The sequence below is a fragment of the Sporolactobacillus sp. THM19-2 genome, assembly GCF_004153195.1.
Classification (GTDB): Bacteria; Bacillota; Bacilli; order Bacillales; family Sporolactobacillaceae; genus Sporolactobacillus.
The window spans coordinates 1-115,343 of sequence record NZ_SEMC01000007.1 but is presented as its reverse complement, the minus strand read 5'-3'; the positions used below and the strand labels follow the sequence as shown (position 1 = coordinate 115,343).

General features: G+C 45.3%; 100 protein-coding genes and 2 pseudogenes. 66 read left to right on the top strand and 36 right to left on the bottom strand.

Annotation, left to right across the window (positions count from 1 at the left end):
- The first annotated feature begins 78 nt into the window (after nucleotides 1–78).
- From EWH91_RS07980 to EWH91_RS07970, 3 genes are read left to right on the top strand one after another with little or no spacing between them, the layout of a single operon-like run.
- A complete protein-coding gene (locus EWH91_RS07980) occupies nucleotides 79–888 on the top strand; it encodes an ABC transporter permease (protein WP_129929506.1) in 810 nt (269 codons plus the stop codon).
- Nucleotides 889–904: 16 nt separating this feature from the next.
- Nucleotides 905–1,702, top strand: a complete 798-nt coding sequence (locus EWH91_RS07975) for an ABC transporter ATP-binding protein (RefSeq protein ID WP_129929505.1) — start codon at nucleotides 905–907, stop codon at nucleotides 1,700–1,702.
- Nucleotides 1,703–1,704: 2 nt separating this feature from the next.
- On the top strand, nucleotides 1,705–2,781 hold the full coding sequence (locus EWH91_RS07970; protein ID WP_129929504.1) for an ABC transporter substrate-binding protein: 1,077 nt from the start codon (nucleotides 1,705–1,707) through the stop codon (nucleotides 2,779–2,781).
- 42 nt (nucleotides 2,782–2,823) lie between these two features.
- On the opposite strand, the gene EWH91_RS07965 is transcribed toward EWH91_RS07970, so the two are convergent.
- The 5 genes from EWH91_RS07965 to EWH91_RS07945 form a co-directional block, all read right to left on the bottom strand.
- Nucleotides 2,824–4,200, bottom strand: a complete 1,377-nt coding sequence (locus EWH91_RS07965; protein WP_129929503.1) for a hypothetical protein — start codon at nucleotides 4,198–4,200, stop codon at nucleotides 2,824–2,826.
- A 570-nt stretch (nucleotides 4,201–4,770) separates the two neighbouring features.
- The gene (locus EWH91_RS07960) at nucleotides 4,771–5,394 is read right to left on the bottom strand and encodes a PepSY domain-containing protein (protein WP_165364277.1); all 624 of its coding nucleotides are present in this window, start codon (nucleotides 5,392–5,394) and stop codon (nucleotides 4,771–4,773) included.
- A 109-nt stretch (nucleotides 5,395–5,503) separates the two neighbouring features.
- Nucleotides 5,504–6,280, bottom strand: coding sequence for a PepSY domain-containing protein (locus EWH91_RS07955; protein ID WP_129929501.1), 777 nt, complete (start codon nucleotides 6,278–6,280; stop codon nucleotides 5,504–5,506).
- A complete protein-coding gene (locus tag EWH91_RS07950; RefSeq protein ID WP_129929500.1) occupies nucleotides 6,277–7,641 on the bottom strand; it encodes a sensor histidine kinase in 1,365 nt (454 codons plus the stop codon). The genes EWH91_RS07955 and EWH91_RS07950 overlap by 4 nt, the downstream gene beginning before the upstream one ends.
- Before the next feature lie 4 nt (nucleotides 7,642–7,645).
- On the bottom strand, nucleotides 7,646–8,326 hold the full coding sequence (locus tag EWH91_RS07945; protein WP_129929499.1) for a response regulator transcription factor: 681 nt from the start codon (nucleotides 8,324–8,326) through the stop codon (nucleotides 7,646–7,648).
- A 239-nt stretch (nucleotides 8,327–8,565) separates the two neighbouring features.
- Between EWH91_RS07945 and EWH91_RS07940 the strand changes: the two genes are divergently transcribed.
- Together EWH91_RS07940 and EWH91_RS07935 are read left to right on the top strand one after the other, a co-directional pair.
- Nucleotides 8,566–9,042, top strand: coding sequence for a flavin reductase family protein (locus EWH91_RS07940; RefSeq protein ID WP_129929498.1), 477 nt, complete (start codon nucleotides 8,566–8,568; stop codon nucleotides 9,040–9,042).
- A 72-nt stretch (nucleotides 9,043–9,114) separates the two neighbouring features.
- Nucleotides 9,115–10,158: a threonine aldolase family protein gene (locus EWH91_RS07935; RefSeq protein WP_129929497.1), complete on the top strand. Its 1,044-nt coding sequence runs from the start codon at nucleotides 9,115–9,117 to the stop codon at nucleotides 10,156–10,158.
- A 61-nt stretch (nucleotides 10,159–10,219) separates the two neighbouring features.
- Here the strand turns inward: EWH91_RS07935 and EWH91_RS07930 are convergent, their stop codons facing one another.
- From EWH91_RS07930 to EWH91_RS07890, 9 genes are all read right to left on the bottom strand, one after another.
- The gene (locus EWH91_RS07930) at nucleotides 10,220–10,777 is read right to left on the bottom strand and encodes an AAA family ATPase (protein ID WP_129929496.1); all 558 of its coding nucleotides are present in this window, start codon (nucleotides 10,775–10,777) and stop codon (nucleotides 10,220–10,222) included.
- Nucleotides 10,778–10,791: 14 nt separating this feature from the next.
- Nucleotides 10,792–11,301, bottom strand: coding sequence for an O-acetyl-ADP-ribose deacetylase (locus tag EWH91_RS07925; protein ID WP_129929495.1), 510 nt, complete (start codon nucleotides 11,299–11,301; stop codon nucleotides 10,792–10,794).
- A 368-nt stretch (nucleotides 11,302–11,669) separates the two neighbouring features.
- Nucleotides 11,670–12,572, bottom strand: coding sequence for a sensor histidine kinase (locus EWH91_RS07920; protein ID WP_129929494.1), 903 nt, complete (start codon nucleotides 12,570–12,572; stop codon nucleotides 11,670–11,672).
- A 13-nt stretch (nucleotides 12,573–12,585) separates the two neighbouring features.
- On the bottom strand, nucleotides 12,586–13,392 hold the full coding sequence (locus EWH91_RS07915) for an ABC-2 transporter permease (protein WP_165364276.1): 807 nt from the start codon (nucleotides 13,390–13,392) through the stop codon (nucleotides 12,586–12,588).
- Nucleotides 13,385–14,299: an ATP-binding cassette domain-containing protein gene (locus EWH91_RS07910; RefSeq protein WP_129929492.1), complete on the bottom strand. Its 915-nt coding sequence runs from the start codon at nucleotides 14,297–14,299 to the stop codon at nucleotides 13,385–13,387. Before EWH91_RS07910 ends, EWH91_RS07915 begins: the two co-directional genes overlap by 8 nt.
- An 88-nt stretch (nucleotides 14,300–14,387) precedes the next feature.
- Nucleotides 14,388–15,053, bottom strand: coding sequence for a response regulator transcription factor (locus tag EWH91_RS07905; RefSeq protein ID WP_129929491.1), 666 nt, complete (start codon nucleotides 15,051–15,053; stop codon nucleotides 14,388–14,390).
- A 575-nt stretch (nucleotides 15,054–15,628) separates the two neighbouring features.
- Nucleotides 15,629–16,369, bottom strand: a complete 741-nt coding sequence (locus EWH91_RS07900; RefSeq protein ID WP_129929490.1) for a hypothetical protein — start codon at nucleotides 16,367–16,369, stop codon at nucleotides 15,629–15,631.
- Nucleotides 16,366–17,247: an ATP-binding cassette domain-containing protein gene (locus tag EWH91_RS07895; RefSeq protein ID WP_129929489.1), complete on the bottom strand. Its 882-nt coding sequence runs from the start codon at nucleotides 17,245–17,247 to the stop codon at nucleotides 16,366–16,368. Before EWH91_RS07895 ends, EWH91_RS07900 begins: the two co-directional genes overlap by 4 nt.
- A gap of 20 nt (nucleotides 17,248–17,267) precedes the next feature.
- Nucleotides 17,268–17,633 (bottom strand): GntR family transcriptional regulator, encoded by a 366-nt coding sequence (locus tag EWH91_RS07890; RefSeq protein WP_129929488.1) that lies wholly within the window; start codon nucleotides 17,631–17,633, stop codon nucleotides 17,268–17,270.
- A 186-nt stretch (nucleotides 17,634–17,819) separates the two neighbouring features.
- On the opposite strand from EWH91_RS07890, the gene EWH91_RS14755 reads away from it, so the two are divergent.
- From EWH91_RS14755 to EWH91_RS07860, 6 genes are all read left to right on the top strand, one after another.
- Entirely contained in the window at nucleotides 17,820–19,070 is a 1,251-nt protein-coding gene (locus tag EWH91_RS14755; RefSeq protein ID WP_129929521.1) for an NUDIX hydrolase, read from the top strand.
- 148 nt (nucleotides 19,071–19,218) lie between these two features.
- Nucleotides 19,219–19,977 (top strand): ABC transporter ATP-binding protein, encoded by a 759-nt coding sequence (locus EWH91_RS07880; RefSeq protein WP_129929487.1) that lies wholly within the window; start codon nucleotides 19,219–19,221, stop codon nucleotides 19,975–19,977.
- Between the two features lies 1 nt (nucleotide 19,978).
- Nucleotides 19,979–22,003: an FtsX-like permease family protein gene (locus EWH91_RS07875; protein WP_129929486.1), complete on the top strand. Its 2,025-nt coding sequence runs from the start codon at nucleotides 19,979–19,981 to the stop codon at nucleotides 22,001–22,003.
- A gap of 100 nt (nucleotides 22,004–22,103) precedes the next feature.
- Nucleotides 22,104–22,754 (top strand): response regulator transcription factor, encoded by a 651-nt coding sequence (locus tag EWH91_RS07870; RefSeq protein ID WP_129929485.1) that lies wholly within the window; start codon nucleotides 22,104–22,106, stop codon nucleotides 22,752–22,754.
- On the top strand, nucleotides 22,741–23,682 hold the full coding sequence (locus tag EWH91_RS07865; protein WP_129929484.1) for a sensor histidine kinase: 942 nt from the start codon (nucleotides 22,741–22,743) through the stop codon (nucleotides 23,680–23,682). The genes EWH91_RS07870 and EWH91_RS07865 overlap by 14 nt, the downstream gene beginning before the upstream one ends.
- A 196-nt stretch (nucleotides 23,683–23,878) precedes the next feature.
- Entirely contained in the window at nucleotides 23,879–25,246 is a 1,368-nt protein-coding gene (locus tag EWH91_RS07860) for an FAD-dependent oxidoreductase (RefSeq protein WP_129929483.1), read from the top strand.
- 153 nt (nucleotides 25,247–25,399) lie between these two features.
- On the opposite strand, the gene EWH91_RS07855 is transcribed toward EWH91_RS07860, so the two are convergent.
- From EWH91_RS07855 to EWH91_RS07845, 3 genes are all read right to left on the bottom strand, one after another.
- The gene (locus EWH91_RS07855; protein ID WP_129929482.1) at nucleotides 25,400–26,344 is read right to left on the bottom strand and encodes an SDR family oxidoreductase; all 945 of its coding nucleotides are present in this window, start codon (nucleotides 26,342–26,344) and stop codon (nucleotides 25,400–25,402) included.
- 1,684 nt (nucleotides 26,345–28,028) lie between these two features.
- Nucleotides 28,029–28,346, bottom strand: a complete 318-nt coding sequence (locus EWH91_RS07850) for a type II toxin-antitoxin system RelE/ParE family toxin (RefSeq protein WP_129929481.1) — start codon at nucleotides 28,344–28,346, stop codon at nucleotides 28,029–28,031.
- Nucleotides 28,343–28,648, bottom strand: coding sequence for a type II toxin-antitoxin system RelB/DinJ family antitoxin (locus tag EWH91_RS07845; RefSeq protein ID WP_129929480.1), 306 nt, complete (start codon nucleotides 28,646–28,648; stop codon nucleotides 28,343–28,345). The genes EWH91_RS07850 and EWH91_RS07845 overlap by 4 nt, the downstream gene beginning before the upstream one ends.
- Before the next feature lie 75 nt (nucleotides 28,649–28,723).
- On the opposite strand from EWH91_RS07845, the pseudogene EWH91_RS07840 reads away from it, so the two are divergent.
- Both EWH91_RS07840 and EWH91_RS07835 read left to right on the top strand, forming a co-directional pair.
- Nucleotides 28,724–28,927: pseudogene (locus EWH91_RS07840) on the top strand (tRNA-dihydrouridine synthase); the annotation flags it as partial.
- Between the two features lie 543 nt (nucleotides 28,928–29,470).
- On the top strand, nucleotides 29,471–30,016 hold the full coding sequence (locus tag EWH91_RS07835; protein WP_129929479.1) for a hypothetical protein: 546 nt from the start codon (nucleotides 29,471–29,473) through the stop codon (nucleotides 30,014–30,016).
- A gap of 692 nt (nucleotides 30,017–30,708) precedes the next feature.
- Here the strand turns inward: EWH91_RS07835 and EWH91_RS07825 are convergent.
- The 5 genes and pseudogenes from EWH91_RS07825 to EWH91_RS07805 form a co-directional block, all read right to left on the bottom strand.
- Nucleotides 30,709–31,928, bottom strand: a pseudogene (locus tag EWH91_RS07825) (Bcr/CflA family efflux MFS transporter).
- A 462-nt stretch (nucleotides 31,929–32,390) separates the two neighbouring features.
- Complete coding sequence (locus EWH91_RS07820) at nucleotides 32,391–33,371, bottom strand: polyprenyl synthetase family protein (RefSeq protein WP_129929477.1); 981 nt, start codon at nucleotides 33,369–33,371, stop codon at nucleotides 32,391–32,393.
- Between the two features lie 24 nt (nucleotides 33,372–33,395).
- On the bottom strand, nucleotides 33,396–33,935 hold the full coding sequence (locus EWH91_RS07815) for a Gx transporter family protein (RefSeq protein ID WP_129929520.1): 540 nt from the start codon (nucleotides 33,933–33,935) through the stop codon (nucleotides 33,396–33,398).
- A gap of 34 nt (nucleotides 33,936–33,969) precedes the next feature.
- Nucleotides 33,970–34,386 carry a NusG domain II-containing protein gene (locus EWH91_RS07810; protein WP_129929476.1) on the bottom strand — a complete coding sequence of 139 codons (417 nt, stop codon included), beginning with the start codon at nucleotides 34,384–34,386 and terminating at the stop codon, nucleotides 33,970–33,972.
- A gap of 27 nt (nucleotides 34,387–34,413) precedes the next feature.
- A complete protein-coding gene (locus tag EWH91_RS07805) occupies nucleotides 34,414–36,336 on the bottom strand; it encodes an FAD-dependent oxidoreductase (RefSeq protein ID WP_129929475.1) in 1,923 nt (640 codons plus the stop codon).
- 256 nt (nucleotides 36,337–36,592) lie between these two features.
- Between EWH91_RS07805 and pplA the strand changes: the two genes are divergently transcribed.
- The 7 genes from pplA to EWH91_RS07770 all read left to right on the top strand — a co-directional run bounded on the left by pplA (nucleotide 36,593) and on the right by EWH91_RS07770 (nucleotide 43,058).
- Nucleotides 36,593–37,498: an extracellular electron transfer flavoprotein PplA gene (gene pplA, locus EWH91_RS07800; RefSeq protein WP_129929474.1), complete on the top strand. Its 906-nt coding sequence runs from the start codon at nucleotides 36,593–36,595 to the stop codon at nucleotides 37,496–37,498.
- Nucleotides 37,499–37,592: 94 nt separating this feature from the next.
- Entirely contained in the window at nucleotides 37,593–38,645 is a 1,053-nt protein-coding gene (locus tag EWH91_RS07795; RefSeq protein ID WP_129929473.1) for an FAD:protein FMN transferase, read from the top strand.
- A 27-nt stretch (nucleotides 38,646–38,672) separates the two neighbouring features.
- A complete protein-coding gene (gene menA / locus EWH91_RS07790) occupies nucleotides 38,673–39,611 on the top strand; it encodes a 1,4-dihydroxy-2-naphthoate polyprenyltransferase (protein ID WP_129929472.1) in 939 nt (312 codons plus the stop codon).
- A 23-nt stretch (nucleotides 39,612–39,634) separates the two neighbouring features.
- The gene (menA, locus tag EWH91_RS07785) at nucleotides 39,635–40,573 is read left to right on the top strand and encodes a 1,4-dihydroxy-2-naphthoate polyprenyltransferase (RefSeq protein ID WP_129929471.1); all 939 of its coding nucleotides are present in this window, start codon (nucleotides 39,635–39,637) and stop codon (nucleotides 40,571–40,573) included.
- Between the two features lie 18 nt (nucleotides 40,574–40,591).
- Complete coding sequence (locus tag EWH91_RS07780; RefSeq protein ID WP_129929470.1) at nucleotides 40,592–41,398, top strand: energy-coupling factor transporter ATPase; 807 nt, start codon at nucleotides 40,592–40,594, stop codon at nucleotides 41,396–41,398.
- Nucleotides 41,389–42,246: an energy-coupling factor transporter ATPase gene (locus tag EWH91_RS07775; RefSeq protein ID WP_129929469.1), complete on the top strand. Its 858-nt coding sequence runs from the start codon at nucleotides 41,389–41,391 to the stop codon at nucleotides 42,244–42,246. The genes EWH91_RS07780 and EWH91_RS07775 overlap by 10 nt, the downstream gene beginning before the upstream one ends.
- Nucleotides 42,243–43,058 (top strand): energy-coupling factor transporter transmembrane component T family protein, encoded by an 816-nt coding sequence (locus tag EWH91_RS07770; RefSeq protein WP_129929468.1) that lies wholly within the window; start codon nucleotides 42,243–42,245, stop codon nucleotides 43,056–43,058. Before EWH91_RS07775 ends, EWH91_RS07770 begins: the two co-directional genes overlap by 4 nt.
- A 43-nt stretch (nucleotides 43,059–43,101) precedes the next feature.
- Here the strand turns inward: EWH91_RS07770 and EWH91_RS07765 are convergent, their stop codons facing one another.
- A complete protein-coding gene (locus tag EWH91_RS07765) occupies nucleotides 43,102–44,031 on the bottom strand; it encodes an aldo/keto reductase (RefSeq protein ID WP_129929467.1) in 930 nt (309 codons plus the stop codon).
- A 230-nt stretch (nucleotides 44,032–44,261) separates the two neighbouring features.
- Here EWH91_RS07765 and EWH91_RS07760 point away from each other — a divergent pair, with 230 nt between their 5' ends.
- Complete coding sequence (locus EWH91_RS07760) at nucleotides 44,262–45,044, top strand: C39 family peptidase (protein WP_240697300.1); 783 nt, start codon at nucleotides 44,262–44,264, stop codon at nucleotides 45,042–45,044.
- 6 nt (nucleotides 45,045–45,050) lie between these two features.
- Here EWH91_RS07760 and EWH91_RS07755 read toward each other — a convergent pair whose 3' ends face one another.
- Nucleotides 45,051–45,350 (bottom strand): hypothetical protein, encoded by a 300-nt coding sequence (locus EWH91_RS07755; protein ID WP_129929466.1) that lies wholly within the window; start codon nucleotides 45,348–45,350, stop codon nucleotides 45,051–45,053.
- A gap of 293 nt (nucleotides 45,351–45,643) precedes the next feature.
- On the opposite strand from EWH91_RS07755, the gene EWH91_RS14750 reads away from it, so the two are divergent.
- Nucleotides 45,644–46,618 (top strand): polymer-forming cytoskeletal protein, encoded by a 975-nt coding sequence (locus EWH91_RS14750; RefSeq protein WP_240697299.1) that lies wholly within the window; start codon nucleotides 45,644–45,646, stop codon nucleotides 46,616–46,618.
- A gap of 113 nt (nucleotides 46,619–46,731) precedes the next feature.
- On the opposite strand, the gene EWH91_RS07740 is transcribed toward EWH91_RS14750, so the two are convergent.
- On the bottom strand, nucleotides 46,732–47,328 hold the full coding sequence (locus EWH91_RS07740; RefSeq protein WP_129929465.1) for a cysteine hydrolase family protein: 597 nt from the start codon (nucleotides 47,326–47,328) through the stop codon (nucleotides 46,732–46,734).
- 692 nt (nucleotides 47,329–48,020) lie between these two features.
- On the opposite strand from EWH91_RS07740, the gene EWH91_RS07735 reads away from it, so the two are divergent.
- From EWH91_RS07735 to EWH91_RS07710, 6 genes are all read left to right on the top strand, one after another.
- Nucleotides 48,021–48,656: a Crp/Fnr family transcriptional regulator gene (locus EWH91_RS07735; protein ID WP_165364275.1), complete on the top strand. Its 636-nt coding sequence runs from the start codon at nucleotides 48,021–48,023 to the stop codon at nucleotides 48,654–48,656.
- Nucleotides 48,657–48,878: 222 nt separating this feature from the next.
- Nucleotides 48,879–50,186: an ABC transporter substrate-binding protein gene (locus tag EWH91_RS07730; protein WP_129929463.1), complete on the top strand. Its 1,308-nt coding sequence runs from the start codon at nucleotides 48,879–48,881 to the stop codon at nucleotides 50,184–50,186.
- Nucleotides 50,187–50,353: 167 nt separating this feature from the next.
- A complete protein-coding gene (locus EWH91_RS07725) occupies nucleotides 50,354–51,250 on the top strand; it encodes a carbohydrate ABC transporter permease (RefSeq protein ID WP_129929462.1) in 897 nt (298 codons plus the stop codon).
- Nucleotides 51,237–52,067 carry a carbohydrate ABC transporter permease gene (locus tag EWH91_RS07720; protein ID WP_129929461.1) on the top strand — a complete coding sequence of 277 codons (831 nt, stop codon included), beginning with the start codon at nucleotides 51,237–51,239 and terminating at the stop codon, nucleotides 52,065–52,067. The genes EWH91_RS07725 and EWH91_RS07720 overlap by 14 nt, the downstream gene beginning before the upstream one ends.
- A 23-nt stretch (nucleotides 52,068–52,090) precedes the next feature.
- Nucleotides 52,091–53,182 carry an ABC transporter ATP-binding protein gene (locus tag EWH91_RS07715; RefSeq protein WP_206184308.1) on the top strand — a complete coding sequence of 364 codons (1,092 nt, stop codon included), beginning with the start codon at nucleotides 52,091–52,093 and terminating at the stop codon, nucleotides 53,180–53,182.
- Between the two features lie 69 nt (nucleotides 53,183–53,251).
- The gene (locus EWH91_RS07710; RefSeq protein ID WP_165364274.1) at nucleotides 53,252–54,064 is read left to right on the top strand and encodes a metallophosphoesterase family protein; all 813 of its coding nucleotides are present in this window, start codon (nucleotides 53,252–53,254) and stop codon (nucleotides 54,062–54,064) included.
- A 150-nt stretch (nucleotides 54,065–54,214) separates the two neighbouring features.
- Here EWH91_RS07710 and EWH91_RS07705 read toward each other — a convergent pair whose 3' ends face one another.
- Genes EWH91_RS07705 through EWH91_RS07695 form a run of 3 tightly spaced genes read right to left on the bottom strand, consistent with a single transcriptional unit; the run spans nucleotide 54,215 to nucleotide 55,427 of the window.
- Nucleotides 54,215–54,589, bottom strand: coding sequence for a transporter (locus EWH91_RS07705; protein WP_129929459.1), 375 nt, complete (start codon nucleotides 54,587–54,589; stop codon nucleotides 54,215–54,217).
- 17 nt (nucleotides 54,590–54,606) lie between these two features.
- The gene (locus EWH91_RS07700; protein ID WP_129929458.1) at nucleotides 54,607–55,176 is read right to left on the bottom strand and encodes a DUF4352 domain-containing protein; all 570 of its coding nucleotides are present in this window, start codon (nucleotides 55,174–55,176) and stop codon (nucleotides 54,607–54,609) included.
- A 23-nt stretch (nucleotides 55,177–55,199) separates the two neighbouring features.
- The gene (locus EWH91_RS07695; protein ID WP_129929457.1) at nucleotides 55,200–55,427 is read right to left on the bottom strand and encodes a hypothetical protein; all 228 of its coding nucleotides are present in this window, start codon (nucleotides 55,425–55,427) and stop codon (nucleotides 55,200–55,202) included.
- Nucleotides 55,428–55,714: 287 nt separating this feature from the next.
- On the opposite strand from EWH91_RS07695, the gene EWH91_RS07690 reads away from it, so the two are divergent.
- From EWH91_RS07690 to EWH91_RS07630, 14 genes are all read left to right on the top strand, one after another.
- Nucleotides 55,715–56,347 carry a YdaS family helix-turn-helix protein gene (locus EWH91_RS07690; protein ID WP_240697298.1) on the top strand — a complete coding sequence of 211 codons (633 nt, stop codon included), beginning with the start codon at nucleotides 55,715–55,717 and terminating at the stop codon, nucleotides 56,345–56,347.
- A 12-nt stretch (nucleotides 56,348–56,359) separates the two neighbouring features.
- Complete coding sequence (locus EWH91_RS07685; protein WP_129929456.1) at nucleotides 56,360–57,883, top strand: type I restriction-modification system subunit M; 1,524 nt, start codon at nucleotides 56,360–56,362, stop codon at nucleotides 57,881–57,883.
- Nucleotides 57,873–59,141 carry a restriction endonuclease subunit S gene (locus EWH91_RS07680; protein ID WP_129929455.1) on the top strand — a complete coding sequence of 423 codons (1,269 nt, stop codon included), beginning with the start codon at nucleotides 57,873–57,875 and terminating at the stop codon, nucleotides 59,139–59,141. The genes EWH91_RS07685 and EWH91_RS07680 overlap by 11 nt, the downstream gene beginning before the upstream one ends.
- Nucleotides 59,142–59,248: 107 nt before the next feature.
- Nucleotides 59,249–59,452 carry a hypothetical protein gene (locus EWH91_RS07675; protein WP_129929454.1) on the top strand — a complete coding sequence of 68 codons (204 nt, stop codon included), beginning with the start codon at nucleotides 59,249–59,251 and terminating at the stop codon, nucleotides 59,450–59,452.
- 24 nt (nucleotides 59,453–59,476) lie between these two features.
- Nucleotides 59,477–62,743, top strand: a complete 3,267-nt coding sequence (locus tag EWH91_RS07670; RefSeq protein WP_129929453.1) for a type I restriction endonuclease subunit R — start codon at nucleotides 59,477–59,479, stop codon at nucleotides 62,741–62,743.
- 20 nt (nucleotides 62,744–62,763) lie between these two features.
- The gene (locus EWH91_RS07665; RefSeq protein ID WP_240697297.1) at nucleotides 62,764–64,554 is read left to right on the top strand and encodes an AAA family ATPase; all 1,791 of its coding nucleotides are present in this window, start codon (nucleotides 62,764–62,766) and stop codon (nucleotides 64,552–64,554) included.
- Nucleotides 64,551–65,621, top strand: a complete 1,071-nt coding sequence (gene mcrC, locus EWH91_RS07660; protein ID WP_129929452.1) for a 5-methylcytosine-specific restriction endonuclease system specificity protein McrC — start codon at nucleotides 64,551–64,553, stop codon at nucleotides 65,619–65,621. The genes EWH91_RS07665 and mcrC overlap by 4 nt, the downstream gene beginning before the upstream one ends.
- On the top strand, nucleotides 65,566–68,151 hold the full coding sequence (locus EWH91_RS07655) for a UvrD-helicase domain-containing protein (protein WP_129929451.1): 2,586 nt from the start codon (nucleotides 65,566–65,568) through the stop codon (nucleotides 68,149–68,151). Before mcrC ends, EWH91_RS07655 begins: the two co-directional genes overlap by 56 nt.
- Before the next feature lie 34 nt (nucleotides 68,152–68,185).
- On the top strand, nucleotides 68,186–70,690 hold the full coding sequence (locus EWH91_RS07650; RefSeq protein WP_129929450.1) for a hypothetical protein: 2,505 nt from the start codon (nucleotides 68,186–68,188) through the stop codon (nucleotides 70,688–70,690).
- Nucleotides 70,674–72,353: a UvrD-helicase domain-containing protein gene (locus tag EWH91_RS07645; RefSeq protein WP_129929449.1), complete on the top strand. Its 1,680-nt coding sequence runs from the start codon at nucleotides 70,674–70,676 to the stop codon at nucleotides 72,351–72,353. Before EWH91_RS07650 ends, EWH91_RS07645 begins: the two co-directional genes overlap by 17 nt.
- Before the next feature lie 52 nt (nucleotides 72,354–72,405).
- Complete coding sequence (locus EWH91_RS07640) at nucleotides 72,406–73,971, top strand: ClC family H(+)/Cl(-) exchange transporter (RefSeq protein ID WP_129929448.1); 1,566 nt, start codon at nucleotides 72,406–72,408, stop codon at nucleotides 73,969–73,971.
- Between the two features lie 288 nt (nucleotides 73,972–74,259).
- Entirely contained in the window at nucleotides 74,260–74,418 is a 159-nt protein-coding gene (locus EWH91_RS14470) for a hypothetical protein (protein WP_165364273.1), read from the top strand.
- Nucleotides 74,419–74,420: 2 nt separating this feature from the next.
- Nucleotides 74,421–74,819 (top strand): type II toxin-antitoxin system death-on-curing family toxin, encoded by a 399-nt coding sequence (locus EWH91_RS07635; RefSeq protein ID WP_129929447.1) that lies wholly within the window; start codon nucleotides 74,421–74,423, stop codon nucleotides 74,817–74,819.
- A gap of 325 nt (nucleotides 74,820–75,144) precedes the next feature.
- Complete coding sequence (locus tag EWH91_RS07630; RefSeq protein ID WP_129929446.1) at nucleotides 75,145–76,443, top strand: hydroxymethylglutaryl-CoA reductase, degradative; 1,299 nt, start codon at nucleotides 75,145–75,147, stop codon at nucleotides 76,441–76,443.
- Between the two features lie 43 nt (nucleotides 76,444–76,486).
- Here EWH91_RS07630 and EWH91_RS07625 read toward each other — a convergent pair whose 3' ends face one another.
- Nucleotides 76,487–77,662, bottom strand: a complete 1,176-nt coding sequence (locus EWH91_RS07625) for a hydroxymethylglutaryl-CoA synthase (RefSeq protein WP_129929445.1) — start codon at nucleotides 77,660–77,662, stop codon at nucleotides 76,487–76,489.
- Between the two features lie 225 nt (nucleotides 77,663–77,887).
- Between EWH91_RS07625 and EWH91_RS07620 the strand changes: the two genes are divergently transcribed.
- The 14 genes from EWH91_RS07620 (at nucleotide 77,888) to EWH91_RS07550 (ending at nucleotide 96,267) form a co-directional block, all read left to right on the top strand.
- On the top strand, nucleotides 77,888–79,078 hold the full coding sequence (locus EWH91_RS07620) for an acetyl-CoA C-acetyltransferase (protein WP_240697295.1): 1,191 nt from the start codon (nucleotides 77,888–77,890) through the stop codon (nucleotides 79,076–79,078).
- Between the two features lie 994 nt (nucleotides 79,079–80,072).
- Nucleotides 80,073–82,832, top strand: coding sequence for a Z1 domain-containing protein (locus EWH91_RS07610; protein ID WP_129929444.1), 2,760 nt, complete (start codon nucleotides 80,073–80,075; stop codon nucleotides 82,830–82,832).
- Between the two features lie 17 nt (nucleotides 82,833–82,849).
- Complete coding sequence (locus EWH91_RS07605) at nucleotides 82,850–84,841, top strand: hypothetical protein (RefSeq protein ID WP_129929443.1); 1,992 nt, start codon at nucleotides 82,850–82,852, stop codon at nucleotides 84,839–84,841.
- Complete coding sequence (locus EWH91_RS07600) at nucleotides 84,842–85,768, top strand: hypothetical protein (protein WP_129929442.1); 927 nt, start codon at nucleotides 84,842–84,844, stop codon at nucleotides 85,766–85,768.
- 23 nt (nucleotides 85,769–85,791) lie between these two features.
- Nucleotides 85,792–86,508: a DUF6339 family protein gene (locus EWH91_RS07595; RefSeq protein WP_129929441.1), complete on the top strand. Its 717-nt coding sequence runs from the start codon at nucleotides 85,792–85,794 to the stop codon at nucleotides 86,506–86,508.
- Nucleotides 86,450–87,832 carry a DNA cytosine methyltransferase gene (locus tag EWH91_RS07590; protein WP_129929514.1) on the top strand — a complete coding sequence of 461 codons (1,383 nt, stop codon included), beginning with the start codon at nucleotides 86,450–86,452 and terminating at the stop codon, nucleotides 87,830–87,832. The genes EWH91_RS07595 and EWH91_RS07590 overlap by 59 nt, the downstream gene beginning before the upstream one ends.
- Before the next feature lie 10 nt (nucleotides 87,833–87,842).
- Nucleotides 87,843–88,787 (top strand): PD-(D/E)XK motif protein, encoded by a 945-nt coding sequence (locus EWH91_RS07585; protein WP_129929440.1) that lies wholly within the window; start codon nucleotides 87,843–87,845, stop codon nucleotides 88,785–88,787.
- A 352-nt stretch (nucleotides 88,788–89,139) separates the two neighbouring features.
- Nucleotides 89,140–90,285 (top strand): DNA (cytosine-5-)-methyltransferase, encoded by a 1,146-nt coding sequence (dcm, locus tag EWH91_RS07580; RefSeq protein WP_129929439.1) that lies wholly within the window; start codon nucleotides 89,140–89,142, stop codon nucleotides 90,283–90,285.
- Nucleotides 90,278–91,453 carry a type II restriction endonuclease gene (locus EWH91_RS07575; protein ID WP_206184306.1) on the top strand — a complete coding sequence of 392 codons (1,176 nt, stop codon included), beginning with the start codon at nucleotides 90,278–90,280 and terminating at the stop codon, nucleotides 91,451–91,453. Before dcm ends, EWH91_RS07575 begins: the two co-directional genes overlap by 8 nt.
- A gap of 4 nt (nucleotides 91,454–91,457) precedes the next feature.
- Nucleotides 91,458–91,910 (top strand): very short patch repair endonuclease, encoded by a 453-nt coding sequence (locus EWH91_RS07570; protein ID WP_129929438.1) that lies wholly within the window; start codon nucleotides 91,458–91,460, stop codon nucleotides 91,908–91,910.
- 386 nt (nucleotides 91,911–92,296) lie between these two features.
- A complete protein-coding gene (locus tag EWH91_RS07565) occupies nucleotides 92,297–92,938 on the top strand; it encodes an HAD-IA family hydrolase (protein WP_129929437.1) in 642 nt (213 codons plus the stop codon).
- 759 nt (nucleotides 92,939–93,697) lie between these two features.
- A complete protein-coding gene (locus EWH91_RS07560; protein WP_129929436.1) occupies nucleotides 93,698–94,255 on the top strand; it encodes a biotin transporter BioY in 558 nt (185 codons plus the stop codon).
- Between the two features lie 16 nt (nucleotides 94,256–94,271).
- Nucleotides 94,272–94,715, top strand: a complete 444-nt coding sequence (locus EWH91_RS07555; protein ID WP_129929435.1) for a VOC family protein — start codon at nucleotides 94,272–94,274, stop codon at nucleotides 94,713–94,715.
- 247 nt (nucleotides 94,716–94,962) lie between these two features.
- The gene (locus EWH91_RS07550) at nucleotides 94,963–96,267 is read left to right on the top strand and encodes a hemolysin family protein (protein ID WP_206184310.1); all 1,305 of its coding nucleotides are present in this window, start codon (nucleotides 94,963–94,965) and stop codon (nucleotides 96,265–96,267) included.
- Between the two features lie 194 nt (nucleotides 96,268–96,461).
- Here EWH91_RS07550 and EWH91_RS07545 read toward each other — a convergent pair whose 3' ends face one another.
- Nucleotides 96,462–98,114, bottom strand: a complete 1,653-nt coding sequence (locus EWH91_RS07545; protein ID WP_129929434.1) for an AMP-dependent synthetase/ligase — start codon at nucleotides 98,112–98,114, stop codon at nucleotides 96,462–96,464.
- A gap of 390 nt (nucleotides 98,115–98,504) precedes the next feature.
- Here EWH91_RS07545 and EWH91_RS07540 point away from each other — a divergent pair, with 390 nt between their 5' ends.
- Nucleotides 98,505–99,794 (top strand): hemolysin family protein, encoded by a 1,290-nt coding sequence (locus EWH91_RS07540; RefSeq protein WP_129929511.1) that lies wholly within the window; start codon nucleotides 98,505–98,507, stop codon nucleotides 99,792–99,794.
- A 167-nt stretch (nucleotides 99,795–99,961) separates the two neighbouring features.
- Nucleotides 99,962–100,402: a PH domain-containing protein gene (locus EWH91_RS07535; RefSeq protein WP_129929433.1), complete on the top strand. Its 441-nt coding sequence runs from the start codon at nucleotides 99,962–99,964 to the stop codon at nucleotides 100,400–100,402.
- A 68-nt stretch (nucleotides 100,403–100,470) separates the two neighbouring features.
- Here the strand turns inward: EWH91_RS07535 and EWH91_RS07530 are convergent, their stop codons facing one another.
- Complete coding sequence (locus EWH91_RS07530; RefSeq protein ID WP_240697301.1) at nucleotides 100,471–101,406, bottom strand: VanW family protein; 936 nt, start codon at nucleotides 101,404–101,406, stop codon at nucleotides 100,471–100,473.
- Between the two features lie 81 nt (nucleotides 101,407–101,487).
- On the opposite strand from EWH91_RS07530, the gene EWH91_RS07525 reads away from it, so the two are divergent.
- Complete coding sequence (locus tag EWH91_RS07525) at nucleotides 101,488–102,009, top strand: DNA-deoxyinosine glycosylase (protein ID WP_129929431.1); 522 nt, start codon at nucleotides 101,488–101,490, stop codon at nucleotides 102,007–102,009.
- A gap of 62 nt (nucleotides 102,010–102,071) precedes the next feature.
- Nucleotides 102,072–102,551, top strand: a complete 480-nt coding sequence (locus EWH91_RS07520) for a hypothetical protein (protein WP_129929430.1) — start codon at nucleotides 102,072–102,074, stop codon at nucleotides 102,549–102,551.
- 9 nt (nucleotides 102,552–102,560) lie between these two features.
- Here the strand turns inward: EWH91_RS07520 and EWH91_RS07515 are convergent, their stop codons facing one another.
- Nucleotides 102,561–103,166, bottom strand: a complete 606-nt coding sequence (locus EWH91_RS07515; RefSeq protein ID WP_129929429.1) for a DedA family protein — start codon at nucleotides 103,164–103,166, stop codon at nucleotides 102,561–102,563.
- 105 nt (nucleotides 103,167–103,271) lie between these two features.
- Here EWH91_RS07515 and EWH91_RS07510 point away from each other — a divergent pair, with 105 nt between their 5' ends.
- The 6 genes from EWH91_RS07510 to murB all read left to right on the top strand — a co-directional run bounded on the left by EWH91_RS07510 (nucleotide 103,272) and on the right by murB (nucleotide 108,452).
- Nucleotides 103,272–104,306 (top strand): agmatine deiminase family protein, encoded by a 1,035-nt coding sequence (locus tag EWH91_RS07510; protein WP_129929428.1) that lies wholly within the window; start codon nucleotides 103,272–103,274, stop codon nucleotides 104,304–104,306.
- Between the two features lie 5 nt (nucleotides 104,307–104,311).
- A complete protein-coding gene (aguB, locus tag EWH91_RS07505; protein WP_129929427.1) occupies nucleotides 104,312–105,187 on the top strand; it encodes an N-carbamoylputrescine amidase in 876 nt (291 codons plus the stop codon).
- A gap of 226 nt (nucleotides 105,188–105,413) precedes the next feature.
- A complete protein-coding gene (locus EWH91_RS07500; protein ID WP_129929426.1) occupies nucleotides 105,414–105,782 on the top strand; it encodes a response regulator transcription factor in 369 nt (122 codons plus the stop codon).
- On the top strand, nucleotides 105,782–106,408 hold the full coding sequence (locus tag EWH91_RS07495) for a chemotaxis protein CheC (RefSeq protein WP_129929425.1): 627 nt from the start codon (nucleotides 105,782–105,784) through the stop codon (nucleotides 106,406–106,408). The genes EWH91_RS07500 and EWH91_RS07495 overlap by 1 nt, the downstream gene beginning before the upstream one ends.
- Complete coding sequence (locus EWH91_RS07490) at nucleotides 106,405–107,325, top strand: GGDEF domain-containing protein (RefSeq protein ID WP_129929424.1); 921 nt, start codon at nucleotides 106,405–106,407, stop codon at nucleotides 107,323–107,325. Before EWH91_RS07495 ends, EWH91_RS07490 begins: the two co-directional genes overlap by 4 nt.
- Before the next feature lie 209 nt (nucleotides 107,326–107,534).
- A complete protein-coding gene (murB, locus tag EWH91_RS07485) occupies nucleotides 107,535–108,452 on the top strand; it encodes a UDP-N-acetylmuramate dehydrogenase (protein WP_129929423.1) in 918 nt (305 codons plus the stop codon).
- Nucleotides 108,453–108,624: 172 nt separating this feature from the next.
- Here murB and EWH91_RS07480 read toward each other — a convergent pair whose 3' ends face one another.
- From EWH91_RS07480 to EWH91_RS07465, 4 genes are all read right to left on the bottom strand, one after another.
- Entirely contained in the window at nucleotides 108,625–109,125 is a 501-nt protein-coding gene (locus EWH91_RS07480; RefSeq protein WP_129929422.1) for a GNAT family N-acetyltransferase, read from the bottom strand.
- 49 nt (nucleotides 109,126–109,174) lie between these two features.
- The gene (locus tag EWH91_RS07475) at nucleotides 109,175–112,831 is read right to left on the bottom strand and encodes a GH92 family glycosyl hydrolase (RefSeq protein ID WP_129929421.1); all 3,657 of its coding nucleotides are present in this window, start codon (nucleotides 112,829–112,831) and stop codon (nucleotides 109,175–109,177) included.
- A 365-nt stretch (nucleotides 112,832–113,196) separates the two neighbouring features.
- Entirely contained in the window at nucleotides 113,197–114,021 is an 825-nt protein-coding gene (gene proC, locus EWH91_RS07470; RefSeq protein WP_165364272.1) for a pyrroline-5-carboxylate reductase, read from the bottom strand.
- A gap of 41 nt (nucleotides 114,022–114,062) precedes the next feature.
- Nucleotides 114,063–115,118 carry an O-antigen ligase family protein gene (locus tag EWH91_RS07465; protein WP_129929419.1) on the bottom strand — a complete coding sequence of 352 codons (1,056 nt, stop codon included), beginning with the start codon at nucleotides 115,116–115,118 and terminating at the stop codon, nucleotides 114,063–114,065.
- Between the last annotated feature and the right edge of the window lie 225 nt (nucleotides 115,119–115,343).

Below are 115,343 nucleotides of genomic sequence, written 5' to 3'. Positions count from 1 at the left end.
CCTTTCTTTATATATATAAATGATCAGATAAATCGAGGTGTGGTTCACTTGGAAAAGGAGACCGGCAGGATTGAAACCATGAGTGAACAGGATGCAAAAATGATTGAGGGTGAGCGCGAAGAATGGCGCAGACGCAGGCGGAGAGGACGGCTGAAGCAATCGCTGACGATTGCCTCACCCGTTTTCCTCTTGATGATCTGGGAAATACTCTCACGAACAAATCTTGTCGACGCCCGTTTCTTTCCGCCGCCGACTGAAATTATCGGTACCTTTATCGCTCTGATGGCATCCGGCGAACTGTTTAACCATTTAACAATCAGTCTGCTGCGGATCGCCGGCGGTTTTTTCCTCGGCGTCATTCCGGGCATCATCATCGGTCTGTTCATGGGTCTTTATAAGCCGGTAAAACTGTTTGTGCAGCCGATTGTCATGAGTCTGATGCCGATTCCGACCATTGCCCTGCTTCCGATTTTCATCATCCTGTTCGGGATTGGTGAAGTATCGAAAGTGATCACTATTGCAACAAGTGTCTTTTTTCCTGTCGTGATCAATTCAGCGGCGGGGGTGATGGGCATTGACAGCATCTACATGGATGTCGCAAGAAATTTCGGAGCAACAGGTAAGGACTATATGCTGAAAATTGCATTGCCCGGCGCACTGCCTGTCATGTTCGAAGGGATTCAGATGGGGCAGGCGATCGCCCTTCTGACGATCGTTGCCGCCGAAATGGTCGGCGCCACGTCAGGTATTGGTTACCTGATCTGGACCTCGTACAGTGCATTTGTCATGAAGGAAATGTACGTTGGTCTCGTTCTGATCTCTTTCTTCGGCTACCTGTTTTCGCTTGGCGTCCGCGCCCTGCAGAGCAGAATGGTCCCGTGGCAGTAAGAGGAGGAGAGATGCCATGTCAGATGTAAAAATCACTGTCGATGATGTTTCAAAAGTTTTTTATAAGAAGGGAGGCAGTACGGCTGCATTGCGCCATGTCACCCTCCAGGTACGGGAGGGGGAATTTGTCTGCCTGCTTGGACCGTCCGGCTGTGGTAAATCGACATTACTGCGTATCCTGGCCGGCCTGGAAAAGCCGAGTTCAGGCTCTTTTACGATCCGGCCCGGTTCCAGAGACCGCCCGCTTCAGTCGATGGTTTTTCAGGAAAACGGGGTCATTCCCTGGATGACGGTGTGGGAAAATGTGGCATTTGGGCTGAAAGTCCGCGGTGCCCCAGGATCGGTCGTCCGCTCCCGTGTGGAGGAATATCTGGAAAAGACCGGTCTGAGCGAGTCCGCCCGTCTATATCCGAAAGAATTGTCCGGCGGAATGAAGCAGCGGGTATCAATCGCCCGGGCTTTTGCCAATGACCCGGAAATTTTGTTGATGGATGAACCCTTTGCCTCACTTGATGAACAGAATAAGATCATACTGCAGGAGGAACTGCTCACTATATGGGCGGAGACGAAAAAAACCATTGTCTTTATCACGCATAACATCGATGAAGCACTGCTTCTGAGCGACCGGATGGAACTGATGTCGGCCCAGCCGGGGACGATAACAGAGTCTGTCGATGTCCGTCTCGGTCGTCCGCGGACCATTGAAAAGGTGCGCGCGGACAGTGGCATGGCGAAGCTGTTTGTGAAGATTCACCATCATTTGCGGCAGGAAGTCACGGCTTCCCGCACGGCAAAAAATAAGGAGGATATGTAAAGATGTCCAGATGGCTGAAGGGATTTTTCATTCTCACACTGATTTTTCTTGTAGCATGCGGGAGTGATCAGACTGACGATAAGCCGGCAAAAAAAGTCGATCTGCCGGGGGATCTCGCGCCGCTTAAAGAGCGGGCAAAAGTCGTGATTGCCGAAGACGGGTCGGCCTCAGGGGCAGGATTTTATATTGCGGAGAAGCTGGGCTACTTTGATGCTTATAACATTGACGTCTCTTTTACCACTTTTACAAACAGCGATGATATGCTTCCGGCACTGGCTTCAGGTAAAATCGATATTGCCGGCGGTATTTCTTCGGCTTCCTTCTTTAATTCCATCGCTCAGGGCATCAATGTGAAGATGATTGGCGACAAAGGACATAATCTCCCGGGAAATGCCTATTTCAGTTTCGTCATTGGCAAGGATAAGCAGGATGAGATTAAAGATTATCAGGATCTGAAGGGAAAGAAAGTAGCTGTTTCCACAGAAAATGCGGTGGATGACTACATCTATCAGAAAATGCTGGAAAGTGCCGGGCTGACGCGGAAGGATGTCACATTTGTGCTGATGCCGGACTTCGGCAATATGCTTTCGGCGATTGCCAACGGATCGATTGATGCGGCGCTGCAGATTGAGCCGGAGATCACGAAAGGCGTCAGCGACGGGATTCATGTCCGGCTCGGTGATGCGACGGATTTTGCCCCGGATGCCCAGATCGCCATGGTGCTGGCTTCACCGGAATTTGCCTCTGACCGGCGCGATGTTGCGGTTCGCTTTATGGCAGCCTATATTCAGGCGCTTCGGGATTATAATGATGCTTTTGTAAAAAAAGGTGAAAACCTCAATCAGATCATCGACATCATGACGGAATATACGCCGCTGGATGATAAAGAACAGTGGAAGCAAGTCGCGGTGACGGGCCTTGATCCGGATGGACGGCTGCGGGTTGAAAATATTGCTGATCAGTACCAGTTTTATCAGGACAGAGGAGCAATTGTCGGCAAGGTGAATATGGAGGATGCTGTAGACATGAGCATCGTCGAAGAAGCGCTGAAACATATCGGGACCTATGACAAGAAGTAAAATGGACGGGTGAGGGGAGAACTCACCCGTATTTTTTCCAAATCATAACAGCGTATAGAGCAGTTGAATCATCACGGTCAGCATCACGAGATAACGCCACGTAAAGGAGAAGTTCCACTTCGACAGGGTGAACGGCTTTTCATCAACGATTCCGGACATCATACTGAGAGTCGCATTATAAGGTCCCATCAGAAAAGCCGGAACCGCGCTGCCGAGCATGGCCACGGTGATGACAACAGGTGTGTGAAAAAAAGAACCGGAGTGAACAGAACCGGCTATCAGGGCGAGACTGACCGCCGGATGCAGCCCGAGAAAAGCCAGGGCGAACGGGATCAGCGGCAGAACCACCAGAAAAACGCGCAGATCTGTCCGGCGGATGACGATGGCCACCCATTCAGTCAGGGTCGCATCTGCTCCGGAAACGTGAAGTGTGGTGATGAAGAATCCCGCGGACAGAAAGATAAAGAACGGATGGACCATTTTCGGCAGCCAGGTGTTGAAATGATGCCGGACAGCCGGGAAGAAGAGCGCTCCCCGCCTGATCAGCAGGCACCAGATGCCGGAAAAAGGCAGAACCAGCAAGGTGACAAGGAAAAGGAAGCTCTGTTTCAACCATTGATCAAGAAGGATAATCAGCCCGTTCAGAATGATCAGCGCCACGGGAATGTGAATCAGTCGGTACGGACGATCACGCAACGCCCGGGCAGCTGCAACTTCTGTTCGGGTATTTCTTACGGGTCCGGATTCGGCCCGTCTGAGTATCAAACCTGCCGTCAGCCAGTCCAGAGTCAGCCCGGCGGCACTGAGCCCAATCAGGTAAGGCAGCACAGGCGCATATTCAGTACCGGTCAGATCAAGAACGGTGCCGACGATCGGCGTCAGCGGACTCCAGACAAGCGGCATCGCGTAGCCATGTGTGATGGCCCGGGTCAGAAAACGTTTCTTTTTCCCGATCGGATAATCCCCTGCGGAGCGGGCAATGGTATCATAAGTGAGCGGGAGCGCGGCAAGATTCATAAATGAGCTGAAGAGATAAGCAGCTGCCGAGGTCAGTAGATACAGACTGTTTGTTCCGCGGAGCCTCTTTCTGACCAGGTGACGGATCTGTTCCGCATAATCGCCAAAACGGACAGGAAAGGTGAGGATCGGAATGAAGGCAAAAAGGGTGACCATCTGGATCATGTCTCCAAATGAGGTGACGTACGCTGCTGGCGTGATACCGGAACGGGCCAGAAGAAGGATGCCGCCAGCGAGAAAACCGAGCCCGAAAAACAAGACAGGTCCACGGACGGCAGGCAGACTGGTGAGAACGGCAAGCAGGCAGAGTACGGAGACCGCAGTGTCCGGAAAATCAGAGGCGGGGAGGAGTGTGGCGGCTATATAGCTCAGCATAGCGGCCAGATATAAAAAACGATTCATCATCCACCCCTCCCGCGTGTCTCTTTAGCCTTATCATGCATCGAAAAGCAAAAATAATCCGGACGCGCAGATCCGTGGCGGCAGGGGGGGACGTTATCCGCTGTTAATGAAAATTTCCTTCCGGCCGAAATCTCGTGCCTGTAAATATAATCCTTCTGCTTAATAAGAGGAGATTTTCCGCTTAAATGCAAAATAGAACGGGTTTCGAAGTCTAATAAGCGGAAGATTTCCGATTAGGCAATGAATAAGCCCCCCTTTTTATGGCATTTGAGATAATAGGCGGAATTCCTCCGTCTATTGCAGCTCGCTGTTATCCTTTTTACTTAAGTTAAGCGGAATTTTTCCGCCTAATGTATAGAGCCGCCTGGCAGTAGTGCCGGGCCTGCTTTCTGCGCAACTTCCGCAATCGGCCGGGCAAAAACATATCCCGCATGAACGGGCAGTTCCCCCTCAGGGTTATGAAGGGAAACGAACAGGCCCCGGTGGGGATCACTGCCCGTAGCAGCCCGATGGGTTTAACGAACAAAATCAGTGGGGGATGAAGAAAGCCCCACTGATTGATTTTTCACTTTAATCCTCTTCATCATCTTCGTCATCGTCGTGTTCACCGTCATCATCATGCTCGCCTTCATCATCATCTTCAGCGCTCTCTCTGTCATCGTCATCATTGTCGTCATCATCACGTTCAGCGGTTACTTTTCCGGTTTTGCCGTCTACAGTGACTTCTTTTTCGTGGTGGTTCCTGTCGCCAATCTCGACTTCATATTCCACTTTTCCGTCATCACTGTCCCGGTCCAGTTCGGTAACCTTCCCGGGGATTGCTTTCACAGCCGCTTCTGCCGCCTGATCAGCAGAGATGACATCAGTTTCCGGCGTCCTCTGCGTCTGCTTTTTAGCATCATCATCTCTCGAATCGTCATCATTTTCGACGCGGCCGTCATCGCCTTTCAGATCGTCGTCGTTTTCTGCGCGGCTGTCGTCCTTCAGATCATCGTCATTTTCAGCGCGGGTATCGTCGCCTTTCAGATCGACGTCATTTTCTGCACGACCGTCGTCGCCTTTCAGATCATCATCAGTATAGACGACGGCTTCATCTGCCCGGGATACATCCGGGGAACTTGCAAGTAAGCTGAAAGTGGTGCCTGCCAGAATGAATACCCCGAGAATTGCCAATGCTGCCAGAATTTTTTTCATTTCCATTTCCTCCTTGTTTTCTGGTACATTTTTATCTTAGTCAGAGGAGATTAATGGAAAGCGAGCGTAAGATGAGAAAATGATGAGAAAGTGGAGACTTATATCAGGATCAATCTTCTTCGTCGATTTCATTTTCATCCTGTTCATTTTCACTTTCATCCGTTTCATCATCTGCGTCGTCATCATTCCAGCTGATCGAGGTTTTCCCACTGTAGGCATGGACATAGACATCTGCCGTCCCCTTACCGGATTGAATGGTTACCTGATATTCATATTGATCATCATTTTCTTCAAGGCGGGACCGGATGACGGTTCCTTTCACTTTTTTTAGTGCGAGCGTTCGTGCTTCCTGTTCACTGATCACAGTCTTTGGTTTTTTCTGCTCCGGGGCAGGCAGCGCCTGTTCGCTTATAACGGCTCCGTCTGCCGCACCAATCTTCAGTTCGGTGGTGTTACTGCCTGAGCGGGTCCGGACAGTGTAGACCGCCCGGCCCTCCAGTTCACCTTTTTCAACAGACAGAATGGCTCCACCGGTTCGCTTTGTCGCAATGGATCCTGCCTGTTTTTCGGTGATCGTCTCAGGCGCGGGTGCGACAGATGAGGCGTTCTTTGTTTTTTTCAAAGCCACAGTACTTCCGGTTTCGGCGTCAAGCGCTAGCTGGTACTCCCCGCGCGGATGCCTGAGAAGCATGATGTACACCTCACGTCCATTTTCATTCTTCAGCCCGACTGAAAGGATTTTTCCACCATATCGTTCAACGGCGGCGCTTGTGATCCGGTCTTCAGGAATCCGTTCCCCATAATCCATGGCCAATGCAAAACCGGCCGCAATAATCAGGATGCAAGCGGTCAGGCCGGCGATCCACCCTGCTTTTTTCTTCTTCATTTATTCAACTCCCTGTGAAGTGGCAGAAGGACAATGACACACGTCCCGATTCCTTCGACACTTTGCAGTTTCATCCGGCCTTTATGGGCGGAAACAATATGCCGTGCAATGGCCAGACCGAGTCCTGATCCACCGGTTTCCCGGCTGCGCACTTTATCTACACGGAAAAAGCGGTCGAACACTTTCTCCTGATCTTTTTCAGGAATACCTGTGCCACGGTCTTCCACTCTGATTTCAAGGGAATTATCGTCAGTCCCAATCCGGATGGTGATCGACTCTTTGCTGTACTTGATGGCGTTGTCGAGTAAGATCACGAGCAGCTGGCGGATTTTCGCCACATCCATGTCGCAAGGCAGGCTGGTAAACGTGGAGATCGTCCGGATGTGTCGATCGTATACCTTTCCCATCTGCCGTCCCGTTTCATCTGCGAGCCGGATGATATCGACCCGCGTCACGTCAAGGGTCCATTCATCATCACTCTGTGCAAGCAGCAGCATCTGTCCGATCAGGGACTTCATCCGGAGGGCTTCCGAATGGATCGCCTGGATGGCTTCATCCAGTACGTCCGGCTTTTCACGGCCCCAGCGTTTCAACAGCGCAGCGTAACTTTCGACGACGGTCAGCGGAGTTTTCAGTTCATGTGAGGCATCTGAGACAAACTGCTTTTGTTTTTCAAAACTGTGCTCCAGTCGGTCAATCATCCGGTTAAAGGTATCTGCCAGCTGCTGCAGCTCATCTTTTGATTTGTTTTTCCATTTGATTTTCTGCATCTGGTCCCCCTGCTGAATTTTCTCCATTGTCCGGATCATGGCATGAATCGGATTGAGAATCAGCCGGCTCAGCATCTGAGTGGTGAAAAGAATTGGAATCAGGATGATCAGAGAGGTCAGGGCGAGTACAATCTTCAGCAGGTTCATGTTTCGGCGGATGGCATCGATGTTCTGGATGACCTCGAGACTGACAATGGATCCGTCGCGCCAGATCATCGGAACAGAGGCGATGACAGAAAGTTTGCCTCCAATCTCCTCCGTGCGCTTCGTCTCTCGATCGTGAAAAACAGTTGGAACCCGGTTATAGGAAGAATCGGTTGCAGCCGCAATTTTCACTTTTGCAGCCCTGGTCACCAGGCGGATCATGCCGTCTTCAGGCAGATAGCCGCGGATCAGGTGCTCCGGGTCCACCTGCGCGGCGTTTTCTGCATTCAGCGTGATCATGATGTTGCCCGCCTGCCGGGCGACCCGATCCTGTTCGCCGTGGACGGTCATGGTGTAAAAAAGCAGATAAATGGCCAGGTTTGTCACAAGCAGGGTGATCAGAACCAGTCCGGTGGTGAGCACCTGAATCCTTGTTTTCAGCTTCATCACATTACTCCTTCAGAACGTAGCCGATACCGCGTACCGTATGGATCAGAGGCGCGTCGAACCCCGCATCCACTTTTTTCCTCAGATAACGAATATAAACGTCAACGACATTGGTGTCCCCGTAATACGCATAACCCCAGACGTGCTGCAAAATCTGCTCCCGATTAAGAACCTGCCTGTGGTGCCTGATCAGGAAAAGCAGCAGATCAAATTCACGTGGCGTAAGCTCAACGGACTGGTCACCACGCAGGACTTCCCGTGTTGACGGATTGAGCGTGAGGTCACTGACTTTCAGGATTTCATCTTCTTCCTGATTCGTGTGGAGGGTCCTCAGGCAGGCCCGGATACGTGCCAGCAATTCTTCAATCACAAACGGCTTGGTAATGTAATCGTTCGCCCCCTGGTCGAGCCCGCTGACCTTATCGATCACGGAATCTCTCGCCGTGACCAGAATCACCGGTAAGCGTTTATCTTTCGCGCGAATACGCCGCAGCACTTCCATGCCGTTCAGTTGCGGGATCATGACGTCCAGCAGAATCAGATCCCAGCCGCCGTTCTGAAACTCTTCCAGAGCCCTTTCTCCGGTTTTGACTTTTTCAACGGAATAGCCTTCGTGCTCCAGTTCCAGCTGGATCACACGGGCAATTTTTTCCTCATCTTCAACAATCAGAATGTGTTTGTTCAACCGCTTCCCCTCCTGATCTGACGATCTACAGTCATTTTACTGGAAAATCGCTTACAGGTACCAACAGAGCGATCAGGATGCATGTTCAGTGTACGAAATTTGTCAAAGAAAACGATGAAAAACAGATGAAAATCTGATGAGAAACCGCAGCCGGACACTGGAATTGGCACAGGAGATTGACCTATAATAAACTGTGAATATGACGAAATAGTGAAAATAGATCAGAGGGGAGATTGAAAATGGATAAAAAAGCAAAAAAGCTGGCGCTGCGCGGCATTACATACGGGCTGTATCTGATTGGGACAAAAGATGACAGCGGGGTGAACGCCTTTGCCGGAAACTGGCTGACCCAGACCTCGTTCGAACCGCCGCTGGTTGCGCTTGCTGCCAAAGCTGGCAGCCGGTCGCAGCAGCAGATTGCCGCATCCAGTGTGTTCACCGTGAACATACTCGAGACAGGGCAGAAGAATATGGTCATGGCCTTTTTCAAAGCGCTTGAACCGGAAGAGCACAAACTGGCCGGTTATGAATTCTATACCCGGGAAACCGGATGTCCGATTTTTAAGGATGCACTCAGTTATTTTGAATGTAAAGTCACAGATCGTATCGAAAAAGGCGATCATTTCATCTATATCGGCGAAGTGATCAATGCCGGCGTACATCGTGAAGGCGATCCGCTGACGATGAAGGAAACCGGTTTTTATTATGGGGGATAAGCATGGAGACCGGATCCACTGATCTCATCATAGAGTCTATGAAAAAATGAACAGCTGAGATGGAGGAAGGGCATGTACAGTTTCAAAAATGATTATAGTGAAGGCGCGCATCCAAGCATTCTCGAAGCATTAACCGCAACGAATCTGGAACAGAGCGAAGGCTACGGGGAGGATGTTTACTCGCAGCAGGCGATCAGTCAGCTGAAGAAGCGGCTCGGCCGGGACGACGCAGCGATTCATTTCCTGACTGGAGGGACCCAGGTCAATTTAACGGCGATATCCGCCTTTCTCCGTCCGCATGAAGCAGCCATTGCAGCGAAAAGCGGTCATATTAATGTTCATGAGACAGGAGCGATTGAAGCAACCGGTCATAAAGTTGTGATCGCTCCGTCAGATGATGGCGGGAAGCTGACCCCTGCGGATATCAGGAAAGTTCTGGAAATCCATGAAGATGAGCATATGGTGAAGCCAAAACTCGTCTATATCTCCGACACAACGGAAGTGGGCGCCATTTATAAGAAAAAGGAACTCGAAGCGCTGCACGATTTCTGCACTGCCCATCATCTGCTCCTTTATCTGGATGGAGCGCGTCTCGGTTCCGCCCTTACTGCGAAGGGAAACGATCTGCGGCTGAGCGATCTGCCGCAACTGACCGACGCCTTCTATATTGGCGGGACGAAAAACGGGGCACTGCTTGGCGAAGCACTCGTGATCGTCAATCCCGACTTAAAAGAAGACTTCCGCTATATGATCAAGCAGAAGGGGGCGATGCTCGCCAAAGGCAGGCTGATCGGTATTCAGTTTCTGGAACTGTTTCGTGACAGCCTGTATTTTGACCTTGCCGCACATGCCAACCATATGGCCGAAAAACTGTGCAACGGCATTGAAAAAGCCGGGTTCAGCTTCCTGACGCAGTCCCCGTCGAACCAGATTTTCCCCATCTTTCCCAATGCACTTATTGATGAGCTGCGGAAAAACTACGCTTTTTACATCTGGTCGAAGATTGATGAGGATCAGTCATCCGTAAGGCTCGTGACTTCGTGGGCAACAAAAGAAGAAGCCGTCGATGCATTTCTTAAAGATGTGGACAAATATGTAAAAGACGTAAATCAGTAACCATCCTTCTGTGCAGTGATAGTTAATGAAAAAGGTCCGGACGTCAGCCCGGGCCTTTTTATCACAAATCGAATTGTTGCTGAATGATTTGCGCTGCTTTTTCCGGACTGAGATGCATCGTATTGATCCGTAGATAATTTTTCTCCCGGATTTCTCCGTCATGTGAGTTCAGACGATACCTTTTCAGTGAATCGAGCAGATCCTGTTCGGACTGGCTGATATTGCGTTTCGTTGGTTTGTGATTCAGCCGGTTCGGTGTCCGGTTACGCCTCAGTCTCTCTTTAACGTCAGCTTCCAGTTCCACAAAATAGATCTCTCCGCCGGTTTCCCTGAAGATCCGGCAGATGGTTTCCACATGATCCCAGTCTTCCTGCTGATTGAAGGCCCACACCGTGGTGAATATGATCCCGTACAGGTTGCTTTTTGCTACCGACCTGAAGATTTCTTTACGGAACAGGTGGCACAACTGCCACATTTCAGGAGTAAACCCAAACAGCGGGACAAGCAGATCAATCGTCATATGGTTGTGGAACAATTTCAGACCGGTCTTTTTCGCAAGTTCCTGACCGACTGTCATTTTTCCTACGGCCTGAGGGCCGAACAGCAGGACAAATTTCAATAGATCTCCCCCCGTTATTGAGAAGCCTGCGCCTGATCGTAAGCCGCTTTTGTTTCTTCATCAAAACAGACCATCAGGACACGTTCAACGTACTGTGAGTGTGTCAGAAAAGTGCGGATGGTTCGGACAGCAATCGTGGCTGCCTGTTCGAGCGGAAAATGATAGACACCTGTGCTGATCGAGGGAAAAGCGACCGTACGACATTGATGGCTCTCCGCCAGCTCAAGACTGTTTCGGTAGTTGCTTTCCAGAAGTTTCGCTTCCCCCTTATGCCCGCCATGCCAGATCGGACCGGGGGTGTGAATGACATAACGCGCAGGCAGCCGATACCCTTTCGTGATTTTAGCCTCTCCTGTCCGGCACCCGTGCAGCGCCCGGCAGGCTTCGAGCAGCTGAGGACCGGCAGCCCGGTGAATCGCACCATCCACACCGCCCCCGCCCAGTAAGGTGGTATTGGCCGCATTGACAATGGCATCGGCATGGACAGTGGTAATATCTGCAAGTATGATCTCAAGTGATTTCATCGTTTATTGTCAGCCTCCTGAATGCGCTTATCTAACATTATACAGTAATTCGAAAGCACCAGAGATCATCATTAAAAAACCCAGTCCTCGTTATAATGAATGTACAGGCGTTCAGAAGCTCAGAACGAGCAGATTGAACACTTTCCCTGCACGGGAAAGATCTGTTTCGTGAGCCGGGAGTACAGCCATGCAACAGGCAATCGTAAACATAAGCTGCTTTACTTAACTTATGGTGCAAATCGGAAGTTGAAAGATTGCTGGATTAATATAGAAAGTATGCAAATTTCTGTGAAAGGTGGTGTAAGAACAACTAAGGCTCAGCCAGCGCCAGAGGCCAGGCTGAGCCAAGCTTTTCTTCAAAATCAAGTTTAATTAACACCCGTGATGTCCTCTGAAAAAATGATACAAATGATCAGTCTACCCTCCTGATACTCCGCTGAAATAGTTCCTCCCATCTGCTCGGTCAGACGCTTTGCGATAGACAGCCCCAGCCCTGTTGCATTTCTGCCGGTTTCGACTGTATAAAATCGGTCGAAGAGTCTGCCGACCATGACTGGTGTCAATTCCCTGGCTGTGTTGGAAAAAACAATTTTCCCATTTTCCTCCATGGATACCGAAAAATCTCCATCGCTGTATTTTAATGCGTTTCCAATAATATTTGCAAAAACCCGCGAAAGGTCAAAATGGCTCAACAGCCGTTTCACTCTATGTTTCGGCATCTGAACCGTCGGTGTAATCTCTCTCTGCTGCATTGCCCCATAATAAGAAACAAGACTTTCTTCCAGCACACTGCCCATATCTACGATTTCATGTTTCTCATCCGAGTTGGACAGAATGACAGAATATCGGAACAATTCCTCAGTCAGCTGCTTCATGTCTTCCGTGCGTTTCACGATCACGGAGAGATACCGCGTCGTGTTCTCACTGTTCTCTTCTTGCTGCAACAAATCTAAATAGCCGCAGATGGCTGTAAGCGGAGTACGCAGATCGTGAGAAATATTTGTGACAGCTTCCTTCAACTCCTGGTCGCCCTGCTGAAACCGCAAATGTTCTAAACGGAGATCCCGCAGTGAACGATTGATTTCCGCTGCCAGCTTTCGCATCTTCCGATCACGGCTGGAAATATCGATCAGCGTGTTGGTATCACTGTAGAGACGCTGCTTAAACGCTTTTCGGATTTCATCTGCAGATTTTCGCAACAAATATATTTTTACAAGCAGAAAGAATATAGTGATTAGAGCAGAACCTGATAACGTCCATAACCAAAGCATTTTGTTTTTTCCTTTACTTTAAGTCTTTTTTCCGGAACAGGAATACACCCAATCCGGAAGAAATAATGATCGTTCCTGTAGAAAAAAGTGGCAACTGCACGATCTCTTTTGAAGATTGTATGGTAATCTGCATGCCCTGACAAGGAAGAATCAAATTATAGAGAAAGCGGTACATTTCTCGCTTTATACCAGTAAGATAATTGGGATTCGGCTTCTTTGACTGCATCTCCGCGGTATGACTAACATCAACAGAACTTTTGTAGTATTCCGGCTCAGACAGCCTTGACTGAATTGTAATTGAAGGTGCAAACAACGCAAGGAAAAGCAGGATACAGACAACGGCTGAAGTCGCCTTATTTGTGAGAAGCATTCCTATAATCGTGTAGATCGAAGCAAAAGCAAAAATCATCATAACTGCCGCAAATGAGTAGAGAACCATGTGTTTCATTCCGAACTGAAAGAAACCCAGTCTTGGGCAGCCTGCGACAAGGACAGCCAGCACGTAAGAAAGGGCAATTAGAAGGCAGGCAGCGAAATTTACAATCAAACTGGAAAAATAGACAGTCGCCCTGGTATGTCCGACAATGATTTTATTCCGAAGCGTCCCATCGCTGTATTCCGTCCCCATGAACAGGCTGCAAAAAACAGCACTCGGAATGCCAATCACAACGGCAAAGGCAAAAAAGATGGCCTCAAGTGGCGCATTTGTATCTGTTCTCAAGGAAATTACAGCACCGTATAAAAACATAAATGCACAGGCAATCCAGAATGGCTTGTCCCGCCAAAGACGCATAAAACCCACAGATATCAGCTTATTCATGGGCTCCTCCTCCTGACAAACCGATATAGTAGCTTTCGAGACTCTCATCGTGATCATGCAGAGAAAGAATTTCGCAATGCTCTTTTGCAAGTGCAAGCACTAACTCAGTGATATTGACCTCGCCGTAAATATCAGTTTCGCTGTCGGAAAAAATGTTGTATTCCAGATCCATGGTATCCAGCACATGTGTAAGAACTCCGAGCTTTGTTACTTTTAACCGCATACACTTCCGGCAGGCAGCCTCCAGCTCCCCGCTACTTAGTTCTTTGACCATGCGTCCATTTTCAATGAATCCGTAATGGGTGACGAGTCTGGAAAGCTCATCCAGAATATGACTGGAAATCAGGACTGTGATCTGCCGTTCACGGTTCAGTTTCAAGATTAACTCTCGTATTTCAATAATGCCCTGTGGATCAAGACCGTTGATCGGTTCGTCTAAAATCAGAAAATCCGGATCACCGGAGAGCGCCACTGCAATTCCAAGCCGCTGCCGCATACCGAGAGAAAAGTTTCTTGCCTTTTTGTTCCCAGTGTGTGCAAGACCTACTAAGGCAAGCAGTTCCGGAATACCCTCAAACGACGGAAGCCCCAAAATGCGGTACTGCGCTTTGAGATTTTCTTTAGCGGTCATATCCAGATAAATAGAAGGAGTTTCCACTATTGCGCCCATTCTCCGCCTGGATTTTGTGATTTCTTTCTGAGTGTTTTGGGTTCCATACAGAGTATATTCGCCTGCTGTCGGCTCCTGCAATCCACAGATCGTACGGATCAGCGTCGTCTTTCCCGCACCGTTTTTGCCCACAAAACCGTAGATTGACCCCTTTGGCACATGCATGGTAAGACCATTTAATGCCTTGAAGTTTCCATACCGTTTTTGTAGCGCATTAGTTTGCAAAACATATTCCATAATCCAGCCTCCTCGTTTTCAATACCAACAGCATAAAACAAAATAGTTAATCTGCCGGTAAAGAAAACCGTAAAGAAACAGTAAAGATCTATGCTTCACGCATTTTGAAACCAATTCCCCAGACCGCTTCAATATAGTCCTTACCACTGGCCTCCCGCAGTTTTTTGCGCAGATTACTGATGTGAACCTTGAGAGAGCTTTCCATACAGTCAGGTGTTTCTCTGCTAATTTTATCCAGCAGAGTGGATTTTGTAATCACTTGATTTGGATTCTGCATTAACAGTTTCAGGATGGCATATTCCGTCCTTGTAAGGTGAATATCTGTACCGTTTGCCGTGAGCCTGCGAGTAGCGATGTCCAGTTCAAGATCAAGAAATTTCAAAAAAGATCGTTCATTCGCCGCTGGAACTTTACGAAGCTGAACAGCAATTCGTGCAAGAAGCTCTTTTGTGTCAAACGGTTTTGTGACATAATCCGCCGCGCCTCCAAGAAGGAGGCTCACCTTGTCCTGTACATCTACTTTGGCGCTTATCACAATGACCGGTATGCCTTTGATGCGTGGCAATACTTCTTCACCTGAAAGACCAGGGAGCATCAAGTCGAGTAAGATCAAATCAGGATGCTTTTCAGAAAGCAAATAGACTGCTTCTGTTCCCGAATAGGCGTGAAATACAGCGTAACCTTCCTTTTTCAATACTTCTTCAAGCATGTTGCCTATGTATACGTCATCATCTATAACAGCTATCGTATTCATATTGTGACTCCTTTCGTTCGGCATCGAAGCATATCCGGTGGGGGATTAAAAAATGAAATCGGGGCAATTCCACTAAAGTATAGAACCAATTACATAGGGTTTGCTGAACCAATCCAGATTTTCGACAATTTTCAGACAGTTTTGGGTCCGAAAACCCCGCAGGGTATTTGTGAAAAACTTAAAAAAGCGCAAAGAAGCTCTGAGGCGTCTCCGGCTCCATGTGCAAGTTTTTTTCCGAAATTGCCAAAAAATCATGTACTTCTCCCTGCATATCAATTCGACAAAAGCACTCAAAAATCCTGCTGTATCAACATTTTTTATTTAATCGGAAAAACTTGCGCAGTGGGTGAGTGTTTATCGGATTGACGTTCTTTTCACTGGTTTTTGATGAATGGTTCAATAAAATTTGCAAGATGACTGAGCCATCTGATCACTCCTCTGATTGATACCCATCCTTTTTCATATCGGGTGTAACGACTCATTTGAAAAATGATGAGTAAACAGGAAACAGAGGAGGCTATTCATTCATTCTTCCTCTGTTCATCATCATGTATTTCACAGCCTTTAACCATCTATTACGGCTTAATAGTCATGCGCCGCATCATCAATTGGAGCAGGGCAAGCAGCAGGGAAAATAGAACAAGACTGCCTGCCAGTGCGGCCCAAATGGGCAATTGTGGTAATCTTATCCCGTTCATCAGTGCCTCGCGTATCCATGGTAGTTGAATCGTTGCTTTCCATAAGGACTCGAATGCAATGATAACAGCAAGTGACAAAGCGATCGACAGCATGCCGGGAATGAATCCATAACGAGAGAAGGCTAAACTGATGAGCCATCCGATCGTAAAATAAATCACGCAGGAGAAGAGAAAGATCAGCAGCAGGAACAGGACCTGGCCGTGAAAGACCCGAGACAAGCTGCTCGTATCGCCGACATCGGAACCGAAGATCAGGGACACTAAGCTGTAAAGGATTTGCACAACGATTGACAATGAGAGAGCTACGGCCGTGATGCCGAAAAAAGTGCCTTTGAATACAATTTTTCTCGTGACCCCATGACGCACATAAGCTACCGGTACATAGGATGCAAGAATAATCCCAGTGACCAGCATAAAATATTTTGCCGCTTGTGTCGCACCATCAAAAAAGTTATACGTCAGACTGTTAAAGTTAAACTCAATGTCCATCCAGGGAAGTATTTGGCTCAGAACGAATACACCGACGAAAATGGACAAAGCCCAGATCAGCCATCCGGACATCAGCATAAAAATATCAACCGCTACTTTCCGATCTGTTCGATTCAGCAAACCGCTCATGCTTCATTCTCCTTTTCTTCAGTTAAATAGATAAATAATTCCTGAAGCCCGATTGGACCGAGTTCCAGACCGGCGTCTCTCAGTTGCCCGATTTGCACAGGCTCAGGCGTTCCGTAGACCATGACAGATTTGGTTGATCCCAGTTGCTGCTGCTTCAAAATGTTCAAGCCGCCGGTTAACTGTTCCACCTGTTCAGCCGGTCCGGTGACACTGAGCCCGCGGGACAGCAGGGCGTCGACCGGCTCGTGCAGAAGCAGCCGGCCATGGTCGATGATCACCACTTCTTCCAGGATCGTAGCCACCTCGGAAATCAGATGGCTGGATAAAATGATGCAGCGTGGGTGCCCCGCGTAATCTTTAATTAGCTCTTCGTAGAAAATAGCCCGCGACGGCGCATCCATGCCAAGATACGCTTCATCGAAAATCGTGATGGGTGTGCGGGCGGCAAGGCCGATCACGATACCAAGTGCCGATTGTTTTCCCCTGGATAGTGCTGTGATTTTCTTTTTCATGGGCAGTTTGTACCGACTGACGAGCCTTTTGGCGTACTCACTGTCCCAGTTTGGACGATAGCGTTCAGCAAATTCCAGCGCGTCCTTTACAGTATCTGTATCAGCACTCAGATCTTTGGCATAGATGAAGCTGACCTTACTCATCACCTGCTCATTTTCAAAGGGAGTTTTCCCATTGATCGTTATCGTCCCTTCAGTGGGTTCACGAAAAGAGGCAAGCAGCGACAGGAGTGACGTTTTTCCCGCACCATTTCGCCCGAGCAGGCCATAGATCTTATCGCCTTTCAGTTTAAAAGAAACATCCGATAGAACCGTTTGCTTTCCTAAATGCAATGAAACATGGTTCACGTTAATTTCAGTTGCCATAATAACCTCCTTGTAGTCGTTCACTGGTGTTCGTCTTTGATCATGCGAATCAGTGTTTCTTTTGACAGGTTTAATTTTTTTGCTTCGCGAAGCAGGGTTACCACATAGTCGTTGAAAAATGTTCTCCTGCGTTTTTTCATCAGTTTTTCACGGGCATGTTCGGCAACAAACATGCCAATTCCTCTTTTTTTGAACAAAATACCATCATGCACGAGCACATTGACACCTTTCGCAGCTGTCGCCGGATTAATCTGGTAATAAGCCGCAAACTGATTCGTGGAAGGGACTTGTGCTGATTCTTTCAGCGATCCGTCAAGAATGTCATTCTCAATCCGCTCCGCAATCTGGATGAAGATCGGACGACCATCATTCATGGGTTCACGCATCGGTTCACCACCTGTATAGTTAATTACTTATGTAACGAACTATATAAGATATCATCATTTTTGTCAATTGTGAAGGGCGGAAAATTTGTTGAGCCAGATCCCTTAATCGGGCGGTCATGGATAAATGGAAGCGGAAATTCGATTATACTTGAGGAGGAGTTCAAATTTCTGTATACGGAGGCACTTATGACGTACAGACAGATTGTATTCGACATTGATGGCACGCTGATCGATACGGAAAAGGCAACGCTGCACTCTCTGCAGGAGACCGTCCGCCGTTTGCAGCAGCGAACCGTCACGTTATCCGACCTCAAATTCGCCATGCATCTGCCAGGTAGAGAGACGCTCAGACAACTGGGAATTGGCGATATTGAGCCGGCGATGCACGTGTGGGGGGAGTACTTTTTCCAATATGCTTCTTCCATCCGTCTCTTCGGCGGAGTCCGGGAACTGCTGGAAGCATTAAAAGAGAGGCACTTCATACTGGGGATGATCACATCGCAGACCAGGGAGGAGTTCCGGCAGGTTTTTCCTTCTTCAATGGCTCACTTTTTCACTACCGTGATTTGTGCGGATGATTGTGTTCATCCCAAACCGGACCCGGAACCGATGGAACGGTATCGGCGGGAGTCCGGCGCTGAGAAAGAAGAGATTCTGTACATCGGAGACAGCGCAAGTGATATGCAATGTGCTGCTGCCGCAGGTGTCGACGGAGGACTGGCCCTGTGGGGCGGCCGTTCACCGCGGCACATCAAAGCAACCTGTTATTTCAATCAGCCGGAAGATGTGCTCAGTCTCGTGACACAGAGGGCAGCTATTCAGGCGCATCAGCCATGGCTTGGCTGGGCGATTGAACTGCAGGCACTGGGCCAGGCGGGACTGGCCTATTCCAAAGACCGGTTCGATCGGGAACGGTTCGAACGCATCAGAGACATCGCTGCCGAAATGATGAGCCTGAAAACGGGCATTTCCAAAGATCATGTGAAAGACCTTTTCTGCAGTGAGACGGGTTATCAGACACCGAAACTGGATACCCGTGCTGCCATCTTTGAACAGCATAAGATTTTGCTTGTCCAGGAAAGATCCGGCACCTGGTCACTGCCCGGCGGCTGGGTCGATGTCGATCAGTCGGTCAGATCGAACACGGTCAAAGAAGTCAGGGAAGAGGCGGGACTGGATGTTGCAGCGCTGCGCGTGATCGCTGTCCAGGATCGAAACGCCCACAATTACCCTGTATACGCCTATGGGGTCTGCAAAATTTTTGTTCAGTGTGCGATCATTGGCGGCAGGTTCAGGGAGAACTGTGAAACGATCGCAAGCCGATTCTTTGGCCTGGATGAACTGCCCCCTTTGTCTGAAGAAAAGAACACGGCAGAACAGATCCGCATGTGCTTTCGGGCTTACAGAGAAAAAGACTGGCAGACGCAGTTTGACTGATCCGCCCTGCAGACGAGAGACCGCAGCCATGCTTGCGCTTTTAAGTCTGACAAATCTGTAAGGATTTACACCGGAACTGTCAGCGTGACCCGCGCGAGAGCCTGTATACTGAATACATCAGAGAAATTACAGACAAGGAGCGAGCACGATGTTGCTACAAGTCAATCATTTGCAGAAAATTTTTCAGACACGATTCAGTAAAGAAAAAACCGTTGCCCTGCAGGACGTCACCTTCAGTGTCGAGGATGGCGAATACATCGCCATTATGGGGGAAAGCGGTTCAGGGAAAACGACCTTGCTGAACACATTGGCAACACTTGAGAAACCAACGTCGGGGTCGGTCATCCTGAATGGTCAGGATGTGACGAAAATTAAAGAAAACCAGCTGGCGGAGTTTCGCCGTACGCATTTGGGGTTCATTTTCCAGGATTTTAATCTGCTTGATACGCTGTCCGTGCGTGACAATATTTTCTTACCACTCGTTCTTGGCCGTCAAAAAGTGCGCGTGATGGAACAGCGCCTGGGAAAACTGGCGCCCAAATTACACATCGCCGATCTGCTGAACAAGCAGCCTTTCGAGTTATCCGGCGGTCAAAAGCAGCGCGTGGCGATTGCGCGCGCCCTGATCACCGAGCCGGAACTTATCCTCGCCGATGAACCGACGGCAGCGCTCGACTTCAAGAACAGCGAGGGGCTGCTCTCACTGTTGGAAGATATCAATGAAACGGGCCAGACCATTCTGATGGTGACCCACTCGGCGATCGCGGCCAGTCACGCAAAGCGCGTGCTGTTCATTAAGGACGGCCGCATTTTTCACCAGCTCTATCGTGCGAGTCGAAAAGCAGCCGTTTTCATGCAGGAGATCAGCATGACCATGACCAACCTGCTTGGGACGGAGGTGCACTGAATTGTTTTACCTGAAATTAGCCAGCCGCAACATCCGTCAGTCGATGAGCCATTTTCTTCCCTTCAGCCTGGCCAGTGTTGTGATGTTCATCATGAATATGTTAATTGCAACGATTTTGTTTAGTCCGAGTTTGAAAAAGCTGCAGGGAGCCTCCAATGCAGCGATGCTGCTCGCCCTCGGTCTGATCGTTCTGGCCCTGTTTGCCACCATCTTTTTAATCTACAGTTATCGTTTTTTATTGAAACAGAGAACGAAAGCGTTCGGGCTCTACCATATTCTTGGTCTGAAAAAGAGTCAGATTGTCCGCATCTCCTTACTGGAGCTGCTGATGATGTTTCTCGTGACCGTGGTTGCAGGAACCGTTCTGGGTATTATCCTTGCTAAATTTTTTTATCTTATTTTGATTCACCTGCTTGGCGAAAGTTATTTTGACTTGCAGTGGAGCCCACTTGCCGTTGGGGTGGTTACCGTCATTTTTGCAGGGATCTATCTGCTCTTAATCATAATCAGCACTTTTTCCATCCACCACCAGTCAAGCCTGGATTTGCTGAAAAATGCGAGCAAAGGAGAAAAAGAACCGAAGTCACGTGGCATTCTCGCCCTGCTTGGCATCGTATCACTTGCGATTGGCTATTACCTTGCCGTAACGGTCACGTCTCCACTCGACGCGTTATTGAAATTCTTTATTGCTGTACTGTTTGTCATCCTCGGTACGCTGCTGTTTTACCTGAGCTTTACGATCTGGCTGCTCAAACGGCAGAAGAAAAATAAAGCCTATTACTATCAGCCGAAACACTTCATTACGGTCTCCAGTATGCTTTACCGGATGAAACAAAATGCACTTGGTCTGGCCAATGTGACGATATTAGTCACGATGACGTTCGTTACCCTGGCGACGACGGTCGGGCTGTATTCCAGCATCAGTAATGTGATGGATGGCTATTTTGTTCGCAATACGGTGATCAATGTCAACACGACCGAGCAGCGCGCCAGTGAACTGGTCAACCAGGTGGCTGAAATAAATGGCATGACACTGAAGCACCCTGTCGTTTATGAAATGTCAAATGGCATGATGGGCTCAATGAACGATGGAAAATTCGAGAACAGGCAAAAATTTTCCAGCCTGACGCAAGTCAACTTCATGACCGCGGATACTTATGAGCAGCTGACCGGTAAAAATGTTTATTTAAAAGGCAATGAAGCCATCGCTTACCCGGTAGTCGGCAGTTTCAATGAAGATAAAGCGACATTTGGGGCTCACACGTTTGCAATCAAAGACAAAATCAGCAAAATCCGAAATTTTCCATCAAACAGCATGACGACAGCAAACTGGCTGGTTTTGATCGTCCAGTCGAAAGCGCAGATTCAGCCTGTACTCGACGCTGCATCGAAAGCGGCGGGTAATCATTATCCGCTTGCTTTCGATACAACAATCAGCGCCAATATGATGGTCAATGATGCGAAGAAACTCCAGAACGCTTTGTCCTATTACCGGGTGAATGGAGACGATCCAATCAGACATGCCGGCGATACTGAATCAAAGATTGAAGCGGATGATCGCGGTGAAGAAAAGACGCTTGCCGGTATGCCGCCATCCCTGCAAACCTATGATGAGACGCACAAGGCTTTCCTTTCATTTGCCGGCGGGTTCCTGTTCATTGGCCTGGTCTTAGGCTTCACCTTCATTCTCGGCACCGCGCTCATCATTTACTACAAACAGATCTCTGAAGGGGAACAGGATAAACGCAGCTTTGAAATCCTGCAGGAAGTCGGTTTAAGTGGCGAAGAAGTAAAAAAGACAATTCGCTCCCAGGTGCTGCTCGTCTTCTTCCTGCCCATTGCTGTGGCGATTGTCCATTTCGGCTTTGCCTTCATCATGATTCAAAAATTGATCAGCTTATTTGGCACGACACGCTTCGGTTTACTGCTGCTGACAAGTATCGGAACGATCGCCGTCGTCGCCGTGATTTACTACATGATCTACAAACAAACGAGCCGGGCATATTATCGCATTGTGGAAAGGTGATCAGTAAGGGTATCCTGTTTCGGGATGCCCTTTTTGCATTTGTCCCTGATCGCAAAAATCAGTAAAATGAATATAGCCTGTCATAATGGGAGATTCACTGATGACAAAAGTATTTATTGTGGAAGACGACCCGGCGATCGTGAAACAGCTGACTGTGGCACTGACTGGATACATGCTGGTTTCCGTTCGAAATTTTCGCAGCGTACGTCAGGAAATCGAAGAAGTGGCACCTGATTTGATTTTGATGGATATTACTTTGCCTTATTTTAATGGCTTTTATTGGACGACAGAGATTCGAAAAAGGGCAACAACACCGATCATCTTCCTGAGTTCGGCGGATGATGAGATGAACCAGGTGATGGCGATGAACATGGGTGCGGATGATTATATCACCAAACCTTTTTCGGTCGATGTGCTGAAGGCGAAAATTAATGCCCTGCTGCGGCGAACCTACAGCTTCTCTCAGGCACAACTGACTTTTAAAGGTTTCGTCCTGGAAGGCACCGAATTGACAAAAGGGTCGGATAAAGTTGATCTGACCCCTACTGAAGCTAAACTCCTTCGCACCTTCTTCGAACAGCCCAATCGAACGGTAGCAAAAGACGTCCTGCTCGCAAAACTCTGGGAATCAGATGAGTATATTGATGCCAATACCCTGCAGGTAAATATTGCCCGCATGCGGAAAAAGCTGCATGTGATTGGCTTCGACTACATCGGAACCGTCCGGGGTGTCGGCTATGTACTGGCGTGAGCGAAAGCACTATATCTATGCCGCTCTGTTTATCGTCACCGTGATGTGCCTGACCTTTTATCTGCGGGGTCTGCCCATGCGGACATTCTGGTCGGCTCTCCTTTTTGAGACGACGGCGCTCATCGTTTTCAGCAGCTGGGATTATTACTGCTTCAAGCGCCGCCATCACAGACGGCTCCGTCAGGTCGTGCCTCAGGTCGATCTGAAACCCCAGTCTCAGGCCGAGAAAGATATGCTGAAGCTGCTCGAGGAACAAAAAAAATACTACGAACATAAGATGACCGAGATCAGACATTTTGATGCGGATTTAACAGATGTGGTACGTATGTGGAGTCATCAGATGAAGGTACCGCTTTCTGTCCTTGATCTGATGGGACAGACCGGCGATTTTACCGTAGATGAGTTAAAAGAGCAGACGTTTCAGCTGGAGAACTATCTGGACATGCTGCTGCATTATCTGCGCTTGAACCATGAGCAGACGGACTACCGCTTTACAAAGGTGCCGTTGAAACCACTCGTCCAGGCAGCTGTGCGCAAGTTTGCCCCTTTGTTTATTAAAAAAGGACTCCGCGTGACGGTCGATGGTGACGCAACCTGGACCACTGATGAGAAGTGGCTGTCCTTTGCGCTGGAACAAATCATCAGTAATGCTGTAAAGTATACGAAAAAGGGTGGTGTCCGTATCGGCCTGACTTCGGAAAGCATTCAGATCAGGGACACAGGCATCGGTATTTTACCGGAAGATCTGCCACGACTGTTCGAACATGGTTTTACCGGTTACAATGGCCGGCGGGATAAAAAAGCAACAGGATTAGGTTTTTTTCTGGTTAAAGAGGTCACTGACCGTCTGTCACTGAGTTTGCATGTGGCTTCTGAAATTGATAAAGGGACAACCGTAATGATCAAACGAAGGGACACGGATGAGTAAGCGGCAAACGTGCCTTATGAGTCGCTTCGGCCGGCATGAAAGCCAAAAATAAGAATCCCTTCAATGAATAAACCGCAGGATTAAGTCATTAATCAAAGGTACTTATTATAATAATTATCATATTACTTTAATTATAATATAGTATGTGTTATTGTATACACGTTGGTTAATGATAAACATTATTGGAGGGGTTTATGTGAATATTGTTGTTGTCGGAACATCTCATGGTGGATATGAAGCTGTGAAAACAGCGTTAGAGACTTATCCTGATGCGAAAATCAAATTGTTTGAGCAAACGGATAAAGTATCCTTTCTCTCTTGCGGGATTCAGCTGTATTTAGAGGATGCTGTTCAAAATATAGATTATATACACTATGCAACCAGGGAAGGATACAGTGATCAGGGTGTAGACGTTTATGCGCATCACCAGGTAACCGGTCTGGATCCAAAGGCGAAAACGATTCATGCGATCAATCTGGATACACAGAAAGCGTCTGATATCTCGTATGATAAACTCGTTCTGACCCCTGGTGCCGTTCCCCGTCAGCTGCCATTTAAGGGCAACGATTTGGAAAATGTTTATTTTCTGCGCGGCAGAGAATGGGCGCTGAAAAACAAAGCGAAAATCAATGATCCAAATATAAAAGATGTCGTCGTTATCGGAAGTGGTTATATCGGCATTGAATTGGTTGAAGCTTATGTTAAAGCTGGCAAGCAGGTGACTGTCATTGATGTTGCTGACCGGATTCTGCCAACTTATCTGGATAAGGAATTTACTGATTTACTGACGGCTGATCTCATCAAGCGGGGGATTAACGTTCAGCTTGGCGAAAAAGTTCAGGAGATTCAAGGGCAAAACGGAAAAGCAACAGCTGTTGCAACGGATAAAGGTGTCTATCCGGCCGACCTGGTTGTTGAGGCTGCAGGCGTTGTGCCTAATACAGAATGGCTGAAAGGAACGATTGAACAGAATCCGAACGGAACCATTAAAGTAGATCGTTATCAGAGAACCAGTGCACCAGATGTCTTTGCAGCCGGTGATGCCTGCATGATCGATTACAGCCCGAATGGCGAGAAAATGCCGATTGCCCTGGCCACAAATGCACGCCGTCAGGCCGTTGTTGCCGCGCTGAATCTTGAGAAGCCATCGGTTGAGATGCCCAGCGTTTCCGGCACATCAGCTTTGTCTCTTTTCGACTATAAATTTGCTACGACAGGGATTAAAGAAGCAACAGCAGCAAAGAGCGGCCTGAAGACTCAATCGGTATTTGTAGAAGATTATTATAGACCGTCCTTTGTACCAGATACAGAAAAGATTTATATGAAATTAACTTACGAAGTGGGTACCAATCGTATTGTCGGCGGACAGCTCATGTCGAAACACGATATCACGCCGGCAATCAACACGCTGTCTCTGGCCATTCAAACAAAACAGACCACACAGCAACTGGCACTGGCTGATTTCTTCTTCCAGCCGGAGTTTGACCAGCAGTGGAACTACTTATGCGAACTGGCTAAAGCTGCCTATAAAAAGGCAAACAATATTGTACCTGCCAATCTGTGATCAAAACAGGGAGGTTCCAATCCGCGGTTTAGCCATCCAGCCTGCCATTCATATAAACTTGTTAAAACCAGTTTTCCTTTAATCAACGATTTCAGGAAGACTGGTTTTTAATGCATTTCGAGATAGTTCTCAACTTATGGCTTGGATTGTTTCTTATGATGATGTCAGCTCTCCACCATTAACGTGAATGGTTTGGCCAGTAACAAATCTGGAATCGTCGGAGGCAAGATAGACGTACGCTGGCGCAAGCTCAAAGGGTTGGGCCATTCTCCGCATCGGATTACCGGAGCCTAATATAGCGACCTGATCTGCAGAATAGGTTGACGGCTGGAGCGGAGTCCAGGTTGATCCTGGTGCGACAGCATTGACCCGAATTCCCTTATCTATAAGGTTATTGGCCAAAGCACGAGTAAAGCCAATATTCGCCGCCTTCGTTGAGGTGTAATCAATCAATTGTGAAGGGCCTTTAAAAGCTACAACCGAAGATGTGTTAATAATTGAGCTGCCTGTTTTCAAATAGGGAAGTGCCGCTCTGGTTGTGTAAAAATGAGAATAGATATTAACTTTCAAGGTGTCATCGAATTGCTCGTCTGTGATATCGAGTAAACTTGGCTGCTGGAACTGGATACCCACGTGATTAACAAGAATATCTAATCGTCCGAATGATTGAATCGTTTGTTCCACGTTGGAGATACATTGATTTTTGTCTCGGACATCACCTGGCAGTAAAAGGCTGCGCTGACCGAGTTGTTCGATCCGCGCTTTTGTTCGGTTTGCATCTTCATGTTCATCAAAGTAGGAAATAGCAACACTGGCGCCTTCTTTAGCAAATGCAACCGCTACAGCTGCTCCGATCCCACTGTCCCCGCCTGTGATGAGGGCAACTTTCCCTGTTAATTTCCCGCTTCCCCTGTACTCCGGATTTTCAATAATAGGCCGCGGGACCATCAGTCTTTCCACACCCGGTTGTCGAAGTTGACGTTGTTCAGGGACATTAATCGGAATGTCCTCATAGCGAGTGATTAACCCGTAATTTGGATACATTGGATAATTTCCATCGGTAATTTTCTTCTGATTTTTTTGCTCATCATGCTCCATTGGAATCCTCCTTGCATGAATAGAAATGACCTTTTTACACTATGTTACTTGGGCGTACCCAGTGCATGTTTCAATCCAAAACGTTTAAAGCTTGACGAAAGAAGTACTTGCTCTTTATTAGAGGTTACCGAATAAGGTATATCAGGTAAATTTAAGAGGAGGTTTTTCGCTTGTTTCAATATAGTCCTGAAGTCCAATTATTACTGGTGAATTTTTCAGATGAAAAAGTAGAGATGCTCTATGATGACAACCCTTACACGTGGCCAATGCCGTTAATAGGACCCAGACCGCCCTATTATGCTAATCCTCGTTACGTACAAACCTATCCTATCCTCTAAAAATACTGCTAAAAACACTGTGGATATGTTTCCGAGAACGGACACACTCAAATGACATTCGGTCTGTCCTCTCGAGCCATGTTGAGTGCGTGGCGTTGCTAGAGTTGAAATAGCTTTGGTGGAAGCATATGGTAAGAAGGCGCCGCCATCACGGGCTAAAACGTGCGATGGGTTAATTGATTGCATCGGAAAGCGCGGAAAGAAACTAATGAATGATTAGAAATCGGTTCGCTGGAATGCATAGGAAAAAAAGTAGAGTCCCTACAATACCCCTGAAGGATAAGATTCCTTTCGGGGTCATTTGTATTGGTCATGGATTAATTCTTTGAGCGAATTGCGATGTGGGGAACCCTTGTGTAAAAGGGATGATAAGGAGTTCTGAAATCATTTTCTGCCAAAATAGAGGGCAATCTGAAGTCGTATGGTCAAAAATCAGGGACGACCGAGAAAATTTACCCCGATATGAAAAATTCAGGTGTCCCCATGCAGGTAGATTAAAAAAGTCATAGACAAAGGCGACGACGTCAACCAGGGAGGTTATCTGGAATCCGCTTTTACCGATTGTTGGAACAGGTTAAGCGTGCGAGCAGATGAATAGACGGAAAAGTTCCGCTTACTTTTAGTGAACAAAATGAAGAATAGCTGAAATAGACGGAGAGATTCCGCCTGTTGACTTGAAAAACGTGAAAATGAGGACTTTTGCTTTGCATAGTCGGAAAACCTCCGCTTATATACCCCCGAAGAGCGTTCCGTTCTACATCTAACCGGAAAAAATCCTCTTATTTTACTTTTTTGCTCGTAACTCAATTAAAGGAAAACATTTTATAGGAAGTGAAATGAAAACCCTGGCGAGACAGGCTTTTTGATCGGTCAAAAAGCCAAAATATAAATGGAGAAAAGCTGGGCTATCTTGCCTGCCACCCTTTGTAAATGGAGAGAAGCTGGACTTTATTCCTGCCTTTTTTACAGTGGCTTTATGTTTGAGGTTATTGAGAAGAAATGTAACTACCAGGCATGAGTAGGGGCTATCCATCCACAAGCAGTCCCGCATCGTAAAGTTAGTATCTCGATTGTTGGTGAGGTGAACCAATTCGTTGACATTCAGGAAGTGTTAAACGATAAAGAGAAATTACGCTGCCTAAATTTCAGATGTAATTTGCGGACATCGAGTCGAGGAAATCAAAGAACCGCACATGTAGAAAATCAGATAAATTGACATACTTGTGGATGAATTGGCAAAAGGCAAGCACATGGAGGAGATTTTAAGAAGCAGCTCACGGCGGTTCATGCGCTTGATCGCATCGTCGCTATCCTTAGAATCCTTACCGTTTCACAGTTTTTTTAACTTACCGCAACTGTGTCTCAGTATTACGCCCGCTATACATGATACGGACGATTACCACGATTTTCATTGGTTCCACTGTCAGATAAAAGACAAGATAATGATCCACGGGTAGGACGCGGAGCCCCTTGCTATGCCATGGTTCCTTATTATAAAGAGAAAAACGAAACGGCATCTCATCCAATTTAGACGCTGCGTTCATTATACGTTGGGTTTGTTTTTTCGCAATTTCCGGATTCAGCAGTGAGAGGGCAATATATTCATAAATGTCATGCAGGTCTCGTTCCGCTTGAACGGTATATACAATCTTCCATTGACTCATTTGCCATAATCCTGTCTCATCTTCTCGGCGACGTGGTCAGCCGATGTAATTCTCCCGGCGGTCAGGTCAGCTAGTCCTTTTTCAATTTCAGCGTTGAACGTCTTTTCATTGAGAGATCCGAAAGTGAGTGGCTTGTTTTCGGACAGTTTTATATCGAAGGGAATCCCGCGCTGCAGCACAACCTGACGCAGAAAAAGACTGATCGCGTTGGACATGGGAATACCGAGCTGCTTCAGCACTTGCTCAGCCTGCTCCTTAATTTCAGGTTCAACGCGGGCGAAAATGTTTGCAGTTCTTGTCATTTGAAACACCTCCTGTACCACAATTATATTCGATTGTATTGCGATGTGCAATCATAGCGCATATGTTGTATGGAAAATGTGACGGCGAATGGAATGGGTAGCGGCCTTATCCTGCGTCCCGAAGTTGCAGCGGATTTAATCCAAGCCACAAAAGCAGGGGGACTGTCCGTAAGTGTGAAGACAAGGCTTGGTTACACGGATGTAAACGAGCGGCACAACTGGCTGACACACCTATTGAAACAAGATATCGATAATCTTACCATTCATCTGCGTACAAGAAACTAATCGCAAATAGCCATTGAATCTGCTGTTCTTTTACAAATCATTTTCAATGGCTATTGGAGTTTTCAATCAGGATGTTTCTGGATTAAATGCCATCGGAGATACTCTCAATAGGGCTTACTGCTGCTAGAATTAAAAGTCTCTGTTTTCTATCTGTTTTTCTCATAACCATCTAAAGCCTGTTCTATTTGTGTGATCTCTTCACTTCCATTTGTTGCAAAACGCATGAAAGGAATACCGTAAAGACTTAAAATATGATCCTTCATGCGGTCACGTGCATATTGAAATCGGAGGTTTCTTTGGTGGTTCTACTTCTGTCAGTGTTCGCCTGCAAGAAGGGCATATTTCTTATTCCGTCAGTACCACGGAACTATTTGGAACCACGATTGACAGTGTAAATGTCCCAAAGAAGATCAGTGATGCGTGGCTGACAAGTCTTGCAAAGCTACAGATCAAACGTTGGCAAGGCGATTACAGTCCGGACTTTGCAATCTGTGATGGGACGCAGTGGAGGCTCGAGTATAAAGAAATTGGCAAACAATGTCGCCACAATCAGGGGATAACGCCTATCCGCCTAATTGGGATGATTTTATCGAAGTCATGGATCGCCTTGCCCCGGAAGCCGCACTGATCGATGCAGAGCAACTGGAACATATCGAATTAAATTATCATCGCCTCAGGCAGATGAATCCTGAATCAACAGCTCCAAATATACCATCAAACTTTATAGGGGACTATTCGGAAAAACTAATCATCTACAGAAAAACAGAAACACTAAGCTATAAGAAAGGCATCGGAAGTGGCTGCTTGGTTACGCACGAATATTATGTGCGGGATGGTGTCCGTGATCTTTTGGACAACTGTGAAAGCTATTTTGAGGAATTTAATTTTACCGACACGAATAGCGATGATAAAACGCCAAGGTTATCCATCGAGTTAACGCGGCACAATGGTAATCAAACCATTAAGTGCTATTATAACCGCCATGGACTCCCAGATGAATGGGAGGAACTGATCAATTATCTTACCCCCTTTTTGTCATTCTACGGTTTGTTCGGGGAATTATTTGATTTCCCCTGTCTATAATGATCCCGGAAAATATTCCGAAAATAATCATTGGAATAGTATCAGCCACCAAGACAAAAGCCATTTGTACAGAAGAACCTGTTAATACTTTCATTGTCCAAACAAGAGCAAGAATTTGAACACCGTCACCCAATAGTGATACAAGCTGACCTGAAATTAAAAGACGATAATTTCTAATGGATATTAACGTTTTAAAAGTATTTTTTAAAGGATGAGTATCGTTATTTATATTACTCTCTCCAGTCATTTTTCTTCTCCTTTTCCTGAACTGTACAAATAGGCTAGCTTTTTTACCTAATAAGATAATATGGAGAATTCAGAAAAAATTTAATACTATTTCAATATAGTTAGTAATGAAGTAGATGTCAATAATTATTAGCTGGAGCATCCTGGATTATTTAGCCTTTCCAGGATGCTCCAGCCTGTTCAAAGTGCTAAGTTATTGAACCGCCGTATACGGATCCGTATACGGCGGTGTGAGAGGCCGGCAGTGTGAACTGCCTCCTCTATCATTGAGACCGTTCGTACAATCCATAAGGTGCTGCCAGACTATTCGGTGCTTACCCGAGATGTCACCGTGCCGCAAATTCTGCCGGATCAGCGGAAGGGACGTTAGCCGAGTCGGGACTTTTAGTCGATGAAGCAAAACATCTGATACTCATGACCCGGACGGTTATGATGGGAAAACAGCCTCATCCATGTACGGGTTGCGTCCGTTTCCTTTTGGCTTTGGTCAGTTTAAAGAACACGACCGAGCCAATGAATGAGGTAGCAAATAAGATCGCGCCCATCGGTACAGCAGTCGATTCATTAATACCGACAAGGGGCGAAACAATCGAACCGAGCAGGAGAGGAAGCATGCCCAGCACCGCACTGGCGCTTCCCGCATTCCGCCCCTGATTTTTCATTCCCAGCGTAAACGTACTGGTAACGATCATGCCAATAGATGTCATGTAGATAAAGATGAGCAGAACCAGGCTTGCCAGCGGTCCATGGATCATTGTCATGACAAGAATCAGTGCAGTAGCACTGATTGAAATCATCACGCCGACTCGGAGCAGATTCCATTCGTGAAACCGGTCGCTGAGGCGCCCAATGATATAACTTCCTATAATAATCGCTAAACCATTCAGACCGTAGAGGACACTGAAGACCTGTGGCGAGACCCCGTAAATGTCCTGATAGACAAATGGCGTTCCTGATACGTAAGCAAAGCTGCCTCCATGTATGAATCCAACCGTTAAGGCGTAACCGATAAATGTCCGATCATGAAGCAGCCCTCCCATAACGCGAACGGATTCACCGACTGAACCGGAAATACGCTTCTCCGGGGGAAGGGTTTCTTTTAACTGCAAGGCCACGATCAGAGCAATAAGCAGGCCGACCAGGCACAAAAAAAAGAAAATGGTGTGCCACGTCGCAAACGGCAGCAGTAAAATAGCCCCGCCAATCATCGGGGCGATCATTGGTGCCACCGCATTGATGACCATTAAAACAGAAAAGAACCTCGTCATTTCCCGTCCGCTGAACACATCACGCACGACCGCGCGGGACAGGACAACACCGGCCGAAGCCGTGAATCCCTGCAAAAACCGGGCGATCACCAACGTGAAAATATCAGGTGCAAAAGCACAGAGCAGCGATGTGAGAGCAAATAGAGAAATAGAAATTAATAAGGGCTTTCTTCTTCCCTGTGCATCACTGATCGGCCCGACAACAACCTGACCAATTGTCAGTCCAATCAGACAAGCGGTCAAACTCAGCTGGACCAGTGAAGCATTCGCATGTAAATCACGCGAAATATCAGGGAAACCAGGTAAATACAGATCAATATTAAACGGGCCTAACAGGCCGAGCATCCCCAGAAGCAGGACGAGTACCAAACGTTTTTTCCTGTTGGATTGTGCATCATGTCGCAGACTCCTTTCTCCCATGACGAGTGGTTTAAAATAGATACAGATTCTAGTTTAATTCCGGAGAAAACATCTGTCTAGGATGTTGATTTGTTGCGAACGCACACTCGTGACTTCAGTCATGAGTAAGTGATTCAGTTTCTTCATATAAATTTGTCTTCACGAAACTACAGGCGCTCTGAATCTATTTTGAATCTGCAGAAATGGGGATCCTTAATTTTTGGATTAGCTGTATTTCACCCAGCAGGGGATTGTCTGTCTTTATGGAGATTTTATTTTCGGCTTTATTCTGTGATTCTGCATGCAGCTTCTGAAAGTGATAAAGGGCAAACGGCCACGATCAAACGGATGGACGCGCACTGAAACGAAGTGTTGTTTATGTAGATCATTAAGGCGACCGGTAAAACAAAAAGGGCTGCGGATATGTGACTGTCCGCAGCCCTGAATATGAATATAATCAGCTACCGGTTTCTCTCCAGCAGTGCAAGCGTTAATTTTCGGAGTGTTGCTTTATTCTTTCCCTCCGGTAACTGATCCAGTTCCTGAAGTGCCTTTCGGGTATATTTTTTCGCAAGCTCCCTGGCTCGTTCAATGCCCCGGCAGCGATGGATGCAATCCAGAATGGTATCGATCTCCTGATCTGTCAGATGTGCCCTTTTTTCCAGAAGCGGACGCATGGTCTTCGGTTCTGTTTTGAACGTATAGATCACCGGAAGGGTATATATGCCCCGCCGCAGATCACTCATTACCGGTTTTCCCATCCTGTCCCGGTTACCCTGATAATCCAGTATATCGTCGATAATTTGAAAAGCCATGCCGATGTCATGCCCCATATTATAAGCGCGATTCGCATAGAAAGAGCTGCTCCGGCTTTCCATCGCTCCGGAATAACAGCTGATCGCAAACAGCTGAGCCGTTTTACCGGATATTTGTGAGAGATAATTTTTGATTGATGATGGCGGTTTAAATTCAGCATGCAGCTGTTCCAGTTCGCCTGCCAGAATCCTGTCGGCCGGTATGCCGTCGACACGTAAATGAGGAAGTGAAGAGGCATGCCGGGCGAGCAGTGAAAAGGACAGGCTGAACAGATAATCTCCCGTATAAACAGCGATCTTATTTCCATATAAAGTATGAACAGCAGGCCGGCCATGCCTTGTATCCGATTGGTCAATCACATCATCATGAACGAGCGTTGCCATGTGCAGACACTCGAGCGCCGCGGCGACAGCGAGTGCCCGACTTCTGTTTCTCTCCGGTCCGATTTTTGAGCATAAGAGCGAATAGGCCGGCCGGAGCATTTTTCCCGACGAGCGGATCATGTCTTTAATTCTGCGTTCAATCGCGGAGTCATGAACACGGATATGGGAATCGATCAATTCGAGTACGGCTGATAAATCAGCCTTTAACTCCGGATAAGCCTCCCACATCGGATGTACGCGCATCCTTCTCGCCCCTTTCTCTTTCTACTATGCCCGATCATCGGCTTCTTGTAAATATCTGTAATATTGAAGTTTCTCTACGTGTGTGAGTAAATAGTTAGCCATGATACCGATCGCAACACCGGCAAGAATGCCGACGAAAGATAATACCGGCAGATAAAGAAGGACGGTCCAGGTCCGGGCAATCCAGCTGGCAACGATCAGCTGACCGACATTGTGCAAAATGGCGCCTGTTGCACTGACACCGATCAGGCTCACACGCCGGGGCCCCAGTTTTTTTACTGCCCACATGCCTGTAAAACTCAGAATCATACCGGCCGCACTGTACATAAACGTTGAAATCGTGCCGCTCAGAAGGGTCGCCAGGATCAGACGAATGGTCACTACTTTTGCCGCGTTCTTTCCCGACAGGGTATATAATGCCATGCAGGTGATGATATTGGCAAGGCCAAGTTTCGCGCCCGGAGCGACGGCAAAGGGGAAGGGGATGGCCGACTCAAACAGGCTGATAATGACAGATTGCGCAGCGAGGAGAGCCATATAAGCCGACAGATGATTTTTTGTCATGATCATGATGCAGATCCCCTTATCCCCGAGAAACTCAGGAGCTGATGATTACCGGCTCCGGAGCGCTTTTTTCACTCTGAATTTCAATAACTACTTTGTGCGGGATGCAGACAATCGTCTCTCCCGGTTTGGAAATATAACCTGTCCGGACGCAGACCTGGTCGGGACAGTTCGCACTTTTTATCCTGATCCGGTTGTTGCGGACTTGTATGGTGTTGACACCGCCGTCTTTAGTATGGATATCAAAAATCTGATTCTCCGCGTTTCCGGACAGCACCACTTGTTTCACTTTTTTATTATTAACCTTAATCACAGCCACTTCACTTCTATCGCCGGAAGTTTGCTCTGCCTGAACGTAACTGAAAATGCCGAACGGAAGAAAAGAGAAAAGCACGAGCAGGCAGACGATAATGATATCCCAGCGTCTGATCATTGAAAAACCGTATTTCATCTCTGCCCGTCCTTTCTGATTTCTGTTTTACATGCCACGTGAAGCGGTGTCCGTATGGCTGCCGGTGTTCTGATCAGGCCCGTACACGGATTGCGACTTCCCGTACCACAGGCGTCCAAAGAACTTCTGCAGAAAGGGAACAACCCAGTAATCAAGGCCAATCGTCCGCCCGGAACCGTTCATCAGGGCAATGGATGCCGGAAGAGCCCAGAATTTATCCCAACCCATCATCGCACTGAGAATGAAGACGACAAGGAATCCGGCACTTGCTGCACTGCAGATCCAGGTCAGAAGCCCGGCCAGAATAGCCAGCCCGATGCCCAGTTCGATAAACAGCATCATCTTCTGCATGAAAATCGCGACATCTGCGTTCGGAAGCAAGATCTTCATGATCCATTCAAACCATCCCGGCATTTTACTGAAAATCGGCGCAGCCCACTGTGTTGCTGCATCACTGCTACTTCCGGCAGCCTGACTGGCTCCGGTTGTCGTGGTCTGCAGCCAGTCGAAGGGCATTTTCACCGTATCACTGGTCAGCCAGGAATCTTTGCCGATCCCGTTAAACAGCAGATGGACTTTCGACCAGCTGGATGTTGCCTCTTTCCATGTTGCCTCTCCCCAGATTTTCGCAAAGGCTTCGGTCAGCCAGAAACCGCCGACAACGACGCGCAGCGGGACACTCCAGAGAACGTTTCCGTAACGCGCGGACCAGTTACGGAAAATGTTCCGTTTATATTTCGTATGGAAAAATTCATGCATAATGTAATGGAACATATAGTAGCCGCTGTGGATGCAGAGAAAGTAATACAGGTTCACCACATGTTTCATAAAATTGGCGAACCAGCTGCTCAGGCGCCAGCCCATGAGATTGGCGACACCGAAGCGCGCACCGATGGAAACCATGACGCCATGGTACTTACCGTGATAGGCCGTTTTCTCACCGCCGTTTATTGAGGCGATAATGTTTTTCGCTGCGGTACCGCCGGTCTGTTCAGCGGCTTCGACAATCTGCGGTACCGGTTTACCGTCTTCCTCATGGTAAGCGAGGTCGCCGACAACGTAAATGTTCTCCATCCCTTCAGCTTCCAAATACGGGTTAACTTTCAGCCGGCCGGCTTTGGCGGAAGCCAGGCCGAAGGGTTTAACATCAGAGTTGGCCCGGACGCCGGCTGTCCAGATCAGCGTATAGGTTGGAATTTCTTCGCCCGATTTAAGCACGATCCGGTCAGCTTCGACTTTGACGATCGGTGAACTTGTCAGGATTCTGATTCCTTTTTTCACCATATAATGTTCTGCTTTTCCGGCATCTTTTCGGTCAAGCATATTCAAAATGGTTGGCACCGCTTCAACAAGAATAAGCGAAATGTCGCTTTCATCCAGTTTATTGATGGCGGCCAGTTCCCTTTTCCATTCAAGGAGTTCGCCGATCATTTCCACGCCGGTAAAACCGGAACCACAGACAGCAAACGTCAGCATGGCTTTTCGTTTGGCTTCATCGTGAACTGTGGCGGCCTTTCTGACTGTTTCTTCAATATGCCGGCGAAGTTTGACGGCATCTTCCCAGGACAGGAGTGTAAACCCGTGTTCCTTCACACCGGGTATACCAAAATCATTCGGCTCGCCGCCTATACCGAGAATCAGATAATCATAAGGATAGGCGCCGTGGTCAGTAATCACCGTCTTCTTGTCACGGTCCAGCTGCCGGACTGAATCGGTCACCAGCCGGACTTTAGACTTTCTGAACAGTTTTCTCAGATCAAACTGGATGGCATCAGGCTCTACCCGATGTGCAGCAACTTCATGCAGTTCGGTCATCATTGTATGGTAGGAGTGGCGATCAATCAGTGTGATGGTAACAGAATCATCTTTTTTGAACGCTTTGGCCAGTTTTTTGGTGGCGTGTACACCGGCATAGCCTGCTCCGATGATCACAATGTTTTTGTTACTCATTCGTTTTCCCCCCAGGCTGTTATAAATCAATGAATGAATTTATGAAGAAGAACATGATAGAATTTGTGAAGCAAATATCATTCTATCAATTTTTATTTTAACCTTGCAGGTGAAAAGTGTCTATATAATCAAGAAGAAAACGTTTCAATTTTTTTACATTGTTCACAGTTTGTTTATAGTCATAAAGGACTGCCCAGTGTTATGATACAGATGTGAATTAGTTCACACATACTATAGAGAGGGAGTACAAGAGATCATGAAGATGAAAAAACTGGCACTCACGGGAACACTCTTATTTACAATGATCCTCGCTTCCTGCGGTTCAAATGAAAACGCTGACACAGGAAACACGGAAAAAGCAGCAGGAAATTCCGAAACCAGTACGCCTCAGCTGGTTACCGGAGCAGCTTATCAGGACGGCACTTATTCATTAAATGAAAAAGATTTTGATAAGCACGGGTGGAAAGCCCAATTTAAGATGACCGTAAAAGACGGTAAGATTACAAAATCCGATTATGACTACGTGAATAAGGATGGCGCATTGAAATCGGAAGACAAAAACTATGAGAAAGCGATGAAAGCCAAGTCAGGGACCGGTCCGAAAGAATATATCCCTAAGCTGAACAAATCACTGGTTGACAGCCAGAGCGCGCAGCAGGTTGAAGCTGTATCCGGTGCGACCGAGTCTTCAGGCAATTTTATGAATTATGCACAGCAGCTGACTCAGGCCGCGCAAAAGGGAGATACAACGCCTATTCAGGTGGATGCCCAGGGAACGCTGAAAGACGGTGAATACAAGCTGTCGGAAAAGAATCTTGGACCCACCGGCTGGAAGACTTATATCAAAATGACGGTCAAGGGTGGCAAGATCACGAAAGTGGATTACAACTTCCTTGATAAAAACAACAAACTGAAATCTGAAGATAAGGCATACGAAAAGAAAATGAAAGCACAATCCGGTACCGGGCCTCAGGAGTATATACCGGAGCTGAGTCAGTCACTGAAGGAAAAACAAAATGCCGGTGAAGTGGATGTTGTGACCGGTGCGACGCATTCCAGCCATGCTTTTAAAATCTATGCGGCGCAGCTGATCAACGCGGCTCAGAAGGGTGACACCACGCCGATTGTCGTGGATAATCAGGTTTATAAAGAAGAGAAGTAATACCCGGCTCAAGACAGGAGGCTTTAGAGCGTGCACACTCTAAAGCCTTTATTTATCCCGCAAAACAGATCACCGCGCAGAAAGGCTGAACATCATGAAAAAGGTATGTACCGTATTACTTATTCTCATGCTTCTTATAACAGCCGGCTGCTCCTCAGAGGAGAAGCCGGCTACGCCGAAAATATCCGATAATCCATCAAGTAAAACCGAGTTTCTGATGGGGACCGTCGTCACAGTAAAAATATATGACGAGGGAAAAGGAAAAGTGCTTGACCCTGTTTTTAAGCGGATCAGAGTGCTCGCAGATACCACAACGGCCGAAGAAAATGAAAAGCAATCAGAAATCAGTGAAATCAACAGAAATGCCGGGGTGAAACCGGTCCGGGTTTCCGAAGATATCCTGGATATGCTGAAAATTGGCAGACATTTCAGCGATCAGTCTGGAGGGAAATTTGACTTGTCGATCGGTCCGCTGTCGCGGCTCTGGCATATCGGTTTTCCCGATGCGCGTAAACCGAAACAGAGTGAAATTGACCGGGTTCTGCCGCTGATTGATTACAAAAAAGTCGTGGTGAACGAGAAGAAACATACGGTCTTCCTGAAGGGCAAGGGGATGAAGCTTGACCTCGGTGCGATTGCCAAGGGTTATATTACAGATCAGGCAGTCGCCGTACTGAAGGCTCACGGCGTACATTCGGCGATCGTTGACCTTGGAGGCAATATCTTTGTCCTCGGGGACAGTCCGAGGGGAGGAGAATGGACGGTCGGCATCCAGAATCCCTTTTCGCCGCGCGGAGAAATCGTTGGTAAAATCAGGGAATCCGATAAAACCATCATAACGTCCGGTATTTATGAACGTTATCTTAAAGTCGGCGGAAAAACCTATCATCATCTACTGAACCCGGATACCGGCTATCCGTTAAATAATGATATTGCCGGCGTCTCTGTTGTGACGGGCCGTTCCGTGAACGGAGACGCGCTGTCGACGACGCTGTTCGCCGAGGGTGTTCAGGCCGGGATCAGAAACGCCGAAAAAATGAAAGACGTCGAAGCCATTTTTGTCACGCGGGATAAAAAGATTTATATCACGTCCGGTCTGAAGAAAAATTTTGAACTGACAGATACATCTTTTGAACTGGCAGATTGATGAAATCTTAGATAAGAGGTGGAAAAATTGTCACTGTACGCCTTTCTGAAACTGGTGGAAATTAAGACGAAACTGGCAAGTCTGTTTCCGCTGATCGTCGGCCTGCTGTTTGTCACTTATCGCTACAACACATTTAAGCCGCTCAACACATTGATTTTTTTCGGCTCCATGGTGCTTTTTGATATGGCGACAACGGCGATCAACAACTACATGGATTATCGCAAGGCGACGAGTGAGGAGTACCGGCGAAGAGAAAATATTATCGGTCAGGAACGGATCCCCGAGTGGCTGGTCGTCCTGACCATTCTCACGCTCGTGACTTCGGCGACTGCACTGGGCATTTGGCTTGTTGTACGAACGGATCTCATCGTGCTTCTGGCCGGAATGCTCTGCTTTGCGATCGGTATTCTGTATTCATTCGGTCCCATTCCTATTTCCAGAATGCCGCTTGGTGAAATCTTTTCCGGGATTACTATGGGGTTCGGTATTCTGTTTCTGGCCGTTTATGTCAATGCCTTTGATCAGGGGATTGCCAATCTGGTCTGGGAAGGGGCCATCGTGACCCTGCGTGTGGATCTGATTCGGTTTATTGAAATCATTCTGGTTTCTCTGCCCTGTATTTTTACCATTTCCAATATCATGCTGGCCAACAATATCTGCGACCTGGATGACGACATCAGGAATCATCGGTTTACCCTGCCCTATTATATCGGCAGACGATACGCGATCTGGCTTTTCAATGGGCTCTATCTGGCTTCCTTTGCCGCCATACTGGCCTGCGTTCTACTGAAGATTCTTCCACTCATTATGCTGCTCGTGCTGCCTGTTGTTTTGCCGGTCTATCGACTCGTGAAGAAATTTAATCAGAAACAGGTGAAATCACAGACTTTTAATGTGGCTGTGAAAAATCTCGTTCTGGTGAATGGAACCATCGCTGTTTTACTGATGATCGCTGTGTTCTTCTGAAGAAAAATCCGGGAGGTGTAAGGATGTCTTTGCGTACGTTCCTGGAACTGGTGCAGATCCAGACGAAACTGACCTGCCTTTTCCCGTTTATTGCCGGATGTCTGCTTGCATTTTATCGTTTCGGGACATTCCGACCGATCAATACACTGATTTTCATTACCGCTTTACTCGTCTTTGTCATGACCACAACAGCTATTAATAATTATATGGATTTTCGAAAGGCCACTTCAGACGATTACCGCAGGCGCAAAAACATTATCGGTCAGGCAGGGGTCCCGGAATGGCAGATCGTTGCCATCATTCTTATCATGTTTTCGATTGCAACGGGACTTGGCATCTGGCTTGCCTTCCGGACGGATCTTGTTCTGCTTCTTCTCGGCGCAGCTGCTTTTGCCATTGGTATTCTCTATTCCTTTGGACCGATTCCGCTTTCCAGAATGCCGCTCGGAGAAATTTTTTCGGGCGTGACGGAAGGGTTCATCAATCTTTTTCTGGCCGTTTATATCAACGCCTATGATCAGAGCATTGTCAATCTGATCTGGCAGGACCGGCTGATTCAGGTCCGCATGGACATTGTGCTAATATTAGAAATGATCCTGGTTTCCCTTCCGTTCGTCTTCACGATTGCCAACATTATGCTGGCGAACAATATCTGCGACTTGGAAGAAGACATCAGTAATCACCGCTATACGCTGCCGTATTATATTGGTAAACGCCATGCGATTCAGCTGTATAATGGGCTGTACGCCGCTTCATTTGCAGCGATTGTCGTCTGTATCGTCCTGCGTATCCTGCCGGCGATCCTTTTGCTCACACTGCTGATGGCTGTGCCGGTGTACAGGCTCTGCCGCAGATTCAGCCGGGTGCAGCTCAAATCGAAGACGTTTATCGTATCTGTGAAAAGTCTCGCGCTGGTTAACGGGACGCTGACCATGCTGCTTTTCATCGCAGTGATCCTTTAAAAGGAGTTTTTTAATCAGATGGCAATCATTGAGGTCAGGAATGTTTCTTTTAAATATGACAGGAGGGAGAAGGCGAATACCCTGTCTTCTGTTTCCTTTGATGTCCATCAGGGAGAATGGCTGTCGGTTATCGGCAATAACGGCGCCGGAAAATCGACTCTGGCCCGCCTTTTGGTCGGTCTGCTTAAGCCTTCCTGTGGAACGATCCGGATCAAAGGTGTCGTACTCAATGAAGAAAATAAATGGGAGATCAGAAGGCATGCAGGGATTGTTTTTCAGAATCCTGATAATCAGTTTATCGGCGCAACGGTTCAGGATGATGTGGCTTTCGGACTGGAAAACATCAATATGCCTGTTAAAGAGATGAGAGTCAGGGTGGAGGAAGCGCTGAAATCCGTCGGTTTGTCACAACTGAAGGAAGCCGACCCATCCCGCCTGTCCGGCGGTCAGAAACAGCGCGTGGCGATTGCGGGCGTTCTGGCGCTGAAACCGGACATTCTGATTCTGGATGAATCGCTTGTGATGCTCGACCCGGCGAGCAGACGTGAGATGCTCCGCACACTGCAGAAGCTCCGCGCGGGCGGGCGGCTGACCATACTTTCGATTACACACGATATGAATGAAGCGGCAAAAAGTGACCGCATTCTGGTTCTGAAAAACGGCCGGCTGGTCAACGACGGCACACCACGACAGATTTTCAGCACAGAAATGGAGATGGAAGCCCCGTTCAGTGAGAGACTGAGGAGGCTGCTGCTGAAAAACGGCCGCCGGGCGCCCAGGCATTATATGACGGAAAATGAAATGGTTCAATGGTTATGCAAATAAAACTGGAACACATTACAGCTGATTATATACTGGGGCCGATCCACAGCCCGAAGGTTCTGAATGACGTCAGTCTGACGCTTCCTTCGGGGTCATTTACAGCTGTGGTCGGTCCGACAGGCGCGGGTAAATCGAGCCTGCTGAAGGTGATCGACGGTATTTTGATGCCCGGGTCCGGAAGGGTACACGTCGGATCGTTCACTTTTCCCGGGGATAATGACAGACAAACACTGAAAGAAATCCGTAAAAGGGTCGGCCTCGTCTTTCAGTTTCCGGAATCACAGATTTTTGCTGAGACAGTGGAGAAAGATATTTGTTTCGGTCCGATGAATTTTGGTGCCCGGCTGCCCGAGGCGAAAAAAATTGCGGAGAAAGCAATCCGCCAGGTCGGACTGGATCCGGTTCTTCTGAGAAAATCACCGTTTTCCCTGTCCGGCGGTCAGAGGAGACGGGTTGCGCTGGCCGGCGTACTGGCGACGGAGCCGGATATCCTCCTGCTGGATGAACCGGCGGCGGGGCTTGATCCGCACGGGCAAAGGGAGATTCTGTCGCTGATTTCCAGGTGGAATCATGAGCAGGGGATGACCGTTGTGCTTGTCACTCATGATATGGAAAGTGTGGCCCGTGATGCGGATGCTGTGGTAGTTATGGAAAAGGGAGAAGTGGTCTTTCACGGTGATGTACGCGCGCTGTTTTCACGAACGGAACAACTTGCGGCCTGGCATCTCGATCTGCCGGATGCAAGAAGATTTCAGCTGGAACTGGAACGGCGTGCCGGAATCAAGCTGCCGCGCGTCTGTCTGACTGCAGATGAACTCACCGATGCACTGATCGAGGTGGGACGGGTATGAATAAACTCATCCTTGGCCGGTACTTTCCCGGCGCCTCGCGGATCCATCATCTGGATCCGCGTGCGAAACTGATCTCGGGCCTGGCATTTGTCTTCATCACCTTTCTGGCGACCAACATTCAGGGCCTCCTGCTGCTGTGGACTTTTACATTTCTTGTCATGTTTCTGTCCGGGACAGGCTTCCGGACGTACCTGCGCGGTGTCCGCCCGCTGATCTGGCTGATTCTGTTTACGGTTGCCCTTCAGATCCTGTTTACGGCAGGAGGAGACATCTATGTAGACTGGGGGCCGTTCACCATATCGGAGTTCGGTCTCATTAACGCAATCTATATCTTTTCCCGGTTTGTCACCATCATTTTCGTAACGACGGTTGTGACCTTAACAACCAAACCGGTTGACCTGACAGATGGGATTAACTTTCTGATGCGTCCGCTGCGTTTCATTCATGTTCCTGTCGAAGAATTATCAATGATGCTGACGATCGCCCTGCGATTCGTGCCTGACTTGCTCGATGAAACGCAGAAAATTATGGATGCCCAGCGTGCACGCGGTGCCGTGTTTGGTGAGGGATCCATTTTCCGGCAGATGAAGGCACTTGTCCCCGTATTTCTGCCGATTTTCTCAAATTCGCTGAACCGCGGGGAGGAACTGGCTGATATCATGGAGGTTCGCGGTTACCGCGCCGAATGCAAAAGATCTTCTTATCGGGCTCTGAAATGGAAAATGAAAGACACGGTCTGCCTGCTGGTGATCGTACTCCTCGCCGCAGGATTCATTTGCCTGAATTTGATATACGGCTCATTTCATATATAAAAAACGGGCAGATCCGTTAACCGGATCTGCCCGTTTCAGCCACTTAGGGTAATTTATTCCCTGCAGCCATATAAATTTCATACCATTCCTCACGTGTCAGATGAATGTCTGCGCCCTTCGCCGACGCCTTGACGCGATCGGGATTTGTTGTGCCGAGAATGACCTGCATTTCTGCCGGATGACGGAGTATCCATGCGACAGCGACAGCATTATTCGTCACATCGTATTTCCTGGCAATTTCATCGATTTTCTTATTCAGTTCGGGAAACTTCGGATTATTAAGGAAGACACCTTCAAAGAACCCGTACTGGAACGGTGACCAGGCCTGGATCGTGACACCATTCAGGCGGCAGTAATCAAGAATGCTGCCATCGCGGACATTAGAGGCATCTACGGTCATATTGACGTTGATTCCGGCATCAACCATGCCTGTCGCCATGATGCTGAATTGCAGCTGATTGACTTCAAGAGGCTGTCTGACCGTCTTTTTCAGAAGTTCCATCTGCATCGGATTCTGGTTGCTGACTCCGAAATGCAGCACTTTTCCCTGCTGATGCAGGGTATCAAATGCCTCAGCAACCTCTTCAGGTTCCATCAGCGCGTCTGGCCGGTGAAGTAGAAGATAGTCAAGATGATCCGTCTGAAGGCGCTTCAGACTGGCATTGACCGTCTCAAGCAGATGATCTTTTGAAAAATTATAAATAGTATATTCCGGTCCGTGAACAATCCCGCACTTGGTCTGCAGGGTGATCTTGTCTCTCAGGTCCGGATGTGCTGCCAGCACCTTACCAAATTTGGCTTCACATGCTCCATTGTTATAACAGTCGGCATGATCAAAAAAAGTCACACCATTTTCCAGATCTGTCCGAATCAGCCGCTCAACGGCCTCATCTGACATGTCGGCAATCCTCATACAGCCCTGAACTACGGCAGATCCTTGTTTCTTTTCCGGTCCGATAGCGATTTGCTTCAACAGTATCCCTCCAGAAAAAGTATATTTTGGTTGAACATGGGTAAACTCTCCCTACATCATCTTATAACCCTGAGGACATAAATAAAAGGAATTCACATCGCAACCCCTTACATGTCAAAGCCTGTTCACAATTTCTGGTTTCACCCATGACCTGATCTGCAATTTTCAGTGAAGTGAAGTGTATAATGATAAAAAGTGTCTGAAATTTGAAAGGAGAAGCGGATCGTTAATTGAAAAAGACTGCATACGTTTATACGATCGTTTTGACCGTCGCGGCCCTCCTGCTGATCACGATCATTATGGTGCCCCATGTTAACGCAGATTATCCGATGAGCCCTGCGGAAAACAGTGCAGTACCCTCTCCTGACGCTCCCCGGTCAGTTGACCAGAACACGCTTCTGATTAAGGATAAAGCTCCCCGGAAACCGGTCCCGGTCGAAAAGAAAATAATGAATTTCCCTGTGATTTCCCAGATGCCGGAGCTTGCCCGCGGCTGTGAAGTCACGGTACTGGCCATGCTGATTCAGTCAAGCGGGAAAGCGATAGATAAAATGGCCCTTGCCGATCAGATTGAAAAGGTTCCTTTTCGTGATGGCGTGTATCGCGGGAACCCGAATAAAGGATTTGTCGGTAACATCGAGACGTTTGATGAATCGGGGTATGCAGTTTATCATGGGCCTGTTTATAAACTGGCACGTCAATATATGGATGCAGTTGATCTGACCGGTCGCCCCTGGTCGGACGTTGAAAAAAAGATTGTGGAAGGAAACCCGGTATGGGTCATCGTAACAAGCACGTTCCGGCCTCTGCCGGAAGAAGAATGGGACACCTGGCAGACAAAGGACGGACCTGTGAAAATAACCTATCGTGAGCATGCCGTTCTGGTTACCGGTTTTGATCCAGACTCTGTCTACGTCAACGATCCTTTGGATGGAAAGAAAAACAAGAAGCTTGACAGGAAAGCGTTCATACAGGGATGGGAACAGTTTGGCAGGCAGGCGATTACGTATTAATTGATTTCACAAAATAAGCCACGCGATCAGGACAAACAGCAGCCAATACGGGAACCAGAGCATGGCCTGTATCGCGACAATAAGTCCTGCCTTCCAGTCCCGTGGCCGGCCTCTGGAAACCCGGTTCATAAACAGCATGTAGACGACCGCCGCCAGGATAGCCACCCAGAGATAGCCCCGGGAAACGGCATCGGTTGAAATATGAAGAAGTTCAGCTGCCAGATCAGGGCGGAAGATCATAAAGGTGAGGACGAACAGGAGAAAACCGTATAGCATGCTGAAGAGATGAATTTTCACGAATTTCATGATTCGTAACCTCCAGGAAACTCATTATTTTAATAATGAGAGGAAGGAATGAGCTTCAAATTAAAAACGCAGCGGCAAGCCTGTTCACTTTAGCGGCAGGTAGTTGATAGAAACACCTCCGCCCCCCCATTATAGCAGACCCTTTCTTAAAACCGCGCGGATTTCACAATATAAAACGTCATAAATTATACAAATCAGAGTGTAAATATGTAAACGCATACATGATAAAATAGGAGTGTGATGTGAAAGAGATCACATATAGATAGGATACTGAACTTTAGGGGGATTTACTGATGAAGGCTAAATTCAGGCTGTTGGTTATTTCCGTCCTGGCTGTTGCCATGCTGACCGCAATGACCGCCTGCGGAAACGGAAACGGCTCAGGGGACAGCGAAAAATCATCAGGGTCATCCGCCGATGCTGTGACAACGGCTTCAATCGTCAATGATGCGGATGCTCTTGTAAAAGCTTTAAGTAAGGATGGGACCTGGATCGTTGCGACACTGGGTGATCTGAAGGTGGATCAGGATATTGTTGTAGAAGGTGAATTCCACGATAAGGGTGATGCGTCGAAAGAGATATACCGTAAACTTGCACTGTACACCCAGGATGAAAATCATAAGATTACCGAATCATTCAAACTGACCGCACCGAAAATGACCGTAAAGAGTGAAAACTTCAAAATTCAGGGTGGGACCTTTGTCGGCGATGTTTATGTTGAAGCTAAGGGATTCACGCTTGACAAGTCGGCAACTGTCGATGGCAATATCATCTATACCAGTGATGAATTCAAAAACGCAGCCACTGTTGACGGAAAAGTCACCGGAAAAACCTCTGTGGACGCTGTGACAAGTGCGTCGATTGTCAACGATGCGGATGCTCTTGTAGATGGTTTAAGCAAAGACGGGACCTGGATGGTTGCCACACTGGGCAACATCACGGTTGACAAAGATATTGTCGTTGAAGGTGAATTCCATGATAAGAATGATCCATCTGCCGATATCTATCGTAAGCTGGCGCTGTATACTCAGGATGAAAATCGGAAAATCACCGATTCGTTTACTCTGACTGCGCCGAAACTGATTGTAAAAAGTGAGAATTTCAGATTACAGGGTGGAACATTTAAAGGTGATGTGTACGTAGAAGCGAACGGATTTAACGTGCATAAAACAGCAAAAATAGACGGAAACGTGTATTACGCAAATGACGCCATCCAGAAATCAGCTAAAATTGAAGGGGAAGTCTCAGGAAGTCAGGAAGTAAAATAAGGTTTACACAAATACAGGGAGAGGACCAACGTGGACCCTCCCTGTTTGAGTTGACAAGAGAAACAGCTCTGAGTATTGGCAGATCATGCGAATCACTCAGAGCTGAATTTTTATTAATTGAACAGCTTATAGACCTCTTTGACCGGAACCACCTGACTTCTTCCAAAACGAAGTACCTCAAGACCGAGCTTTTTCCGTTCAGGACTGAAGGAAGCCGTCGTCTCAATGGGCACAATACAGTTATAGTTCAGCGAGAAAGCAGAACTGCAGGTTTCCAGAACACAGACATCCGTCGCGGCCCCGACAAGAATCAGGTTGACAATGTGCTGTGCTTTCAGCAGCTGATCGAGGTCTGTCTCGAAAAACCCGTCCCAGCGATGCTTTACAACCAGCTTTTCATCCTTCCGCGGGGCAAGAGGTGGGATAATAGCTGCATCCGCAGAACCCCTGGCAAAATGCCTGTACTTTTTCACCTCGAAACGTTTCGCAAGCATCGGCCAGTCGCTGAAATCTTCTTCGTATTCCGTTTTAATATTTACGACCAGCATCCCGTTTTCGTTAAAAAAATCCTTCAGCCTGATAATCGGGGTCACGATATCTTCCTGCCTGGACACATCGACATGCAGCATCTGCACGAGTGAACCGTCTGGCGCACCACCGCCGTATTGCATATCAATCACGAGTAAGGCCGTTTCTGCTTTAGATAACATAAGACTATCCTCCCGGGATTTTTAAATTGTGAACCCATTCACATCTATCCATAATTTTACCATTTATGCGCTTACACAGAGCCGCTGTGTTGTGTCTCCTTTGTGAAGGGTCAGGAGAGGAAAGTGCCCCCTGCTACGGTTGTATGACCTGTTCACGCGAAATGTCCTGACCGAGACTGATTCAGAAAATCAGAAGATGCGTGTGTCGTGGCCCCCCCTCTCTGTAAGGCCTGCACATTTTACAAAAAAAACACACTTACTTCACTTCAGATTGATCCGGATCTGCTAATTTGTGTATGTCTGCTATCCTCCTAATCTTTTCAAATACGTTCATTTTTTCAGAGGTTTTGTCCATGCGTGTGAGAAGTGTTGGAAGAAGCAAATGAGGGGAGTTCTTCCACCAACTCTGTCTGAGACAATGTAATGCACAAAGAATGTGCGTATGAAGGAACTCACAGCCAGGGTGGATAAAGGCTGTTTTGTAAATGTAATTTTACCATTGCATCGTTATTGTAATGATTCAGTAAACTGTCAGCTTCCCGACGGAAATTTATGGAACAGTCAAGCTATACTCGTTTTGAGAACAGGGATCATGGTTACCGGAGCCTTTCCTCGCGGGAGAGATGTGTAACGGATGCAGAAGCTGCCGGCTAGAGAACGGCTTTATCCTGAAAACAAAGGAGAGTCCTGAAATGACTGTGGATCAAAAAGCACATAATGCGTTGTATGAATTATTCCAGGAAAATGGTACATTGCATGCCTTTAAACGAGGTGATCTGGTCTTCAGAAAAGACGATCCGGCAAACAATGTTTTTTACATTGAAGACGGGTTGCTTAAAATCTGCCAGCTGTCCGATTCGGGCCAAGGTGTGACTTTCTTCATTCGGAAAGGCGGAGAGTATTTCGGTATGGCAGAAATTGTCCTTCATCAAATCCATTCATGTTACGCTCAGTGTCTGACAGATTGCCGGATCTGGGTGCTCCCTTCCAGAGTTGTTGAAGAAAGATTACGCACCGACCTCCAGGTCAATCAGGAAATTCTCTTCACGCTGACCAATCGACTGATGCATCAGGAACATATGGTTGAACAGTTAATATCCAAGTCCGTATCTGCAAGACTTGCCTGGCTTCTGTGTCAGCTGAGCAGAGGGAAACAGGAGAGGAAAAAGTCGATCCCGCTGCGTCTCACGCATGAAGAAATGTCACAAATCGTCGGATGCAGCAGACAAACGATTTCGGAATTATTTAACGAGTGGCGAACCCGCGGGATCATTCACTACACCAGAAACAGTCTGACCATCATCCAGCGGGATAAACTCGGGTCCTGATGGAGGGACACATACCTGACACCAGTATATTGCGAGATAAAATTTACTGGATTAGCCGACAGCGATATGTTGGTTTCGACTCGTTTCACTCTCCAGATGCTGCAATTAGCAAATGGGTCTTGCAGGGGCAGCTACTGTGTCCTGGTCTGTAGAACCTGTCACAAATGATCAAGCTTGAATGAACGTTAACATGAAAAAACATGTATAAAAGGAGATCAATCAATGATTGCAAAATGTAAAAAAACAGTTCTTTCCGTAATCCTCCTGCTTTCCGTACTCGTTCTTGCACTTTCAGGTTGCGGTTCGTCAGGTTCATCGACTGCCGGAGACAGTAAAAAAGTCAAGATCGAATACTGGCATGTGAATGCTCAGACACAGGGCGGACAGGCCGTTGAAGAGTTAATTGAAGAATTCAATAAGCAGAGCGAGACGGTGGAGGTTGTCGGAAAATATAATCCGGACATGTATAAAGGTTTGATGCAGAATCTGCAAGCCGAGAAAGCAGCGGGAAAGTCGCCGGCTCTTGTGCAGATTGGTTGGGCTTTTCTGGACTATTTTTCGAATAACTTCAGTTATCTGGCTCCGAATAAAGCAATTGAAAAGTTTGATTCGAACGATCCTGACTTTTTATCAGACAAATTTTTACCAAATATCCTGAATCTGGCAAAAAACAGTGATGGCAAACAGGTTGGTATTCCTTATTCGCTGAGTTCTCCTGTACTGTACTTAAACAAGGACCTGCTGAGGGAAGCGGGTCTCGATGAGAATGGGCCGAAAACATGGCAGGGAATCAAAGAGTTTGGCAAAGTTGTTAAAGATAAGACGCAAAATTATGGACTGTATGTTCAGGAACCTGCAGATACCTGGGCACAGCAGGCAATTATGCTAAGTAACGGTGCTCAGATTATTGATAATGGGAAAGCAGCATTTGCCACCAATGAGGGTATCGAAGCATACAAACTTTACGGAGATATGGTGGTCAAAGATAAGTCAGCACTGCATGTTCCGTGGGATCAAGGTGTCAACGCGTTCATTAACGGAAAAGTGGCCATGCTTTATACAACAATTGCACAGATGAGTAACGTGAAGAAAGGTGCCAAATTCGATGTGGCGACCATTCCTTCTCCGCCATTTGACGGAAAGCAGGCCAAGGTACCTGCGGGAGGCTCTTTCCTGGCCATTACAGCACAGTCCGAAGAGCAGCAAAAAGCTGCGTGGGAGTTTGAAAAATTTCTGTACAGTGTACCTTCTATGGCAAAATGGACGAAAGCGACCGGATATGTTCCCCCCCGGAAGGATGTTGCCGATTCTAGAGAAGGACTCAAAGACTTTGTCAAAGAAAATCCGATGCTGAATGCGGCACTTATCCAGATGGACAAGGCTGTTCCTTGGACTTCTTTCCCGGGGAATACTGGTCTACAGGCCGAGCAGATCATGATTGACAGCCGTGATAAGATTCTGGGCGGCCAGGGCTCGGCTGAGGATGTTCTGAAAGAGGCACAGCAGCAGATCAATCAACTTGAACCCTGATCGTCAGTATTCCCTGACCAATGGCACGAAAGTGTATGGCATGAGAGGTGTGTGCCGTGCACTGTTACTGATCAGGTCACATATTCGGTCATTCGGGATGTGCGGCTTGGGCGGGAGAAAATTTAGTGCGGTGCTAGCCTGAATTGACAGTCAAAGAAGGTGAATTCATGGAGAAAAGACAGACTGAGAAACATTCCTGGACTGCATATGTCCTGATCTTCCCGTCCATTATTATTTTTTCTGTCTTTATGATCTGGCCGGGCGTATATACAATTTATCTGAGTTTTTTAGACTGGAACCTCATTTCTCCAAACAAGAAATTTGTCGGGTTGGAGAATTACATCCAACTCTTTCAAGATCCGATAACTTATAAAATAATTATCAATACGTTTGCCTACATCGTTATTTTGCTGATACTGAACTGGCTAGTTCCTTATACCCTGTCCTTTGTTCTGGAATATGCGATATCTAAAGGGAAAAATTTTTACAAAAAAGTATACTTTCTACCCAGTCTGATCTCGCTCGTCGTGGGTTCGATGTTATATACATGGATTCTTAATCCTGTATCCGGTCCGGTTGCGATTCTCTTTGGCTATCTGGGGATCCACCTTCCGATGTGGAGTAACACAAGCGGACTGGTGATCCTTGTCCTGAGCCTGATCACTTCCTGGAAGGTATTCGGCTATAATTTCATTGTTCTTCTGTCTGGGGTATCGAACATCCCCCAAAGCGTGATCGAGGCGGCTAAAATCGACAATGTCCCACTGCATAAAATTTTTCTGCAAATTGTCCTGCCGATGAGCAGTGCTACAGGCATCTATGTCTTTATCATGACGATTGTTCAGGGGCTGCAGTTCATCTTCACGCCGATTAATGTGGTGACCCAGGGTGGACCGAATTACGCGAGCTCCAACCTGATCTATCATTCATATCAAAATGCATTTGTGCTCTATAAGACAGGCGAGTCTGCCGCTTTGTCAACGATCACGCTTATACTGTTTGCTTTATTGTTGTTACTGGAATTCCGGTTTGTTGAGAGGAGACTGTATTATGCGGGACGATAAACAATTTCATCCACGTCTGCTCTGGCATCTCCTGCTTATCGGGTTTGTTATTCTGCTGCTTTTTCCGATTGTTTTTGCGGTCTCAAATTCTTTTAAGAGTCTGCAGGAATCCTACAATAATCTGCTTGGCCTGATTCCTGCACAGCCGACATTTAATAATTATGTAACAGTTTTTACCACACTGCCAATGGTTCAGATCATCTTAAATACATTTATCATTGCGACAGTTGTTACACTCTTCAAGCTGGTTACCAGCTATCTGGCGGCCTATGCCTTTTCCTTCTTCCAATTCAGGGGAAAGATCGTCCTCTATTTTATTTTCGTGACGACCATTTTTGTTCCCTTTACGGTGACGATGATCCCAAATTATTTGATCATCTCCAAAATTGGTCTGCTGGACTCTATTTACGGAGTGATGCTGCCACAGCTTTGTGATGCGACTGGCATTTTTCTGATCACACAGGCGATGCGAGGAGTGCCCAGATCGCTCATTGAAGTGTCCAGAGTGGACCATGTTTCTGACCTTGGTATTCTGAGAGATATTGTTTTTCCGCTTACCCGTCCCGCTGTTGTGTGTATGGGCATTATGTTCTTTATTAATTCGTGGAATGAGTATGTCTGGCCAACTCTGATCTTAAAGGATCGTATGAATTTCACACTGCCTTTGATTCTCCAAATGTTTATCAGTTCGGAAGGCGGGACCAATTTTCCAATCGCCATGGCCATATCAATGGTCACAATCCTGATTCCGCTCATTTTATATATCTTTTTTCAACGCTATATTTTAAATACATTCAGTCAGTCTGGCATTAAATAGAGTAAAGCGAGGGGGCACGACGTGTGGCTAATCCGTATATCAGGCTTGAGCATATCCATAAAGCTTATGGGGACACGCCTGTCATTGATGATCTGAATTTATCAGTTAATAAGAGGGAACGTCTGATCATGCTTGGTCCGTCGGGCTGCGGTAAGTCCACAACTCTGAGAATGATTGCCGGCCTGGAGCCTGTCACTTCCGGTGATTTGTATTTTGGCGATCGACGGGTGAATGATCTTGCAGCCGGGGACCGCAACATATCCATGGTTTTCCAGGATTATGCCCTGTACCCGCATATGACGGTCGAGAAAAATATTTCCTACGCACTCAGAATCAATAAAGTGCATCGCGAAGAAATCAACAGACGGGTGAAAACAGTGATTTCCATCCTGCAATTAAACAGTCTGGAACAGCGCTTCCCGAGAGATTTATCCGGAGGACAGCGACAGCGGGTTGCGCTTGCCCGGGCAATTGCTAAACAGAGCCCGATTTTTTTATTGGATGAACCGCTGTCTAATCTGGATGCTCAGATGAGAATCAGCGCCCGCAAGCAGCTTCTGCATATTCATCGACTGTATCACCAGACATTCATTTATGTTACACATGACCAGGTGGAAGCCATGACACTTGCTGACCGGATTGCGCTCATGAATCATGGTATTCTTCAGATGCTGGACACACCGTACAATATTTACCATCACCCCGCCAATGTTTTTGCCGCGACATTTATCGGGACACCGGCTTCAAATATCTTAAGTGTTCAGTACCAGAATGCCACGCTTCGTTTTAAGGAAGCAGAACTTCCTGTCGAATCATACTGGAGGACACTGATTGAATCATCCGGGTGTACCCGCTTTCTGCTCGGCATTCGACCGGAACATATACAGACATCAAAGATGGAAAAACCCGGTAGCCTGACCGGTGTGGTTGATCATATGGAAGAATATGGGAACGATACGGGACTTATCTTTCAGTTTGAAGGGATCGAAATGACGGCCATCAGTGACAGGAGAGACTGGAGCAGTGGAGAGAAGTTTTTCTTTAACTTCAACCAAAAAAACATGTACTTATTTGATGAGGCGACATCGAATGCCATCGGTTATCCGTCAGATTGAAGGTCACTGCTCTCTGAGTAACGGTGACTGTATTTACAGGAAAAGATGAAATGGACAGGAGCAAACATCATGGGGCAAAAAATTAAATTCATTCATTTATCGGATATTCATCTCAATCCGGCAACAAAGAAAAATATCAATGGGATGGGCATCAATACGCTGCATAAATTTAACGCACTGTTAAACGATATCAGAAAGCGTGCCCTACACCCGGATTTTTTCATCATCAGTGGTGACTTGATTCATGAAGGGACGGTTGAAGACTACCGTCAGCTGCATGTGCTTCTTAAAGAACAGGAAAAAGCGTTCGGGGTTCCGTTTTATGTATGTCTGGGGAATCATGATGATCGGGAGGCGTTCTGGGCTGGGTATAAAAATGTACCGGGGAAAAAAGAGGCTTATTATTACTCGGAGACAGTCAATGATCTAAAGCTGATTTTCCTTGACAGCAAATACGGAATAAGTGAAGAAGAGGGGCGCATCTCCGGGGAACAGCTCAGTTGGCTGAAAGAGCAGCTGGTGGTGACGCCTCCCGGGGGAACGATACTCATCCTCCATCATCCACTTTACTGTGAACCCCTGGATTTCATGAAATACAGTATCCTTCAGAATACGGATGAACTGGTTCCGGTTATTGAGGGAAAAGATATTTTGGCAATTCTGAGCGGGCATATTCATTTCAACGCAACCTTTAAGACGGCTGGCATCATGAATTTTGTCATTGCGGCAGCGTCCTATGGTATTGACTGCTCGAACCACCGGATTCATAAATTCATGGATGACAGCACCTACGGGCTGGTTCGTATCGTGGACCGTGAAGTGATGGTCGAACAATGGTCTCTGCCGGCAAGTAAAAACGTGAAATTTGAACTGAGTCTTTAGCAAGTCATGCTTCCCACTCAGGTTTGGGATCACAATCCTGGTAAAAGACTTTAGATTATTGGAATTGAATCTTTTTTGAAATAGATGAAGTTTTCCAGAATAATATGAGCAGTAATACGAACAAAAAGCCCTGTACACAGGGCTTTTTCTTTATTTGCTTAGACTCTCAGATGTATCCACATTTTTTTGTAACAGGGTAAAAATAGCCGCCAGGATCGCCAGGACAAATGCCGGGAGAGCGAGAAACATGGTGATCAGAAAACAGCCCATGCCGACAATTCCGAGCACGTGGCCGACAATAGAGATGCCGGCTTTTTTTGATTTCACTAAGGCAATAATATGCAAGATCAGCGTGATTCCGGCACAAACGTAGAAGAAGGTGCCGACTCCTCCGGTTGCCTGCGTTCCTGTCGCTGCGTCTCCTATTGCCGCGAAGAAGACGGCAAACCAGGAAATCATGATCAGGAAGGCCATAATGATATCAGCAATTCCTGTAAAGATATTCAACTTTAACTTCTTTTTCAATGCAGTTCCCCCCAGAATCAGAATGCCATGTCAACGGTGTAGTTTTTCTCTGTAAACATTTCGTCCCCGGCTAAAACACTGAATTTGAATGAACCTTTCGTAAATTTCTCAGCCTGGTCTTCTTTTAACGGAAAAACCACGTAACCGGATACAGTTGCTCCATTAGCAATTTCTCCATCTTTGAAGGCATCATCAATATTCACGTCGGCGCCAACGAGTCCTTCAATCTGCGTGCCATCAGCAAGTACGACATGTCCCTGAGAGGGGTAAGTGGATGCCGCATCCGGTGCCTTGTTCGATACGCTCATGTGGACAAGCAGCGCATATTTCACTTGATCAAATTCATTGTCAACCAGATTGAGATCGGTCACATCCCTGATCTCGGCTGAATCTACTTTTGTCGTTTGCTGCGCAGAAGTGTTGGAAAAATTGAGCTTCGCTTGCTTATGGATTTTTTCTTTCGGGGCTTTACTGCTGGAAGCCGCACTGGAATCTGATGAGCTGCTTCCAACCGATACATCCTCAGTGCATGCACTCAGTGAAAAAACAAGAATAAATGCCAGTGGCAGAAACCATAACTTCTTCATAAAAACGCCTCCAATGTCATGATTTATCGATACATTAACGTATAACCGGTTAACTCAAGTGCCATTTTCATGCCTTTCAGTTGCTCTGTTAACACAATCCGTTTTGCTTCATCAAGCGCCAGTTTTGATTCTTTCAAACGTTCAATCTCCTCGTCCATGTGCTCAATCGTTTTCAGTATGTTCACCTTTGACTGGGCGGTAAGCCCTTTTTTTGTCTGCACATATGGAACGGGAACCAGGGTCAGCTGCATGAACATCCCTCCATTTTTCGCATCCCGGTGTCCTCTGATCAGGAAACGGCAACCCGTTCAGCAGGGTTTAACGCCTATTGAGACCATGAATCAGAAAAAAGTCATGCCGGCGATATTGAGACTTCTTCCTGTTTTGACCATAATAGAGTTAGTAACCATGCTTGTATATCACAGGGCAACTGGCTGGTTTTGGGATCCGGGAGGCAGTTGTGAAATACATCGTGTGGCTCACAACACAAAAATAGCAGAAAATATTGACTCAGTCAATAAGCAGATTTAAAATATTATTGACCGAGACAATTGGTAATGCCCGAACGGGTGGTGATGAATTGATCGGTTTGGAGTATGTTCTTGGGCTCTACAACATGCAGCAGCTTGAACTGGCCGACCGGCTGGGGATTAAGAAACAAAATATTAATCTGTGGCTGAAAGGCAAACAGAATATCCCGAAGAAGTATTTGCCAACTCTGGAGCAGCTTTTTCATATCAATCGGGACTACTTCTCAAAAGAGCTGACTGAAATTGATAAACTTGAGATTCAGAAGGAAAAGCTGAAGGCAGAACTGAAGCCGATCATTGAACGCCATGAGCAGGTACTCAGTCGCAGTGCACAGAAGCTGGAGTCTGTCCCAGTCTATGACAGGGAAGAAATCAACAGGATTGAACGAAGTATTGAGAAGGAGCAACTGATTGAGCGATTCAAAGCCTCCCTGGAACAGGTGGATAAACATCCCTACATGGATACCTACCGGATTATGATGGCCTTGCTGGAGAAGGCCGGATCAGAAATCATTTTACAAAAAACCATTCAGGGTCTGGCCCATTACCTGAACGTTCTGCCCGGTGATATTACAACCGGACCGGAACAGGAAGAATTCGAAGCCGCATTGTTTGAAGTGCTTGATGATTACAATTTCTGAGGAGAGAGAAAAATGGCGGAATCGACAGCAAATATCGGATTTGAAGAAAAATTGTGGAAAGCGGCGGACAAGCTGCGCGGCAGCATGGATGCCAGCGAATACAAGCATGTTGTACTCGGCCTGATCTTTTTAAAGTACATATCGGATAAATTCGAAATGAAATATCAGGAACTGGTTGCCGAAGGGGCAGGGTTTGAAGAAGAGCGCGATGAATACCTGGCGTATAACATTTTCTGGGTGCCAAAGGAAGCCCGCTGGGAGCATATCCGTGACCATGCGAGAAGTGAGAAAATCGGACAGATCATTGACGACGCGATGATCCTGATTGAGAAGGATAACGACAGTCTGAAAAATGTGCTGGAAAAGCGATATGCGCGCCAGGAAATTGATAAGCGACGACTCGGCGAACTGGTTGATCTGGTTTCGACCATCAAGCTTTATACCACCGGTGAACAGGATCTGCTCGGCCGCGTTTATGAATATTTTCTGGGCAAGTTCGCTGAAGCGGAAGGCAAAGGCGGTGGTGAATTCTATACGCCGACCGGTGTCGTTCAGACGCTGGTCTCGATGATCGAACCTTACAGAGGACGGGTGTACGATCCATGCTGCGGGTCCGGCGGAATGTTTGTCCAGAGCAGTAAGTTTGTTGCAAGGCACAAAGGGCGTCTTGCCGATCTGGCCATCTACGGACAGGAACTAAACGCAACCACCTGGAAGATCTGCAAAATGAACCTGGCGATCCGCGGCTTGTCCGGAGATATCGGTCCCTATCAGGCGGACACGTTCCACAACGATCTTCATAAAAATCTCAAGGCCGATTTTGTTCTGGCCAATCCGCCATTCAATATCAGTGACTGGGGCGGCGATCAGCTGACTGAAGACGTTCGCTGGGCTTACGGGATTCCGCCGCATGGGAATGCCAACTATGCCTGGCTGGAGCACATTATTTATCATCTGTCGCCACGTGGCGCGGCTGGCGTGGTCCTGGCCAATGGCTCACTCAGCACGAACACATCCAATGAAGGCGAAATCCGAAAGAATCTGCTGGAAGCCGATCTGGTCGACGCGATCGTTGCCATGCCGGATAAGCTGTTCTATTCCGTCAGCATCCCGGTTTCCCTCTGGATTCTCAATCGGAATAAAAAAGGCAACGCCGGCCAGCGGGATCGCTCACACGAATTTCTTTTCCTTGATGCCCGCCATCTTGGCAACATGATTGACCGTCGTCACCGGGAACTCAGTCAGGAGGACATTGATAAAATTGCCGGCACCTATCATCAGTGGCGCAACCGGGACGGAAAATATGAAGACGTCAAAGGTTTCTGCAAATCGGCGACCCTCGATGACGTCAAAGAAAATGATTATATTCTGACGCCCGGCCGCTATGTTGGGATTGAAGAAGAAAAAGATGACGGCATACCCTTCGAGGAAAAGATGGACAAACTGACCAGTGAACTCAGTGAACTGTTCTCAGAATCCCATCAACTGGAAGACGAAATCCGGAAGAACCTGAGGGGGATTGGGTATGAGTTGTGATAGTTTTCGACTTGTAAAATTAGCCGATTTAACTATTGATGGAAAAGGTCATTATGGTATTCCTGCATCAGCTGTTAAATATTCAAAGAATTTGTTAACATATTTAAGAATCACTGATATAAATGATGATGGAACATTAAACAAAGCGGATTTAAAATCGGTAGATGATCCTAAAGCGCAGAAATATGTATTAAAAGAAAATGATATAGTTTTTGCGAGAACTGGCAATAGCACAGGTAGAAGTTATTATTATAATCCCAATGATGGCAAACTAGTTTACGCAGGATATTTGATTAAATTTAGCTTAGATCCAAATAAAATTAATCCAATGTATATGAAGTATTACACTCTTTCTGATGATTACAGAGACTGGGTATCATCATTTTCAACTGGAAGTACAAGAAAGAATATTAACTCAAAGACTTATGGTGACATGAAATTAAGAATTCCTATAAGAGAACAACAAGATTTAACTGTTAAGATATTATCTTCTATAGATAAACAAATCGATATAAATACTAGAATAAATCACAATTTAGAAGCCATGGCTCAGGCAATCTTCAAACACTGGTTTGTAGATTTTGAATTTCCAGATAAAAACGGTAACCCATACAAATCAAGCGGCGGTGAGATGGTTGAGAGTGAACTAGGGATGATTCCTAAAGGGTGGAAAGTTTATGATCTTAAAACACTTTCTAATATGAGGAACGGTGTAAATTACATCAGGAATCAAAAGGGTATACCAACCAAAGTGATTAATGTTAGAAATTTTGATGGATCTCTCATTGTTAATCAATCCAAATTAGATGTTGTGGATTTACCACAAAAACAAATTGAGGAATATAAATTAGAAAAATTTGATACCGTAATTGTTAGAAGTGCAAAACCTGGAGAAACAATGCTCAATATTGAAGTAAATAGTAATGTTGTATATTCAGGATTTACAATCAGAGTCAGAACAGAGGAGAACATGAAAATATATGTTTTTTATTATCTAAGGAATTCCATAAAAATATTGAATAATTCTTCAAATGGTACTGTTTTTAAAAATCTTAATCAAAAGATATTAGGATCGCTAAAGGTGATTGTTCCCTCAGAAGATATACTAATTTTGTATAACGGTATTATGAAAGGTTATTTAAAATTGCTAGTTGAAAAAAATAAGGAAGTTTCGCATCTAATTAAATTAAGGGACACTCTCCTCCCCAAACTGATGTCTGGTGAGATTCGGGTGCCAACGAAACAGACAGTCAAATAAATTACTGTTTATCGTGATATTTCCTACCAATATTTTCTGATTTGATGATCATTTGATTAAGAGACAGATTGTGATCCACTCAACTGTCAAAAAAGAGGCGTTACACAATGAAATTCGGGATACGGAAACCGAGTTTACGGAAACGGATTGCTGCCCGGACCAGCATGAAGCGCCAGATTGTCCAGCGGGCGGGACTGAAGATGCCGAGAGGCTACGGCTGGGCGCGGAATCCGAAAAAGTACGTGTATAATAAGGTGTATCATCGGACGACGTTTAATATTTTTTCTCTACTGAAAAAGCTGTTTAAGTAAAACTGAGACAGGAGGGAAATATCTATGAGTGCGGCGGATAGTTTTACAGAAGATGTTCTGGAGAAGGCATGTATTGAAATTTGTCAGGAACTGGGTTATGAGTATCAGTCAGGGCCGGATATTGCCTGCGACGGCAGAAGTCCGGAACGTGATGATTACAAAGGGGTTCTTCTTGAGAATCGGCTCAGAGATGCACTGTTTCGTATCAATCCGGAGATCCCGCGTGAAGCGCTGGATGATGCCTGGCGTCAGGTGATCACGTTCAATAATCCGTCACTGGCTGAGAATAACCACTATTTTCATCAGCTGCTGACCGAGGGGATTGAAGTTTCCTTTAAGGAACACGGCCTGATCCGGACGAAACGCGTCTATCTTATCGATGTCGCGCAACCTGAACGGAATGATTTTCTGGTCGTCAATCAGTTTACCATTCTTGGATTGGAAAAAAGGCGGCCGGATCTGATTTTGTTCATCAACGGTTTACCGCTGGTTGTCGTTGAATTGAAATCCGCCTCTGATGACAATGTTGGAATTGAAAATGCCTACAACCAGATTCAGACCTATAAAAAGGACATTGAGGATCTGTTCAATTACAATGCCTTCTGCATTATTTCCGACGGGATCAACGCCAGGGCGGGGACCATCACTTCTAATCTCGAACGGTTCATGAACTGGCGCAGCACCGATGGCCAGCATGTCGAACCGCTGTCGGTCCCGCAGTATGAAACACTGTTTCGCGGCATGCTGAGCCCGTCACGTCTTCTGGATATCATCACGCACTTCATTCTTTTTCAGACGTCCAGTTCAGAAAATTACGATCGCAGCGGAAAGAAGCTCGGTGCTAAAAAATCGCTGATCAAGATTCTGGCTGCCTATCATCAATATTTTGCCGTGAAGAAAGCGATTGAGAAGACAAAGATCGCCACCAGCGCTACAGGAAACCGGAAGATTGGGGTCGTCTGGCATACTCAGGGATCCGGGAAAAGTTTTACGATGGTCTTCTATGCGGCAGCACTGGTCCGGCAACTGAATAATCCAACCATTGTCGTGATCACCGACCGTAATGATCTTGATGATCAGCTCTACACAACGTTCGCCAAATCTCAGGAGATCCTGAGACAGGAACCCAGACAGGCCAATGTCCGCAAGTTAAGTGAGGAGCAGAAGAAGGCTCAGACCGGCGAGAATACGCACGAGGTGAACGGACTCTACGACCTGCTCAACGACCGCGTGTCCGGCGGAATCATTTTCACAACCATTCAGAAGTTCAAACCGGAGGATGGCGGGATGCCGGTGCTAACCGACCGGCGCAATGTGATCATTATTGCTGATGAAGCCCATCGCAGTCAGTATGGTCTCGAAGCGAAGACGAACCTGAAAACCGGAAACGTGAAGTTCGGTTACGCCAAGTATATGCGTGATGCCCTGCCGAACGCTTCCTATATCGGTTTTACCGGGACGCCGATTGAGTTTGAAGATAAATCGACGCCGGCTGTTTTCGGCAATTACATAGATATTTACGATATGACTCGTTCGGTAGAGGATAAGGCAACGGTTAAAATTTATTATGAAAATCGGATCATCAAGCTCGACGCCAATGATGATGTGCTGAAGAGTCTGGATGATGAATTTGACGAGATCACCGAGGGTCAGGAAGAGGTCGAACGGGAGCGGATCAAGGCAAAATGGTCCCGTCTCGAAGCCGTGGTCGGCTCGCCGAACCGGATCAGGAAGCTGGCGGCAGATATTGTCCAGCACTTCGAAGCCAAAGAAAAAGAAATGGCCGGAAAAGCGATGATCGTCTGCATGAGCCGGCGCATCTGCGTTGATCTGTACGATGCCATTGTCAGGCTGCGTCCGGACTGGCACAGCGATGATGTGGATAAGGGAAAAATCAAAGTGGTCATGACGGGCAGCGCGGCCGACAATGAACGGCTGCAGAAGCACGTCGGCGGCAAGCAGCGCCGTGATATCCTTGCGAAACGGATGAAGGATGTGAACGATCCGCTGAAAATCGTGATTGTCCGTGATATGTGGCTGACCGGGTTTGATGTGCCTTCGCTGAACACGATGTACATCGATAAACCGATGAAGGGACATAACCTGATGCAGGCCATTGCCCGCGTCAATCGCGTGTTCAAGGATAAGGAAGGCGGCGTCGTTGTCGATTATATCGGGATCCTTGAAAGCCTGAAAAAAGCATTGAATCAATATACAGACAGTGACCGGAAGAACACCGGGATCGATACCTCGGCGGCCATTGCGGTCATGGAAGAAAAGTTCGAGATTGTCAAAGGCATGTTCCATGGCTTCGATTACAGCGGTTATTTTGAAAAATCACCGGTGAAACGGCTGCGGGCGATTACCGGCGGCATGGATTTTATCCTCGGGAAAGGTGATAAGGACCAGAAGGACTATATTCAGTTTGCGACGGAACTGGGGAAGGCCCACGGGCTGTGCGCGGCCACAGAACAGGGCAAGGCGATTGCCCTGGAAGTCGGCTTCTTTAAAGCAGTAAAAGCCAGCCTGGTAAAACTCAAGCATCGGGATACAAGCGATCTGGCAAAGAAAACGATTGAACAGCGTGTCAGCCAGATGCTGGAGCGTTCAATCATTTCAGAAGACGTAATCGACGTATTTGATACCCTGGGCCTGAAGCAGCCGGAAATTTCCCTGCTTGACGAACAGTTTCTGCAGGAAGTCAAGACGATGAAGACGAGAAATCTTGCCCGGGAAATGTTGAAGAAACTGCTCGAAGGTGAGATCAAAACCATGGGCCGCACGAACCTCGTCAAATCCGAATTGTTCTCGGAGAAGCTGCGGAGATCGCTGAACAAGTACCGCAATCAATCGATCACCAATGCTGAAGTCATTGAAGAACTGATCCGAATGGCTAATGAAATCCGGCAAATGGGTGCAGATGAAGCCAAACTTGGCTTAAACAGGGATGAAATCGCCTTTTACTACGCCCTCTCTAAAGATCAGGTTGTCCGTAAATTCTATACGGACGACACACTGAAGAAGATTGCGCAAGAACTGACCAACACGATCCGTAAAAATGTTACCATTGATTTCAACATCCGTGAACAGGCTCAGGCCATGATGCGGATTCATATCCGTCGACTGCTGAAAAAGTATCATTATCCGCCGGAACAGGCAAAGACTGCACTTGACACCGTGATGAAGCAGGTCAACCTGATGTCAAGCAACGAAGCACCCGATGCTGAGACGTATGACGGGATGCTTGGCGCGCAGACGGCGGCGGAGGATAAGGGAAAATATAGAATTTAATTAATATATGAAGAGCGTGTGTGCTCACTGTTTTTCTGGTGGAAGAATCAGGGGAACAAAACCACTACAGATCAATTCAAAACATGACAGAGGATAAATGGGAGCAAGTTGCCATGTTAAACAATAAAAAAACATCGGAATGGTTTCCAAAGGATTACAATCCAAATATTTCAACTGAGCAATGGTTAACCCTGCTCAAAAATCAAAAAGTATTTACACCGGATAGCCTTGCCATTATGAAACGTATAAAAGATTGCGGTGGAGAGGCCACTTGCAAACAACTTTCTATAAAATACGGAGGGACACCAAATTTCTATAACAGCGGATCATCCTCACTTGCCAGGCGTGTCGCTGACGAAACCGGATGCCCTGAAATGACTAAAGACACAAATAATTCCAGATTGTGGCCAATTCTCTATCTGGGTAAGTACGCAGATAAAGGTACAGAGGGCATTTACATCTGGAAACTTCGTGATGAACTAAGTAAGGCACTGGATCAGTGCGACCTATCCAATATACCTTTGTACATGAATGAACATGGTTATTGGTGGTTAAATGCCAATCCGAAAATTTGGAGCTTTTCCAACATAGAAATTGGAAAGGGCCAGAGTTATACGCTTTACAATGGGAATGGGAATAAGCGCCATATATTTCAGAATTTCTTAGACGCAAGAGCAGGTGATCCTGTGATTGGATATGTATCGAATCCTGTCAAACAGATTGTCGCACTTGCGCAAATCACACGGGAGAATGATGGTAAGAAGTTATATTTTAAAAAAGTTGAAAGCCTGAATACACCTGTCGATTACGCAACCTTGAAGAATTGTTTCGAACTTAGAGGGATGGAGTATTTTAAAAGTAAGCAGGGCAGCCTTTTTAAATTAACGAAGAGTGAATACGATGTCATTATGGATTTAATCCGTGAAAGGAACCCTGTTGTTAACTCAGATGAAAATTTTGAAAGCTACACAAAAAAAGATTTTTTGAAAGAAGTATATATGTCGGGTCAGCAATTTGATTCCTTAGTCTCTCTTCTGAAACACAAGAAGAATATTATTCTGCAAGGAGCGCCAGGCGTTGGTAAAACGTATGCGGCAAGGCGCCTTGCCTATGCGATGATGGGGAAAAAGGATGACAGTCACATTGAATTTGTCCAATTTCATCAGAATTACTCTTATGAAGATTTTATTATGGGTTATAAACCTCAAGGTGCAGAATTCAAATTGCAATACGGCATTTTTTATCGTTTCTGTCAAAAGGCGGCCAACATGCCTGAAAAACCATTCTTCTTTATTATTGACGAGATAAACCGTGGGAATTTGAGCAAAATTTTTGGCGAACTGCTCTTGTTGATAGAAAAGGATTATCGTGGTATGGAGGCCACTCTTGCTTATAATGGCATGTCATTCGCCGTTCCAAAAAATTTGTACATTGTCGGTATGATGAATACTGCAGATCGTAGTCTGGCAATGATTGATTATGCATTGCGCAGACGATTTAGTTTCTTTGAAATGGAGCCAGGTTTCGATTCAAAAGGCTTTAAAGCCTATCAGGCCGGTTTCAAGAATGATAAATTCGATGCTTTGATTGAGCAAATCAAGAGATTAAATCAGAAGATCGCCGCAGATAGTTCGCTGGGTAAAGGCTTTTGTATTGGTCATAGTTATTTCTGTGGAGAGCAGGATTGCACAGATGAGTGGATGAAGGAAGTCGTAGACTATGATATTATTCCGATGCTTAGCGAGTACTGGTTTGACGAGCCTGCGAAATTGGAGCAGTGGAAGAGTATTCTCCAAGGTGTTGTTCAATGATTAAAGACAAGGGCATTGTCATTAAGAATATTTATTACATGCTTACCTATGCCTTTCAGGTACTAAAACAATCAAATTACGATGAAGTTGCTGCGGAAGAATTTGAAAATATACAAGATCTTTTCGCTGCAATACTCGCTAAGGGAATTGCACAGCAGTTAAAACAAGGTCTGCACCGAGAGTATGTCTCTAAATGTGCCGATCTCTCGAAAATGCGAGGGAAGTTAAATATACGCGAAACAATCTATAATAAACAAAAAAGATTACAAAAACTAAGCTGTGAATACGATGAGCTTTCAGAAAACAATATATTTAATCAGATACTTAAAACCACAGCAATCAATCTGCTGCGGCAAAAATCGGTGAGTGCAGAACACAAGGTGGCACTAAAAAAAGTAATGCTCTTTTTCGGAGAAGTTAATTGCATTGAAACATCCTGCATTCAATGGAGCAGGCTTCGGTATCAGAGAAACAATCAAAATTATAAAATGTTACTGAACATATGCTATTTTGTCCTTGAAGGCTTGCTGCTTTCGGATGAAAAGGGCAAATATAAAATGGCTACTTTCTTAGATGAACAACATATGTCGCGGCTATATGAGAAATTTGTCCTGGAATACTACCGATACCACCACCCCGACTTACGAGCAGCCGCTTCCCAAGTCTCCTGGAATGTAGACAATGATGTTACTGATTTTCTACCGATCATGCAGACAGATATTACATTAAGACATGGCAATAAAATACTTATTATAGATACCAAGTACTATTCACATACGATGCAAGTTCAGTATAATCATCGGACGCTTCATTCGAACAACCTGTATCAAATCTTTACTTATGTTAAAAATCAGGATATTGGAAGAACCGGCAACGTGGCAGGTATGCTTCTGTATGCAAAAACTGAAGAGGCTGTCACACCAGACTGTGATTATCAGATGGGTGGCAACAAGATCAGCGTAAAGACGCTGGATTTGAATCATCCCTTTCCTGAAATTGCGGCACAGTTAGATGAAATTGCTTTATCCTATTTTGGAGATAAAGCGGGGAAATCAAATATTTCATGAAGAAAAAATCTGTTTAAAGAGCCAATATGCTTTTTATTTGATGCTTGAATTTTTCGTTATGGAGGAACACAATTTGCAACTGATTCCACAATACTCCTTGTTACTTTTTTATGATGAACTGCCTGAACAACTGAATCAAATGATCAAGTATCATCTTCATAACGGTATTCGTGTCTATTTATTTACGATGGATAGTCTAGAAAATTACGAAACAAATCCAGATTGGATTCAGGCAAGGAATTATGGCTTACTTGAATGGCACGAAATCCGTTTGAACTCAATTTTCTCCGGTAAGTCAATTTGTTTTTATGATGGCATCATTAGTGACAATCAATTATACGAATATCTTAAGGAGCAATGTCCGGATTTCAATCATCAACAATATGAAGTCATTCATGCACCGCAACGTGTACATATTCTGCTGCATGCTGGAGCAGGCACCGGAAAAACAACAACGATGATTGAACGATTGTTATTTCTGAAGAACACAAAGAAGCTTAAGAAATTCTCTGACGCAAGTTTGATTACATTTACCAATGAAGCGGCACGGACAATTCGTGAACGTCTCCTAAATAAGATTAATCATTATTTTTTTCTGACCCGCAACAAAAAATTTTTGAAGTGGGCTGAGGATGCTGAATCGATGCAAATTTCAACGATCCATTCTTTTGCAGCAAATTTTATTAAGCCTGTTGCTCATTTCCTGCATTTTCAAAAAAAGCCTGAAGTGGTTAGTTGCAGATACAAGCGAAAATTATTATGTGAAAAATATATTGATAATTATGCAAAAGAGCACATGAAGGAATTTAAACCGTTCAAGCATGTACCTCAATATGAAATCGTTAAATTGTTTGAGAAAGTTCAACAGACCATCAAAAACAAGTCATTAACTCTGCGGGATCTTACTAATATGGAGCTTGGTAATGATGCAGATAATTTATGTGGCCTTTTAAAATATTTGCTTGTGAATGTAGAATCTGATCTGGACAAATATAAAAAAGAGAACGGCTACCTTGAGGTAAATGATCTGATTGCTGAATTAGCAAACATAAAGATTAGTGAACAGATGGGTAATTATTTTCCTGAAATCAAACTGTTAATGATCGATGAATTCCAGGATACAGATGAGGCTCAGGTGGACTTTGTGAGTCGGTTAGTTGAGAAACTCCATGTTCGATTATTTGTTGTTGGAGATATTAAACAGAGCATCTATCGTTTCCGGGGAGCAGATTACACAGCATTTTATCAACTAAAGGAAAAATTGGAGGCCCAAGGTGAAAAATTAAGGGAATATACGCTGACATTGAATTATCGCTCAACTAAAACTTTACTGAATGCATTTGACTCTATGTTCACCTCATGGGGGAAGCAAATCAGCAGTTTTAGGTATCAGCCATCAGATAAACTTCGTCCTGTAAGAAATGAGCTTAGTAAAGGCTTGACCAGGGTTCCATTGAATGATGTGAATCTCGAAAAGATTCTCGCAAGAATTGAAAGAAAAAATGATACTGCTGTTCTTGTCCGGACAAATCACGACGTTGATGAGATGATCCATAAGATTCAGTCGCTTGGTTTTTATTGTGAAGGAATTCGAAAGGGGAATTTTTTTAGAACTTTGGCAGTCCGGGAGTTTTATATTTTAATTAAGGCACTGATAAATCCAATGATCTGGCCGACTCGCTATGCTCTGCATATGAGCTCGTATGGTAGTGCAAGATTAAAATTGAATGATATATTTCATAATTTTTCAAGTAAAAAGCAATATTTGAAGGGCTTAATAGGGCAGCAACCTGAAGCTCAGAAATTTCGTCAACTTGTTCATCAAGTTCGAATATTTCCAGTGATGCCCACGCTGATTAAATATATACGTTCTGTTAATCCAACTGAAAATTACCGACAAAGAATCTATTTAAAAATGCGACAGCAGTTTCCGGAACGAAATAAAGAGGAACAGCAGCGTGAAGCATTCGCCAGATTTCGAGAATATACATTAGATTTAGAAAAATTGATTGTGTTGATTAATGAAAATTTGAGTGATCAGGCGGCCACACTGGTGGATCTCGAACATTTCCTGAGTATTAATATATTAACAAACAATCATGAGAAGCCAGCAACGTTAAAAAAGCAAACACAGCGGATAAAAGTAATGACGGTTCATCAGTCAAAAGGTGAGGAATACGAAAATGTAATTTTACCGATTATGAATCATTCATTTCTCGATTACCGTCGCAGTCAATTTATCCTGAAAAAATCTGAAAACTACTGGCAACTTGGCTTTTCAGCTACACTGTTCAATGGATCAGATGAGCCGATAAATATTAAAAATGATATTTTTAATCATCTTTTGCCTTCTGAGAAATCAGAAATTATTGGAGAGGAAACACGTTTGCTCTATGTAGCACTTACTCGTGCAAAGGATAAAGTTTTTGCTAATGCACCGGATCAACAACTTCTGGAAGTTCGTCCAAAAAGTTGGAGTCAATTGATCGATCTTAGAGGTGAAGAATTTGTTTCACATCAGGACATATGAGAATGCAACGAAATTCTTTGATACAGTAATCCAAATGGATGAAGATACATTACACATTGCTGCTGCAAATTCACTCGCAGATTATTTGGACAAGCAATCACATAATAGGGCACTGATCCTATCCTATGAACAACTACAAAAAAGACTGTTTCCCGTGTGGAATAGTCGGCGAACCCAAATTGAACTTGAATCAATAATTCATCGATTACTGATCTCGTTGCCAGATAGTCCGGTAAAAAATAAGATGATTGATGAACTGGATAATGAATTAATCAGTAGTGTCCGCTATTTAGTAAATCTAAATCTGATGGATATTCATACTGAAGATCAAGATATGCAAGAGATGAAGATATTTTCGGATATAATGAAGCATCTAAAAGAAAACCAAATCGTATTAGATTATCAATCTAATATGAAACAATTAACAGCAACATCGATTTTTCAAAAATTAGGGCGGACGTTTCATCGAATTGCTGTCTATCAGATGGATTTCATTGATGCAGCACGGCTTCACTTTTTTTATAAACTGGATTCTCTCTCTTTCCCCGTCACATTCTTCGTTCCTTATAATAACACGTTTAAGAAATTCTACGAGGGATGGAGCCGTATTTATGATCAGGTGTTTGATACTCGAAATGTTTTGCGAGGAAAAGATATCCCTGGAACAAGTGGAACTCAATCCGGGGAAAAATTAATCAATTTTGTTGAAAACAAGAAGGATACAGAAGGAATGTCTCAAGATCAAGCGGATGAAGGACTCCACCTGATGCATTTTCGTAGTGAAAAGGCCGCTTTAGATTATTCATTAGGACATCATCAATCATTGATTTCGCTTGATACTAATCATATAAGGCCGTTCTTACCTCTAATGAATCAATATGAGGAAAGAATTCCGCTATCAGAATATATTCAAGGACAATTTTTCTCTCATATTCTCGAGGTTAAGAAGAGTGAGAATAAATTATTCCTAAATTATTCGACATTTGTCAAGATGATCTCATCTGGATGGATCAATGATGGAAAGGTTTCAGGAACATCTGCCACTGGACTTCTTACCGATTTAAGGGATTACATGACTGGGGTTGAAACACTGGAGGAAATTGTACATAGGCTTCATGTGCTTTTACGGTTCCGGGATTGTGAAAGTGAATTTGATAAGTTATCTGGAGCTGGAGCAGATCACGATTATATCAAAGAATACTTAACGAATCCGTTTCACGCATTTCCATATTTTGAGAAGCAGAGATATGAAATAACTCTGGACCAGCTAATCAAACTATCAGAAAAACTTCAAACCTGTCTCAGACAATTTAGTTTAGGGGATTCTGATGTTGTGCACTGTAGTCATTATATAAAGCGGCTTATTACTTTTATGGAAATTCAGCAGAAACATGGAACATCTTCAGATCCAATTATAAATGAATTTATTAGGGCTTTTAAACAGTATCCAGTAGATGATAACTGGTACTATACAAAGAAAGAACTTGCAGAATTATTTAAATTGATACTGGGTTACCAGGATCATTCGAAATCGGTAGTGATTAGTCGTTTTAATCAGGTTTCTGGGGTAGCACTCTCACAAAAATCCATTCATTTATCGGATATGACAAGTAGATTATTCCCTGAAAGGAAATATGTTTTACCCGAATATCTAAGAAATTATAACTGGATTAAGCAATGTATTCTCAATGAGACACGTCTAAGCGTAAGTGAAAAAATGCTTCTTCTTCACTGCCTGAATGTTGATCAACAGTCACGTGAACTTGTCCCGGAGATGTCTCGATATTATTTATACTATCTGCTTGCCTTCAGAAGGGGAAGCCTGACAATTAGCTGGGCAGATAATTCTGATTCAACAGAATATCCTGCGTCTTTTCTAAAGCTTATCAATTATATTTACTTCGGTACAATTGAATTTGATCTTACTGAACAAAAAATTGGGTATTTACAATGGGTTGCTAATAATAATCCGGAGACGTTGTTGTCGCTTCCAAGCACTGAAGAATTATCCGGAAAGATTCCAGATGTTAGCTGGATTGACTATGATTTTTGCCCGAAAAAGTTTTTTTATACTTCCGTGTTGAATTATCATCCTGTATACACAAGTGACTTTCATCAACGTTTGCTATTCTCAATTATAAGTAAGCTGATCAGTCAGATTAGTGGAGGAAAGGAGGGGGCAGAGGAATACCTATATCCGCTATTCCCACAATGGACAGATGAGTTAAAGAAAAATTTGGTGGATACACAATTCTATCAGCCACTTAGAGAGTATAAGACCTTTGATTCAATACAATATCCTCGATCTTTAGCGTATATTCAAAGGTTGAGGAGCCAATATTTACCAACAAAACGATGGAAAATAAAGTATCGTTATAAGAAGAATACATTGAAGGATGATGATGCATTACATGATCTGAAAGAAAATTATATTCATGGAGAATCCGTTGATGCTACTCCGGGCCCCCATTGTAAAATGTGCCCATTTTTATTAATCTGTGATAAAGGCAGGTACCCCGTTGATGAACTTAACATCTAAAGAGCCTGATAAAAAGTCTGACGTTGTATTTACTAGATCATTAAACTTTTTCAAAAGAGCAGCTATGGCCTGGCAAGATTATTTCGATTATAGTCATCTTTTTCCACATATCGAACCAACGAATGAGCAATTATCTGTGATTAACCAGATTGAAACGCAAATGTTAATCAATGGTGAAGCAGGTAGTGGGAAAAGTATTACTTTGCTATATAAATTAATCCGTGATATGGCTGAGAATCATAAATCAAGAATTCTATTTGTGACGTACAATCAGACATTAATTGAAGATGCAGTTAAGCGATTAAAAAGTTCTGCTAAGTACAATGATTTAATTAGCAAAGGATCCACTACGCCGGTTATTGAGACTTATCATCAACTCGCATGGAATTTACTTAAAGATATGGGTTTCAATGAATTAAGAAAGTTCCAGCCGACATTTGACGGACTCGAAAAAGCACAGCACAATTTGAAAGCTAAAGTTATTGCTGTCTGTGATAATTTTCCATTATATACGAAGAAACTTTATTCAACACAGGACGTTCAGTTTTTACTCGATGAGTTTCTATGGATGAAAGCTAACGGTATTGTAAACTTGAAGGATTATCTTGAAGTAAAACGCACTGGGAGAGGCAATGCCCCAAGATTGGCAAGAGATCAGCGAGTGGCTGTCTTTAAATTATTTCAAGAATATAATAAACAAATTCATGAGAAATCACACATGCTTGATCCGGAAGATTACGCACTTTTACTATTGCAACACATTAATGAAGTTGATGATACAGAAAAATTTGATTATGTGTTTGCAGATGAGATTCAGGATTTCTCACCTATGCAATTAAAAACTCTGTCTTTGCTTACCACAAAAAGTTTAACCCTTTCAGGGGATAGCCGGCAAAGGATCTATATGAGATCTCCATTATCTTACAAAGATCTTGGAATTGATATTCAGGGACATAGGAATAGAACACTGAAACGAAATTTTCGTTCGACAAAGCAGATAGTAAGGTTGGCCAGCGAGTTGAAGTTTTCTGATGGAACAACATCAAATGTGAATCAATTTGTTGACAGTGATCAAAATGGTGAGCTTCCGGAAATCAGATGTTGTAAAGACAATACAAAGTTGCTTCAATTTTTAATCAAAACAATTGCTGAGATACTCGAAAGGGAGCCACAGTCGTCTATCGTAATTGTTCACCGATTGTCTAGTAATGAGCTTTTAGGTCGAAATTCAATTAAAAATTTTCTTGGGAAGACTTATTCATTGATTTCAGTCTCTCAATATGGCAAAAGATTTTCATTCTCTCATTACAAGAAGCCAATAGTTTTTTCAGATCCATTCAGTATTAAGGGACTTGAATTTGATTTTGTCTTTGTACTCGATTTTGATCATGATCATTATCCGGATCAAAATCGTATAAAACAATTAAATCAATACTATGGTAAGGGCAGAGATGATGATCCGTCTTATTTAAAAGATTTAGATTCTGTCTTAGATCAGGAAAAAAGAATTTTATATGTTGCAATTACTCGTGCAAAGAAGAAGGTATGGCTTCTTTACCAAAGCAAGAATCCATTAAAAATATCTCCATTTGTCCGAGATTTAAACTGTGATGATTATCTGGCTTTTGGCTTTGATAAAAATAAATACAATTCAGTAAAGTAAATACGTGCGAATATAAATAGATAACAAAATTTTTTCAGGGGAATTTGTAAAAATGGATAACAATTATCGTGCCCTTATCAATCGCGAATCGAAGAAACTGCCAATTTTATTAAAAAGCATCGTGGTCGGCTTGTTAGCCGGGATGATCGTTGCAGCATACCGTTTTTCTCTCATCAAGGCGGAATCCTTTTCATTACAGGTATCTGATTTTGTAAGCAGCCATGTTGCCTTCCTGCCGATTGCCCTGCTTCTGCTCGGGGCAGCCGGATACGTTACCGGGATGCTTATCTCTAAATTTCCGATGATCAGCGGTAGCGGCATTCCGCAAGTAAAAGGCGTAATGATGGGGTATTTTCACTACAACTGGTTCCGTACGCTCATTAGCAAATTTTTTGGCGGAGTTGTTTCCATGTCAGCGGGACTGTCACTGGGACGTGAAGGTCCTTCCATCCAATTGGGCGCCTGTGTGGCACAAGGCATCGGCGATAAATATGCGGGATCGCGGACGGAGAAAAAAATACTTATTGCCAGCGGGGCAAGTGCCGGGCTGGCAGCAGCTTTTAACGCTCCATTGGCAGGTACGATGTTTACAATGGAAGAAATTTTTAAATATTTTTCTCCCACAATTTTACTTTCTGTGATGTCTGCGGCCGTTGTCAGTGATTGGATGACAAATTTACTCTTTGGAATGGAGCCTGTCTTTCATTTTCAAGTGACAAACAATGTTCCGCTAAGCGGCTACTGGCTGCTGCTGATTCTTGGTGTCGTTCTTGGGGTTTGCGGTGCTTTTTATAATTTTATCCTGTTAAAAACGCAGCAGCTTTATAAAAATGCCAAATGGTTACGTTTAAAAACAAGGCCGATGGTTCCGTTCCTTCTCGCCGGAATCATAGGCTGTTTTTTCCCATTAGCGCTTGGAGGCGGAAATATTATAACCGGCGAGCTGCAGCCAAATGCCGCCATTTCCTTTTTATTCGTCATTCTTATCGTTAAATTTATTTTCTCGATGATTAGCTTCGGGTCCGGAGCGCCGGGAGGCATCTTTTTCCCGCTCCTGATCATGGGCGCCACTATCGGGGCCATTTTCGGGAATATCGCTGTTCATTATTTGGGGTTTGATGCAAATTTGTTTTTCAATTTTGTTGTTCTTGCTATGGCCGGCTTTTTTACGGCCATTGTCCGGGCACCAGTCACCGGTGTTATTTTACTCGTAGAAATGTCCGGCTCTTTTACGCAAATGTTGTCGCTCACGGTTGTTTCCATAATCGCGTATATCGTGGCGGATTTGTTAAAAAGCAAGCCAATTTATGATTCTTTGATGGAAAGCCAGCTTGCCGATAAAAAGAACACGCTCAAAAGTGATTGCAGCAATAAAAAGATTACCATCGAATTGGTCGTTCAATACGGAGCGCCGGCCGAGAATAAGCTTTTAAAAGCGTTAGCGATTCCGAAAAATTGTCTGCTCATTGCGATAAAGCGGGAGGGAAGCGAATTGATTCCGAAAGGGGATACGAGAATTTTACCCGGTGATTATCTCGTCTGCCTCACAGACGTAAACAACGAAGCCAAGACAAGGAAAATGCTGAAAAAACTCACCGCCGGCGGGGCTGAACAATAGTCTTATTTTGCCGGGGTGCCCCTTTCGTTATTGCGCTTCTGGTCCTTTTTCCGATCTTGAGCCGATTTTCATCATTTATCAGCCGATTTAGCCGATATCCGCAGGTTTGCCTGGTTTCTAATATATTTCATCCGTTTTCGCATTTCTTTCAGCTATTTTTACTTTTTTGAACTTTCACATATAAAAAATGAAAATTCGTAAAACTGTTGCTTCACCAAGGATTGTTAAAGTATAATATTTATAGGATCAACATATACTGTTACCACTCTATATTCGGGTGGTGCTGGCATGTTTGATAAACCAGGTCATCGGAAGGAGGAAGATAAAATGTCTGCTGATATTCGTAAAAAAGAAAATGAAGAGACTAGAAAAGAAAAAGTAATGACTTCCTTCAAGAAAATGACGAAAAAGTATTCTAAAACACTGGAGAAGCTCAGTAAAAACTGATAATGAGTGAATGTATTCATATAACTGCTAATGACATAAGAAATTTTCATCGGTATGCTTTAAAAATGTATGGCGGTATTGAAGGAGAAACTTCTCCGGGATTGATTGAATATGTTGCGGAAGTTCCTTATTATCCGGTGTATGGAGTCGATAGATACCCAACTATATTTGATAAAGCTGCATATTATCTGAAAGCATTTACTGACAATCAATATTTTAGTGACGGCAACAAAAGAACAGGTGTCTTATGTGCACTTACTTTGTTGGATGTTAATGGATTTGAGTTAATGTTAGATCCAATGGAATTGTATGAGTATACAATGCTGACAGCAAATAAAAAAATCACTTCAATCAACGATATAGCAAACTTCTTAAAAGTCAACGTTAAGCAGATCTTTTAGCGCCCTCTAATCAGGGTGCTTTTTAAATGCAAAAGAAATCAACAAAATGCGGAAAACATACTCGATGCAAAATGCGACATAAATAAAGCCAATTTTTCCTACGCTGAGGGGTTTTCGCCTTTCATTCTATTGTTTGAGAGGATGCAGTTAATTTAAGTTTTTATTTTCGCCATATCAAAGATGCATTCACCAAGAAATTTGATATTTTCCTAACCTGGTTGGGGATATGTTTTAATTAGTCCTCTCGTAAAATCCCTTTTTTCTAATGAAGCCGTTTCATTTACAATAAAGATAGTAAAATCAAAAAAAGTTAAAGGAGCAGACAATGGAAAAGTCTTTTTTAAAAAAACTTTATCTAAAAGACCGTGTTGAAAGAATCAATGCACTCGTTTCCGCCCGGATTTTGCCGGAAAAAGATGCGGAACGATTAAAAAAAGGATCACTATTGCCTCAGGAAACAGCGGATCACATGATAGAAAATCAAATTGCTGCATATGAACTGCCGCTTGGCGTTGCCCGCCCGTTTTTAATAGACGGTCAAGATTACGTCGTTCCAATGGCTGTTGAAGAGCCATCCGTAATTGCAGCAGCAAGTTCCGCAGCCAAAATAATTTCCCTGGCAGGCGGATTTCAGACAGATATTCAAAATCGGACAATGATCGGCCAGATTGCCTTGTTAGACGTCCCGGACATGGCTGAAGCGGAAAAAATTTTGTATGTCCATAAAGAAGAGATTCTGAAGCAAGCAAATGAATCACACCCCTCCATTGTGAAAAGAGGAGGCGGAGCAAAGGATCTTATCGTCAGGATGATTAAAGCAGATGAAACGGCCAATACGCCGCCATTTTTAGTCATTCATCTCCATATTGAAACATTGGAAGCGATGGGTGCCAATATCATTGACACAATGGTAGAAGCAGTAAAACCGGTTGTCGAGGATTTAACAAAAGGAAGAGCATTGATGGGCATTATTTCCAACTATACAACGAAATGCCTTGCGACTGCCGTCTGCCGGATTCCTGTATCCCTGCTGGAAAGAGGCATTTATTCAGGTGCGGAAGTAAGGGATCGGATTATTGAAGCCTGCAAATTTGCAATTGCCGATCCTTACAGGGCTGTTACCCATAATAAAGGAATCATGAATGGAATTGACCCGGTTGTAATGGCTTCCGGAAACGATTGGCGGGCGATTGAAGCCGGGGTTCACGCCTATGCTGCCCGCTCGGGACAATACAGATCCCTCTCAAACTGGACCATGGCAGATAACGGTGATTTAATCGGCAATTTAACAATCCCCTTACCGGTTGGGACGGTCGGCGGTTCAATTGCAGTCCACCCCGGTGCGCAATTGGCAAAGAGAATACTTGGCTATCAAAATGCGAAAGAATTAGAGTCAATCATTGTTTCAGTCGGCCTTGCACAAAATTTCTCCGCCCTAAAGGCACTTGTAACGGAAGGAATCCAGAAGGGGCATATGCGGCTTCACGCAAGGTCTCTTGCTATGAGCGCAGGTGCAAAAGGCGAAGAAATCCGTGCCGTCGCAGACAAACTGAAGCAAAGAAAAAATATGGACCTGGCTGCGGCAAAAGCGATCCTGGAAGAGATTAGGTCCGGGTTGCTTTAACTGGACAAGAAATCCCCAAGGCATCAGCACTTGGGGATTTTCGTTATGATTGATCTTTATTGATATACATACGCATATGATCTTTTATTCCGGAAAGGAGAACCGGGGCGGGATCATTTCCAACGGGCAAATCAATGTCAGAACCATCAGCAGGCAGTTCTTGATTAAACAAGTCTTCGTATTCTTGTACACTAACCTCATTGCGTTCTGACAACATCTTCCTATGATGGCGGACGTGTAAATATTCGCGATAGTTTGGCTGAAGAATCCCGGAAAAGAACTCCCCGACAGCCCCTGAACCGTAGCTGTATAATCCGATCCGCGCTCCGTCCTCAATATCGGTATTTAATTCAAGTAAAGAAAGCAGGCTTAAGTACAGCGCGCCTGTATAAATGTTTCCGACAATTTTATTATACTGCTTGCTGACTTCAAAATGGGCCAGGAGCCGTTCTTTATCTGCCGCAGTCCCCTCATCAATCACCAACCTTAAAGCTTTCAAACCTTGTTTTGTATAAGGAAGATGGAAGCAAATGGCCGCAAAATCCTTTAATGTAAGCCCTGTTTTTTTCTTATAATCTTCCCACACCGTTTTGAAAAAACTGTTATATTTTTCAACAGAATACTTTCCTTGCACAAGAGCTGTTTTAGAGTACAGCGGCCGCCAAAAATCCATGATGTCTTCCGTATGATAGGCGCTTTCCTTTCCAAGGACCATCACCCGAGGATTAGCACTCATCAAAATCGCAACAGCACCGGCTCCCTGGGTCACTTCTCCCGGTGTATGGAGTCCGTATCTTGAAATATCCGAGCCGAGTACTAAAACTTTCCGGTCCGGATGCAGGCTGATGTGCCCTTTTGCCAACTGAATTCCGGCAGTTGCCCCGTAGCAGGCTTCTTTTACCTCAATAGCACGTGCCCTGGGATTCAGGCGCAGCAAATGATGGGCATAAATAGCGGCAGCTTTGGAGTGGTCGACACCTGATTCCGTCGCAAAAATAACTAAATCTATTTTTTCCTTATCCGCTTCATCTAAAATTTCCATTGCGGCATTTGCAGCCAAAGTGACAGCATCCTGGGTAATAGGCGGAACGGCCATTTTTTCCTGGCCGATCCCAATCGTGTATTTCTCAGGTTCATCATTTCTGGCAACTGCCAATTTATTCATATCCACATACATATGTGGTGTATAAAAACCCATTTTATCTATTCCAATTTTCAAGTTACGGCACTCCTTTTCTTCTATTCTCTTTCCCCTCAGGAAAAAAGATATCAACTTTATCATACTATTAATTCAAATGACATTCATTGATTTAAATTAATTGATCAGTGTAAGATTAATACGATAATTAGTGAAGTAAAACAGGGAACGAATAGATAGAATTAAATCATAAAACCATGCCTTGGCAATTTATATAAGGAGCGGATATTCATTATGTAAGAAGTAGTGATCACGAGTGCAGTTCGGACGCCAATTGGCGATTTTGGTGGCAGTTTAAGAGAGGTGTCCGCCGTAGATTTGGGCGCTATCACAGTGAAAGAAGCGATCCAGAGGGCACATCTCACTCCCCGGGAAATCAACCAAGTGATATTTGGCAACGTTTTGCAGTCAGGTCTCGGCCAAAACCCGGCCCGGCAAATTGCGGTCAAAGCGGGTATCCCTTTTGAAGCTCCGGCTATGACAATAAACGAAGTGTGCGGTTCCGGATTAAAGTCTGTCATATTGGGATACCAGCAGATTCAATTGGGGGAAGCAGATAGCGTTGTAGCAGGCGGTACCGAGAATATGTCGCAGGCACCCTATCTTTTGCCTTCTCAGCGTTGGGGGAAAAAGTTTGGAAACATCAGCTTGATTGACAGCATGCTCCAGGACGGGTTAACAGATGCCTTTGGAAATATTCATATGGGTATAACAGCAGAAAATGTTGCAAATCACTTTGGTATTTCGCGTCTTGAACAGGACCGTTTTGCTCTCAAATCGCAGGAAAAAGCTTCGAAAGCCAGGAAGAGCGGCAAATTTCAAGATGAAATCATCCCTGTTCATATTAAAAATAGCAGGGGCGAGGAAACTGTGTTTAAAGAGGATGAACATATCCGTGATGGTTTGTCACTGGATGATCTGTTAAAATTGAGGCCGGCTTTTGTCAAAGATGGCACGGTTACGGCTGGAAATGAGTCAGGCATTAATGATTGTGCGAGTGCACTTGTTTTAATGAAAAAGTCGGATGCGGAGGCAAGAAATATTCCATATTTTGCGGTCATCAAGGGGTATACTGAAATTGGCACCGATCCTTCATTAATGGGATTTGCCCCCTATTATGCATTAAAAAAATTAGTAAAAAAAACAGACATTCCATTAGATAAAATAGATCTGTTTGAACTGAACGAGGCTTTTGCGTCACAAAGCCTGGCCGTTATCCGTGAACTTGGCCTGGATGTTGATAAAATCAATGTAAATGGCGGAGCAATTGCTTTAGGCCATCCAATCGGCGCTTCGGGAGCGAGAATACTCGTGACATTGCTGCACGAAATGAAAAGAAGGGGACATCGCTACGGTGTTGCTTCGCTATGCGTTGGCGGAGGGATTGGAATTTCTCTGCTTGTTGAATGCGGAAATGATTTACAAAGTCATTCCTGATCAGTTTAAACGAGAGGCACAAAAATCGTTTCGTTTTTCTTTGAGGCGAGGGGTAAATGGCAGTTTCCGTATTGATAAAATCCTCCTTCCATTTCATAGTGGAAGGAGGATTTAAAAATCTTAAATTCTACCTCACACGCTTTCAGCAATCGAAACAACATGTTTAATCTTGTTTCATAGATCTTCCTCTCGTTCTTTGGTTTTTTGGATAGGTTCTGTTCGTTTTAAGCCAAATATAGCGTGAATTTTTAAGCTCAGCGCAGGTTTTTCGCTCATTCCGGCGGACCCCATCGACAGCTCTGTTGGCTTTCTGGATTTCAAACTAAAATGACGCAACAAATTCTCAGTCCACTAAACTTTTTTGCGTTCAATCAATTGACTTACATCCATATGCCACTACTGTATTATTAATAACAAGCGATAAAGCAAGTAAGGATTACGATACTAATGTAACTATTGAAAAAGGGATTACACGATTAAACGATGAATCGTATATTATTTGCGCCCAGCCTTATACTCTACTAAAATCTTATTTTGATCAAGGAGGAACTTGGTGTGCTTGCAGGCGATCTTCTGAAATTATGGATGAAATTGATGAATCTATTTACAATGGGTTGTGTATGGAACAATGATTACATGATAGGTGACGAACAAAACTAGAAACAAAAAGGAATTTTAGCGCCCTCTGATCAGGGTGCTTTTTAAATGCAAAGGAAAAGAAACAGTGAAAAATGTACATTGGCATCCTGTTTCCAGAGCTTTAAATTACATCCACGGCTGACTTTTGATCATTTTTTTTAATGGCGGAGAAAAGAAAGGGATTACTCGGGTCCACTGACATGTAGTGAAAAAATAAACAATAGAATAGAGAAAGGAAATTTTAGTTTCTTGTGAAATGCTCAGATTTAATTTAAATTATATAATAGGGGTAACTAGTACTTTAGTATTAATTCCTGTTGAGTTCGGGATTTAAAATATTTGGGGGATAGTTTAGATGACAGATACACGATTGCCAAAATATGATGATGTCAGAGATGTAATTAAGATGCAGAAGAAAAACGGTAGAAGCTGGGAAACCATAGAAAACAACTATGATAACCTGAAAGATATGGGCCTTTTTGATAAGAACGTAAATAAGGATATTTGGCGGGAAATTCTTCATGACACAAAAGCCGAATATGATCATGCTGAGTCCATTGAAAAGATTGACCAGGTCGCAACGCTTGTATCCACAAATGAGGATAATGAAACAACAATACCAACGGATCCCAGATCATCCTGGCAGTTATATAAGGAAAACCTCAGACAAAAAGGATGGAAAACAGAGGCTGTGAGGAATCTTGAAATAAGTACCAGCAGAATTTTAAAAAAACTGAACCGTAATACTTCCAGTACGGGAACGGGTCCTATCAAGGGACTGGTTATTGGTCAGGTTCAGTCCGGAAAGACCTCCAGCATGGCGGGACTTATGGCTATGGCTGCAGACTGGGGCTGGAATACATTTATTGTTTTGTCCGGGATGATTGAAAATCTGCGGGAGCAGACACAGAAGAGGTTGTTTAAGGATCTTAATCATCCAGGAAATACTGTATGGCGTTCCCTGTCTGATTTATCTAGAAATTCTCCAACAGGGAACAGACTGTCAGACCTGAATTTCAGTGAGGGTGCTCCAGAAAGATTTCTGTATGTATGCCTTAAAAATAAAACAAGGCTTGAAAATCTGATTTCATGGTTAAGATATGACACAAAACAACTGCACAACCTTCGCATTTTGGTAATAGACGACGAGGCTGACCAGGCAAGTATCAACACAAAAAAAGATGACAGGGCAAGAATCAATCAGCTGATTATTAACCTGGTTGATATTGGAAAAGATATTCATTCTGAGCCTGCAGCTATGAACTATGTAAGCTATACTGCTACACCTTATTCAAACTTTCTTAATGAGTCTGCTCCTGAATCACTTTACCCTAAAGATTTTATTTGTGTACTTCCAGTTTCCAATGAATACTTCGGTCCAAAACAGATCTTTGGTTTAGAAGGATCAGAAGATGCCCAGGGGATTGACATTATACGGGAAATTTCTGATGAAGACAGGAAAAAGATAAAAAATATACAGAATGGAATAGATAAAAATATCCCGGAAAGCCTGCAGGACAGTATCTGCTGGTTCTTCTGCGCTGTGGCTGTTATGAGGCTATGGCAGTATAAAAAACCTGTGAGTATGTTAATTCATACAAGTCAGATTCAGTTGCATCATTCTGAAGTGGCAGATGCATTGACAAGGTGGATCAATCAAGTCACTGAATCTGATCTTCTGAGAAAGTGTAAAACACTATATGAAGCAGAAAGGGCCCGATTCAGTATAAGTGATTTCAGGTCATCATTCAGAAAGTATCCGGTTCCGAATGAAAAAATTAATGATTATCCTGAGTTCAACAGGCTGAAAACAACCATATGTGAATTGAAACAAACAATTTCTCATATAAAAATGAGTGAAGAGGGCGAACTCAAGTATCATAACGGAGTACATTTATGTATTGATAACAGTGCAAATAATGGAATAAATGATGAGAATATGCATATCAGACTGGCTTATCCGGAAGAATCACAACTCAAAAAGCTTGATGAAGCCCCTGCTTTTATAATTGTAGGTGGAAGTACGCTTTCAAGAGGACTAACCATTGAGGGGCTGGTAAGCACTTATTTTCTGAGGGCAGCCAACAGTGCTGATACACTTATGCAGATGGGTCGCTGGTTTGGTTATAGAAAGGGTTATGAATTACTTCCGAGGATCTGGATGACCCAGGCTACGCAGGAGAAATTCATATTTCTCTCAACGCTGGAGGAAGAACTCAGAGATGAGCTTGATGAATATTCACTTGGCAACAAAAAACCGTCAGATTACGGCCCGAGAGTGAAAAACACACCTAAGGTTTCCTGGCTTAGAGTAACTTCCAGAAATAAAATGCAGGAAGCAGAAGAGGTAGATCTTGATTTTTCCGGAGCGTCAATTCAGACTATTCATTTTGAAAACAATAAGGAGATACTCAGACATAATCTGGACGTCACTGACCAGTTCCTTGCACATTGCTGTGTGCATCCAATAAAATCAAAAGTTAAGAGTGCTCTCTTTTTTAAGGGAGTGAAATTTACTGATATTAAGAATGAATTTCTTACAAAAATGGAATTCAGTAAAAAGACAAGGGTATTTAATCAGATTGAAGCATTCTGTGAATGGTACGAAAAAGTAAAAAAAGAAATGAACTATAAAGACTGGAACGTAATTGTCGCAGGATCTGGGGAAGTGATCAAAATTAGTCAGTCAGACAATAAAAAAATAAATCGCTGGCGGCTGGGCGATTTTATGATTGGTAAGGTTACGAGATCTGCAAAACTCATTACAGGTAACGGTAAAGCTGCAAACATTGGTGTGTTGAGAGGACCTAACGATGTATTCGCTGATATTGAAGATGAGAGTTTTTATATGAAAAGGAATAAAGAAAAAAGTTCCAGTAAGGATATCAGGGAGACAAGAGACAGGTACGGCCTGAACAAAGTGCCACAACTGATTATTTACAGAATTGATAAGGATTCAAAAGCCCGGGACAGCAGTTCTGGCAGAAAAGATCTGAATTTTGATGAAGACATCATAGGTGTGTATATTAACATTCCCGGTGACTCATCCAGTAAACCACACGCGAAAGCATTGAGAGTCAGAATAGAAAAAATAGATAATGAAGATGATGAATAACCAGGGAGCGGTGGAGCATGAAAATTGAATTAGCTAAGATGGAAAGAATGTCCGAAAGAGGGAGTTCACTGCTCAGACTTATTCAGAACAGTCACACTCCCTTGCTGGATCTTCTGGTAAGAGAGTCAGTACAGAACAGTCTGGATGCGGCTCAAGGTGAAAGGCCTATAAAATATGATATTTCAGTAAAACAATTTAATAAATACAGGGTATCCAGACATTTTGAGGGAATCACAGAATCTCTTAATAATAAATTTCAAGATTCTGCGCAGGAAAGTATTGTAATACGAGACACGAACACTACGGGTCTAACTGGTCCGCTGCATCAGGATTATATAAAAAATGATCACTATGGCAATCTTCTGAAACTGGTATATGAAATCAGTATGCCACAGGAGAAAAGAGAAGCCGGCGGGTCGTGGGGGCTTGGAAAAACCGTTTATTTTCGTGCAGGAAGCGGACTCGTTATCTACTATTCGCGAATTAAAGATGAAAGTGGAAACTATCAATCAAGGCTGGCTGCCTGTCTGGTAGAAGATGAGTCCAAAGAAGATGCTCTGCTGCCTGACAATGGAACTGGCAGAAAGAGGGGAATTGCATGGTGGGGCGAACAACATTCCGAATCTTCTACACAACCTGTAACAAATGAACAACAGATCCGGGAAATTCTTCAGGATTTGAATGTCAATCCATATATTGATGATGAAACAGGAACCACAATAATCATTCCGTACATCAATAAGAACGATTTGATCGTATGCAGGGACGATTATAGTGACAGTTTATGGTGGCACAACGATCTGGAATTGTATTTAAATATTGCTTTGCAGAAGTGGTATGCTCCAAGAATTGACAATCCCTGGTACAGATATGGGAATTACCTGTTGCCTTCAGTTGGTGGTCGGCCTGTAACCAGGGATAGTATGGAGCCTTTATTTTCAATCATGAGGAATCTGTATATTGCAGCAATTGCTGATAATAAAATAGCGGTAAATAAAATTCCGGTTAATGTCAGAGATATAAAAATCTATCGCACACTTGAGAACCCTGCTGCCGGAAAAGTTGCATTCATAAAGGTTAGCAAAGAAACTCTTAAAATGACAATACCGGACAATAAAAAATCACCTTATGAGTACCTTGATCTGGAAACGAATAATGATGGTAAAAATAAGCCAATAATTGCTTACCTGAGAAAACCGGCAATGATAATAAACTATGAAACAGACAGCAAATGGACAAGTAATATCGAACAGACCTCAACAGATGATTATATTATTGGGTTATTCGTTCCCAATTCGGTTAATGTGATAAGTAAAACAGATCCACCTGCCAGTCTCGATGAATACATTCGCCAGGGAGAAAAGGCTGATCATTCATCATGGTCAGATATTACAGTTAATGGTCAAAAGCAGACAATTATAGAGCGAATTCAGAAAAAGGTTTCAGAATCTGTCAGAAATGAATATAACAAAGATTCCGGATCTGATGACCTCCCGAAGAGCAGTGCGCTCAGCAGATCAATTGCAAAAGCACTTCTTCCCCCGAGAGGATTTGGATTTTTACCCGGAATCGGGTCAGACAGGGAGAAAAAGAAAAACAGTATACCTCACTCTGTTAAGTCAGGCAGTCTGAATATACTTGATACACATCTGTCTGGGGAAGGGGTTATGGCTATAAAGTTTGAATGTGATATTCCTGCCCGTGTAAAATCTCTGCATATTGAAACTCTTGTTGATTCAGAAAATAATAAACGTATCAATGGAGATAAATGGGAGGGCGAGGAAGAAATTGGGACACGTTTTCCTGTTGAAATTAAGAAAGTCATGGTCAAATCGCCTGTTGACAGTAATATTACATACAGAAAAACAGGAAGATTTCAGGTGGTTAATGTCGCTGAAATTACTTTAATCGGTTTTATTGGAAAATTGGATGGTACAATCTTTATGGTCAATCATGATCCTTCAATTCAGGCCGTCATTAATGAAAAAATAGAAAAGGTGGGGTCCTGATTGAATAATGTAATTCTATATCATAACATATTGGATGATAAACTTTTTAATAAAATTGGTTACAGTTCACAGCCACTAAATGTATCTTACAGAGATGGTCAACATGAAATTGTGGAACTGTCAGCTGAAAAAATGGAAGGACAGGAAAAAACATACCAGCTTACTGATCCGAAAGTAAACTGGGATCCGGATATACATGATCTACTGATTCAGAAGAGAATAGAAATAGCAAATCCACAATTTCTTTTTGGAAAGAATGCCCTGGTTGCAGAGGATGGAATAATAGGTATAGCGTTTGGCTGGTATTCAAGAGATTCATCTCTGAGGGAAGTATTCAAGTCAGGTGAAATTACATGCAGTGAAGATCGTCCTTACACGACAGAAATTAATATACAAATTCCAAGTGGAAAATTGAGAGGAAAAGTAACGTTCGAGATTTTTCTGTATCTTATTGATAATGAGAGAAATCGTTACTCTATCCCGGGAACTGTATTGGGCATACTCGAAGATTTTGATGTGATTTTTGACGGTGACTCATCCAGTTTTCCAATTGTTGAAGTTAACGAACCTTCAAAACCTTTGTGGTGGGTCAACTGTGATTTTACAGATCCGCTGTATGATCAGTTTGAACAGAACAATGCTTCAATTGTACTTAATCGCGGACATCGGCTTGCCAGAAAATTAAAAATTGAAAAGGGCCTGGGTTCTTCACCGCTTCTGTTGGAAATTCTGGCCAGTGGTCTTCAGTTAATCGTAGAGAAAGCACAGTTGTCTGGTGACTGGGATCAGATAGTAAATGGACAATCTGAGCCAGGAAGCATTGGTCAGGCTATCTATTATTTTATTAATACTTTCGGATGGGATATCAGTTCTCCTGAAAGACTGGCAAGATCTATCCGTGAAGACTTCGATACGAGATTTAAATGAGGTGATAATTAGTGTGGAGAACTATGTCGAAGAATGATGCCAGAAAGAAATTCAATACCTGGAAACAGGGAGAAGCCCCGCAGCCTGAATGTACCGGAGATATGATGCGACTGAGATCGGGGTTATTACAGGCTGACATTGAAGCAAATAAATATATTGATGAAAATGAAAGTAACTCTAAAAAGAAAGAATACTTGTACGATCTCCGTTTCGGGCTGGGGGTTTACAACTTATTGAACAATGAATATGATTTTAAAGAAAGACAGGCATCCAATGATGAGGTCTGGATATACCTTTCAATGAATGTGGTACCTGATATAGTTTACCATCGCTGGAATCTATCTGAAACCAGATATTTTAGTCAAAGTCGTCGAATATGGCTGAAAATAATCTGGTGGTATGTACATCTTTCGTGGAATGGATCGAATCAGGATACATACCAGCTGTTAAACGGGTTCACAACGGATGAAATTGTTCAGCTGGTGGAAAGATCTGGTTCCAGTGGCTACAGACTGGATGTAACCAGAGAAATTATGAAACAGTTCAGTCAGCTGGAGAACAGAAGCAACAGCCTGTTCAGAAGGGTAATGAAATTGAATACAGCAAGACTGAAACTCGTTGAACCCGCCTTAGTAAATGGCGGTATAAAAAAATATGTTGAGGAGCTAATGCATTATTTTGATGAAGCAAAAAGAAGCAATAAAGACAGTGGCAGCGCTAAATTCGTTGCAGGTCGTTGATTTATTTTCCGGATGTGGCGGCCTGTCTTATGGATTTCATCTCGAAGGTCTGAAGATCAGTGCCGGACTGGAAATTAATGAGCAGGCAGCGTATACTGCATCTTACAATTTATACTGGAAAAATGGATTAAATAAAGAACATATGTGCCGGGATATAAATACTGTTGATGCCAGCGAATTTCAGCTTAATACCAGTTCTCCACTTATTACAATTGGTGGCCCTCCATGCCAGGCTTATTCCAGAATTGGTAAATCTAAGATCAGGTCACTGGGAGAAGACAGGTTCGGTTTAAATGATAAGAGGGCTTTCTTATATAAACAGTTTCTCAGAATTGCTTTGAATTTGGATTCCCAAGCTGTTGTTATGGAAAATGTACCGGAATCTGTGAACTTCTTTGGAATAAACATACCGGAAACTGTCTGTGAAATATTAGAAAAAAATGGTTATAATCCTGTATGGACAATACTGAATGCTGCTGATTTCGGAGTACCACAGACAAGGGAACGTGTATTTGTGATGGCTGTAAAGAAAAACGCAGGTACCATCAGCTTTATGCCGGAGCCAACCCATGTAAGCCCTGAGGGTAATGATCCGGGAAAAATCTACTGTAAATACAGGAAGATGACTGAATATAAGCATTTCAGACTGCCATCAGTTGCTTCGGAAGGTTCACCCGGTTGGGTTACGGTAAAAGATGCAATTTCTGATTTGCCTGCTTTATTTCCGGAAGCAGGTTCAAAATATGTTCTACATAATATGACAACTAAAATGCCATATCAGACCCCCCCGGTTAATGACTATCAAAGGCAAATGCGCAGCCTTCCAGGTAACCAGTACAGTAACGAGGTGGATGGCAACTGTTTCAGAAAAACAGTCAGGGATTTCCGTATATTTGAAAAGATGAAAGCCGGTCAGGATTACAGAGATGCGTATCGGATCGCCAATGAATTATTTAACAGAGAATGTCAGTATCGTAATATTAATATAAATGACAGAGAGACATATGAAAAACTGAAAAAAGAATTTGTACCGCCTTATGATTTGACAAAGTTTCATGGCAAATGGAAAAAACTTAGTAGTAATAAGCCTTCACATACGCTTGTTGCACATCTTGGAACGGATACTTATAGTCATATACATCCATGGGAGCCACGGGGGATCTCAGTCCGGGAAGCCGCCAGACTACAGTCATTTCCAGACGATTTTACATTTAATGTTTCTATGAGCAGTGCGTTTAAACAGATAGGTAATGCTGTCCCTCCTTTCCTCTCCAGAGGTGTAGCAAAGGCAATAATTAAAAATTTATTACAGGGACAGAAATGAGGGAGTTAAAATGAACCTGTTGGATCAGATTAAAGTTAAATTTGCATATCTGTCTAATGGCAATGCTTCCAGACTCGCAGGATTTGAGGGTGCATTATCTTCATGGGTAATTAAAATCAACCATTCCAATGCTGTTGGTATACTGATTGATAAGAATATAAAGATCAATGAAACATTCGCAAATATATCCTACTATACTGACTGGTTTTCAATAAATGGAGAAATGCAGCATCTGCTGCTTTTGTCCTGTCCTGATGAAGATCTGAGAATTGAATTTGCCGGTGTTTGTGCTGTATTCCTTGAAACAGGAACGGATAACAGGAGAAGAATTGAGCTGACTGCGAATCCCTTAAAGTGGTGGAATGACTGGAAAAAATTAATTGGAAATAAAAATGTAGAGAAACCGGTCCATGGAGTGCTCGGAGAACTGATCATATTATACTATCTGAAGAAGACTGGTTACAAAATAAATGAAAATAACTGGACTGGTCCCGAGGGTGAATCTGTAGATATCACCTTGAAAGAGAAAAGTTATGAAGTAAAAACGTCATTAATCAAATACAATAATATAGTCACAATATCCAGTCAATTTCAACTGAATCATAAAAATCCTCTTTCTTTAATTCTGGTAAAACTTGAGGATATTGGTACCGAAACTTCTGGAAAAAATATAGTGAATATTGATTATTTACTACATCAACTCGGTCAAATTGGATTTAATAAGAATATAATAAGCAGGAAAATTTCTAAACTTGGATTTAAAGAGTTTTCAACAGACAGGAAAAGACAGTTCAGATTGCTTAATATAACAGAATATCCGGTAGACAGTAATTTCCCGTATATTGATGTTGAATCTCTGTGTAAAACTGAAACGATAAATCGTATTCTGCAACTGACTTATAAGATTGATCTTACCGGACTCAAAAGCAGAAATATCAGCTTTGAATTCAACTAATCCGGTATCATATTAGCTAATCGGCTGTTTTCTGTAAAATTTTCGACATGATAATGCAATTGTCAGGCTTTGTCATAAACGGAATCCTGTTTGGAGACTCGATCAATTCTCTTGTTTATTGCATAAAATCCTGCTGATATGTCGTAAAATCTTTCTGGATATGAAATTAAAGATCATTTTTACAAAAAGTAAATAAGCAGGGAGCATGACAGGATGCAGACACATTCCGATTATGCTACCTGCTTTTAAAATAATGATCAAACGTTTGTTCGTTAAAAATATTGATTTACAGGAGCAATGAAGCTATAATGGGATAAAAATGGTATTAAATAATTCCCAGCAGGTGAGCCATATGCCAAAACAATTGCATATACGTCTGGATGATTCTATTTATGATGCACTTAAAGAATATTCTGCTGTATCAGGTAAATCAAAACAGGATTCTGTAATGGATGCACTAGTTCAGTTATTTGATGATAAACACAGAGAAAATGATCATACACGGGGCAGATTTACTTTTATTGATCTGTTTGCAGGAATAGGAGGCATGCGACTGGCCTTTGAAGCAAACGGTGGGAAATGCGTTTTTTCCTGTGAATGGGATAAGTATTGCAAAAAAACCTATTTTGATAATTTTGGAGTTATGCCTCACGGTGATATCAGAAAAGTTTATGAGAAGGATATACCCAATCATGATATTCTGGTTGCTGGTTTTCCCTGCCAGCCGTTTTCAATAGCCGGCGTCTCGAAGAAAAACAGTCTGGGGCGGGCTACCGGTTTTCTTGATAAAACGCAGGGGACGCTGTTCTTTGATGTTGTCAGAATTCTGAACGAGAAAAGGCCTCGTGCATTTCTTCTGGAGAACGTGAAAAATCTGAGAAGTCATGACCATGGGAGGACATGGAAAGTGATAATGGAATCACTTGATGAACTGGATTATCAGGTTTTTACAGCAGTTCTGGATGCACAGCATTTTGTTCCTCAGCACAGAGAGAGAGTCTTTATTGCCGGTTTTGATCGCAAAAGGTTTGGGGATGACCTGAAATTTGATTTTAATATTAAATATCCCGATCACAGACCTCTACTGAGAGACATTCTGGAAAATCATGTTGATGAAAAGTATACTTTATCTGATAAACTATGGACTTATCTTCAAAAATATGCTGAGAAACACAGAGAAAAGGGAAATGGTTTCGGATATGGACTTGCAGACACAGAGGGCATCACAAGGACGCTGAGTGCCAGATATTATAAAGACGGTTCTGAAATACTGATTCCCCAGCCCGGGAAAAATCCCAGAAGATTAACACCGAGAGAATGTGCCCGACTGCAGGGTTTCAGTAACAGTTTCCAAATCACGGTATCCGACACTCAGGCATATAAGCAGTTTGGTAATTCTGTAGCTGTCCCTCTGGTCTCTGCTGTTGCCGGAAAAATTGTCGGGAAACTGGAAGAACTGAAAAAGAAGGAACTGGAAAGGGAGATTACCATTGGTTGATTCGGATTTTTCAGCAGAGGCAATAAGGGCTGCATACAGCGGTAAAATGGCTTTCTGTAAATTCCTGTCGGCAAATGATACCGGGGATACCGGTGCTCATCAGTCTGGAATCTATGTACAGAAACACGCCTTTCCAATTCTTTTCGATGAAGAGGGAGTAAAAGGGGAAAATAAAGACAAATATGTTCATATCCGCTGGCAAAATTCATTTGAAACAAGCAGCAGGTTTATTTATTACGGTAAGGGAACAAGAAATGAATATCGAATCACACGTGGTATTCCTGATCTTGATCCGGAACACACAGGTGACCTTTTTGTACTCGTAAAACTGGATCCTGAAAATTATCTCGCATACATGTTACAAACCGAAGATGAAATCAACAGTTTCCTGAATGAATTTGGTATGTCTCCTGCTGATACAGGAGGCATCATTCAGAAAGAAGATTTAAAACTCGGACATACAATAAGTCCGGAAGAACTGTCAATAATGGCCTATATTGAGGGCCTGAATGTCGATTTTCCTTCATCCGCGGAGATGTCGGAGGCAGCCAGGTCCATCTACAATGAGATATTTAACCATAAAGAAAATATCCGCACGAATCCGGATAAGGAAATAATCGGATGGGTAGATATGGAATATCGCCTTTTTCGTATGCTTGAAACATATCGGTATGGATCAAGAATTTCAAAAGGCTTTGATTCAGTTGAAGAGTTTATAAAAATTGCAAATGTTGTCTTGAACAGGAGAAAAAGCAGAGCCGGGAAATCACTTGAGCACCATTTATCTGCCATATTTGATGGAAATTCACTCAGATATGTCCCTCAACCTGTGACAGAAGGACACAAAAAGCCCGACTTTCTTTTTCCGGATGCCGGTTCGTATCATGATCATTCTTTTCCGGCAGATCATTTAATATTTCTTGGTGCGAAAACAACATGTAAAGATCGCTGGAGACAGATTCTTAATGAAGCAGATCGAATCAATGTGAAACATCTATTTACCCTGCAGCAGGGAATTTCTGTCAGACAGTTGGATGAAATGGAAAAAGCAGGAGTCATTCTTGTTGTTCCAAAGCTTTACATAAAAACTTTTCCGAAAGAAAAACAGGATTCTATCTGGACCTTGAAAAAATTTATTGACTATGTAAAAGAGAAGGAAAGCGTCTGACTGAATGGACATTAAATCTCCTGAAGAGCGAAGCCGAAACATGGCCAGAATCAAAAGCAGAAAAACAAAACCGGAAATGTATATTCGTTCCTTATTGTTTCGACATCACATGAGGTACAGGGTTAATTTTTCTGAGATTATTGGCAAACCAGATCTGTATTTTACAAAATACAGAACAGCAGTTTTTGTCAATGGCTGCTTCTGGCACAGGCACAAGGGCTGTAAATATGCGTATGTGCCTAAATCGAATGTTTCATTCTGGAAAAGAAAATTTGAGAAGAATCAGTCACGGGACCGGGAAGTAACTGAAAAATTAATGGAACAGGGAATCAGGTGCCTGATTATCTGGGAATGCACAGTGAAGAAAATGACCAGTCACGATTCTGTCAGAGAAATGAAGCTGAAGCAAATAATAAAATTTATCACTTCAGGGAAGCAGAATTATCTTGAGATATAACCATCCGATCTTGAAAGGGTATGTGTATTAACTAAAGACGGGATGAATAGCGTGACGCGACTATAATTGAAAATGAAAATAAAGAATCCTTATTCACCATGTATGTCGGTTCCAAATCACACGGAATTTTCAGGGAAAAAATTGTGGAAGGAGAAAGTCCAGCTTACCCCGTCGGAAGAGAGATAAAAGTACGATTCAGACAGGAAAGCTCTGCTTTACAACACCAAGTTTTTTCCATCTAATCACCTCTCTAAAAGCTCATACAACTCAAATTATACGCTTTTCTCATGATATAATTAATCTACTATGAGACGGAAGTCCAGAGTTCACGGGTCTCCATTTCTGGTAAAAACAGACAGAGCATATTAAAAGAGGGCAAATCGTTAATGATTAAAAGTCTGATCTTCGACTTCGACGGGACACTGGCTGATTCTAAAGCGATGTTGATCGATCTGTATAATCGGATTGCAGGCAGGTACCATTTCAAAATGCTGGATCCGGCTGATTTCGATTATTACAAGTCGCTCTCAATCAGGCAGTGCTGCACGAATCTGGGTATTCCAATTCATAAGGTGCCAATGCTCATTTCTGCGTTTTTGAAGGGCTATACGCAGTCTGTGCAAAAGCTGGAACCCTTTCGCGGCATTCCGGAGATGCTTCATCAGTTAAAAGACTCAGGATTCAGCCTGGCTATCGTGTCTTCCAATCAGGGAAAAAATATTACTCGTTTTCTGGCAGACCATCATCTTGAAGGTTTTTCATCAATCAGCTGTTCCGGTGAATTATCCGGTAAGGGCCGGCTGATTCGCCGCTACTTAAAAAAGAACCACTTAAACACCGATCAGGCAATGTACATTGGGGATGAAAAGCGGGACATCAGGGCGAGCAGGAAAAGCGGTATCAAAGTGATCTGGGTGTCATGGGGCTTTGATCATTATGATGAAGTGCGCAGCGCGCATCCGGATTATGTTGCCAGAAAACCGGAGGACATATTGAGAATAGCTGAGACTGCCAGGGCAAAAGTGTGACTCTGATTTTAGCAGCCCTTTTTCTGATGCATACAAAAAGTTCTTCTCTGGACAACCAGCCCTTTTACTAAGGCCAGGTGATACCAGGCAGAGAGCAGTCGTACTGCGTCATGAATTGAAGCCGGTGCTTCGGCTGAAAAAATCGCAGGTCGGCTGAAAAAATCACAGATCGGCTGAAAAAATCTCCAGATCGGCTGATAAAATCACAGGTCGGCTGAAAAAATCACAGACCGGCTGAAAAAATCTCCAGATCGGCTGATAAAATCACAGGTTGGCTGATAAAACCACAGGTCGGCTGAAAAAATCACAGGTCGGCTGAAAAAATCGCAGGTTGGCTGAAAAAATCACAGACCGGCTGAAAAAATCACAGACCGGCTGAAAAAATCTCAAATCGGCTGATAAAATTACAGGTTGGCTGAAAAAACCTCAGACCGGCTGAAAAAATCGCAGGTTGGCTGAAAAAATCTCCAGACCGGCTGAAAAAATGCGGGACCCAGGCAGATCCATCAAATTATACAATCACTGCGTCCTTCCGAGGACCACTTTGATTGTAAAGATCATCTTGCCACGAGAACCTCCGCACCGCATCCCCCTTCCTTTTTATCAGAAGAAAGAGAAATCAGCTGATGTATGGACAGGAAGGATTCCTTTGTCCTGGCCTTTAATTTCTCTTATTGTTAACTTAATAAATAAAAGTGTTGACACTTATATAATGTAAACCTATTATTATTTTTAGTTAACAAAAAAGGAGGATTTCTCTTGAAAACTAAATCCATCACACTGATTTCGCTTTTTGTTGCGGTGATGATTGCCTTCGGAGCCATTCCGTCACTTGTTATTCCTTTTATCCCCGTTCCCTTCACCTTCCAGATGCTGGGTGTGATGCTTGTCGGAAGTATTCTCGGCGCAAGAAAGGGGTTCGCAGCCATGCTTGTTTTTCTCGGGCTGGTAGCTGCCGGACTGCCTGTACTTTCCGGGTTTCACGGGGGTATGGGCGTTTTGCTCGGGCCGACCGGTGGTTATGTCCTGGCCTGGCCCATCGCCGCCCTGATCATCGGGCTGTTCACGGACCATATTCAGCTGGCAGGCAGGTTGAAACTGATCTGGTATTACCTGGCTATTTTTGCAGGCATTGCGATTATTTATCTGATCGGTGTTCCCTGGTTCGCCTTCTTCACGAATACGCCGATGTTCACGGCTATCGGTGGAAACATCCCGCTCTTTCTTCTCGATCTGGTTAAGGCAGCGATTGCTGCAGTTGTTGCCAGCCAGTTAAGACAGAGACTGACCATTCTGCATCGCACCGGAGCGATGTAATATAAGGAGTGTTCAGATGATAAAAGGTCTATATGAAGCACACTTGCCTGTAAGTAACCTGGAGCAATCCATTGATTTCTACCAAAAATTAGGTCTAAAACTATACAAGAGATATAATAAAGTCGCATTTTTTTGGATTGAAGAAGGAAAAAGCTGGATTGGTTTATGGGAGGGGAAAGAATCAGAACTTCCTTATCATGTTTCAATAAAACATATCGCATTTTATGTTGATATAGAAGATATTAAAAAAGCTCCGGCCTGGCTAAGAGAACGAGGAATTAAAGTAAGGGACGCATTTGGTATGGGAACAAGAGAACCTGTCGTGATCCCCGACCAGGCCCACGCAATGATTTATTTTGATGACCCAGATGGGAATCATTTGGAGTTCATTACGAGACTCCCAAAAGAAATGAACCGATCAGAAAAAATGTATTTGAGTGAATGGGAAAAGTTACTTTAATAACATAGCGAGGAAACCCATCAGAATATATGGGTTTCCTTTAATTTTTCTTCGGCCTGCTGCGGCCAGCCGGTACCAGACTCCTGATATGCTTATAATTTTCCCTCCGGATAAGCAAGATAATGACAGAACAGCTTATGAAAATCAGCGCTTACTTTTTCTAATAAATTTCTGTATGATTAAGATAGCACTGGATACGGAGGTGACACCGCACATCGGAAGCGGTGTGCGGGAAGACTTGGGGAATATGACCGGACTCTTGATTGTGATTTTATTGATTTTTTTAACCGCTTTTTTTGTTGCAGCCGAATTTGCGATCGTTAAGATTCGCACGACGCGTCTTGACGAGCTGATCAAGGAGGGAAGTAAACGCGCCAGAGCAGCAAAGACGATAGTGAAAGATCTGAATGGTTATCTGTCGACGACGCAACTCGGGATTTCCGTGACTGCTCTGGTACTCGGGTGGATCGGGGAGCCTGCGGTAGCTCGTTTGTTCCATCCTCTGTTTCACTGGCTTGGGGTGAGTGGTGCTTTATCTGTAACCCTTTCTACACTGATCGGTTTTTTTATTGTAACGATGCTCAGTGTTGTTCTTGGTGAACTGGCACCAAAGGGCATCGCCATTCAGAAAGCGGAACAAATAACACTGGCTATTACGTATCCTCTGATCTGGACACATCGCCTGCTGTTTCCATTCGTCTGGCTGCTGAATACCTTATCAAACGGAGTGATCCGTCTTTTCGGAATGCAGCCGAATGCGGATCATGATCAGGCATTGACTGAGGGAGAACTCAGAATGACGATTTCCAACAGCTTCCGAAGCGGGGAGATCAGCCAGGGTGAACTGCGCTATATGGACCGAATTTTTGATTTTGACGAACGGATGGCGCGGGAAATTATGGTCCCGCGGACTGAAATCATCTGCATTTATAAAGAAGATCCGCCTGAAGAAAGCCTGAAGACATTGCGCGATGAAAAATATACCCGTTTTCCGGTCGTAACCGGTGATAAGGATCATGTTGTTGGCATGATCAATATTAAAGACATTTTTACTGATTATCTGAAGAAAGAGATACATACCCTTGATGAATACATCCGCCCAATTCTGACGGTGCTTGAGACGACCCCGGTCCGCATGCTTCTGGAAAAAATGCAGAAGGAAAGCATTCACATGGCGATACTGATCGATGAGTACGGAGGGACCTCGGGACTTGTCACTGTTGAGGATATTGTCGAAGAGATCGTTGGAGAAATCCATGATGAATTTGATGAAGGTGAAGAGCCGGCGATTCAGGTGATTGATGAAAATCAGGCTATGATCAGCGGTAAAGCGCTGATTTCCGAAGTGAATCGTCAGTTCCATCTGGATATTGAGGAAGAAGAACTGGATACGATTGGCGGCTGGATTTTTGATGAAAAACCTGATGTCAGGAAAGGGACCGTTCTTCGGTACAAGGATGTCACGTTTGAAGTCGTTGAGATGGATGCCCATCAGATTAAAAAAATCCATGCCAGTAAGCTGAAGCCGGAAAAACCGAAAAAGTTGTCATAATCAGTAGATTGATCCGATCGGCCCTGACCCATAGAAAAAGAGAACTTTTCGGGCGCCTGCGGCGGGCACAGCGCTGAAAAATTCCCTTCTGTAAAATTTGTGTTTAAACGGATCAGAAAAAATAAGCTTCTGCCGGTCTGCCACTTGCCGGCCGGCCGGTTTTTCTTCATGAAGAAGCAGCCTGTACGTATTACTCAGACGAGATTCAGACCACATCGTCTGATTTTTCTTGTCGTTGTTTTTTCAAACTCTTTTTCAATAATTTCATACATACGAATGTGTTTATAATCCGGCATTTTGTTGTTCACTTCATCAATAATCGATTTGACAAGCGTCTGTATTTCTTCCTTTGCAGGCAGATGCCCTTTGATTCGGGTCACATAGTCTAAATTTGGGAATATCTTCGCCTTCACACAGGCGCTTCCCCTGCGATCATTTCCGGATAGAACAAGCGCTTCACTGATTGGTTCCTTTTCAAGCAGCCGTGCTTCTAATTCTTCCGGATAAATGTTCTTGCCGTTGGCCGTTACGATGACATTCTTCATGCGCCCTCTGATGTATAACGCCCCATCTTTATCAATTGAACCGAGATCACCTGTCCGGAAATAGCCGTTTTGGAAGGTATGGGCGGTCGCAACCGGATCATTATAATAACCAAGCATGATGTTATCGCCTTTGGCAAGAATTTCACCCACACCTTCTGCATTAGGGCTGTCTATTTTCAGTTCCACACCGGGAACAGCCACACCGGCTGAGCGGGCATTGAAGTAAAAATCGTTGTTTCCTGCCAGAAGAGGAGCACATTCAGTGAGACCGTATCCCTGCAATGAGCGAATACCGAGCGCCTGAAAATCCTCAATTACAGCCGGGGAAAGATCGGCTCCGCCGACAATGAAGGTACGAAGTTTACCACCAAGTGCCTGCTTCACTTTTCGACGGATGATCATCCTTACAGCGAACGGCAGCGTCCGGAATGCTGTCGCGAGTGAATCTGTCCTGAATGTATTCTGATACTTTTTCGGACATTTACCGGCTACAACCGTCTGAATTCGTTTATCCAGAATCTGAAGAAGTTCGGGGACGACAACGAGAAGGGTTGGCCTGTATTCAAGAATGTTACGCCGTATGGCATGCAGACTGTCCGCGTAAGCAATGCAGGCACCGCGAGACAGAATAAGCAGGCAGTTCAATGTGCATTCGTACGTATGACAAAGGGGCAGGATAGAAAGCGTCTTGTCGCGGGATGTCACTTTTACAATCTGCGAGGTCGAATAGATGTTGGTACAGATGTTTTTTTGAGAAAGGCAAACCCCTTTTGGTTTTCCAGCCGTTCCTGAAGTAAAGATCAGCACACTCATTTCGTCTGCTGCAACGGGAAGAGTGTCTATGCGTGCATCCTGTTTTGCCATGGCAGGCAGGGCATCCTGCAGGGATAAAAGCAGCCGTTTATGACCGGTCAGCGGTTTCAGATGGTCAAGGATCTCACTGTCCGCACACACTGCAGCGCAGTCGGCACTTGCAATGAACGTGTACATGTCTTCAGCAGATAATTCACGATCGATCGGAACAGCTACGCCGACTGTTGCCGCGCAAAGATAATGCAGGACCCAGCTATAGCTGTTTTTTCCGATGACTGCGATCCGCTTGCCGGAAAGACCAAGATCGAGAAAATGTGTGCCCAGAGCCCGAAAGTCTTCTTTAAACTGAGCATAACTCACAAACTGGTAACTTCCGTCTGACTTTCTGATCTGAAAAGCAGACTTTCTGCCAAACCTTCTTGCACTTTGATAGATCATTTCACGAAAATCAGTGTACCGTGTGGCTTTATTCAACTGTTTTGTTTTCATTTTCTGCTCCTTTACTCCCTGGCCATTTATGTATTTCGAGCTACATCTGAATGAAAATGATCTGAACAAAAATGGTCCCTGAATGTCAATCCATCGGCGTTGATTTTATTTTGCGTACATGAAATCTGCCTGCCGTTTTACGGGAAAGTCAGATTGCCCATATGATTCGTTTTCAGTACTCAGTCTAGGTACGCTGTACATCACGGAAAGTTTCATTTCTCACCGCTTTTTTTAGACAAATAATCGTGGATAAAGAACATAGGATAGTGTATAATCGGATTACGATATGATTTGTCAGCTTTATCTAAATTTTCTTTATTAAAGGGAGAGATTAAATCAGTGGAAGCTCCTGCAGATGACCCCGGGAGTTTGATTTTCTTTCAGCTCGGAATGATTGGGGTTCTGACTTTAGTGAATGCCTTTTTCGCAGCTGCCGAGATTGCGCTTGTCTCACTGGATAAGAAGCGGATGGCACATCAGGCGGCAAACGGGGACAGGAAAGCCAGACTCCTGAACAAATTGCTTCAGGATCCGGGTAAGTTTCTGGCGACGATTCAGGTGGGCATCACGCTGGCCAGCCTTTTTTCCAGCGCGTCCGCCGCAACCGGACTTGCGGACCATACCGCTTCCCTGCTGGGAAATTTCCCTTATGCCGAAGAACTGGCGATTATTATGATTACGCTTCTTCTGTCCTATGTGACGCTGGTATTCGGAGAACTTTTCCCAAAAAGAATTGCGCTTCAGAATGCGGAAAAGATTGCCAGGATCTCTGTCACGCCCATTCTGCTCATCAGTAAACTGGCTCTGCCTTTTGTGCTTTTCCTTTCTTTTTCGACGAATCTGCTGGCAAAAATTACACGTACAGAAACCGTAAAAGTCAGCGGGCAGACGAACGCCCGGGATGAGATGAAAATACTGGCTGAGTCCGGGCGGGAAGACGGGTCCATCAGACCGGCTGAGCTGGATATGATTCGCGGCGTCTTTGAACTGAGCAGCAAGATTGCCCGTGAGATTATGACGCCGAGAACGGATGCCTTCACGCTCAGTGCCGACACGCCGCCCGACAGACTGGCGCCTCTCCTGTTACGTGAGAATTATACCCGCATCCCGGTTTATGAATCTGATCATGACCACATTATCGGGATTCTGAACATGAAAGACTACTTTCAAGCGGCGGGCGAGGCAGGCTTTGATCATGTGGATCTGCGCGCGCTCCTTCGTGAACCGTATTTTGTCCCCGAGACGCGAAATATTGATGATTTACTGCGTGATCTGCAGCGGGCGCATCAGCATATTGCCGTTCTGCTGGATGAATATGGCGGCTTTGCCGGCCTTGTGACACTGGAGGATCTGATTGAGGAGATCGTCGGAGAAATTGAAGATGAGCACGATGAGGCTAAAGGAGTGATCAGACAGATTGATGAGCGTACTTGGTTAGCCGATGGCACCCTTGAAATAGATGCATTTAATGAACTCTTCAGCACGCATATTGAGGCACCGAATGTGGATACGCTCGCAGGATTTGTTCTGAGCCGGATGGGGTACATTCCGGAAAAGGGGCACAAACCGGCAGTCACATACGACCATATGTTATTTACCGTTGAATCAGTCAGAGGAAACCGTCTGGAGAAGATCCGGATTGAGTTTCATGAGACGCTCAGCGAAGTCAGTGCTTCATAGTTTGCCGGACTGGCAACGTCATAATGAAAAAATTCGCCACCTCCGTTATGCTTAATAAAAAGGTAACAGGAGGTTTTGTTATGCCAGGGCTGTTTTCGTAAATGGATTTAAGAATGAAACCTTTAATAAATAACCGTATGTATATGCTAAAAATGGTGTGATTTCCGATGATTTTCCGCTCAAAGGCAGACAACTTCTTTGTTGCCATTATTTCCATAACGATTTTAATAATAAGCGCTGTCACATTGCTGCCTGTATTCATTGATAAGAACGCATCGGCAGCTGTTATAACCATTATGTTCGCTATATTTATTGTTTCAGCAGGTATCATCGTGTGGACAGCCTTTTTTATCAAGTATTTTTTTTATGAGGATTTTTTATTAGTTAAAGGAGGGCCCTTTCGTAGTAAAATTCCATACCAAACAATAACTAAAGTTTCTTCAACAGGGGATATATTCACTGGTTATCGAATCTTATTATCTAAACAGGGCCTTGAAATATTTTACAAATCTGCAACACTCGGAAGTGTTAAGATTTCGCCAGAGAATAAGGCCGGGTTTATCACCGAGTTAAAAAAACGATGCCCGGATATACAAATTCAGGAATAAACTTGTTAAAACAGCGGTTAAACGCCACATTCAGGATGGCCCTTATAGGGCCTTTTTTTATGCACTCCTTACTCTGCTTTCTTCTTTAACTTCTGTTTATGACCGGCATGCCCTTCTTCCGGCATTTTGGCCGAGGGATTGGGGATTGTTTTCGGCTTTATGTGAATGGTGTCTGAGGAATACAGGGAAAAGGAGACGCTCCCGCCATATTTATGCGCCCGGATCAGAATGGGCTGATGGTATGTGTTCCGGAAACGGAAGTCAGGGCCGTACCAGTCGACCGTCGCATCACGCCCGGGCGGTACATAACCGACACGCCTGCTGTGTGAGTAGCGCTGCGTGATACGCAGTCCGGCACGGTCGACAGCGTTGAACAGCGTAGAGGACACCTGGCAGATCCCGCCGCCGATTCCTTCCGAATATTCTCCTCTGACGATCACCCGCGCGGGCAGGTAGCCTTTTTCCTTTGTTCGCCTGCCGACAGTCTGGTTGAATGAGAACGTTTCGTTTGGGAAAACCACCGTGTTGTTAATCGCCTCGGTGGCGAGCATAATATTGTTCGAACGGCTTTTATTTCCGGCATTGAAAAACGTCACATAACTGCCGATCGGACGCACGCGTATCTCCGAAAGCAGTTCGCTGTCGACTTTGGGATAAACGGGGGAAAGCGGAGCTTCAACAGTGGCCGGGCCGCGGCTGAATAAATAACGGTAAAAACGGTCTCTAAAGGCCCTTTGATCAAGCCGGACTCCCGGTTTTTCTGCAGCAATCCCGCCATGTTGATCAAGAGTGGCATTTTGTGGAGCCTGATAGATCGTCCGGTTAAGTTTACTGATAAACTGATCGACTTGCTCAGGATCGATGAACGGCGGGCCGGGAAAGACACGGGTGACTTCCGCGCGTGTGACCGTAGCGGCCGGTTTGCCGTGAAGGGTGATCACCAGATGATCTGAAGGAACAGCCGCTCCAGTAAGCAGGAAAAAGGAAAATAGTATTTTGATCAGCATCCGTCGCACCTCCGGCTTTATTATGAGCAACTTTTACCGCTTTACTCAGGATCAATGAAAAACAGGAGGGACATTTTTATGAAGGATACAGAACATCGCCATTATTCCATGGATCCGGTGATCGCGCCAGATGCACGCGTCCTCATTCTGGGGTCGATGCCCGGGGCCAGGTCTCTTGCGATGCAGCAGTATTATGCCTGCCCCCGTAATCAGTTCTGGCGCGTAATGGCCGCTTTGTTTCAACATAAAGAGACATTTGAAAATTATCAGGAGAAGTGTGATTTTCTGACGAGAAACCGGATCGGGCTCTGGGATTCGATCCGCCAGTGTACCCGGAAGGGGAGCCTTGATTCAGCGATCCGGGATGCGGAACCTAATGCCATTCCGCAGCTTCTGAAAAAGTACCGGCAAATCCGGCTGGTCGCATTTAATGGAAGTAAGTCCATCCAGGTCTTTAAAAAACACTTTGGGCTGGAATTACTGATTCTCACCGGGATCCGTTATGTTCAGCTGCCCTCAACCAGTCCGACACCGACCCGGCGGCCGAAATCGTTTGAAGAGAAGCTGCGGGAGTGGTCGGTGATCCGTGATTTTTGCTGATTACTGCATATAAACCGAAAAGATCACCATATTAAATCTGAGACTTATCTCAGGAGGTTTATATGGAATCCATTACAGATCGACTTGACCTGCGTTCTGATGGGATCTGGTACCCGATCGCTGTCGCCATTCTGCTCGTTCTTATTGTTCTGTTCATGAGGAAACGTGAGATGAACTGGCGGCATATCTATTTCACGTTTGGTATCGTCGGTACGATGACGTGGGTGATTGATATGATCGTGGCGGTATTCTTCCATGGTTATATTCTTGGACGGGACCATGTGATTGGTCTGGGTGACCTGTTTGGAGTCACCCTGATTCCCTCTTTTCTTGCAATCATCTTTCTGAATTACAGGACCCCATCGAATAAATGGCTGATGCTGATCCTCTTTATTCTGCTGTCACTCCTGATCGAGGGCGGAGCAATGGCACAAGGCTATTTTCGGCAAAGGAACTGGAATCTGTTTTACTCTGTACTGGGGTATGTCGTGGTTTTCGGATGGCTTCTGCCTCTGCATAAACGGATAATGGATGCGGACTGAGCTGCATGCTTACCGCCGTCTTCTGATAATAAAGCGGACGATAAAGAAAAGGACGGCGGCACCGATCACCACGTAAGCCACAATGGCATACACGTCCATGAAGGCGAGGACTTTTTCCCACGACCGGCCAAGCAGCGCACCTGCTGAAACGAGGAGAACGTTCCAGATCAGTGTTCCGGCCGCCGAATAAATCAGAAAACGACTGAAGCGCATACCGGACATGCCGGCCGGGATGGAGATCAGACTGCGGACCAGCGGCACCATCCGGCAGAAGAAAACGGCCCGGTAACCGTAGCGGTCAAACCAGGCATCGGCCCGCCTGACATCTCCGGTTTTCAGCCTGAGGAGGTGCCCCCAGCGGCTGATCACCATCTCCAGCCGTTCCACGTTCAGCACGCGCCCGACCAGGTAAAGCACGCAGGCACCGGACAGGGATCCTGCCGTCGCGTAAAGGATGACCCCGGGGATACTCATCTGCGTCCGGGTCGTCATGAAGCCGCCGAAAGTCAGAACAATCTCTGAAGGAATCGGCGGGAAAATATTTTCCAGAAGAATCATCAGGAATATACCGATATAGCCGAACTGTTCCATAAAATGGGTGATCCATTCCTGCATCTCTTTCCCTCTCTTTCGCCTGGCAGAAAATCTGCCTGTCCTGCTTATTTTATGATAACATAATAAATAAAAAAACAGATTAAATGAAATGATGTGGGGTTATTTATGGATCAGAGAAAAAGGGGATTCAGGATGCCTGCCGAATGGGCGGCGCATGAACGCACGTTTATTTCCTGGCCTGTGCGCCGGTCGATGCACTATCCCGAAGATTACCGGCGCATCGCCCGTGGTTATGCCACTTTAGCCCGGGCCATTGCTGAATTTGAACCCGTCACCGTGATCGTCAACCCGGATCAGGCAGAACAGCTGAAAGCGGAATTTGATGAGGAATGGATCGACAGGCTCGTGATCGCTCACGATGACTCATGGGTACGGGACAACGGGCCGACTTTTCTGATTGATGACTTCGGACATCGGGCAGGGGTAAACTGGCGTTTTAATGCCTGGGGCGAAAAATATCATCCGTGGGATCATGACGACCGGCTGGCCCGGGTCCTGCTGGACAGACTCCATATCCGGCGAGTCGATGCCTCGATCGTGCTTGAAGGCGGATCGATCCACACAGACGGGGAGGGGACGCTCCTGACGACTGAGCAGTGCCTGCTCCATCCGAACCGGAATCCACAGCTGGACAGGGAAGGGATAGAAGAGGAACTGAAGCACAGGCTTCATGCAGAGAAAATCATCTGGCTGAAACGCGGCCTGAGCGGAGACGAGACGGACGGTCATATCGACAACATCGCCTGTTTTGCTGCCCCTGGTAAGGTGCTGATTCAGACGTGCGATGATCCGGGTGATGAGAACTTCGAGATCACCCGGGAGAACTTGACCAGGCTAAGTGAGGCGACCGATGCCCGGGGAAGAAAGCTTGAAGTGATCCGGATCCCGCAGCCTCCGAAACGATTCTATAAGGGCCACCGGCTGACTTTGAGCTATCTGAACTTTTATCTGGTGAACGGCGGCGTCATCCTGCCGGTTTTCGGCGCTGACGCAGCTGCATCTGACCGGAAGGCGGAAGCTGTTCTGCGCCATGTCTTCCCGGATCGGCGGATACGGACGATTGACGGGATGGCGATCATTACAGAAGGCGGCAATGTGCACTGCGCGACGCAGCAGATGCCGGCCGGCCCATTGAGGTGAGTGATGTGCGGAAGGTGAAAGCAGCGGCTACACAGATGAGCTGCTCCTGGAATAGAGAAGAGAATCTGCTGAAGGCGGAAAAGCTGGTACGCCAGGCGGCAGCGAAGGGTGCACAGATCATCCTTTTACAGGAACTTTTTGAGACGCCTTATTTCTGCCAGAAGGAAAAAAGTGAATATTACCGGCTGGCCGAGACACTTGAAGAAAGTCGGGCAGTCCAACATTTTTGCCGGATCGCCCGCGAGCTGGAAGTCGTTCTGCCGCTCAGCTTTTATGAAAAAAAGAATAACGCGCTATTTAACGCGCTGGCGATGATCGATGCCGACGGTCAGGTGCTGGGAACCTATCGGAAGAGTCATATTCCGGACGGACCCGGCTATGAAGAAAAATTTTATTTCAATCCGGGGGATACCGGCTTCAGAGTCTGGCAGACGCGCTATGGAAAAATTGGTGCCGGTATCTGCTGGGATCAGTGGTTTCCCGAATCCGCCCGATGTATGGCGCTGATGGGTGCCGAACTGCTTTTTTATCCGACGGCGATTGGATCGGAACCCTATGATCCTTCGATTGATTCGAAAGACCACTGGCAGGCGTGTATGCTCGGCCATGCGGCGGCAAACCTGGTTCCTGTCATTGCCTCAAACCGGATCGGCACGGAAAAAGATGAGAACTCATCGATCTCGTTTTACGGCTCTTCCTTTATCGCCGGTCCACGCGGCAATAAACTGGCTGAAGCGGACCGGGAAACCGAATCCGTCCTTGTCGCAGAATTTGATCTCGACCAGCTGCAATTGCAGCGCTTCGACTGGGGGCTGTTCCGCGACCGGCGCCCGGATCTTTATGGCGCGATCACAACTTTTGATGGAAAACAGAATCCATAACGGGGAGAACCTAATTTGCTGAAGTCATGGCAGATCTTGAAGGAAAAGCCGGTGGCGGATTAATCTTGCCATGCTGCAAAAGAGGCGCTGTTCGAGGTACATTAGAGAGAAAACAATTCTTGTATTTTCCGGACATTCTCATATAATGAAGTAGAGTCTGTATAGAGCAAGACGAAGAGCTTATATTTTGAACGATCACAGAAAGGAAAAGGGGATTACAGTTTCCATGGCTAAAATTTTGATTGTTGATGATTCCCGGTTTTCACAGAGAATCACTTCAACGATGATACATAATCATCTGGATGATGTGGCGTTTTCCTTCGCAGAAGACGGTGAAGAGGGACTGGAAAAGTTTCAGGAAGAGCGGCCCGATTATACGATCGTTGATTTGCTAATGCCGAAACTCCGCGGGCAGGATCTGATTGAAAAGATCAAAGAGATTGACAGAGCGGCCAGAATTATCGTCCTGTCGGCAGATATTCAGAAAAGTGTCCGCAAGGTGGTTGAACTGATGGGTGTTCAGGCGTATATCAATAAACCGCTGAACGATGAGAAGGCGAAACAGATTTCAGGGATCATAAGGAATGATGTCTGATGACTGGAAAAAATTACCGCAATGATATCCTCAGAGAACTGTTCAACATTGGCGTTGGCCAGGCGGCCGCGACACTGTCTGATATTATTGAAAAGAAGATTGTCCTCGATGTTCCGGATGTTAAAGTTCTGAATACAGGCAGAGGAAAAGTGGAACTGGACAGGTATTTGAAAAATGTGGCACAGGGTGCGGTGATGGTATCAACCATCTCTTTTGACCGTCAGCTTGAAGGTCAGGTCAGCCTGATATTTCCTGCAACAAAAATGCACCGGTTTATTGATCTGTGTCTGCATGAGAACCGTGACGAAACGGACAGCCTTTCATTTACAGATATTGATTTTGATACGATAAAAGAAATTGGCAATATTATCTTAAATGCGATTATCGGACAGCTGAGTAATACAGTCGGGATTCCTGTAGAATACACGCTTCCTGATGTCAACCTTCTGGATACTGCGCGTGCCGATCTGTTCGTAAGTGATGCTGATTATCGGCTCGTGCTGATGATGTACATTACCTTCAATATTGAGGGGACTGAAATTGAAGGAGCGATCGTGATGAATATGACGCTGAGATCTCTGGACGAGATTCTCACGACCATTGAAAGAATCTATGATGGAAGATGATCACATTGGATTCGGTATTGCCGGGAGTCTTACACTGCATAAATGAAGGCGTTGTGATCCTTTCTAATGACCGGGAAATCCTGTGCTGGAATCCATTTATGGAAAAGATAACGGGCATGCAGGCATCGGAAACACTCGGCAGACCGCTGGAAGACGTTCTGCCCCAAATGAATAACAACTTTTTTCATGAAGCGATCAGGAATTTGATTCATAATGGTACGCCTGCATTTTTTTCAGCCGCCATGCATAAGCATCTGATCAATAGAGAACGGAAGGTTAACCTGAAGATGGATCGGGTGGCATATCACGAGGGGCCGGCCATTTTTCTTGAATTTACGGATGTGACCCATCAATTTCTCAGAATCAGCCAGCTTCATCAATATGTGACTCAGCTTTCCCGGCTGAATGATGAACTAAGACGGAAAGAGGCGGTGATAAAAAAGCTGGCCTATTATGACCGCCTGACCGGTGTGGCGAATCGGGCACTTTTTGATAAGTATGCCGGCAGATATCTGAATGAGGCGAAGGAAACCGGCCGGATGCTTGGTCTGATGTTTATCGATGTGAATGAATTCAAATCAATCAATGATACGTACGGGCATAATACAGGAGATAAGGTGATGACCCGTGTGGCAAGCCTACTGACGCAGTCAACGAGGAAGAATGATATTGTCTGTCGCTATGGCGGGGATGAGTTTGTTGTGCTGCTGCCCGGTATCCATGATGATGAGAATGACCATGAAATCATAGACGGGATTAAGCGTAACAAGCACAGGAAGATCATGCAGGACGGCTATGAAATCCACCTGTCGCTCAGTATCGGAATCAGCTTTTACCCGGAGGACGGGGAATCCATTGATGAGCTGATTGAAAGGGCAGACTGCCGGATGTATCAGGATAAGCACGAGTCAAAATAAAAACAGATGATCAACATGATGGGGGGCCGGGCAGAGACATCCTGTACGGGTCTGTTTTCATGTTCATGAAGAAAATGTTGCCGGGAAAAGGCGCCAGGTTTTCCTGACACCCGCCCGCTCCGTCTCCGGTTGACATATCACGTATTCGATGGCATAAATAATAATTGCGGAAGGTTTTCACTCATCTCATTTAATAGCAGAGGCATATCATGAAAAAAAGTGACAGATATAAAAGGCTGACAGATATCATCGATGATCCGGATCGGGTCAGGTGCGATGAATTACTCAGCCATTACACGTTCACAAAAACCGGCGGGAAAGCGGATGTCCTTGTCCTGCCGAAAACATATAAAGAAGTTTCAGCCATTGTCCGTTTCGCCGGAGTCAATCAGCTTCCGGTCACGGTGCTCGGTAATGGATCAAATCTGATTATTCGTGATGGCGGGATCCGTGGAATTGTCATTCATACGATGAAACTGAATGCGATCCGCCTTCAGGGATCCAGTATCATCGCCCAGTGCGGTGCGGCGATCATCGACGTGTCGCGCTTTGCCCTGCGCTGTCATCTGACAGGTCTCGAGTTTGCCTGTGGTATACCGGGATCAACAGGTGGCGCGCTTTATATGAATGCAGGTGCCTACGGTGGTGAGACGGCGGACGTGCTCAGCCATGCTGTCGTGGCTGACCGCAGCGGCCGACTGATCGAGCTGAACCGGGATCAACTGGAGATGGGCTACCGCCAGAGTGCCATCTCAAAGCACGACTATATCGCACTGGAGGGTACCTTCACCCTGGAAAAAGGTGAGGAGGAGAAGATCAGGGAGCAAATGGATCATCTGACCCATCTCAGGGAATCGAAGCAGCCGCTTGAGTATCCGTCCTGCGGCAGTGTCTTTAAGAGACCGCCGGGGCATTATGCCGGGAAACTGATCCAGGACAGCGGACTACAGGGTACACGAATCGGCGGAGTAGAAGTATCACAAAAACACGCCGGATTTATGGTAAATGTCGATCACGGGACCGCGACCGACTATATTAAACTGATTCATTACGTACAGAAGACCGTTAAGGAAAAGTCCGGAGTGGATCTTCAGACAGAAGTGCGTATCATAGGTGAAGATAAATAACAGGACCGGGTGGGTATACCCGGTCCTGTTTATTTAATATGTGGGTGTGCCCGGCCGGCATGGGCGATAACCTGACGGGGGAAGTCCGCCGGAGGTCCCGGCCTCATGAACTGCGGGGAAGAGGCCGGGGCCTCTGCTGTGATGCGGGAGTACTTCTCCCGGGGGTCGATGATCAAAGCCGCCTGCCCAGGATCACCAGATCGCGCTGTCTGCCGTCCAGTTCGGCAACACGCGGCAGAAACCCCCACCTTTCAAAACTGAAATGTTCAAAGAGACGCAGGCTTGGTTCGTTATGAGCGAAGATAAAGGCAAGAAGGGTGCTGATGCCCAGACTGCCGCAGCAGCTCATGGCTTTGCGGATGAGTAATGATCCGATGCCCTGATGCCGGCAGCTTTCGTGAATATAAATACTGATTTCAGCCGTCGCGTGGTAGGCCGGGCGTCCATAAAACGGCTCCAGACTCAGCCATCCGCAGATCATCCCCTCCCGCTCGGCAACCCACAGTGGATGCCGAGGATCCGCAAGATGTGCTTCAAGCCATGGCTTTCGGTCTTCAACACTGATTTCCTGCGTATCTGCCGTCACCATCCGTCCGGGTATGGTTGAATTGTATATCGCGACAAGGTCAGGAAGGTCATTTTTTGTTGCCAGTCGAAAATGGATATTTTTCATTACCCGTAAGGACCCCTTTACGTTAAGTGAACGTGCTGCCGGTCAGTATTCAGTCAGACAGGAGATTGACGATCGCATGGGCATCGGCCGACAGTTGTTTCCGAGCCTGATCCGGGGCATCCGTATTAAATGAATCTGAATGGATCATTTGAACGTATGTCTGCAGATAATAGACAGATGCCGAAAGATTTCCGCTTTTAAAGGCCTGCTGCGCCTGGTTCAGGGCATAGGACAAGGATGCGGTCTCCGATTCGGAAAGGCTGTCCTTCTCAAATTGTTTCATCAGGCTATGGCGCATCACGTCAAATCCGGAATCGATGCCCGTGTATCCCAGCAACTGATACTCGCCGACAGCAAGCGGACCCTTGCCGCTTTTGCTGCTGATCTCCAGACGATAGGATGCGTAGGCCTTCGGATTTTTAATGGTGAAGGCGCGGGTCATCGACCTCCAGGCGAAAGATTCGTCAGAGCGCGTATCCAGTGTATCCCAGTGAACGCCATCGTTTGAGCCGAGCAGGCGCCAGCTCTTTGGATCGCTGCTTCTCCCGCTGGAAGATGAGGTCAGAGTGTACATTTTAACCCGGTTGCTTAATGAACGGAACTGGACATCCACCGATACTACAGGGTCAGGGAATGTGGCAGCCGTCCCCGAGAGATTGTCAGTCAGATGACGGACATCGGTAGCATCCGGAGCGGTAATTTCTGCTTTTTGGCCTGTGAGGTCGGTCAGTGCTGCAGAGTAGATGGATGAACCATCTGTTGACAGAGGTGTCAGTGAATCCGGCAGATCGCCTGCAGAGCGGCCCCAGTCTGAAGGTGCAGATCCCATGTCAAATGTCAGAATGCCGCCGCTTTTCAGCAGGTCATGAGATAGGGACGTCTGCTCTATCGCTGCACCGTTGAACCTCACCGCCTGGACATATTTGTTTTTATTACTGAGCTCCGGTGCGTTAATCACCAGATCACGACCGCCGGGCAGATGCAGAATCATATGTTTAAAATATGGGGCACCAAGTACATAGTTGTCCGTCCCTTTCTGCAGCGGGAAGAATCCTGCCGCGCTGAATAAGTAGAACCCGGAAAGCATGGCTCCGGTATCTTTACCGAGAAATCCTCCTCCAATACTTTCTCCGGTGTAAAACCGGTTCATTATTTTCCTGACGGCCGCCTGCGTCTTCCATGGTGTACCGGTGAAGGCATACATATACGGGGTACCGGCGGAAGCAGGTGTGTCGAATACAAAGCGGCCGAGTTGTCCTGCAGCCGCGAGCGTTGCTTCAGGCTTCTTCAGGGCTTCTTCATCCGGCGATGCCGTGAAGAAATCGTCCAGTTTCTCCTGCAGTGCCTTTCTTCCGCCGTAAAGATTTGCCAGGCCCTGACCGTCCTGCGGCACATTAAAGGCCTGCTGACCGGGATCATGAATATAGGGCAGAGAGACGTCATCTGATGATCTGCCTGGATCTTTTTTCATCGCGGATGGATCCAGCAGATGGACATAGTCTGCGGAACGTTTTAGAAAATAGCGGCTGTCATCCATAAGGGCACGATTGGACGGCTGATCAGCGGCAAGTTTCTCAGCCAGACTGCCCATGGCAAAATCACTGATTTTCGCTGCCAGCGCGTCATCAAGTGTTTCATTTTTCCTGGCGGCGTCACTCTGGAGAATCACGCGATCTGTCTGCTGCCCGGCCGGCCCGGATACAGAAGCGTATCTGGCGAGGCGCTTGTACAGCTGATCTGTTTGGAGGCCGGGGACATCTTTCACCGCCGCATCAGCGAGGGCGAGTGCCGCATAAGCCGCTGAAGGACCATTCAGTATATCACCGCTCGCCCCTTTATTGAGCAGCATCCCGTTGATCAGCCGACCGGTCAGCTCTGGCTCGAGAAAGATATAAGCCGGCCAGGCCGTCTGGGCACTGAAGGCAAAATCACTGTTCACATAATTACGCCCCTTGTGGATGGGGGCGCCGGTTTTAACGGCACTGTTTTCGGCATGAGTCGCTTCTTCAGGCGCCGCGTAACGATCATCCGGTTTTTTCTTTGAACCGGTATTTTCATATCCGGCATTCGGATACAGATAGAGGCGGTACAGGCTTGAGTAAAAGGTGGTTTTCTGCGCGTCTCCTGCCCCCGGCAGGCTGACTTTACTCAGCCTGCGGTTCCAGGCAGACCGTGCCCGTTTACTGACATCCGCGAAACGGGTTTTACCACCAAGTTCAAGTTCCAGATTTTTCTTTGCCTGATCGATACTGATGAGAGAAACGGCAACTTTCAGGGTCACAGACTTGTTTTTGGACGTATCGAATTTATAGAAAGCGGTCATATGATCCCGGTTTTCGCCGGACAGTTTTGACCAGTCGATGACCGGCCGGTCGACGGTGGCATAAAAATAAAGTCGCCGCCCCTGATCGGTGTCTGAGGATCTGTCGTCAGAGAAGCCTTCGAGGGTTCCATCTCTCGCGTTAAGTGTCAGTTTTCCATCGTTGGTCAGATGATCAAAAATCAGATTGCCGTCTCTGCCGTTAAAGGTAAAGTGGAAGATAGCTGAGTGGCTGTCCGCAGCCATCTCTGCTTTCAGACCATTTGTAAAGGTGACACGATAGTGATCAGGGGCCGCATCCTCATCCTCCCGGTGAAAGGCGAGTCCCCGGTTCAGGCGGCTTGCCGAAGGGGTCCCATGAAAACCGGAGGGCATGACCTGAAAAGACTGTCTGTCCGACGTTCGACTGTTCGGCGAGTGCCCGAGGGAAAAGGATTGAATTTCAGGCAGATTATCAGGATTATTGTTTTCCCGGTACGGATAGAAATGACTGGCAGAACTGCTGTTAATGGCCGGAGACCAGTAGGAAAAGCCGTTGGGAACGCCGACAAGCGGCACCGTCTCTCCTTCAGGCGCGGCAGGGTTGGACTGGGTGCCCCTGAGGATGTTCACATAATCAACGGGTTCTTTATCAGATGATTGATCTCCGGTATTTTCAATACGTATATCATCAACTGCTCCGCTGAAAGAGACGTCGGCTTTCGGCGCATGGTAGGCGAGCAGAATCCGTGTGATGGTTTTCCCCTTGGCCACCTTGCCGATATCCACATCTTTGTAATTCCACTGACCCGTCTTCAGCGTCCGCGAAGCTCCCTGGGCGGAAGCCGTCATTCTGATCCCGTCCTGATCCACCGCCCGGCTGATCTGATGCAGATAGGTTCCGTCGGAAAAAGCAAGATCGACAGCGACATAACCGGATACAGGGGACATCTTGTTTTTCTCCCTGGAAACCGGGGCAACGTAATAAGACAGGCGTGTGTCTTTGTGGACAGGTATTTTGACACGGAACAGCCTGTTGACTGCATAACTGTCTGAGTTCCCTGAAACGGTACCGGAATAGCTGAGGGCCCGTTTGCCCGTCCAGCCGGCCTGCTTCGGTGAGGCATAAAGATTCACCGGGCCGGGCGCGGCCACTGTACGCATCGTGTTTAATTTATGACCGCCGGATGAGGATGTGATTCCGGATGAAAGTTTCTTTCCGCCTGAACCGGCCTCTGCACTGCTTTTCCAGTCGGGAACCGGGTCCCATTGTTCGAATGATGTAAAGAAATCTCCGGACGCAGACCGTGCATGCGCTTTCGGCATCAATGGCTGCGGGACAAAAGGCAGAATCAGAACCAGACAGAGTAATCCGGTAAAAATTTTGGTTGTATATTTTTCTGACATATCCGGGCACCTCTTTGGTTCGACTATAAAGAAAGTGTAAAATTTTTGCGGGAATAAGGTTCAGAAAAACTAGACACCTGTGACGCCTGTGACTTGCCGGAAACAGGCTTTTGTTTTATAAAAAGACAAAAAAATATGCGATAAGAATGCCGGTGAGCACTCTATCGCAAACGAGTAAATGATGGTTTCCTAAATCAAGATCGAACATCTCAACTTAAGGTTAACTGCAACAGAAGGTGTGTTAAAGCTTACTCATTTATCATAGCATTCCGCGATAAGCATTCAATTGTTTTGTAAACTAATCTTACATACTTTTTACTTTTTCTATGATAAAACAGAAAAACAGGCCGGAAATCTGACATTGTTCATTTTTTCTGAAACGGTCCGCTCATTTCTCCAGCACGGAGGATCGCCTGATGAATGCAAGCGCTGACGGATTCGCTGACGTGATGACGGTCCAATGTATCAATACCGGCCTGAGTCGTTCCTCCAGGCGTCGCAACCGCACGCAGCAGGTCATCGGCCTTTTTTCCAGACTGCTCAAGCAGGCTGACCGCTCCCTTCAGGGTCTGCAGAACAAGCCGGGCGGAGTCCTCCGGGGCAAGCCCTTCTTTAACTCCCGCCTCCTGCATGGCTCCGGCAAGGTAATACAGGTAAGCAGGTCCGCTCCCTGACAGGCCGGCAATCACATCGATTCGCTCTTCTTCCACGACGGTCACACTGCCGACGGTTTCGAAAAGCTCCCTTGCGAGGCTGAGCTGTGCCGCTCCGACATAGCGCCCGGCTGCCATACCGGTTGCCGACAGGCCGATCGAAGCAGATGTATTCGGCATGACGCGGACAACCGCCAGCTTTTTTCCAGTGGCGTTACAGATGAAATCGGTGGGTACGCCGACCATCAGGGAGACGATCAGCTGATTTTCATGAAGACTCTCTCTGATTTCAGCCAGGGCTTCTTTTGTATCTCCGGGTCGAAAAGCAAAAATAACGGTATCAGCGCCGTCAAGTGCTTTTTTCTTGTCCTGTGTGGTATGAACAGGGTATGTATGTTCCAGATCGTGCAGGCGCTCTTTATTCGACCGGTTAGTCATCCACACCTGGTCCGCTTTAATTATTTTTTTTGTGAGAAAACCTTTCAAAAGTGATTCTGCAAGTTCTCCCGCGCCGATAAATGTCACTTTATTCAGCATGTACGTAAACCTCCTCATTTCGGCTGCGTACGGACATCCGCTTAAAGCAGGTTCTTAAATGATTCGACCGATGTCGCTTCTTTTCGTCTTCTCCGCGTCAGATGCCTCCGGAGAATTAGGCGCAGAGGATGACGCATGTCGACCAGATGGCGGACACGCGCGGTATACCGGATCCAGTAACCGGTCATCGCAAGGACGATGATCATAATCTGCGGTGACGACAGCGGAAAATCCATCAGTCCATATAAAATCAGTGTCGGCAGAGCAAAAAGGAAAAGCTCTGCGGTGTAACTCCTTCCGGACGATGAACGTTGCAGCCTGATTAAATTGTACACGCTGACGCCGACAACAGCAATAAAAAATAAAAAGCAGAACATTCCGGAAGTGGAAAGTACAGCGAGAAACAGGTCGTGTGCATGGGGAATCATCCGTCCGGTCAGCGCGATGTAATCTTCTCTGAAACCAAAAGAGGTGGTCCCGAACAGCGGGTTGTCAAAAAAGATATGCAGACTGTTTTTCCAGATCGCTACTCTCTTGTCGAAGGAAAGTTCCGTGCTGCCGGTCCGCGGCATCCATTGATAGACAAAGGGTGCAGCAAGGACGCTCAGAGTCAGAACAGGAACAAATACGCGCCTGCTGAGTTTGAAGAGAAACAGCAGGTGAATCAGAATCATGATGACGATTCCGGCGCGGGATTCGGTTTCATAAATCGCCAAGTCAAGAATCGGGAGGAGCGCAAGAGAAAGCAGCATCGTGCGCCGGTGACCCGTCCTCACAGCATTCAGCAGTTCCACCGACAGAAAGGCGAGCGCAAGAATCAGCAGATAACAGGCATAATTCGGATTGAAGGCCGAACCCATCAGACGCCCCTGACCGGAATAACCAAACGGCTGCTGACCGATCATCAGGGCCATCGCACGACCGACCGGTGAGTCAAATGAGAAGAATCTGAACAGATGATCGGAAACAAACAGATACACGCCGCCGAAAATGGTGATCCAGACAAATCGCCTGAGGGGAAAGCGGACCGGCTGCTGAAGCAGACACAGATAGATACCGAGGTATCCGGTCAGGATCAGGGTTGAAAGAAAATCCATATATTGATCCTAGAATATTCATGGCCCGCGGTATGAACTTTGCTTGTCGTTGAGCCACCAAGGTTTACAGCGATTTTCACTTTTCACCTGAAAAGTGAAAAAAGGAAATGAAAAAGGAGCTCATTCCTTGTATGATTAAGTTAAGCGAAACCAAACATACAGGGGGCTCCTCATATGTCCAGTGTAAAGGAATCAACGTTCCACTTCAATAAAAAGATTAAGGCC

Bases quoted from the DNA above. Each gene is read 5' to 3' on its own strand.
- EWH91_RS07980 (WP_129929506.1), top strand. From the start codon at position 79: ATGAGTGAACAGGATGCAAAAATGATTGAGGGTGAGCGCGAAGAATGG.
- EWH91_RS07975 (WP_129929505.1), top strand. From the start codon at position 905: ATGTCAGATGTAAAAATCACTGTCGATGATGTTTCAAAAGTTTTTTAT.
- EWH91_RS07970 (WP_129929504.1), top strand. From the start codon at position 1,705: ATGTCCAGATGGCTGAAGGGATTTTTCATTCTCACACTGATTTTTCTT.
- EWH91_RS07965 (WP_129929503.1), bottom strand. From the start codon at position 4,200: ATGAATCGTTTTTTATATCTGGCCGCTATGCTGAGCTATATAGCCGCC.
- EWH91_RS07960 (WP_165364277.1), bottom strand. From the start codon at position 5,394: ATGAAAAAAATTCTGGCAGCATTGGCAATTCTCGGGGTATTCATTCTG.
- EWH91_RS07955 (WP_129929501.1), bottom strand. From the start codon at position 6,280: ATGAAGAAGAAAAAAGCAGGGTGGATCGCCGGCCTGACCGCTTGCATC.
- EWH91_RS07950 (WP_129929500.1), bottom strand. From the start codon at position 7,641: ATGAAGCTGAAAACAAGGATTCAGGTGCTCACCACCGGACTGGTTCTG.
- EWH91_RS07940 (WP_129929498.1), top strand. From the start codon at position 8,566: ATGGATAAAAAAGCAAAAAAGCTGGCGCTGCGCGGCATTACATACGGG.
- EWH91_RS07935 (WP_129929497.1), top strand. From the start codon at position 9,115: ATGTACAGTTTCAAAAATGATTATAGTGAAGGCGCGCATCCAAGCATT.
- EWH91_RS07925 (WP_129929495.1), bottom strand. From the start codon at position 11,301: ATGAAATCACTTGAGATCATACTTGCAGATATTACCACTGTCCATGCC.
- EWH91_RS07920 (WP_129929494.1), bottom strand. From the start codon at position 12,572: ATGCTTTGGTTATGGACGTTATCAGGTTCTGCTCTAATCACTATATTC.
- EWH91_RS07915 (WP_165364276.1), bottom strand. From the start codon at position 13,392: ATGAATAAGCTGATATCTGTGGGTTTTATGCGTCTTTGGCGGGACAAG.
- EWH91_RS07910 (WP_129929492.1), bottom strand. From the start codon at position 14,299: ATGGAATATGTTTTGCAAACTAATGCGCTACAAAAACGGTATGGAAAC.
- EWH91_RS07905 (WP_129929491.1), bottom strand. From the start codon at position 15,053: ATGAATACGATAGCTGTTATAGATGATGACGTATACATAGGCAACATG.
- EWH91_RS07900 (WP_129929490.1), bottom strand. From the start codon at position 16,369: ATGAGCGGTTTGCTGAATCGAACAGATCGGAAAGTAGCGGTTGATATT.
- EWH91_RS07895 (WP_129929489.1), bottom strand. From the start codon at position 17,247: ATGGCAACTGAAATTAACGTGAACCATGTTTCATTGCATTTAGGAAAG.
- EWH91_RS07890 (WP_129929488.1), bottom strand. From the start codon at position 17,633: ATGCGTGAACCCATGAATGATGGTCGTCCGATCTTCATCCAGATTGCG.
- EWH91_RS14755 (WP_129929521.1), top strand. From the start codon at position 17,820: ATGACGTACAGACAGATTGTATTCGACATTGATGGCACGCTGATCGAT.
- EWH91_RS07880 (WP_129929487.1), top strand. From the start codon at position 19,219: ATGTTGCTACAAGTCAATCATTTGCAGAAAATTTTTCAGACACGATTC.
- EWH91_RS07870 (WP_129929485.1), top strand. From the start codon at position 22,104: ATGACAAAAGTATTTATTGTGGAAGACGACCCGGCGATCGTGAAACAG.
- EWH91_RS07865 (WP_129929484.1), top strand. From the start codon at position 22,741: ATGTACTGGCGTGAGCGAAAGCACTATATCTATGCCGCTCTGTTTATC.
- EWH91_RS07855 (WP_129929482.1), bottom strand. From the start codon at position 26,344: ATGGAGCATGATGAGCAAAAAAATCAGAAGAAAATTACCGATGGAAAT.
- EWH91_RS07850 (WP_129929481.1), bottom strand. From the start codon at position 28,346: ATGAGTCAATGGAAGATTGTATATACCGTTCAAGCGGAACGAGACCTG.
- EWH91_RS07845 (WP_129929480.1), bottom strand. From the start codon at position 28,648: ATGACAAGAACTGCAAACATTTTCGCCCGCGTTGAACCTGAAATTAAG.
- EWH91_RS07835 (WP_129929479.1), top strand. From the start codon at position 29,471: ATGTCGCCACAATCAGGGGATAACGCCTATCCGCCTAATTGGGATGAT.
- EWH91_RS07820 (WP_129929477.1), bottom strand. From the start codon at position 33,371: ATGCGCGTACATCCGATGTGGGAGGCTTATCCGGAGTTAAAGGCTGAT.
- EWH91_RS07815 (WP_129929520.1), bottom strand. From the start codon at position 33,935: ATGACAAAAAATCATCTGTCGGCTTATATGGCTCTCCTCGCTGCGCAA.
- EWH91_RS07810 (WP_129929476.1), bottom strand. From the start codon at position 34,386: ATGAAATACGGTTTTTCAATGATCAGACGCTGGGATATCATTATCGTC.
- EWH91_RS07805 (WP_129929475.1), bottom strand. From the start codon at position 36,336: ATGAGTAACAAAAACATTGTGATCATCGGAGCAGGCTATGCCGGTGTA.
- pplA (WP_129929474.1), top strand. From the start codon at position 36,593: ATGAAGATGAAAAAACTGGCACTCACGGGAACACTCTTATTTACAATG.
- EWH91_RS07795 (WP_129929473.1), top strand. From the start codon at position 37,593: ATGAAAAAGGTATGTACCGTATTACTTATTCTCATGCTTCTTATAACA.
- menA (WP_129929471.1), top strand. From the start codon at position 39,635: ATGTCTTTGCGTACGTTCCTGGAACTGGTGCAGATCCAGACGAAACTG.
- EWH91_RS07780 (WP_129929470.1), top strand. From the start codon at position 40,592: ATGGCAATCATTGAGGTCAGGAATGTTTCTTTTAAATATGACAGGAGG.
- EWH91_RS07775 (WP_129929469.1), top strand. From the start codon at position 41,389: ATGCAAATAAAACTGGAACACATTACAGCTGATTATATACTGGGGCCG.
- EWH91_RS07770 (WP_129929468.1), top strand. From the start codon at position 42,243: ATGAATAAACTCATCCTTGGCCGGTACTTTCCCGGCGCCTCGCGGATC.
- EWH91_RS07755 (WP_129929466.1), bottom strand. From the start codon at position 45,350: ATGAAATTCGTGAAAATTCATCTCTTCAGCATGCTATACGGTTTTCTC.
- EWH91_RS14750 (WP_240697299.1), top strand. From the start codon at position 45,644: ATGAAGGCTAAATTCAGGCTGTTGGTTATTTCCGTCCTGGCTGTTGCC.
- EWH91_RS07740 (WP_129929465.1), bottom strand. From the start codon at position 47,328: ATGTTATCTAAAGCAGAAACGGCCTTACTCGTGATTGATATGCAATAC.
- EWH91_RS07735 (WP_165364275.1), top strand. From the start codon at position 48,021: ATGACTGTGGATCAAAAAGCACATAATGCGTTGTATGAATTATTCCAG.
- EWH91_RS07730 (WP_129929463.1), top strand. From the start codon at position 48,879: ATGATTGCAAAATGTAAAAAAACAGTTCTTTCCGTAATCCTCCTGCTT.
- EWH91_RS07725 (WP_129929462.1), top strand. From the start codon at position 50,354: ATGGAGAAAAGACAGACTGAGAAACATTCCTGGACTGCATATGTCCTG.
- EWH91_RS07720 (WP_129929461.1), top strand. From the start codon at position 51,237: ATGCGGGACGATAAACAATTTCATCCACGTCTGCTCTGGCATCTCCTG.
- EWH91_RS07710 (WP_165364274.1), top strand. From the start codon at position 53,252: ATGGGGCAAAAAATTAAATTCATTCATTTATCGGATATTCATCTCAAT.
- EWH91_RS07700 (WP_129929458.1), bottom strand. From the start codon at position 55,176: ATGAAGAAGTTATGGTTTCTGCCACTGGCATTTATTCTTGTTTTTTCA.
- EWH91_RS07695 (WP_129929457.1), bottom strand. From the start codon at position 55,427: ATGCAGCTGACCCTGGTTCCCGTTCCATATGTGCAGACAAAAAAAGGG.
- EWH91_RS07685 (WP_129929456.1), top strand. From the start codon at position 56,360: ATGGCGGAATCGACAGCAAATATCGGATTTGAAGAAAAATTGTGGAAA.
- EWH91_RS07680 (WP_129929455.1), top strand. From the start codon at position 57,873: ATGAGTTGTGATAGTTTTCGACTTGTAAAATTAGCCGATTTAACTATT.
- EWH91_RS07675 (WP_129929454.1), top strand. From the start codon at position 59,249: ATGAAATTCGGGATACGGAAACCGAGTTTACGGAAACGGATTGCTGCC.
- EWH91_RS07670 (WP_129929453.1), top strand. From the start codon at position 59,477: ATGAGTGCGGCGGATAGTTTTACAGAAGATGTTCTGGAGAAGGCATGT.
- mcrC (WP_129929452.1), top strand. From the start codon at position 64,551: ATGATTAAAGACAAGGGCATTGTCATTAAGAATATTTATTACATGCTT.
- EWH91_RS07655 (WP_129929451.1), top strand. From the start codon at position 65,566: ATGAAATTGCTTTATCCTATTTTGGAGATAAAGCGGGGAAATCAAATA.
- EWH91_RS07650 (WP_129929450.1), top strand. From the start codon at position 68,186: ATGGATGAAGATACATTACACATTGCTGCTGCAAATTCACTCGCAGAT.
- EWH91_RS07645 (WP_129929449.1), top strand. From the start codon at position 70,674: ATGAACTTAACATCTAAAGAGCCTGATAAAAAGTCTGACGTTGTATTT.
- EWH91_RS07640 (WP_129929448.1), top strand. From the start codon at position 72,406: ATGGATAACAATTATCGTGCCCTTATCAATCGCGAATCGAAGAAACTG.
- EWH91_RS14470 (WP_165364273.1), top strand. From the start codon at position 74,260: ATGTTTGATAAACCAGGTCATCGGAAGGAGGAAGATAAAATGTCTGCT.
- EWH91_RS07635 (WP_129929447.1), top strand. From the start codon at position 74,421: ATGAGTGAATGTATTCATATAACTGCTAATGACATAAGAAATTTTCAT.
- EWH91_RS07630 (WP_129929446.1), top strand. From the start codon at position 75,145: ATGGAAAAGTCTTTTTTAAAAAAACTTTATCTAAAAGACCGTGTTGAA.
- EWH91_RS07610 (WP_129929444.1), top strand. From the start codon at position 80,073: ATGACAGATACACGATTGCCAAAATATGATGATGTCAGAGATGTAATT.
- EWH91_RS07605 (WP_129929443.1), top strand. From the start codon at position 82,850: ATGAAAATTGAATTAGCTAAGATGGAAAGAATGTCCGAAAGAGGGAGT.
- EWH91_RS07595 (WP_129929441.1), top strand. From the start codon at position 85,792: ATGTCGAAGAATGATGCCAGAAAGAAATTCAATACCTGGAAACAGGGA.
- EWH91_RS07590 (WP_129929514.1), top strand. From the start codon at position 86,450: ATGAAGCAAAAAGAAGCAATAAAGACAGTGGCAGCGCTAAATTCGTTG.
- EWH91_RS07585 (WP_129929440.1), top strand. From the start codon at position 87,843: ATGAACCTGTTGGATCAGATTAAAGTTAAATTTGCATATCTGTCTAAT.
- dcm (WP_129929439.1), top strand. From the start codon at position 89,140: ATGCCAAAACAATTGCATATACGTCTGGATGATTCTATTTATGATGCA.
- EWH91_RS07570 (WP_129929438.1), top strand. From the start codon at position 91,458: ATGGACATTAAATCTCCTGAAGAGCGAAGCCGAAACATGGCCAGAATC.
- EWH91_RS07565 (WP_129929437.1), top strand. From the start codon at position 92,297: ATGATTAAAAGTCTGATCTTCGACTTCGACGGGACACTGGCTGATTCT.
- EWH91_RS07555 (WP_129929435.1), top strand. From the start codon at position 94,272: ATGATAAAAGGTCTATATGAAGCACACTTGCCTGTAAGTAACCTGGAG.
- EWH91_RS07550 (WP_206184310.1), top strand. From the start codon at position 94,963: ATGACCGGACTCTTGATTGTGATTTTATTGATTTTTTTAACCGCTTTT.
- EWH91_RS07545 (WP_129929434.1), bottom strand. From the start codon at position 98,114: ATGAAAACAAAACAGTTGAATAAAGCCACACGGTACACTGATTTTCGT.
- EWH91_RS07540 (WP_129929511.1), top strand. From the start codon at position 98,505: ATGATTGGGGTTCTGACTTTAGTGAATGCCTTTTTCGCAGCTGCCGAG.
- EWH91_RS07535 (WP_129929433.1), top strand. From the start codon at position 99,962: ATGATTTTCCGCTCAAAGGCAGACAACTTCTTTGTTGCCATTATTTCC.
- EWH91_RS07525 (WP_129929431.1), top strand. From the start codon at position 101,488: ATGAAGGATACAGAACATCGCCATTATTCCATGGATCCGGTGATCGCG.
- EWH91_RS07520 (WP_129929430.1), top strand. From the start codon at position 102,072: ATGGAATCCATTACAGATCGACTTGACCTGCGTTCTGATGGGATCTGG.
- EWH91_RS07515 (WP_129929429.1), bottom strand. From the start codon at position 103,166: ATGCAGGAATGGATCACCCATTTTATGGAACAGTTCGGCTATATCGGT.
- EWH91_RS07510 (WP_129929428.1), top strand. From the start codon at position 103,272: ATGGATCAGAGAAAAAGGGGATTCAGGATGCCTGCCGAATGGGCGGCG.
- EWH91_RS07500 (WP_129929426.1), top strand. From the start codon at position 105,414: ATGGCTAAAATTTTGATTGTTGATGATTCCCGGTTTTCACAGAGAATC.
- EWH91_RS07495 (WP_129929425.1), top strand. From the start codon at position 105,782: ATGACTGGAAAAAATTACCGCAATGATATCCTCAGAGAACTGTTCAAC.
- EWH91_RS07490 (WP_129929424.1), top strand. From the start codon at position 106,405: ATGATCACATTGGATTCGGTATTGCCGGGAGTCTTACACTGCATAAAT.
- murB (WP_129929423.1), top strand. From the start codon at position 107,535: ATGAAAAAAAGTGACAGATATAAAAGGCTGACAGATATCATCGATGAT.
- EWH91_RS07480 (WP_129929422.1), bottom strand. From the start codon at position 109,125: ATGAAAAATATCCATTTTCGACTGGCAACAAAAAATGACCTTCCTGAC.
- EWH91_RS07475 (WP_129929421.1), bottom strand. From the start codon at position 112,831: ATGTCAGAAAAATATACAACCAAAATTTTTACCGGATTACTCTGTCTG.
- proC (WP_165364272.1), bottom strand. From the start codon at position 114,021: ATGCTGAATAAAGTGACATTTATCGGCGCGGGAGAACTTGCAGAATCA.
- EWH91_RS07465 (WP_129929419.1), bottom strand. From the start codon at position 115,118: ATGGATTTTCTTTCAACCCTGATCCTGACCGGATACCTCGGTATCTAT.